This is a genomic window from Pseudomonas sp. P97.38 (genome assembly GCF_001269745.1).
In the GTDB taxonomy this organism is placed as follows: Bacteria; Pseudomonadota; Gammaproteobacteria; order Pseudomonadales; family Pseudomonadaceae; genus Aquipseudomonas; species Aquipseudomonas chlororaphis_E.
Genome location: NZ_LHVJ01000015.1, coordinates 115,344 through 230,316 on the forward strand (window position 1 = coordinate 115,344; position 114,973 = coordinate 230,316).

General features: G+C 60.3%; 105 protein-coding genes (2 of these 105 only partly in view). 87 read left to right on the forward strand and 18 right to left on the reverse strand.

The genetic code is table 11. The features are described 5' to 3' along the window. The 24 genes from AD664_RS10730 to AD664_RS10845 all read left to right on the forward strand — a co-directional run. Positions 1 to 146: the 3' end of an Hpt domain-containing protein gene (locus AD664_RS10730; RefSeq protein WP_042731736.1), read on the forward strand. Its footprint begins 199 nt before the window's first position; 146 of the gene's 345 nt are visible here — the last part of the coding sequence; its start codon lies beyond the left edge, outside the window; it ends in the stop codon at positions 144 to 146. Between the two features lie 87 nt (positions 147 to 233). Beyond that, positions 234 to 1,598 carry a flagellar hook-length control protein FliK gene (locus AD664_RS10735; RefSeq protein ID WP_053146475.1) on the forward strand — a complete coding sequence of 455 codons (1,365 nt, stop codon included), beginning with the start codon at positions 234 to 236 and terminating at the stop codon, positions 1,596 to 1,598. A 203-nt stretch (positions 1,599 to 1,801) separates the two neighbouring features. Beyond that, entirely contained in the window at positions 1,802 to 2,305 is a 504-nt protein-coding gene (gene fliL / locus AD664_RS10740) for a flagellar basal body-associated protein FliL (protein ID WP_042729111.1), read from the forward strand. Between the two features lie 9 nt (positions 2,306 to 2,314). Beyond that, complete coding sequence (fliM, locus tag AD664_RS10745; RefSeq protein WP_003184019.1) at positions 2,315 to 3,283, forward strand: flagellar motor switch protein FliM; 969 nt, start codon at positions 2,315 to 2,317, stop codon at positions 3,281 to 3,283. A 74-nt stretch (positions 3,284 to 3,357) separates the two neighbouring features. After that, entirely contained in the window at positions 3,358 to 3,816 is a 459-nt protein-coding gene (fliN, locus tag AD664_RS10750) for a flagellar motor switch protein FliN (protein WP_042729112.1), read from the forward strand. Next, the gene (fliO, locus tag AD664_RS10755; RefSeq protein ID WP_053146477.1) at positions 3,817 to 4,254 is read left to right on the forward strand and encodes a flagellar biosynthetic protein FliO; all 438 of its coding nucleotides are present in this window, start codon (positions 3,817 to 3,819) and stop codon (positions 4,252 to 4,254) included. It abuts the gene before it with no gap. After that, on the forward strand, positions 4,254 to 5,003 hold the full coding sequence (gene fliP, locus AD664_RS10760; RefSeq protein ID WP_053146480.1) for a flagellar type III secretion system pore protein FliP: 750 nt from the start codon (positions 4,254 to 4,256) through the stop codon (positions 5,001 to 5,003). The genes fliO and fliP overlap by 1 nt, the downstream gene beginning before the upstream one ends. 23 nt (positions 5,004 to 5,026) lie before the next feature. Then, complete coding sequence (gene fliQ, locus AD664_RS10765) at positions 5,027 to 5,296, forward strand: flagellar biosynthesis protein FliQ (protein WP_042729115.1); 270 nt, start codon at positions 5,027 to 5,029, stop codon at positions 5,294 to 5,296. A 4-nt stretch (positions 5,297 to 5,300) separates the two neighbouring features. Further along, positions 5,301 to 6,083, forward strand: coding sequence for a flagellar biosynthetic protein FliR (fliR, locus tag AD664_RS10770; RefSeq protein ID WP_047737628.1), 783 nt, complete (start codon positions 5,301 to 5,303; stop codon positions 6,081 to 6,083). Between the two features lie 2 nt (positions 6,084 to 6,085). After that, a complete protein-coding gene (gene flhB, locus AD664_RS10775) occupies positions 6,086 to 7,222 on the forward strand; it encodes a flagellar biosynthesis protein FlhB (protein WP_053146482.1) in 1,137 nt (378 codons plus the stop codon). A 136-nt stretch (positions 7,223 to 7,358) separates the two neighbouring features. Next, complete coding sequence (gene flhA, locus AD664_RS10780) at positions 7,359 to 9,488, forward strand: flagellar biosynthesis protein FlhA (protein WP_053146483.1); 2,130 nt, start codon at positions 7,359 to 7,361, stop codon at positions 9,486 to 9,488. Positions 9,489 to 9,499: 11 nt separating this feature from the next. Next, positions 9,500 to 10,849: a flagellar biosynthesis protein FlhF gene (gene flhF / locus AD664_RS10785; protein ID WP_042729119.1), complete on the forward strand. Its 1,350-nt coding sequence runs from the start codon at positions 9,500 to 9,502 to the stop codon at positions 10,847 to 10,849. Positions 10,850 to 10,963: 114 nt separating this feature from the next. Continuing rightward, entirely contained in the window at positions 10,964 to 11,794 is an 831-nt protein-coding gene (gene fleN / locus AD664_RS10790; protein WP_042729120.1) for a flagellar synthesis regulator FleN, read from the forward strand. Next, positions 11,791 to 12,534, forward strand: coding sequence for an RNA polymerase sigma factor FliA (gene fliA, locus AD664_RS10795; protein WP_042729121.1), 744 nt, complete (start codon positions 11,791 to 11,793; stop codon positions 12,532 to 12,534). The genes fleN and fliA overlap by 4 nt, the downstream gene beginning before the upstream one ends. Positions 12,535 to 12,694: 160 nt before the next feature. Further along, positions 12,695 to 13,066, forward strand: a complete 372-nt coding sequence (locus tag AD664_RS10800) for a chemotaxis response regulator CheY (protein ID WP_003199125.1) — start codon at positions 12,695 to 12,697, stop codon at positions 13,064 to 13,066. Between the two features lie 19 nt (positions 13,067 to 13,085). Further along, complete coding sequence (locus tag AD664_RS10805) at positions 13,086 to 13,871, forward strand: protein phosphatase CheZ (protein ID WP_042729122.1); 786 nt, start codon at positions 13,086 to 13,088, stop codon at positions 13,869 to 13,871. Positions 13,872 to 13,894: 23 nt separating this feature from the next. Next, entirely contained in the window at positions 13,895 to 16,174 is a 2,280-nt protein-coding gene (locus AD664_RS10810; protein ID WP_053146485.1) for a chemotaxis protein CheA, read from the forward strand. A gap of 48 nt (positions 16,175 to 16,222) precedes the next feature. Then, complete coding sequence (locus tag AD664_RS10815) at positions 16,223 to 17,356, forward strand: chemotaxis response regulator protein-glutamate methylesterase (protein WP_053146488.1); 1,134 nt, start codon at positions 16,223 to 16,225, stop codon at positions 17,354 to 17,356. After that, entirely contained in the window at positions 17,356 to 18,096 is a 741-nt protein-coding gene (locus tag AD664_RS10820; protein ID WP_042729125.1) for a flagellar motor protein, read from the forward strand. The genes AD664_RS10815 and AD664_RS10820 overlap by 1 nt, the downstream gene beginning before the upstream one ends. 15 nt (positions 18,097 to 18,111) lie before the next feature. Continuing rightward, the gene (gene motD, locus AD664_RS10825; RefSeq protein WP_042729126.1) at positions 18,112 to 18,996 is read left to right on the forward strand and encodes a flagellar motor protein MotD; all 885 of its coding nucleotides are present in this window, start codon (positions 18,112 to 18,114) and stop codon (positions 18,994 to 18,996) included. Between the two features lie 49 nt (positions 18,997 to 19,045). Beyond that, positions 19,046 to 19,837, forward strand: a complete 792-nt coding sequence (locus AD664_RS10830; RefSeq protein ID WP_042729127.1) for a ParA family protein — start codon at positions 19,046 to 19,048, stop codon at positions 19,835 to 19,837. Positions 19,838 to 19,933: 96 nt separating this feature from the next. Then, positions 19,934 to 20,812, forward strand: a complete 879-nt coding sequence (locus AD664_RS10835; RefSeq protein WP_042729128.1) for a CheW domain-containing protein — start codon at positions 19,934 to 19,936, stop codon at positions 20,810 to 20,812. A gap of 73 nt (positions 20,813 to 20,885) precedes the next feature. After that, positions 20,886 to 21,371, forward strand: coding sequence for a chemotaxis protein CheW (locus AD664_RS10840; protein ID WP_024778681.1), 486 nt, complete (start codon positions 20,886 to 20,888; stop codon positions 21,369 to 21,371). A gap of 1 nt (position 21,372) precedes the next feature. Next, positions 21,373 to 21,768 (forward strand): DUF2802 domain-containing protein, encoded by a 396-nt coding sequence (locus AD664_RS10845; RefSeq protein ID WP_042729129.1) that lies wholly within the window; start codon positions 21,373 to 21,375, stop codon positions 21,766 to 21,768. Between the two features lie 150 nt (positions 21,769 to 21,918). On the opposite strand, the gene AD664_RS10850 is transcribed toward AD664_RS10845, so the two are convergent. Then, entirely contained in the window at positions 21,919 to 22,248 is a 330-nt protein-coding gene (locus AD664_RS10850; RefSeq protein WP_053146490.1) for an EscU/YscU/HrcU family type III secretion system export apparatus switch protein, read from the reverse strand. After that, positions 22,245 to 23,816 (reverse strand): flagellar hook-length control protein FliK, encoded by a 1,572-nt coding sequence (locus AD664_RS10855; protein ID WP_053146492.1) that lies wholly within the window; start codon positions 23,814 to 23,816, stop codon positions 22,245 to 22,247. The genes AD664_RS10850 and AD664_RS10855 overlap by 4 nt, the downstream gene beginning before the upstream one ends. 196 nt (positions 23,817 to 24,012) lie before the next feature. Between AD664_RS10855 and ccmA the strand changes: the two genes are divergently transcribed. The 11 genes from ccmA to AD664_RS10910 all read left to right on the forward strand — a co-directional run bounded on the left by ccmA (position 24,013) and on the right by AD664_RS10910 (position 33,803). After that, positions 24,013 to 24,648, forward strand: a complete 636-nt coding sequence (ccmA, locus tag AD664_RS10860) for a cytochrome c biogenesis heme-transporting ATPase CcmA (protein WP_047737618.1) — start codon at positions 24,013 to 24,015, stop codon at positions 24,646 to 24,648. Continuing rightward, positions 24,645 to 25,313, forward strand: coding sequence for a heme exporter protein CcmB (ccmB, locus tag AD664_RS10865; RefSeq protein ID WP_053146495.1), 669 nt, complete (start codon positions 24,645 to 24,647; stop codon positions 25,311 to 25,313). The genes ccmA and ccmB overlap by 4 nt, the downstream gene beginning before the upstream one ends. Positions 25,314 to 25,407: 94 nt before the next feature. Then, entirely contained in the window at positions 25,408 to 26,163 is a 756-nt protein-coding gene (locus AD664_RS10870; RefSeq protein ID WP_042729134.1) for a heme ABC transporter permease, read from the forward strand. After that, positions 26,160 to 26,336, forward strand: coding sequence for a heme exporter protein CcmD (gene ccmD, locus AD664_RS10875; protein ID WP_003199159.1), 177 nt, complete (start codon positions 26,160 to 26,162; stop codon positions 26,334 to 26,336). Before AD664_RS10870 ends, ccmD begins: the two co-directional genes overlap by 4 nt. Further along, a complete protein-coding gene (gene ccmE, locus AD664_RS10880; protein WP_053146496.1) occupies positions 26,333 to 26,788 on the forward strand; it encodes a cytochrome c maturation protein CcmE in 456 nt (151 codons plus the stop codon). Before ccmD ends, ccmE begins: the two co-directional genes overlap by 4 nt. Before the next feature lie 3 nt (positions 26,789 to 26,791). Further along, positions 26,792 to 28,780 carry a heme lyase CcmF/NrfE family subunit gene (locus tag AD664_RS10885; protein WP_053146499.1) on the forward strand — a complete coding sequence of 663 codons (1,989 nt, stop codon included), beginning with the start codon at positions 26,792 to 26,794 and terminating at the stop codon, positions 28,778 to 28,780. Continuing rightward, positions 28,777 to 29,313: a DsbE family thiol:disulfide interchange protein gene (locus AD664_RS10890; RefSeq protein WP_053146500.1), complete on the forward strand. Its 537-nt coding sequence runs from the start codon at positions 28,777 to 28,779 to the stop codon at positions 29,311 to 29,313. The genes AD664_RS10885 and AD664_RS10890 overlap by 4 nt, the downstream gene beginning before the upstream one ends. Then, positions 29,310 to 29,783 carry a cytochrome c-type biogenesis protein gene (locus tag AD664_RS10895; protein WP_013973856.1) on the forward strand — a complete coding sequence of 158 codons (474 nt, stop codon included), beginning with the start codon at positions 29,310 to 29,312 and terminating at the stop codon, positions 29,781 to 29,783. The genes AD664_RS10890 and AD664_RS10895 overlap by 4 nt, the downstream gene beginning before the upstream one ends. Continuing rightward, positions 29,776 to 30,996 carry a c-type cytochrome biogenesis protein CcmI gene (gene ccmI, locus AD664_RS10900; protein WP_053146502.1) on the forward strand — a complete coding sequence of 407 codons (1,221 nt, stop codon included), beginning with the start codon at positions 29,776 to 29,778 and terminating at the stop codon, positions 30,994 to 30,996. The genes AD664_RS10895 and ccmI overlap by 8 nt, the downstream gene beginning before the upstream one ends. A gap of 14 nt (positions 30,997 to 31,010) precedes the next feature. Next, entirely contained in the window at positions 31,011 to 31,418 is a 408-nt protein-coding gene (locus AD664_RS10905) for a hypothetical protein (protein WP_042730425.1), read from the forward strand. Positions 31,419 to 31,709: 291 nt separating this feature from the next. Beyond that, the gene (locus tag AD664_RS10910; RefSeq protein WP_053146504.1) at positions 31,710 to 33,803 is read left to right on the forward strand and encodes an LTA synthase family protein; all 2,094 of its coding nucleotides are present in this window, start codon (positions 31,710 to 31,712) and stop codon (positions 33,801 to 33,803) included. 59 nt (positions 33,804 to 33,862) lie between these two features. Here the strand turns inward: AD664_RS10910 and AD664_RS26970 are convergent, their stop codons facing one another. Next, positions 33,863 to 34,015, reverse strand: a complete 153-nt coding sequence (locus AD664_RS26970) for a DUF3309 family protein (RefSeq protein ID WP_003183939.1) — start codon at positions 34,013 to 34,015, stop codon at positions 33,863 to 33,865. Positions 34,016 to 34,290: 275 nt separating this feature from the next. Between AD664_RS26970 and AD664_RS10915 the strand changes: the two genes are divergently transcribed. The 3 genes from AD664_RS10915 to csrA all read left to right on the forward strand — a co-directional run bounded on the left by AD664_RS10915 (position 34,291) and on the right by csrA (position 35,846). Beyond that, a complete protein-coding gene (locus AD664_RS10915; protein WP_042730427.1) occupies positions 34,291 to 35,106 on the forward strand; it encodes an SDR family oxidoreductase in 816 nt (271 codons plus the stop codon). 57 nt (positions 35,107 to 35,163) lie between these two features. Further along, positions 35,164 to 35,496, forward strand: a complete 333-nt coding sequence (locus tag AD664_RS10920) for a YnfA family protein (protein ID WP_042730434.1) — start codon at positions 35,164 to 35,166, stop codon at positions 35,494 to 35,496. A 149-nt stretch (positions 35,497 to 35,645) separates the two neighbouring features. Further along, entirely contained in the window at positions 35,646 to 35,846 is a 201-nt protein-coding gene (gene csrA / locus AD664_RS10925; RefSeq protein WP_053146506.1) for a carbon storage regulator CsrA, read from the forward strand. On the opposite strand, the gene AD664_RS10930 is transcribed toward csrA, so the two are convergent. The 4 genes from AD664_RS10930 to AD664_RS10945 all read right to left on the reverse strand — a co-directional run bounded on the left by AD664_RS10930 (position 35,835) and on the right by AD664_RS10945 (position 41,134). Beyond that, the gene (locus tag AD664_RS10930) at positions 35,835 to 36,062 is read right to left on the reverse strand and encodes a YheU family protein (protein WP_024778700.1); all 228 of its coding nucleotides are present in this window, start codon (positions 36,060 to 36,062) and stop codon (positions 35,835 to 35,837) included. The two genes, csrA and AD664_RS10930, sit on opposite strands and share 12 nt — an antisense overlap. Before the next feature lie 186 nt (positions 36,063 to 36,248). Further along, positions 36,249 to 37,439, reverse strand: coding sequence for an osmoprotectant NAGGN system M42 family peptidase (locus AD664_RS10935; RefSeq protein WP_042730429.1), 1,191 nt, complete (start codon positions 37,437 to 37,439; stop codon positions 36,249 to 36,251). A 173-nt stretch (positions 37,440 to 37,612) separates the two neighbouring features. Beyond that, complete coding sequence (gene ngg / locus AD664_RS10940; protein WP_047737608.1) at positions 37,613 to 39,358, reverse strand: N-acetylglutaminylglutamine synthetase; 1,746 nt, start codon at positions 39,356 to 39,358, stop codon at positions 37,613 to 37,615. Between the two features lie 3 nt (positions 39,359 to 39,361). Then, the gene (locus tag AD664_RS10945; protein ID WP_053146509.1) at positions 39,362 to 41,134 is read right to left on the reverse strand and encodes an N-acetylglutaminylglutamine amidotransferase; all 1,773 of its coding nucleotides are present in this window, start codon (positions 41,132 to 41,134) and stop codon (positions 39,362 to 39,364) included. A gap of 832 nt (positions 41,135 to 41,966) precedes the next feature. Between AD664_RS10945 and AD664_RS10950 the strand changes: the two genes are divergently transcribed. Further along, positions 41,967 to 42,146 carry a hypothetical protein gene (locus AD664_RS10950; RefSeq protein ID WP_053146511.1) on the forward strand — a complete coding sequence of 60 codons (180 nt, stop codon included), beginning with the start codon at positions 41,967 to 41,969 and terminating at the stop codon, positions 42,144 to 42,146. Between the two features lie 55 nt (positions 42,147 to 42,201). Here the strand turns inward: AD664_RS10950 and AD664_RS10955 are convergent, their stop codons facing one another. Beyond that, positions 42,202 to 43,551 carry a hypothetical protein gene (locus AD664_RS10955; protein ID WP_053146514.1) on the reverse strand — a complete coding sequence of 450 codons (1,350 nt, stop codon included), beginning with the start codon at positions 43,549 to 43,551 and terminating at the stop codon, positions 42,202 to 42,204. Positions 43,552 to 43,875: 324 nt separating this feature from the next. Beyond that, positions 43,876 to 45,858, reverse strand: a complete 1,983-nt coding sequence (gene mnmC, locus AD664_RS10960; RefSeq protein ID WP_053146516.1) for a bifunctional tRNA (5-methylaminomethyl-2-thiouridine)(34)-methyltransferase MnmD/FAD-dependent 5-carboxymethylaminomethyl-2-thiouridine(34) oxidoreductase MnmC — start codon at positions 45,856 to 45,858, stop codon at positions 43,876 to 43,878. Between the two features lie 167 nt (positions 45,859 to 46,025). On the opposite strand from mnmC, the gene pap reads away from it, so the two are divergent. After that, complete coding sequence (pap, locus tag AD664_RS10965; protein ID WP_053146518.1) at positions 46,026 to 47,546, forward strand: polyphosphate:AMP phosphotransferase; 1,521 nt, start codon at positions 46,026 to 46,028, stop codon at positions 47,544 to 47,546. Between the two features lie 103 nt (positions 47,547 to 47,649). Beyond that, on the forward strand, positions 47,650 to 48,834 hold the full coding sequence (locus AD664_RS10970; protein WP_053146520.1) for a thiolase family protein: 1,185 nt from the start codon (positions 47,650 to 47,652) through the stop codon (positions 48,832 to 48,834). A gap of 227 nt (positions 48,835 to 49,061) precedes the next feature. Here the strand turns inward: AD664_RS10970 and AD664_RS10975 are convergent, their stop codons facing one another. Continuing rightward, the gene (locus AD664_RS10975) at positions 49,062 to 49,259 is read right to left on the reverse strand and encodes a DUF6316 family protein (protein ID WP_047737600.1); all 198 of its coding nucleotides are present in this window, start codon (positions 49,257 to 49,259) and stop codon (positions 49,062 to 49,064) included. Between the two features lie 190 nt (positions 49,260 to 49,449). Between AD664_RS10975 and AD664_RS10980 the strand changes: the two genes are divergently transcribed. Continuing rightward, on the forward strand, positions 49,450 to 50,412 hold the full coding sequence (locus AD664_RS10980) for a DMT family transporter (protein WP_053146521.1): 963 nt from the start codon (positions 49,450 to 49,452) through the stop codon (positions 50,410 to 50,412). A gap of 199 nt (positions 50,413 to 50,611) precedes the next feature. On the opposite strand, the gene AD664_RS10985 is transcribed toward AD664_RS10980, so the two are convergent. Next, a complete protein-coding gene (locus tag AD664_RS10985) occupies positions 50,612 to 52,006 on the reverse strand; it encodes a class II fumarate hydratase (RefSeq protein WP_053146522.1) in 1,395 nt (464 codons plus the stop codon). A gap of 191 nt (positions 52,007 to 52,197) precedes the next feature. On the opposite strand from AD664_RS10985, the gene AD664_RS10990 reads away from it, so the two are divergent. The 7 genes from AD664_RS10990 (at position 52,198) to AD664_RS11020 (ending at position 60,208) form a co-directional block, all read left to right on the forward strand. After that, complete coding sequence (locus tag AD664_RS10990; RefSeq protein ID WP_042732949.1) at positions 52,198 to 52,719, forward strand: DUF2059 domain-containing protein; 522 nt, start codon at positions 52,198 to 52,200, stop codon at positions 52,717 to 52,719. A 12-nt stretch (positions 52,720 to 52,731) separates the two neighbouring features. Next, complete coding sequence (locus AD664_RS10995; protein WP_041024552.1) at positions 52,732 to 53,031, forward strand: BolA family transcriptional regulator; 300 nt, start codon at positions 52,732 to 52,734, stop codon at positions 53,029 to 53,031. Between the two features lie 279 nt (positions 53,032 to 53,310). Then, on the forward strand, positions 53,311 to 54,252 hold the full coding sequence (locus AD664_RS11000; protein ID WP_053146524.1) for a rhodanese-related sulfurtransferase: 942 nt from the start codon (positions 53,311 to 53,313) through the stop codon (positions 54,250 to 54,252). A gap of 3 nt (positions 54,253 to 54,255) precedes the next feature. Continuing rightward, positions 54,256 to 54,891: a DsbA family protein gene (locus AD664_RS11005; RefSeq protein WP_053146526.1), complete on the forward strand. Its 636-nt coding sequence runs from the start codon at positions 54,256 to 54,258 to the stop codon at positions 54,889 to 54,891. Next, complete coding sequence (locus AD664_RS11010; protein WP_371260954.1) at positions 54,821 to 56,710, forward strand: ABC transporter ATP-binding protein; 1,890 nt, start codon at positions 54,821 to 54,823, stop codon at positions 56,708 to 56,710. Before AD664_RS11005 ends, AD664_RS11010 begins: the two co-directional genes overlap by 71 nt. 190 nt (positions 56,711 to 56,900) lie before the next feature. Further along, positions 56,901 to 59,360 carry an EAL domain-containing protein gene (locus AD664_RS11015; RefSeq protein WP_053146529.1) on the forward strand — a complete coding sequence of 820 codons (2,460 nt, stop codon included), beginning with the start codon at positions 56,901 to 56,903 and terminating at the stop codon, positions 59,358 to 59,360. Positions 59,361 to 59,437: 77 nt separating this feature from the next. Next, on the forward strand, positions 59,438 to 60,208 hold the full coding sequence (locus AD664_RS11020) for a TenA family transcriptional regulator (RefSeq protein ID WP_371260955.1): 771 nt from the start codon (positions 59,438 to 59,440) through the stop codon (positions 60,206 to 60,208). A gap of 142 nt (positions 60,209 to 60,350) precedes the next feature. Here AD664_RS11020 and AD664_RS11025 read toward each other — a convergent pair whose 3' ends face one another. The 5 genes from AD664_RS11025 to AD664_RS11045 form a co-directional block, all read right to left on the reverse strand. Then, positions 60,351 to 61,277, reverse strand: a complete 927-nt coding sequence (locus AD664_RS11025) for a GGDEF domain-containing protein (protein WP_053146531.1) — start codon at positions 61,275 to 61,277, stop codon at positions 60,351 to 60,353. Positions 61,278 to 61,638: 361 nt separating this feature from the next. Then, complete coding sequence (locus tag AD664_RS11030; RefSeq protein ID WP_042731748.1) at positions 61,639 to 62,379, reverse strand: YciK family oxidoreductase; 741 nt, start codon at positions 62,377 to 62,379, stop codon at positions 61,639 to 61,641. 292 nt (positions 62,380 to 62,671) lie between these two features. Further along, positions 62,672 to 63,343 (reverse strand): N-acetylmuramic acid 6-phosphate phosphatase MupP, encoded by a 672-nt coding sequence (gene mupP, locus AD664_RS11035; protein ID WP_047737590.1) that lies wholly within the window; start codon positions 63,341 to 63,343, stop codon positions 62,672 to 62,674. 4 nt (positions 63,344 to 63,347) lie between these two features. Next, positions 63,348 to 64,046: a bifunctional 2-polyprenyl-6-hydroxyphenol methylase/3-demethylubiquinol 3-O-methyltransferase UbiG gene (gene ubiG, locus AD664_RS11040; protein WP_042728087.1), complete on the reverse strand. Its 699-nt coding sequence runs from the start codon at positions 64,044 to 64,046 to the stop codon at positions 63,348 to 63,350. Between the two features lie 63 nt (positions 64,047 to 64,109). Further along, positions 64,110 to 65,441, reverse strand: a complete 1,332-nt coding sequence (locus tag AD664_RS11045) for a TRZ/ATZ family hydrolase (RefSeq protein ID WP_053146533.1) — start codon at positions 65,439 to 65,441, stop codon at positions 64,110 to 64,112. A gap of 106 nt (positions 65,442 to 65,547) precedes the next feature. On the opposite strand from AD664_RS11045, the gene mtnA reads away from it, so the two are divergent. From mtnA to AD664_RS11210, 33 genes are all read left to right on the forward strand, one after another. Beyond that, complete coding sequence (gene mtnA, locus AD664_RS11050) at positions 65,548 to 66,624, forward strand: S-methyl-5-thioribose-1-phosphate isomerase (RefSeq protein ID WP_053146535.1); 1,077 nt, start codon at positions 65,548 to 65,550, stop codon at positions 66,622 to 66,624. A gap of 446 nt (positions 66,625 to 67,070) precedes the next feature. Next, entirely contained in the window at positions 67,071 to 69,734 is a 2,664-nt protein-coding gene (gyrA, locus tag AD664_RS11055; protein WP_053146536.1) for a DNA gyrase subunit A, read from the forward strand. Positions 69,735 to 69,956: 222 nt separating this feature from the next. After that, the gene (gene serC, locus AD664_RS11060) at positions 69,957 to 71,042 is read left to right on the forward strand and encodes a 3-phosphoserine/phosphohydroxythreonine transaminase (RefSeq protein ID WP_042728090.1); all 1,086 of its coding nucleotides are present in this window, start codon (positions 69,957 to 69,959) and stop codon (positions 71,040 to 71,042) included. Further along, positions 71,042 to 72,136, forward strand: a complete 1,095-nt coding sequence (pheA, locus tag AD664_RS11065) for a prephenate dehydratase (RefSeq protein WP_053146538.1) — start codon at positions 71,042 to 71,044, stop codon at positions 72,134 to 72,136. The genes serC and pheA overlap by 1 nt, the downstream gene beginning before the upstream one ends. Positions 72,137 to 72,148: 12 nt before the next feature. After that, positions 72,149 to 73,261, forward strand: a complete 1,113-nt coding sequence (gene hisC, locus AD664_RS11070) for a histidinol-phosphate transaminase (RefSeq protein WP_053147051.1) — start codon at positions 72,149 to 72,151, stop codon at positions 73,259 to 73,261. Between the two features lie 28 nt (positions 73,262 to 73,289). Continuing rightward, positions 73,290 to 75,497: a bifunctional prephenate dehydrogenase/3-phosphoshikimate 1-carboxyvinyltransferase gene (locus AD664_RS11075; RefSeq protein WP_053146540.1), complete on the forward strand. Its 2,208-nt coding sequence runs from the start codon at positions 73,290 to 73,292 to the stop codon at positions 75,495 to 75,497. Beyond that, on the forward strand, positions 75,494 to 76,183 hold the full coding sequence (cmk, locus tag AD664_RS11080) for a (d)CMP kinase (RefSeq protein ID WP_053146542.1): 690 nt from the start codon (positions 75,494 to 75,496) through the stop codon (positions 76,181 to 76,183). The genes AD664_RS11075 and cmk overlap by 4 nt, the downstream gene beginning before the upstream one ends. A gap of 120 nt (positions 76,184 to 76,303) precedes the next feature. Further along, positions 76,304 to 77,998 (forward strand): 30S ribosomal protein S1, encoded by a 1,695-nt coding sequence (rpsA, locus tag AD664_RS11085; RefSeq protein WP_042728079.1) that lies wholly within the window; start codon positions 76,304 to 76,306, stop codon positions 77,996 to 77,998. A 197-nt stretch (positions 77,999 to 78,195) separates the two neighbouring features. Further along, entirely contained in the window at positions 78,196 to 78,474 is a 279-nt protein-coding gene (locus AD664_RS11090) for a hypothetical protein (protein ID WP_053146543.1), read from the forward strand. 144 nt (positions 78,475 to 78,618) lie between these two features. Next, positions 78,619 to 78,915, forward strand: a complete 297-nt coding sequence (gene ihfB, locus AD664_RS11095; protein WP_003199243.1) for an integration host factor subunit beta — start codon at positions 78,619 to 78,621, stop codon at positions 78,913 to 78,915. A gap of 20 nt (positions 78,916 to 78,935) precedes the next feature. Further along, a complete protein-coding gene (locus AD664_RS11100; RefSeq protein WP_053146544.1) occupies positions 78,936 to 79,160 on the forward strand; it encodes a lipopolysaccharide assembly protein LapA domain-containing protein in 225 nt (74 codons plus the stop codon). A 1,569-nt stretch (positions 79,161 to 80,729) separates the two neighbouring features. Next, a complete protein-coding gene (locus tag AD664_RS11105) occupies positions 80,730 to 81,710 on the forward strand; it encodes an NAD-dependent 4,6-dehydratase LegB (protein WP_053147052.1) in 981 nt (326 codons plus the stop codon). An 11-nt stretch (positions 81,711 to 81,721) separates the two neighbouring features. Next, the gene (locus AD664_RS11110; RefSeq protein ID WP_053146545.1) at positions 81,722 to 82,879 is read left to right on the forward strand and encodes a LegC family aminotransferase; all 1,158 of its coding nucleotides are present in this window, start codon (positions 81,722 to 81,724) and stop codon (positions 82,877 to 82,879) included. Further along, positions 82,869 to 84,029: a UDP-N-acetylglucosamine 2-epimerase gene (neuC, locus tag AD664_RS11115; RefSeq protein WP_053146549.1), complete on the forward strand. Its 1,161-nt coding sequence runs from the start codon at positions 82,869 to 82,871 to the stop codon at positions 84,027 to 84,029. Before AD664_RS11110 ends, neuC begins: the two co-directional genes overlap by 11 nt. Next, positions 84,026 to 85,111 carry an N-acetylneuraminate synthase gene (neuB, locus tag AD664_RS11120; RefSeq protein WP_053146550.1) on the forward strand — a complete coding sequence of 362 codons (1,086 nt, stop codon included), beginning with the start codon at positions 84,026 to 84,028 and terminating at the stop codon, positions 85,109 to 85,111. The genes neuC and neuB overlap by 4 nt, the downstream gene beginning before the upstream one ends. Continuing rightward, positions 85,108 to 85,773, forward strand: coding sequence for an acetyltransferase (locus AD664_RS26975; RefSeq protein ID WP_256207095.1), 666 nt, complete (start codon positions 85,108 to 85,110; stop codon positions 85,771 to 85,773). The genes neuB and AD664_RS26975 overlap by 4 nt, the downstream gene beginning before the upstream one ends. Before the next feature lie 9 nt (positions 85,774 to 85,782). Further along, entirely contained in the window at positions 85,783 to 86,829 is a 1,047-nt protein-coding gene (locus tag AD664_RS11130) for a nucleotidyltransferase family protein (RefSeq protein WP_053146552.1), read from the forward strand. Positions 86,830 to 86,874: 45 nt separating this feature from the next. Next, a complete protein-coding gene (locus AD664_RS11135) occupies positions 86,875 to 87,576 on the forward strand; it encodes a cytidylyltransferase domain-containing protein (RefSeq protein WP_053147053.1) in 702 nt (233 codons plus the stop codon). 122 nt (positions 87,577 to 87,698) lie between these two features. Next, the gene (locus AD664_RS11140) at positions 87,699 to 88,994 is read left to right on the forward strand and encodes an oligosaccharide flippase family protein (RefSeq protein WP_157061561.1); all 1,296 of its coding nucleotides are present in this window, start codon (positions 87,699 to 87,701) and stop codon (positions 88,992 to 88,994) included. Positions 88,995 to 89,407: 413 nt separating this feature from the next. Next, on the forward strand, positions 89,408 to 90,667 hold the full coding sequence (locus AD664_RS11145; protein ID WP_053146556.1) for a hypothetical protein: 1,260 nt from the start codon (positions 89,408 to 89,410) through the stop codon (positions 90,665 to 90,667). Positions 90,668 to 90,687: 20 nt separating this feature from the next. Continuing rightward, entirely contained in the window at positions 90,688 to 91,833 is a 1,146-nt protein-coding gene (locus tag AD664_RS11150) for an N-acetyl sugar amidotransferase (protein WP_053146558.1), read from the forward strand. After that, a complete protein-coding gene (gene hisH / locus AD664_RS11155) occupies positions 91,830 to 92,444 on the forward strand; it encodes an imidazole glycerol phosphate synthase subunit HisH (RefSeq protein WP_053146560.1) in 615 nt (204 codons plus the stop codon). The genes AD664_RS11150 and hisH overlap by 4 nt, the downstream gene beginning before the upstream one ends. Before the next feature lies 1 nt (position 92,445). Beyond that, complete coding sequence (locus AD664_RS11160) at positions 92,446 to 93,228, forward strand: AglZ/HisF2 family acetamidino modification protein (protein WP_053146562.1); 783 nt, start codon at positions 92,446 to 92,448, stop codon at positions 93,226 to 93,228. Between the two features lie 31 nt (positions 93,229 to 93,259). Then, a complete protein-coding gene (locus tag AD664_RS11165; protein ID WP_053146563.1) occupies positions 93,260 to 94,294 on the forward strand; it encodes a polysaccharide biosynthesis protein in 1,035 nt (344 codons plus the stop codon). Between the two features lie 5 nt (positions 94,295 to 94,299). Next, positions 94,300 to 95,418 (forward strand): NAD-dependent epimerase/dehydratase family protein, encoded by a 1,119-nt coding sequence (locus AD664_RS11170; RefSeq protein WP_053146565.1) that lies wholly within the window; start codon positions 94,300 to 94,302, stop codon positions 95,416 to 95,418. Between the two features lie 22 nt (positions 95,419 to 95,440). Beyond that, positions 95,441 to 96,571, forward strand: a complete 1,131-nt coding sequence (gene wecB / locus AD664_RS11175) for a non-hydrolyzing UDP-N-acetylglucosamine 2-epimerase (RefSeq protein WP_053147055.1) — start codon at positions 95,441 to 95,443, stop codon at positions 96,569 to 96,571. Positions 96,572 to 96,585: 14 nt separating this feature from the next. After that, entirely contained in the window at positions 96,586 to 97,839 is a 1,254-nt protein-coding gene (locus tag AD664_RS11180) for a glycosyltransferase family 4 protein (protein WP_053146567.1), read from the forward strand. Next, entirely contained in the window at positions 97,839 to 98,804 is a 966-nt protein-coding gene (locus AD664_RS11185) for an SDR family oxidoreductase (RefSeq protein WP_053146569.1), read from the forward strand. Before AD664_RS11180 ends, AD664_RS11185 begins: the two co-directional genes overlap by 1 nt. Next, a complete protein-coding gene (locus AD664_RS11190; protein ID WP_053146571.1) occupies positions 98,801 to 99,817 on the forward strand; it encodes a glycosyltransferase family 4 protein in 1,017 nt (338 codons plus the stop codon). The genes AD664_RS11185 and AD664_RS11190 overlap by 4 nt, the downstream gene beginning before the upstream one ends. A 94-nt stretch (positions 99,818 to 99,911) precedes the next feature. After that, entirely contained in the window at positions 99,912 to 101,921 is a 2,010-nt protein-coding gene (locus AD664_RS11195) for a nucleoside-diphosphate sugar epimerase/dehydratase (protein ID WP_053147057.1), read from the forward strand. Positions 101,922 to 102,066: 145 nt separating this feature from the next. Beyond that, entirely contained in the window at positions 102,067 to 104,061 is a 1,995-nt protein-coding gene (locus tag AD664_RS11200; protein WP_053146573.1) for a nucleoside-diphosphate sugar epimerase/dehydratase, read from the forward strand. A 114-nt stretch (positions 104,062 to 104,175) separates the two neighbouring features. Then, positions 104,176 to 104,511, forward strand: a complete 336-nt coding sequence (locus AD664_RS11205) for a ComEA family DNA-binding protein (RefSeq protein ID WP_053146575.1) — start codon at positions 104,176 to 104,178, stop codon at positions 104,509 to 104,511. 150 nt (positions 104,512 to 104,661) lie between these two features. Then, a complete protein-coding gene (locus AD664_RS11210; RefSeq protein ID WP_053146577.1) occupies positions 104,662 to 105,513 on the forward strand; it encodes a DUF1989 domain-containing protein in 852 nt (283 codons plus the stop codon). A gap of 229 nt (positions 105,514 to 105,742) precedes the next feature. Here the strand turns inward: AD664_RS11210 and AD664_RS26980 are convergent, their stop codons facing one another. Beyond that, complete coding sequence (locus tag AD664_RS26980) at positions 105,743 to 105,910, reverse strand: DUF2897 family protein (protein ID WP_003183831.1); 168 nt, start codon at positions 105,908 to 105,910, stop codon at positions 105,743 to 105,745. Between the two features lie 119 nt (positions 105,911 to 106,029). Then, entirely contained in the window at positions 106,030 to 107,394 is a 1,365-nt protein-coding gene (eat, locus tag AD664_RS11215; RefSeq protein ID WP_053146578.1) for an ethanolamine permease, read from the reverse strand. Between the two features lie 374 nt (positions 107,395 to 107,768). Here eat and kdpF point away from each other — a divergent pair, with 374 nt between their 5' ends. From kdpF to AD664_RS11240, 5 genes are all read left to right on the forward strand, one after another. Beyond that, a complete protein-coding gene (gene kdpF, locus AD664_RS11220; protein ID WP_003218754.1) occupies positions 107,769 to 107,858 on the forward strand; it encodes a K(+)-transporting ATPase subunit F in 90 nt (29 codons plus the stop codon). Positions 107,859 to 107,866: 8 nt separating this feature from the next. Beyond that, a complete protein-coding gene (gene kdpA, locus AD664_RS11225; protein WP_053146580.1) occupies positions 107,867 to 109,561 on the forward strand; it encodes a potassium-transporting ATPase subunit KdpA in 1,695 nt (564 codons plus the stop codon). A 7-nt stretch (positions 109,562 to 109,568) separates the two neighbouring features. After that, positions 109,569 to 111,626 (forward strand): potassium-transporting ATPase subunit KdpB, encoded by a 2,058-nt coding sequence (gene kdpB, locus AD664_RS11230; RefSeq protein ID WP_172679716.1) that lies wholly within the window; start codon positions 109,569 to 109,571, stop codon positions 111,624 to 111,626. A 63-nt stretch (positions 111,627 to 111,689) separates the two neighbouring features. After that, entirely contained in the window at positions 111,690 to 112,235 is a 546-nt protein-coding gene (gene kdpC, locus AD664_RS11235; RefSeq protein WP_047737560.1) for a potassium-transporting ATPase subunit KdpC, read from the forward strand. 128 nt (positions 112,236 to 112,363) lie between these two features. Next, a protein-coding gene (locus tag AD664_RS11240) for a sensor histidine kinase KdpD (protein WP_053146582.1) crosses the window boundary here: on the forward strand, positions 112,364 to 114,973 show its 5' portion. The gene runs 42 nt beyond the window's last position; the window shows 2,610 of its 2,652 coding nt (coding positions 1-2,610); its start codon is at positions 112,364 to 112,366; the stop codon falls past the right edge of the window.

Sequence of the window (114,973 nt, forward strand, 5' to 3'; positions counted from 1 at the left end):
GCCTCGCCGAATTGTGCGGCGAACTGGAACAGCGTGCCAAACAGCCGTCGCTGGGGGGTATCGAAAAGCTGGTCAGCGAAATCGACAGCGAATTTGCCCATGTCCGCAATCTTTGCCGGGAAGAGCGCGAAGGCTTCCACTGCTGAGATCTATCGGCCACTTCAGCGTTGGCCCGCCCCTTGCATTGTCTTGTCCGACTGTACCTATGAATCCAGTGCAGCGGAGAAATATTCATGCCTGTCACCCCTAATACGCTGCTCCAGGCCACTGCCCAGGCCAAGCCCCAGGCGGCCGTCAATTCACCGGCGGCGGCCCCGGACAATGGGGATAGAGCCTCCAGCTTCGCTCAGGTCTTCGCCCGTCAGGCGCCCGCCAAGTCATCGGCTGCCCCTGAACCGTCGGTAAAACCGATGCGCGACAAGTCTTCCGATAACATCGTCAAAAAGGACGCCGGCAACGAAACCGCTGCCGCCCCCGAGCGGACGGTTGCCGATAGCGGCAAACCCTTGCCCGCGGACAAAACCGCCGATGCCGACGACCAGGTCGCGAGCGATGACGCCGCAGATTCGACCGACGCGCCAGTGGCTGACGCTGCGCCGGTTGATCCGACATTGCTGCCGGAGGTCACCACGCCCGTGGTGACGACCGCGCCTGAGCCCGCGCCAGTAGTGGTGGCGGCGGATCCCCAGGTGGCCGCTGCGGTAGTAGCTCCAGTCGTCTCGCAGGCGCTGACCACGCCGCCTGCGGATCCGGCGACGGACCCTGCGTTCGATCCCCAAGCCGACCCGCTCGACGCGATGCCGGCCTTGCGGTTGGCCATGGAGCAGGGTGGTCATGTTTCCGCCGCGAGCCAAGCCCAGCCCAAGGCTGCCGCGCCGGCGGCGCTTGATGCCGAGCCGACGTCGGCGCAAACCTTCGCCGCCGGCATGGCGAGCATGCTCACCGTGCAGGCTGACCAGGACAGCACCAGCCCTGGCAGCCAGGGCGGTGAAAAGGCCTTTGGCGGCTTGATCAACGAAGGCCTCAAGGACCTGACCAGCGCGGCCAGCGACACGCGGGTCGACGACTTCGCCAATCGCCTGGCGGCCCTGACCCAGGCGGCGACGCCCAAGACGGCCAACGCGGTGCCGGTCAACCAGCCCATTGCCATGAACCAGAATGGCTGGACCGAAGAGGTGGTCAACCGCGTGATGTACCTGTCGAGCGCCAATCTCAAGGCGGCCGACATCCAGTTGCAACCCGCCGAGCTCGGGCGACTGGATATCCGTGTGAACATGGTGCCGGACCAGCAGACCCAGGTCACGTTCATGAGTGCCCACCCGGGCGTTCGCGAAGCCCTCGAAGGCCAATTGCATCGCCTGCGGGACAGCTTCACCCAGCAGGGCATGGGGCAGGTCGATGTGAACGTGTCCGATCAGTCCCGAGGATCGCCCAATCAGGACCAGCCGGCCCAGCAACAGGCCCAGGCCGGACGTACCACCTCATCGGGCGGTCGTGCGGATGCGTCGGTGGATGAGCACCTGCCGGCTGGCGTGGCTGAAGTGGCAGCCAGTACGACCAGTGTGATCGGCAGCAGCGCGGTCGATTACTACGCCTGACCTGATGAGGTAACCTTTTGTGGGAGCGGGCTTGCTCGCGAAGGCGGTGTGCCAGTTGATAATCATGTCATCTGACGCACTGCCTTCGCGAGCAAGCCCGCTCCCACAGTTGTTTTCGGGTGGCGTAAATTGCTTCTGGCATAACACTTGCTCCTGCCTTGCCAGGCAACCGTGAACCCCCCGATTAGTGACGGATTATTGGCATGGCGAAGAGTGAAGCAGCAGCTGTAAAAGACCCGGCAACCAAGGGCAAGCTCAAGATGATCATCATGATCGTGGTGGGTCTGCTGTTGGCGATCGGGGTGTCCGTGGGGGCTACCTGGTATTTCATGCATGGGGCCCAGAGCAAGCCGGCTCCCGTGGCCGAAGCCGCCCCCGTCGGTAAGCAACCGGCCATTTTCGAATCCATGGCGCCTGCGTTCGTCGCCAACTACACCCAGAATGGCCGCCAGCGCTACATGCAGGTCAGCATCACCCTGATGGGGCGCAACCAGGCCGACCTGGAGGCCCTGCGGGTGCACATGCCGCTGATCCGCAACAACCTGGTGATGCTGTTTTCCGGACAGAATTTCGACACCCTGGCCACCCCTGTCGGCCAGGAAATGTTGCGCCAGAAAGCCACGGCCAGCGTCCAGGAAGTGGCTCAGAAAGAACTGGGCAAAGTGGTGATCGAACAGTTGCTCTTCACTAACTTCGTATTGCAGTAGGAACACGACATGGCCGTGCAGGACCTGTTGTCCCAGGACGAAATCGATGCGCTGTTGCATGGTGTCGACGACGGCCTGGTGCAGACTGAAAACGCTGCTGAACCGGGCAGCGTCAAAAGCTACGACCTGACCAGCCAGGATCGCATCGTTCGTGGACGCATGCCGACCCTGGAAATGATCAACGAGCGTTTCGCCCGCTACACCCGCATCAGCATGTTCAACATGCTGCGCCGCTCGGCCGATGTGGCCGTCGGTGGCGTGCAGGTGATGAAGTTCGGTGAGTACGTGCACTCGCTTTACGTACCCACCAGCCTCAACCTGGTGAAGATCAAGCCGTTGCGCGGCACCGCCTTGTTCATCCTCGATGCCAAGCTGGTGTTCAAGCTGGTGGACAACTTCTTCGGCGGCGACGGCCGTCACGCCAAGATCGAGGGCCGTGAATTCACCCCGACCGAGCTGCGGGTCGTGCGCATGGTGCTGGAACAGGCCTTCGTCGACTTGAAGGAGGCCTGGCAGGCGATCATGGAAGTGAACTTCGAGTACATCAACTCCGAAGTGAACCCGGCCATGGCCAACATCGTGGGCCCGAGCGAAGCCATCGTGGTCTCGACCTTCCACATCGAACTCGATGGCGGTGGCGGCGACCTGCACGTGACCATGCCTTACTCGATGATCGAGCCGGTGCGAGAAATGCTCGACGCCGGTTTCCAATCGGACCTCGACGACCAGGACGAACGCTGGATCAACGCGTTGCGCCAGGACGTGCTGGATGTCGACGTGCCGATCGGTGCGACGGTCGCCCGGCGCCAGTTGCGTCTGCGAGACATCCTGCACATGCAGCCGGGGGACATCATTCCCGTCGAGATGCCGGAAGACATGATCATGCGTGCCAACGGTGTACCGGCCTTCAAGGTCAAGATGGGTTCCCACAAGGGCAACCTGGCGTTGCAGGTGATCGAGCCGATCGAACGCCGCTGACCGGTGTCGAAGTTGCTGAGCCTTTTTACTGACTTTTACGTTTTGAACCAATTTTTGCCCGCCGAGGACACATGATGGCTGACGATATGAATACCCAGGATGACCAGGCGCTGGCCGACGAATGGGCTGCGGCCCTGGAAGAAACCGGCAACGCCGGGCAGGCCGATATCGATGCGCTGCTGGCGGCCGATACGGGGGCACACGCTTCCAACCGTCTGCCGATGGAAGAGTTCGGCAGCATGCCCAAGAGCAATGAACAGGTCACCCTGGATGGTCCGAACCTGGACGTGATCCTCGACATCCCGGTGTCGATCTCCATGGAAGTGGGCAGCACCGACATCAACATTCGCAACCTGCTGCAACTGAACCAGGGCTCGGTGATCGAGCTGGATCGCCTGGCGGGCGAGCCGCTGGATGTCCTGGTCAACGGCACGCTGATCGCCCATGGCGAAGTGGTGGTGGTCAACGAGAAGTTCGGCATTCGCCTGACGGACGTGATCAGTCCGAGCGAACGCATCAAGAAGCTGCGCTGAGTGAAAGGTTTCCTTGGCGCTGCATTGATGCTGCCGTTCAGCGTGCTGGCGGCCGAGCCGGTGGCCACGGCGGCCGCTTCGTCGGCCAGTGGCAGCGGAGTGGCCGGGCAATTGGCGCAATTGGTGATCGGCCTGTTGCTGGTGCTGGGACTGATCTTCTTCCTCGCCTGGTTGCTGCGCCGCGTGCAGCAGGCCGGCCCGGCGGGCAAGGGGCAGGTCATCGACATCGTCAGCACGCGCGCGCTCGGCCCACGGGACCGGCTGGTGCTGGTGCAGGTCGGCAACGAGCAGATCCTGCTTGGCCTGAGTCCAGGCAGCATTACCGCCTTGCATGTCCTCAAGGAACCGGTGCAATTGCCCTCCACCGAGCAGGCCTCCCCCGAGTTTGCCCAGCGCCTCATGGAACTGCTGGGCAAAGACCAGAAGGATAAGAAGTAATGCCGTTGCGCATTCTGTTGGCGCTGGCCTTGATGTTCGCCGCGCCGTCGGTCTTTGCCGCCGATCCGCTGTCGATCCCGGCGATTACCCTGGGCACCAACGCCGATGGGGCCCAGGAATATTCGGTCAGCCTGCAGATCCTGCTGATCATGACCGCGCTGAGCTTCATCCCGGCGTTCGTCATGCTGATGACCAGCTTTACCCGGATCATCATTGTCTTCTCGATCCTGCGCCAGGCCCTGGGCCTGCAACAGACACCGTCGAACCAGATCCTTACCGGCATGGCGCTGTTCCTGACGATGTTCATCATGGCCCCGGTGTTCGATCGGGTGAACCAGGATGCGCTGCAACCCTACCTGGCGGAAAAACTCAGCGCCCAGGACGCGGTTGCCAAGGCCCAGGTGCCGATCAAGGACTTCATGCTCGCCCAGACTCGCAGCAGCGACCTGGAGCTGTTCATGCGCCTGTCCAAGCGCACCGACATCGCCAGCCCGGACCAGGCGCCGCTGACCATCCTGGTGCCGGCGTTCGTCACTTCCGAGCTGAAGACCGCGTTCCAGATCGGCTTCATGATCTTCATCCCGTTCCTGATCATCGACCTGGTGGTCGCCAGCGTGCTGATGGCCATGGGTATGATGATGCTGTCGCCGCTGATCATTTCCCTGCCGTTCAAGATCATGCTGTTCGTGCTGGTGGATGGCTGGGCGTTGATCATTGGCACCCTGGCGGGCAGTTTCGGCGGTGTTTAGACCTTCCCTGCGGATAGCAAGATATGACGCCTGAAGTTGCGGTAGACCTGTTTCGCGAAGCACTCTGGCTGACCACTATGATGGTCGCCATCCTGGTGATCCCCAGCCTGCTGGTGGGTTTGTTGGTGGCGATGTTCCAGGCCGCGACCCAGATCAACGAACAGACCCTGAGCTTCCTGCCGCGCCTGCTGGTGATGCTGGTCACGCTAATCGTGGGCGGCCCCTGGATCGTGCAAACCTTCATGGAATACATCCTGCGTTTGTACGGCAGTATTCCGCAGTTGATCGGCTGACCTGATGTCGATGCTTGCGCTGACCGACACCCAGATCAGTTCCTGGGTGGCGGCGTTCGTCCTGCCTCTGTTTCGCGTCACCGCCGTGCTGATGAGCATGCCGGTCTTCGGTACGACCCTGTTGCCGCGGCGCGTGCGCCTGTATTTCGCCCTGGCGATCACGGTGGTCATCGCTCCCGGCCTGCCGCCGATGCCGCCGGTCCACGCATTGGACCTCAGTGCGTTGATGCTGGTGGCCGAGCAGATCCTCATCGGTGCCCTGATGGGGTTCTCGTTGCAGCTGTTTTTCCAGGCATTCGTCGTGGCCGGACAGATCATTTCAATCCAGATGGGCATGGCCTTCGCCTCCATGGTCGACCCCACCAACGGGGTCAACAGCGCGGTGATCGGGCAGTTCCTGACCATGCTGGTGACTTTGCTGTTCCTCGCCATGAACGGGCACCTGGTGGTGTTCGAGGTACTGACCGAAAGTTTCACCACCATGCCCGTGGGCAGCGCGCTGCTGGTCAATCATTTCTGGGAGATCGCCGGCAAGCTCGGTTGGGTCCTGGGTGCGGCGATGGTGCTGGTATTGCCGGCGATCACCGCACTGCTGGTGGTGAACATCGCTTTCGGCGTCATGACCCGGGCGGCGCCGCAACTGAACATCTTCTCAATCGGTTTCCCGCTGACTCTGGTGCTGGGCATGGTGATCTTCTGGATCAGCCTGGGGGATATTCTCAACCAGTATCAGCCGCTGGCGACCCAGGCCTTGCAGCTGCTACGTGACATGGCACAGGCGCGCTGACCATGGCTGAAAGCGAGAGTGGCCAGGACAAGACAGAAGACCCCACGGAGAAGCGCAAGCGCGAGTCCCGGGAAAAGGGCGAGATTGCGCGCTCCAAGGAGCTCAACACCCTGGCGATCATGCTGGCCGGGGCCGGTGGCCTGTTGATCTACGGGGGTGGGTTGGCCCTGGACCTGCTGGAAATCATGCGCCTTAACTTTTCCCTGCCTCGCGAAATACTGCTCACGCCCGGCGCAATGACGCAGTACCTGTTGCACTCGGGCAAGATCGCGATCCTGGCGGTGCAGCCGATTCTGATTTTCCTGCTGCTGGCGGCCTTCATCGGGCCGATTTCCCTGGGCGGCTGGCTGTTCGCCGCCGGCAGCCTGGCGCCCAAGTTCAGCCGAATGAACCCGCTGTCGGGCCTCAAGCGGATGTTTTCCACTTCGGCGCTGATGGAGTTGCTCAAGGCCTTCGGCAAGTTCCTGTTGGTCCTGTCCGTGGCATTGACGGTGTTGCAGGGCGACATCGACGACCTGCTGACCATTGCCCACGAGCCGCTGGAGCAGGCCATCATCCACAGCGTGCAACTGGTGGGGTGGAGCACGTTGTGGATGGCTTGCGGGCTGATCCTGATCGCCGCCATCGACGTACCGATCCAGCTTTATCAGAGCAAGCAGAAGCTGATGATGACCAAGCAGGAGGTGCGCGACGAGTACAAGGAGCAGGAGGGCAAGCCGGAGGTCAAGCAAAAGATCCGCCAGCTGCAGCGCGAAGTGTCCCAGCGCCGGATGATGGCGGCCATTCCGGAGGCCGACGTGGTCATCACCAACCCGACCCACTACGCCGTGGCGCTCAAGTACGACCCCGAAAAAGGCAACGCACCTGTGTTGCTGGCCAAGGGAAGCGACTTCCTGGCCTTGAAAATCCGCGAGATCGCCGTCGCCAACCAGGTGATGCTGCTCGAATCCCCGGCCTTGGCGCGGTCGATCTACTACTCCACCGAACTCGAAGAAGAAATCCCCGGTGGCTTGTACCTGGCCGTGGCCCAGGTGTTGGCCTACGTCTATCAGATCCGCCAGCACCGCGCCGGCAAGGGCAAGCGCCCCGAGCCGCTGAAAGACCTGCCGATTCCGCCGGATTTGCGGCGTGATTCCTGAGTCGGGCCAAGGCTGATGTGGGCGCGCGCTGCGCCTCTGTTGCTAACCCTGACAAAAGTTGGAAAGCTTCTTGCAATGCCCCGTTTGCGCTCGTTCCGGGCGTCAAAAGTTTGCTTCACAGAAACGGGGAATATCGGTGAATCGCTCTCAGCTACTCAGCACCGCGCGCAGCAACGCTGTGACTCTCAGCCAAGGCAACCTCGGGGTGCCGCTGCTGCTGATGGTCATGCTTGCCATGATGATGCTGCCCGTGCCGCCGTTCCTGCTGGACGTGTTCTTCACATTCAACATCGCCTTGTCGATCGTGGTGTTGCTGGTCTGCGTCTACGCCCTGCGCCCCCTGGATTTCGCGGTGTTCCCCACCATCCTGCTGGTGGCGACGTTGCTGCGCCTGGCGCTGAACGTGGCGTCCACCCGGGTGGTCATGCTTCACGGCCAGGACGGTCATGCCGCCGCCGGTAAGGTGATCCAGGCCTTCGGCGAGGTGGTGATCGGCGGTAACTACGTGGTGGGTATCGTGGTTTTCGCCATCTTGATGATCATCAACTTCGTCGTGGTGACCAAGGGTGCCGGACGTATTTCCGAGGTGAGCGCGCGTTTTACCCTCGATGCGATGCCCGGCAAGCAAATGGCGATCGACGCCGACCTCAACGCCGGCCTGATCGATCAGAGCCAGGCCAAGGCACGTCGCCTGGAAGTGGCCCAGGAAGCCGAGTTCTACGGTTCCATGGACGGTGCCAGCAAGTTCGTGCGCGGTGACGCCATCGCCGGCCTGCTGATCCTGTTCATCAACCTGATCGGTGGCATGGCGGTCGGTATCTTCCAGCACGGCATGAGTTTCGGCGATGCGGGCCGGGTCTACGCCTTGCTGACCATCGGTGACGGTTTGGTGGCGCAATTGCCATCACTGTTGTTATCCACAGCCGCCGCGATCATGGTGACCCGTGCCTCGGGTTCCGAAGACATGGGTAAGCAGATCGGTCGGCAGATGTTCGCCTCGCCCAAGGCCCTGGCCGTGGCCGCCGGCCTGATGGCGGTGATGGGCCTGGTGCCGGGCATGCCCCATATCTCCTTCCTGAGCATGGCCGCATTGGCAGCAGGCGGTGCCTACCTGTTCTGGAAAAAACAGAACGCCCAGAAGATCCAGGCCCTGCAAGAGGTCAAGCGCCAGCAGGAACTGCTGCCGTCGCCGGCGCGGGCCCTGGAGACCAAGGAGCTGGGTTGGGACGACGTGACGCCCATCGACATGATCGGCCTGGAAGTCGGCTATCGCCTGATTCCATTGGTCGATCGCAACCAGGGCGGCCAGTTGCTGGCGCGGATCAAGGGCGTGCGCAAGAAACTGTCCCAGGACCTGGGCTTCCTGATGCCGACCGTGCATATCCGCGACAACCTCGACCTGGCGCCGAGTGCCTATCGCCTGACGTTGATGGGCGTGATCCTGGCCGAAGCCGAGATCTACCCGGATCGCGAGCTGGCGATCAACCCGGGGCAGGTCTACGGCTCGCTCAACGGCATCACCGCCAAAGATCCGGCTTTCGGCCTGGAAGCGGTGTGGATCGAAATCAGCCAGCGGGCGCAAGCGCAGTCCCTCGGCTATACCGTGGTGGACGCCAGCACCGTGGTTGCCACCCACTTGAACCAGATTCTGTACAAGCACTCCAGCGAGCTGATCGGTCACGAAGAAGTCCAGCAATTGCTGCAAGTGCTGGCCAAGGGCTCGCCGAAGCTGGCCGAAGAGTTGGTGCCGGGGGTGGTTTCGCTGTCGCAACTGCTCAAGATCCTGCAGGCGCTCCTGGCCGAGCAAGTGCCAGTGCGCGACATTCGCAGCATCGCCGAAGCCATCGCCAACAACGCTTCCAAGAGTCAAGATACCGCCGCGATGGTGGCGGCGGTGCGGGTCGGTGTATCCCGCGCAATCGTCCAAAGCATTGTAGGTACTGAGTCCGAGCTGCCTGTGATCACCTTGGAGCCAAGGTTGGAACAGATATTGCTCAATAGTTTGCAGAAGGCAGGACAAGGCTCGGAAGAGGGTGTTCTGCTGGAGCCAAGCATGGCCGAGAAGCTGCAGCGTTCGTTGATCGAAGCAGCCCAGCGGCAAGAGATGCAAGGGCAACCGGTGATCCTGCTGGTGGCCGGTCCGATTCGCGCGATGCTCTCGCGATTCGGGCGCCTCGCGGTCCCGGGGCTGCATGTGCTGGCTTACCAGGAAATACCGGACAACAAGCAAGTGACCATCGTTGCGACAGTAGGGCCCAACGGCTGAGGTAGTGGTTTATGCAAGTGAAGCGTTTTTTCGCCGCCGATATGCGTCAGGCCATGAAGCTGGTTCGTGACGAGCTGGGCGCCGAAGCAGCCATCATCGGTAATCGCCGGATCGCCGGCGGTGTCGAGCTGACAGCGGCTCTGGACTACAAATTGTCGGCGCTGGCCCCGCGTGTTCCGAACATGGAACTCGAGGACGAGCTGCGCAAGACCCAATCGCGCATCGCCAGTGCCCAGGCCGAACTGAGCCTGCGCAGCAGCGAAGGCGAGGCCGCGCCAGGTACCAATCGTCAATTGTTCGCCGGTCAGCCACTGACCGCCGGCCTGCCGCTGACTGCCGCTGAACCGCTGATCGAGCCTACCCAGGCCGAGCCGCGTCGTCCGGCGCCAGCGCCCGCCGCGCCAGCCCGCGGGGTCGACCCGCGTGCCCTGGACTCGATGCGTTTTGAACTCAACAGCCTGCGCGAACTGATGGAAGTCCAGCTCGGCTCCCTGGCCTGGAACCAGTTGCAGGGCAGCCGTCCGGCCCAGGCCAACCTGTGGCGTCGCCTGCAACGCATCGGTCTGTCCGGTCCGTTGTCCCGCGACCTGCTGGCACTGATCAATGGGATCGAAGAGCCTCGCCAGGCTTGGCGCATGCTGTTGGCGCACCTGGCGCGTATGATCGCCACGCCGGACGTCGAGCCACTGGAAGAGGGCGGGGTGATTGCCATGGTCGGTCCTGCCGGCATGGGCAAGACCACCACCCTGGCCAAGCTCGCCGCCCGTTATGTACTCAAGTACGGTGCCCAGAGCATTGCGCTGGTGAGCATGGACAGCTTCCGCATCGGAGCCCAGGAGCAGCTCAAGACCCTGGGCCGCATTCTCAATGTGTCGGTAACCCACGTGGATCCGGGCCAGTCCCTGGCCCAGGCGCTGGAGCCTTTGCTGCGCAAGCGCGTCGTGCTGATCGATACCGCCGGCCTGCAAGCCAGCGATCCGGCCCTGCGCCTGCAGCTCGAGAGCCTGGCCGGGCGCGGTATCAAGTCAAAAAATTATCTCGTGTTGGCAACCACCAGCCAGAAACAGGTTCTAACCGCCGCATACCACAGCTACAAGCGCTGCGGGCTGGCCGGCTGCATCCTGACTAAGCTGGACGAAACGGCAAGCCTGGGCGAGGTGTTGAGCCTGGCGATCGGTCATGAACTGCCGGTGGCCTACCTGACCGACGGGCCGCGGATCCCGGATGATCTGCATCTGCCGCGCCGTCATCAACTGGTCAGTCGTGCCGTGAGTGTGCAAATGCAGGAAGAACCCAGCGAAGAAGCCATGGCTGACATGTTCGCTGATATCTACCACAGCCCATCCAAACAGGTCGGCTGAGGTTATCATGAGTATTTTTTGTACCTACATCGATGGTCTGCCATGCATTGTTCCGTGTGAACGCGCAGCCAGTAATGTGGCCTCCGTCTAAGTAAGACAAGGTAAAGAACGAACATGGGCAGCATGCATCCCGTACAGGTGATCGCGGTGACCGGCGGCAAAGGTGGCGTCGGGAAGACTAACGTGTCAGTGAACTTGTCCCTGGCTCTGGCAGAGCTTGGCCGACGGGTCATGCTGCTGGACGCCGACCTGGGCCTGGCGAACGTCGATGTGTTGCTGGGGCTTACCCCAAAGCGCACGCTGGCGGACGTGATCGAAGGCCGCTGTGAACTGCGCGACGTACTGTTGCAAGGGCCTGGCGGGATTCGCATCGTGCCGGCCGCCTCCGGCACCCAGAGCATGGTTCACCTGACCCCGGCCCAGCACGCGGGCCTGATCCAGGCGTTCAGCGACATCGGCGACAACCTCGATGTGCTGGTAATCGACACCGCGGCCGGCATCGGTGACTCGGTCGTCAGTTTCGTGCGGGCCGCCCAGGAAGTGCTGCTGGTGGTCTGCGATGAACCGACTTCCATCACCGACGCCTATGCCCTGATCAAGCTGCTGAACCGCGACTACGGCATGAACCGCTTCCGCGTCCTGGCCAACATGGCGCAGAGCCCGCAGGAGGGACGCAATCTGTTCGCCAAGCTGACCAAGGTCACGGATCGCTTCCTGGATGTCGCCCTACAATACGTCGGCGCCGTGCCCTACGACGAAAGTGTCCGCAAGGCCGTCCAGAAGCAACGTGCCGTCTATGAAGCTTTTCCACGTTCCAAATGTGCGCTGGCGTTCAAGGCAATCGCCCAGAAGGTCGATAGCTGGCCGCTGCCGGCCAACCCGCGCGGGCATCTGGAATTTTTCGTCGAGCGTCTCGTGCAACAAACAGCAGGGCCCGTGCTATGACAGCCAGCAGTTACAACCACCTCTACAAGAAATCGGCACGGGACGCCCAGTACGAGTTGATCGAGCGTTACGCGCCCCTGGTCAAGCGTATCGCCTATCACTTGCTGGCGCGGCTGCCGGCCAGTGTCCAGGTCGAGGACCTGATCCAGGCCGGCATGATCGGCCTGCTCGAAGTGTCGAACAAATACGACGCGAGCAAGGGCGCCAGTTTCGAGACCTACGCCGGTATCCGTATCCGCGGCGCGATGCTCGATGAAGTCCGCAAGGGCGATTGGGCACCGCGTTCGGTGCACCGCAATACCCGCATGGTGAGCGATGCGATCCGTGCGATTGAAGCTAAAACCGGGCGTGACGCTAAAGATCACGAGGTTGCGGCCGAACTCCAGTTGAGTCTCGATGATTATTACGGGATTTTGAACGATACCTTGGGCAGCCGCCTGTTCAGTTTCGACGACCTGTTGCAGGACGGCGAGCATGAAGGGCTGCACGAGGATGGCGCGAGTGCTCACATGGAGCCATCGCGTGACCTGGAAGATGAACGCTTCCAGAGCGCGCTGGCCGAAGCGATTGCCAATTTGCCGGAGCGTGAGCGACTGGTCTTGGCGCTGTACTACGACGAAGAGCTGAACCTCAAGGAAATCGGTGAGGTCCTGGGGGTCAGCGAATCGCGGGTCAGCCAGTTACACAGCCAGTGCGCAGCCCGTTTGCGGGGGCGTTTGGGGGAATGGCGAGCGCGCTGATACGCAGTGCGGGGGCGCTGCGAACGAGGCCGGCAGGTACTGCACGGTCTCACCCGTTGTGCTGCGCGCTGTTGTCGAGCGTTGTGCCGGATTGATTGAAATGGCGCGTTCAGGTGCTGGACGCGTTTAAGACTGCTTGGAGGTCGAATTGGACAAGAACATGAAAATCCTCATCGTTGATGACTTCTCAACGATGCGGCGGATCATTAAAAACCTGTTGCGTGACCTTGGGTTCACCAACACGGCCGAAGCAGATGACGGGACCACTGCGCTCCCGATGTTGCACAGTGGCAACTTCGATTTTCTGGTCACCGACTGGAACATGCCCGGCATGACCGGCATCGACCTGCTGCGCCAGGTGCGCGCTGATGAAAAACTCAAGCACCTTCCCGTGCTGATGGTCACCGCCGAAGCCAAGCGCGAGCAGATCATCGAAGCGGCCCAGGCCGGTGTGAACGGCTACGTGGTCAAACCCTTCACGGCCCAGGCGTTGAAAGAGAAGATCGAAAAAATCTTCGAACGCATCGGCTAACGGCGCCCCGGGGGGAGCTATGGATAACGAATCTTCAATGGGCGATTTCGAATCGACCCTGAAAAAACATGCCCGTGAACTGGTCGAAAGCCTCGAAAAAGGCCGTTTTGGCGATGCGGTTCAAATGATCCATGAGCTCAACCAGACCCGTGACCGTGGTCTGTATCTGGAAGTGGGCAAGCTCACGCGTGAATTGCACAGCGCGATTGTCAATTTCCAGATCGACCCGCGTATGCCGCAGGCCGAGGAAGTCTCGCAGATCACCGACGCCACCGAGCGCCTGGGGTATGTGGTCAAGCTGACCGAAGCGGCGGCCAACCGCACCATGGATTTGGTGGAGAGCGCCACGCCGCTGGTCAATGGCCTGAGCGAGGAAGCCCAGGCCTTGAGCACCGACTGGGGTCGGTTCATGCGTCGCGAGGTGGGGGCCGAGGAGTTTCGCGAGTTGGCCCGCCGGGTCGACGGTTTCCTGACGCGCAGCAGCAGCGAAAACCGCGCCGTCGCCAGCAACCTCAACGACATCTTGTTGGCCCAGGACTATCAGGACCTGACCGGCCAGGTGATCAAGCGCGTGACCCAACTGGTCACCGAAGTGGAAAGCAATTTGCTCAAGCTGGTGTTGATGGCCAGCCAAGTCGACCGCTTTGCGGGCATCGAACACGACCGTGAAGCGATGCTTGCTGAAAAAGATCCACAAAAACATCTCTCTCAGGGTGAAGGTCCGCAAATTCATGCCGATAAAAGAGAAGACGTTGTGTCCGGTCAGGACGATGTGGACGATTTGCTGTCCAGCCTTGGATTTTAGCCTGTTTTAGGAGCACCCCATTAATGAGCTTCGGCGCCGATGAAGAGATCCTTCAGGATTTCCTGGTTGAGGCTGGCGAGATTCTTGAGCAACTGTCCGAGCAATTGGTCGAGCTGGAAAGCCGGCCGGATGATGCGGATCTGCTCAACGCAATCTTTCGCGGTTTCCACACTGTAAAAGGAGGCGCCGGCTTCCTCCAGCTCAACGAGCTGGTGGAGTGCTGTCACATTGCCGAAAACGTGTTCGACATCCTGCGCAAGGGTGAGCGTCGCGTTGATTCGGAGCTGATGGACGTGGTGCTTGAAGCGCTGGATGCGGTCAACAGCATGTTCAGCGAAGTGCGCGAGCGCTCGCCGATTACCCCTGCCACGCCTGAGCTGCTCGCTGCGCTGTCGCGCCTGGCCGAGCCTCAGTCGGCAGATGAAACCGCTGCCGTGGCCGAGCCGGTCATTGAAGAACCGGCCGTCGAGGAACCTGTCGCCGAGGAATCGGGCGACATCACCGATAACGAATTCGAACAACTGCTGGACTCCCTGAGCGCCGCCAAGGCCCAGGCCGAGGCGCCGGCGGCTCCGGCTGCCGCACCGGCAGGTGATGCCGCTGCCAGCGATGAAATCACCGACGCCGAGTTCGAGTCATTGCTCGACCAGTTGCATGGCAAGGGCCAGTTCGCCGTCGATGCCGTCGCGCCAGCAGCGGCCCCGGCCGCCCCGAAAGCGGCGGGTGACAACTCGGACATCACCGACGACGAATTCGAAGCCTTGCTCGATCAGTTGCATGGCAAGGGTACCTTTGCCGTCGACGCCCTGGATTCGGCCATCGCTTCGGCGCCAAGCCCGGCGCAACCTGCCGCCGCTGCGGCCGGCAGCGACCTGATCAGCGACCACGAATTCGAGTCGCTGCTGGACGAGTTGCACGGCAAAGGCAAATTCAGCGAAGTCGGCACGGCTTCCGCTACGGGGGCTGGCGCTGCGACGGCTGCACCGGTGGCCAAGGCCACGCCGAAACCGGCTGCCAAGGCGCCGGAACCCAAGGCCGAGACACCTGCGCCCGCTGCCAAGCCAGCCGCCGCGGCCGCGCCAGCACCGGCTCGTGCCGCGTCGGCACCGCCAGCGGAAAAGCCCGCCAGCGAAGCCGAGACCACCGTTCGGGTCGACACCGCACGCCTGGACGAGATCATGAACATGGTCGGCGAACTGGTGCTGGTGCGTAACCGCCTGGTGCGCCTGGGCCTCAACAGCCAGGACGAAGCCATGTCCAAGGCCGTGTCGAACCTCGACGTGGTCACGGCCGACCTGCAGACCGCGGTCATGAAGACCCGGATGCAGCCGATCAAGAAAGTCTTCGGGCGCTTCCCGCGCCTGGTGCGCGACCTGGCGCGACAGCTCAAGAAAGAAATCAACCTGGAACTGGTGGGTGAAGAAACCGACCTCGACAAGAACCTTGTCGAGGCCCTGGCCGACCCGCTGGTCCACTTGGTGCGCAACGCGGTCGACCACGGTATCGAGTCGCCGCAGGAGCGAGAAGAAGCGGGCAAGGTCCGCAGTGGCAGGGTGATCCTGGCCGCCGAGCAGGAGGGCGACCACATCCTGTTGTCGATCTCCGACGACGGCAAGGGCATGGACCCGAACGTGTTGCGCTCCATCGCGGTGAAACGCGGCGTGATGGACAAGGATGCCGCCGACCGCCTCAGCGACACCGAGTGCTACAACCTGATCTTTGCCCCGGGCTTCTCCACCAAGACCGAGATCTCCGACGTGTCGGGCCGTGGCGTGGGCATGGACGTGGTGAAAACCAAGATTTCCCAGCTCAACGGTTCGATCAATATCTACTCGACCAAGGGCCAGGGCTCGAAGATCGTCATCAAGGTCCCGTTGACCCTGGCGATCATGCCGACCCTGATGGTGATGCTGGGCAACCAGGCGTTCGCCTTCCCGCTGGTGAACGTCAACGAAATCTTCCACCTCGACCTGTCGCGCACCAACGTGGTGGACGGTCAGGAAGTGGTGATCGTACGGGACAAGGCATTGCCGCTGTTCTACCTCAAGCGCTGGCTGGTCAGTTCGGCGGCGCACGAGGAGCAGGGCGAAGGTCACGTGGTGATCCTTTCGGTGGGCACCCAGCGGATCGGCTTCGTCGTCGATCAGTTGGTGGGCCAGGAAGAAGTGGTCATCAAGCCGTTGGGCAAGATGCTCCAGGGCACCCCGGGCATGTCCGGCGCCACCATCACCGGCGACGGCCGTATCGCACTGATTCTCGATGTGCCCAGCATGCTCAAGCGCTACGCCGCCCGGCGTATTTGATTCTGGAGGAGGGCGGTCCATGGCCGCGCCTCGTCTAACGGAGTGTTTATGGTAGTTAAAGTCCTGGTGGTGGACGATTCGGGTTTTTTTCGCCGCCGCGTCTCGGAAATTCTTTCGGCTGATACGAGTATCCAGGTTGTCGGTACGGCAACCAACGGCAAAGAGGCGATCGATCAGGCCCTGGCACTCAAGCCGGATGTGATCACCATGGACTACGAGATGCCGATGATGGATGGCATCACGGCCGTGCGCCACATCATGCAGCGCTGCCCGACTCCGGTATTGATGTTCTCGTCCCTGACCCACGAAGGCGCCCGGGTGACCCTCGATGCGCTGGACGCCGGGGCCGTGGATTTCCTGCCGAAAAACTTCGAAGACATCTCGCGCAACCCCGACAAGGTCCGGCAGTTGCTGTGCGAGAAGGTCCACAGCATTTCGCGCAGCAACCGCCGCGTCGGTGGCTACAGCGCCCCGGCACCGGCCCCTGTCGCCGCGCCAAGCCCTGCGCCGGCGCCAAGCGCTTCGAGCAGCTTCAACCCGCCACCGCTGCGCAGTGCGCCGGCCCCGGCCCCCACTCGTTCGGCCCCGGCCAGCGCCTCGTCGGCGGCGCCCAAGCGCAAAGCCTACAAGCTGGTCGCGATCGGTACGTCCACGGGCGGTCCGGTGGCGTTGCAACGGGTCCTGACCCAATTGCCGGCCAATTTCCCGGCCCCCATCGTGCTGATCCAGCACATGCCCGCGGCGTTCACCAAGGCTTTCGCGGAGCGTCTGGACAAGCTGTGCAACATCAGCGTCAAGGAAGCCGAGGATGGCGACATCCTGCGTCCAGGTTTGGCGTTGTTGGCGCCGGGTGGCAAACAGATGATGGTCGACGGGCGTGGCGCGGTAAAAATCCTGCCGGGCGACGAGCGCCTGAACTACAAGCCGTGCGTGGACATTACCTTCGGTTCGGCGGCCAAGTCCTACGGTGACAAAGTTCTGGCGGTGGTGCTCACCGGCATGGGCGCCGACGGGCGCGAGGGCGCACGCCTGCTCAAGCAGGGCGGCAGTGCGATCTGGGCCCAGGACGAAGCCAGTTGCGTGATATACGGCATGCCGATGGCCATCGTGAAGGCCGATCTTGCCGACGCGGTGTACAGCCTGGATGACATAGGTCGACACTTGGTCGAGGCATGCCTGTAATGGATGTGCTCAGCCTGATCGGCATCATCATGGCGTTCGTCGCCATCATCGGTGGCAATTACCTGGAAGGCGGGCATCTCGGTGCCCTGGCCAATGGCCCGGCTGCGTTGATCGTGCTCGGTGGCACCATTGGCGCGGCGCTGCTGCAATCGCCCATGAGTGCATTCAAGCGGGCGATCCAGGTGCTGGTCTGGATCCTGTTTCCGCCGCGTGTCGACCTGGCCGGCGGCATCGACCGGGTGGTGAACTGGAGCCTGACCGCGCGCAAGGAAGGCTTGCTGGGCCTGGAAGGGGTGGCCGATGCCGAACCCGACAGTTACTCGCGCAAAGGCCTGCAATTGCTGGTGGACGGTGCCGAGCCGGAAGCCATCCGCAGCATCCTGGAGGTGGATTTCTACACCCAGGAAGCCCGCGACATCGAAGCGGCCAAGGTATTCGAAAGCATGGGCGGCTACGCGCCGACCATCGGCATCATCGGTGCGGTGATGGGCTTGATCCACGTGATGGGCAATCTGGCCGACCCATCGCAACTGGGCAGCGGCATCGCCGTGGCCTTCGTTGCCACGATCTACGGCGTGGCGAGCGCCAACCTGGTGTTGCTGCCGATTGCCGCCAAGCTCAAATCCATCGCATTGCGCCAGTCGCGCTACCGCGAAATGCTGCTGGAAGGGATCCTGTCGATCGCCGAAGGTGAAAACCCACGCTCCATTGAGTTGAAGCTCCAGGGCTTCATGGATTAATGGGAGTAATGGACCATGGCCCGTCGCAGGCACACTGAAGAACACGTCAACCATGAACGCTGGCTGGTTTCCTACGCCGACTTCATCACGCTGCTGTTCGCCTTTTTCGTGGTCATGTATTCGATCTCGTCGGTCAACGAAGGCAAGTACAAAGTCATTTCCGAGGCCCTGATCGGCGTCTTCACCGACTCTGATCGCGCCCTCAAGCCCATCCCCATTGGCGAAGAGCGGCCCAAGACCACGACCCCGGCCCAGCCGCTGGTCAAGGATTCCGAACAGGTCGATGCCGGCATCGCCGGTGGCAGCGACCCATTGAAAAGCATTGCCGACGACATCAGCGCGGCGTTCGGTGACCTGATCAATTCCAATCAGATGACCGTGCGCGGTAACGAGTTGTGGGTCGAGATCGAACTCAATTCCAGTCTGTTGTTCGGCAGCGGCGACGCAATGCCCAGCGACATGGCCTTCAACATCATCGACAAGGTCGCGGCGATCCTGAAGCCGTTCGACAACCCGGTCCATGTCGAAGGCTTTACGGACGACCAGCCGATCCGAACCGCGCAGTACCCGACCAACTGGGAGCTGTCTTCGGCCCGTTCGGCCAGCATTGTCCGCATGCTGGCAATGCAGGGCGTGAACCCCGGGCGCCTGGCGTCGGTGGGCTATGGCGAGTTCCAGCCGGTGGCCAACAACGCCACCGCCGAGGGCCGTGCGCGCAACCGTCGCGTGGTGCTGGTGGTGTCGCGCAACCTCGATGTGCGCCGTAGCCTGACCGGAACAGGGACGGCCAACGCAACACCGGATGCGGCGTTGAAGCGTGCTGGCACACAAACTGCACCGGCTGCGGTCAAGTCGCCGGGACAGCGGAGCGCCGTCAATTCTCCGTCACCCGCTTTATAACCGAGCTATTTCTCGGTCGAGCCTGTTTCGGCCGGGAGGAACGATCCGAATGAGAGTCTGGGCAGTCGCCAATCAAAAAGGTGGTGTGGGCAAAACCACATCTTCCATCGCTCTAGCTGGCTTGCTGGCCGAGGCGGGCAAGCGCGTGGTCATCGTCGACCTGGACCCCCATGGCTCGATGACCAGCTATTTCGGCTACGATCCCGATAGCCTGGAGCACAGCAACTTCGATCTGTTCCTGCACAAGGGCACCGTGCCCGAGGGCTTGCCGGGCCAGTTGCTGTTGTCCACCAGCCACGAGAGCATCTCGCTGTTGCCATCGAGCACCGCGCTGGCCACGCTGGAGCGCCAGTCGCCGGGCCAGAGCGGCTTGGGCCTGGTGATCGCCAAGAGTCTGGCGCAGCTGTGGCAGGATTTCGATTACGCCATCATCGACAGCCCGCCGTTGCTGGGCCTGTTGATGGTCAACGCCTTGGCCGCGAGCCAGCAACTGGTGATCCCGGTGCAAACCGAGCACCTGGCGGTCAAGGGCCTGGAGCGCATGGTCAATACGTTGGCGATGGTCAACCGTTCACGCAAGCAATCGCTGGCGTTCAACATCGTGCCGACCCTGTTCGACCGCCGTACCCAGGCGTCCCTGGGGACGTTGCGCGTTCTGCGGGACAAGTACCCGGATGACATCTGGCAAGGCTACATCCCCGTCGATACGCGCTTGCGGGACGCCAGCCGCGTCGGCGTGACCCCGTCGCAGTTCGATGGCAAGAGCCGCGGTGTGCTGGCTTACCGGGCGCTGCTCAAGCACTTGTTGGCCCAGCAACTCGTTTCGCAGCAGGTGGCTTAACGTGACGAGGTTTCCTACAGGCATTGCGCCGACTCGTGAGCGCTCAAGTCCTACAGCATTCATGCCGATAACCTTTTCAAGTGGCGGACTTTTCCAATGAACCGCCCGATAAAGACGACCTCGCGTCCCCAACTGGCCCTGCAGTCCTACCTGGACGGGCTGTTGCAGGAAGCGACCGAAGAATTACCACCGTCGCCGAGCGTGATCGAGGCGTTGCCCGAGCCCGAGCCTGTCGAAGCCGAAGGTGTGCTGGATGAGTTTCAAGCGGCCGTGCTCGAAGAGCAGGCTCGTGACGCCCGTACGTCGGTGGTTGCCGCAGCGGTCGAGGCACCGTTCGTCAAGCCGTCGCTGAAGGTCATGGACGCACCCGCGCCGATCCTCGCGCCGGTGTCGACGGTTGCACCGCTGTTGCAGGGCCTGGTGACGCCGGTGGTGGAAGTCCACCTGCCGCCGAGCAGCCCGCCACCGCCGGAGCCGACCGACGACCGCCCGAGCTGGGCCGCCGAGCCGTTCGAGTGTCTGTTGTTCGATGTGGCCGGGTTGACCCTGGCGGTGCCGCTGGTGTGCCTGGGGTCGATCTACTCCCTGGCCGGGCAGGAATTGACGCCGTTGTTTGGCCAGCCGCAGTGGTTCCTTGGGATCCTGCCGAGCCAGGCCGGCAACCTGAAGGTGCTCGATACCGCGCGCTGGGTGATGCCGGACCGTTATCGCGACGATTTTCGCCAGGGCCTGCAATACGTGATTTCGGTGCAGGGGTACGAGTGGGGATTGGCGGTTCACCAGGTCAGCCGTTCGCTGCGCCTGGATCCGAACGAGATCAAGTGGCGCAGCCATCGAGGGCAACGGCCATGGCTGGCCGGTACGGTGATCGAGCACATGTGCGCCTTGCTGGACGTTTCCGAGCTGGCGGAGCTGATCGCCAGCGGCGGGGCAAAACACCTGGATGGCAGCCTGCCGGTCCAGAAACCGAAATAACACAACCGGTGGCGCACCGCGTCGCTGGACAGAATACACGCCGCCACAAGGCGGTTTTTCGAGGGGTCAGGGTATGAATGATAAGGCGTCGTCTCTCAAGGGTTCCGAAGATCCGATTTTGCAATGGGTGACCTTCAAGCTCGATAACGAAACCTATGGCATCAACGTGATGCGGGTCCAGGAAGTGCTGCGCTATACCGAGATCGCTCCGGTTCCGGGTGCGCCAAGCTACGTGCTGGGGATCATCAACCTGCGCGGCAACGTGGTCACGGTGATCGACACCCGCCAGCGTTTCGGCCTGAATTCCACCGAGGTCAACGACAACACCCGTATCGTGATCATCGAGGCTGACAAGCAAGTGGTCGGTATCCTGGTCGACAGCGTGGCCGAAGTGGTTTACTTGCGTCAGTCGGAAATCGAAACCGCGCCTAACGTCGGTAACGAAGAGTCGGCCAAGTTCATCCAGGGCGTCTGCAACAAGAACAATGAGTTGCTGATCCTGGTCGAACTGGAAAAAATGATGAGCGAAGAAGAGTGGTCGGAACTGGAGAGTATCTGATTTGATTCTTGAGGTAGCAGTCATTGTCCTGTTCCTGTTTTGGGCAGGCACGCTGGCAATGTTCGTGGCGTACATACGCGACCAGCGACAAGTTGCTGCTCAGCAGGCCCAAGGCGATGCGCTGCGTGACCAGCGCATCAAGGAGCTGGCCAAGCGCGTCGACGACTATCAGAACGGCACCGTGCGCATGGGCGAAGCGCTCCATGAGCTGCGGGCCGTGGTCGCGCCGTTGCCGGACAAACTCGCCCAGCTGGAGCAGCGTGACCCTTCCACCCTCTCGTTCGCCCAAGCCGCCCGCCTGGTAGGCATGGGTGCCAGCATCGACGAACTGACCCAAGCCTGCGGCCTGACCCAGGCCGAAGCGGAGTTGATGAGCAAGTTGCACAAGGGCGGCTGAGCCGTTCGGCGCCCAGCACCATCACCATGGCGAGGCGCTCGTTGCCGCAGCGCAGCGGCCCTCGCTTTTTTGCGGCTGCTGCGCACTGGAGCGTCAGCCCGGCCGAGCGGGAGCAAGCGCCCTCGCCACGGTCGATCAGTACGCGCTCGATCAGTAGTCGTCCCCGCGCTCCGTCACATCTTTCTCGAGGGTCGGCGCATTCGGGTCGTAGCCCTTGGGGAACTTGCCTTTCAGGTTCCAGGCGAACGCGATGATCTCGGCAATCGTGCGGTACAGCTCCTCCGGGATGCTGTCGCCCAGCTCCAGCCTGGCCAGCAGTTTCACCAGTTCGGCATTTTCATAGATCGGTACTTCGCTGTCCCGGGCGATCCGCAGGATTTCTTCAGCCAGGGCTTCGTCGCCCTTGGCGGTGAGGGTCGGGGCGTGGTGGCCGTCGTACTTGAGGGCGATGGCCTGGCGCGGTTCGGTGTGGGTTGTCATGCGGTTTCGTCCACCCAGCGTTGTTCGAGTCGGGTCTTGGGCCCCTGGGGCGGGATGCCGAGGTGGCAGTCCAGGTCGCTGACGTTCAAGCCGCAGTCCAGCAGGCGTTCGCGCAAGGCCGCCAGGTTGCTCTCGATCAGGCTCGCGGTGTACGGCCGCTGCGCCCACAACTGGCTCGACAGGCTGCCGCTGAGCAGTTGGGCCTGGACCTGCAAGGGACCTAGCGGCTCCATGTCGAACGCCAGTTCGACCCGCCAGAGTTGCTGCTTCGGTTCACGTTCTTCCCGGCGCTCGTCGGGCTGTTCCCGAGGCGGGGTTTCTTCGCGCTGAAACTTGACCTGCAAGGGCACGATGTCCTGCAGGTTGCGCATGGGGATCTCCAGTTGCCAGGTGCTCATCAGCCTGCCGTCGGGGGTCAGCCCCGTTTGTTCCAGGCTCGACAACTGATGGCTTTGCAGGCGCGACACGGCAGCGGCGGCCAGGCGCAGCAGGTGCTCGAGGTCGCCTTCGTCATCCTGCTCCTTCAGCAGCCGCGACGGCAGGGGGAAATTGGTCGGTTGCGGCTTGGCGCTGACCTGGCCGAGCATCCCCAGGGCGCTGCGCACAAAGGTGGGCAAGGCCTGGGCCAAGGTGTTGGCAGCGATGATGGCGCCCAGATTGGTGGAGGCGGGCAGCGATGGGGTCAGTTGGGCGATCAGCTTCAACAGGTCGCCTTTCATGTCCGCCGCCGGACCCAGCGGCGGCCCGGCAAGCAGTTTGCTTTCCAGGAACACCCCACTGGCCACCATGGCCTGGGCCAGGCCTTTGGGCGTGCTCAATTGCTGGACATCCGGCAGGCCGGCCAACAGCCGCGTCACGGCTGCGCGCAGCTCGGCACCGGTGTCGTCAGTGGCCGGGAGGTTCTGCAAGGCGCTGATCAGGCTGTCCAGCGAGCCTTGGCGGCTCACTTGGGTGGCCAGTTGCTGGCTTACCGCCAGTTGCTCCTGGTGGTTGCTCAATGGCACGAACTTCAGGGTCTGGGCGTCTTGCACCTGGGCACTCAACAGTGTGCCGATGCGCAGCGGCTGCGGGCTGTCGATGTCGAGGGTGGCACCTGCCTGAGCGGTGTTGAGCAGGCTCACCAACGACCGGTACACCACCGGCTGCCCCGGCAGTTGCGGCAGGGCCTGGCTGGTCAGCACCTTGCCTTGCAGCAGGGTCCCGACCGGCATTTGCGCGGTGTCGATGCGGGTCAGGGTGGCGACGCTGGAGGCGATGGCCTGTTGCACCGTCACGGCCAGGTTGGTGGCCGAGGGCTGGGTCACGGCCAGGCTGGTGCCTTGGGGCAGCGGCTGCATGCTGGTGGCCTGAACCGTGGTCTGGCGGCCGCTTTCCAGGGTGACCTTGAGCAATAGCTGGAATGTCTGGTCGGCCTGCTTGAGCGAAAGGACTTCGGCACTCGCCGTCTGGCCGGCACCGATCAGGCCCTCGACCGGCGTCAGCAGTTTGAGCAGCTCGCCACTGACCACGGGCGTACGCGTCGTCGCCGTGGGCTGAGGCAGCGGCTGAATGTTCATGTCACCTGTCATCAGCAGTCTTACCTTGGGAAAAAGCCCTCTTTCGCGCAGGGCACGGCATGTATAATGCCGCCCGTCTTACAGGGAGTGGCGAAAACCTTGCAATTGTTTGACGCAGCTCTGTGGAACAGGCCGTCAATGCATCTATGCTGCATCTCTTTAACGGCCACTGCACCGCCGACTTGAACCGTATAAGGCCCGCGATCCCTTGACCAGTCCTCTTTTGCAAACCGTTGGCCTCGCTTGTGAGCGAGACTTGCGGCTGCTGTTCGAACATCTCGAATTGAGACTCTCGCCCGGCGATATGGTGCAGGTCAGTGGCCCCAACGGCAGCGGCAAGACCAGCTTGCTGCGCCTGCTGGCCGGGTTGATGCAGCCTACCGCCGGACAGGTGCTGCTCAATGGCCAGCCGTTGCAGAGCCAGCGCAGCGAACTGGCGCGCAACCTGCTCTGGATCGGCCATGCCGCCGGAATCAAGGATCTGCTCACCCCGGAAGAAAACCTCAGTTGGCTCTGCGCCTTGCATCGCCCGGCCGGACGCGAGGCGATCTGGCAGGCGTTGGCCACGGTGGGCTTGCGCGGTTTCGAAGACGTACCGTGCCACACCCTGTCCGCCGGCCAGCAGCGTCGCGTGGCCCTGGCCCGGCTGTATCTGGACAGCCCGCCGCTGTGGATCCTCGACGAACCCTTCACCGCCCTGGACAAGCAGGGCGTGGCGCAGCTCGAGGAGCACCTGGCCGGGCATTGCGAGCGCGGTGGCACGGTGCTGTTGACCACCCACCACACGCTGGCGCGGATGCCATCCGGTTATCGCAGCATTGACCTGGGGACCTGGGCGGTATGAGCGTGTTCGGTTTGTTGTTGGCCCGCGAGGCGCGGCTGTTGTGTCGTCGTCCGGCCGAATTGGCCAATCCGCTGGTGTTCTTCGCGATCGTGATTGCATTGTTCCCGCTGGCCGTCGGCCCGGAGACTCAATTGTTGCAAACCTTGTCGCCAGGACTGGTCTGGGTGGCGGCGCTTTTATCGGTCCTGCTCTCGCTGGACGGGCTTTTCCGCAGTGATTTCGAGGACGGTTCCCTCGAACAGTGGGTCCTTTCGTCGCACCCCCTGGCCCTTCTGGTTTTGGCCAAGGTACTGGCACACTGGGTTTTTTCCGGGTTGGCGCTGGTGCTGCTCTCGCCGCTGCTGGCCATGATGCTTGGCTTGCCCAGCGCGTGCATGCCGGTGCTGCTGGTGTCGCTGCTGCTGGGTACGCCGGTGCTGAGCTTGCTCGGTGCGGTGGGCGCGGCGTTGACGGTGGGTTTGAAGCGCGGCGGCCTGCTGCTGGCATTGTTGATCCTGCCGCTGTATATCCCGGTGTTGATCCTCGGCAGTGGCGCCTTGCAGGCGGCCTTGCAGGGCATGCCGGCGACGGGTTATCTGCTGTGGCTTGGGAGCCTGACCGCCCTGGCGATAACCCTGACACCCTTTGCAATAGCCGCTGGCCTGAAGATCAGCGTCGGCGAATAATAATGAGGCCTGGTCAAAAACTGACCACTTCCCTGGAAGTCAAGGCCGCCCCGGCGGTTCGTGATGGCGAGCCGCAACCGTGATGGAAACAGCAATGAACTGGACCTGGTTTCACAAGCTCGGCTCACCCAAGTGGTTCTATGGCATCAGCGGCAGGCTGCTGCCCTGGCTGAGCATCGCCGCTCTGCTGCTGATCGGTTCCGGCATCGTCTGGGGCCTGGCCTTCGCCCCGCCGGATTACCAGCAGGGCAACAGCTTCCGCATCATCTACATTCATGTGCCCACGGCGATGCTGGCCCAGTCCGTCTACGTGATGCTGGCGGTGTGCGGGGTGGTCGGGCTGGTGTGGAAGATGAAGCTGGCCGACGTGGCCCTGCAATGCGCGGCGCCCATCGGCGCCTGGATGACCGCCGTGGCGCTGGTCACCGGCGCCATCTGGGGCAAGCCGACCTGGGGTTCATGGTGGGTCTGGGATGCCCGACTGACGTCGATGCTGATCCTGCTGTTCCTGTACTTCGGTCTCATTGCGCTGGGCAACGCCATCAGCAATCGTGACAGCGCCGCCAAGGCATGCGCGGTGCTGGCGATTGTCGGGGTGATCAACATCCCGATCATCAAGTACTCGGTGGAGTGGTGGAACACCCTGCACCAGGGCGCGACGTTCACCCTCACCGAAAAACCGGCGATGCCGGTTGAGATGTGGCTGCCGCTGCTGCTGACGGTGCTGGGGTTCTATTGTTTCTTTGGCGCGGTGCTGCTGCTGCGCATGCGCCTCGAAGTGCTCAAGCGCGAAGCCCGCGCCAGTTGGGTGAAGGCCGAAGTACAGAACAGCCTGGAGGCCGCTCGATGAGTTTCGCTTCATTCGGCGATTTCCTCGCCATGGGCCATCATGGCCTGTATGTCTGGTCAGCCTATGGCATCTGCCTGGTGGTACTGGCCCTCAACGTCGCGGTGCCGATCCTGGCCCGCAAGCGGTATCTGCAACAGGAGGCGCGTCGTCTGCGCCGGGAGAACGGTCAGTGAATCCGCTGCGCAAAAAGCGTCTTGTCATCATTCTGGCGATCCTGGTGGGTGTCGGTGCCGCGGTCGGCCTGGCGCTCAGTGCCTTGCAGCAGAACATCAACCTGTTCTACACCCCGACCCAGATCGCCAACGGCGAAGCGCCCCATGACACACGCATCCGCGCCGGTGGCATGGTGGAAAAGGGTTCGCTGGTGCGTTCCGGGGATTCGCTGGACGTGACCTTCAACGTCACCGATTTCAACAAGACCGTCACCATCACCTACCGCGGCATCCTTCCGGACCTGTTCCGCGAGGGGCAGGGCATCGTCGCCCTGGGCAAGCTCAACGCCGATGGCGTGGTGGTGGCCGATGAAGTGCTGGCCAAGCACGACGAAAAATACATGCCGCCGGAAGTGACCAAGGCCCTGAAAGACAGCGGTCAGTCGGCGCCTGCTCCCGTGAAGGAGGGCTGATCGATGAGCACCGGTATCTTTATTCCCGAGTTGGGCCACCTGGCGATGATCCTGGCCCTGTGCTTTGCCCTGGTGCAGGCCGTGGTGCCGTTGCTCGGTGCCTGGCGCGGCGACCGCCTGTGGATGAGCCTGGCCCAGCCGGCGGCGTGGGGCCAGTTCGCCTTCATGGTGTTCGCCTTCGGTTGCCTGACCTACGCCTTCATGACCGACGATTTTTCCGTGGCCTACGTCGCCAGCAACTCCAACAGCGCGTTGCCCTGGTATTACAAGTTCAGTGCGGTGTGGGGTGCCCATGAGGGTTCGCTGCTGCTCTGGGCATTGATCCTGGCCGGCTGGACCTTCGCCGTCTCGGTGTTCTCCCGGCAGTTGCCCCAGGTCATGCTGGCCCGGGTACTGGCGGTGATGGGCATGATCAGCACCGGCTTCCTGCTGTTCCTGATCGTCACCTCCAACCCGTTCGAGCGCATCCTGCCGCAGATGCCCAGCGATGGCCGAGACCTCAATCCGCTGTTGCAAGACATCGGCCTGATCGTGCACCCACCCATGCTGTACATGGGGTACGTCGGCTTTTCCGTGGCCTTCGCCTTCGCCATCGCAGCCTTGCTCGGCGGACGCCTGGATGCCGCCTGGGCTCGCTGGTCGCGGCCCTGGACCATTGTCGCGTGGGCCTTCCTCGGCATCGGCATCACCCTCGGTTCGTGGTGGGCCTACTACGAACTCGGCTGGGGCGGCTGGTGGTTCTGGGACCCGGTGGAAAACGCCTCGTTCATGCCCTGGCTGGTGGGCACGGCACTGATCCATTCCCTGGCCGTCACGGAAAAACGTGGCGTGTTCAAGAGCTGGACCGTGCTGCTGGCCATCGCGGCGTTTTCCCTGAGCCTGCTCGGGACGTTCCTGGTGCGCTCCGGTGTCCTGACTTCGGTGCATGCCTTCGCTTCGGACCCCGAGCGCGGTGTGTTCATCCTGATGTTCCTGTTGTGCGTGGTCGGCGGTTCGCTGACGTTGTTCGCCCTGCGCGCGCCGGTGGTGAAAAGCCAGGTGGGCTTCAACCTCTGGTCGCGGGAAACCCTGTTACTGGGCAACAACCTGGTGCTGGTGGTGGCCGCGTCGATGATCCTGCTGGGGACGCTGTACCCGCTGGTGCTCGATGCGTTGTCCGGGGCCAAGCTGTCGGTCGGGCCGCCGTACTTCAACGCCTTGTTCATCCCATTGATGGCGATCCTGATGGTGGTGATGGCCATCGGCGTGCTGGTGCGCTGGAAAGACACGCCGGTCAAGTGGCTGCTGGGCATGCTGACGCCGGTGCTGCTGGGCACGGCGGCCCTGGCCGTGGTGGCCGGGGTGGCTTATGGCGACTTCAACTGGGCGGTGCTGGCCACTTTCGTGCTGGCGGCCTGGGTGCTGCTGGCCGGTGTCCGAGACATCGTCGACAAGACCCGCCACAAAGGCCTGGTCAAGGGCCTGCCAACCTTGACCCGCAGCTACTGGGGCATGCAGATCGCCCACCTGGGCATCGCCGTCTGCGCCCTGGGCGTGGTGCTGTCCAGCCAGAACAGCGCCGAGCGCGACCTGCGCCTGGCCCCGGGAGAGTCCATGGAACTGGCCGGCTATCAGTTCGTGTTCGAGGGCGCCAAGCATTTCGAAGGCCCGAACTTCACCTCCGACAAAGGCACCGTGCGGGTCATTCGCGACGGCCGGGAAGTGACGGTCCTGCACCCTGAGAAACGCCTGTATACCGTGCAGAACTCGGTGATGACCGAAGCCGGCATCGACGCCGGTTTCACCCGCGACCTGTATGTGGCATTGGGTGAATCCCTGGGCGATGGCGCCTGGGCCGTGCGGGTGCACGTCAAGCCGTTCGTGCGCTGGATCTGGTTCGGTGGCCTGCTCACCGGCCTCGGCGGGGCCCTGGCGGCGCTGGATCGGCGTTATCGGGTCAAGGTGAAAACCCGGGTGCGCGAAGCCCTGGGCGTGACGGGAGCCACTGCATGAGACGTTGGATGATGGTGTTGCCGCTGGCGCTGTTCCTGGTGGTGGCGGTGTTTCTGTACCGGGGGCTCTACCTGAACCCGGCCGAGCTGCCCTCGGCGATGATCGGCAAGCCGTTCCCGGAATTTTCCCTGCCATCGGTGCAGGGTGACAAGACCCTGACCCGCGCCGACCTGCTGGGCAAGCCGGCGCTGGTCAACGTGTGGGGCACCTGGTGCATCTCTTGCCGGGTCGAGCATCCGGTGCTGAACAAACTGGCGCAGAACGGCGTGGTGATCTACGGCGTCAATTACAAGGACGTCAACGCCGATGCGCTGAAATGGCTCGCCGAGTTCCATAACCCTTACCAATTGGATATCCGCGACGAGGAGGGCTCCCTGGGCCTGAACCTGGGGGTCTATGGGGCGCCGGAAACCTTCTTCATCGATGCCAAGGGCATCATCCGCGACAAGTTTGTCGGGGTGATCGACGAACAGGTCTGGCGCGAGAAGCTGGCCGCCAAATACCAGGCGCTGGTTGACGAGGCCAAGCCATGAGGCGCTGGCTGGCAGCCGCCATGCTCGGGTTGAGTCTGGTGGGGGTGGCCCATGCCGCCATCGACACGTACGAATTCGCCAACGAGGGCGAGCGCGAGCGGTTTCGCGAGCTGACCAAGGAACTGCGCTGCCCCAAGTGCCAGAACCAGGACATCGCCGACTCCAACGCACCGATTGCCGCCGACCTGCGCAAGGAAATCTTCCGCATGCTCGGCGAGGGCAAGGACAACCAGCAGATCATCGACTTCATGGTGGACCGCTACGGTGAGTTCGTGCGCTACAACCCCGCCTTGTCCTCCAAGACCGCGCTGCTCTGGTTCGGCCCCGCCGGGCTGTTGCTCGGTGGCTTCGTGGTCATCGCCGTGATCGTTCGCCGCCGTCGGGTGCAGCGTACGGCCGCCCCGGACACGCTTTCCGTCGAAGAGCGCCAGCGCCTCGACCAACTGTTGGATACAACCAAGCATGATTGATTTCTGGCTCGCCGCAGGTCTGCTGCTCCTGATTGCCCTGAGTTTTCTGTTGATTCCTGTGTTGCGTGGTCGCCGTGCCCAGCGCGAAGAGGACCGTACCGCGCTCAACGTGGCGCTGTACCAGGAGCGCGTCGCTCAACTGCAGGCCGAGCGGGAGGAGGGCGTGCTCAACGCCGCGCAGTTGGACACCGGCCGCGCCGAAGCCGCCCGTGAGCTGCTGGCCGACACCGAGGGCGCCGATGCGCCGCGCGAGTCGCGCCTGGGCAAGCCCTTGCCGTTGCTCGCCGCCGTGCTGGTACCGTTGCTGGGCTTGGGGCTGTACCTGCATTTCGGTGCCAGCGACAAGGTCGAACTGACCCGTGAGTTCGCCCAGGCGCCGCAGTCGATGGAAGAAATGACCCAACGCCTGGAGCGGGCGGTGGCGGCGCAACCGGACAACGCCGAGGGCCTGTATTTCCTTGGCCGTACGTACATGGCCCAGGATCGGCCCGCGGATGCAGCGAAGATCTTCCAGCGCACCGTGGCGGTGGCGGGCCGCCAACCCGAACTGCTGGGCCAGTGGGCCCAGGCGCAGTACTTCGCCGACGGCAAGAAATGGTCGGACCAGGTCCAGGCCCTGACCGACGAAGCGCTGAAGCTCGATCCCAAGGAGGTCACCAGCCTCGGCCTGCTGGGCATCGCCGCGTTCGAGGGCGAACGTTACCAGGACGCGATCGATTACTGGAGCCGCCTGTTGGTGGAGCTACCGGAGGGTGACAAGTCCCGCGAGGCGTTGCAGGGCGGTATCGCCCGCGCCACCGAGAAGCTTCAGGCCGCTGGCGGCCAGGTTGCGCCGGCCCAGGCTCAGACCCAGGCACCTGCCGCCAAGGCGGCCGCCGTGCTCAAGGTGCGTGTCGAGCTGGCGCCGGCGCTCAAGGCCAAGGTGCAGCCAGGCGACAGCGTGTTCATCTTCGCCCGCGCCGCGTCCGGCCCGCCGGCCCCGCTGGCGGCCAAGCGCCTGACCGTCGCCGACCTGCCGGTGACCGTAGAGCTGGGGGATGCGGACGCGATGATGCCGCAGCTGAAACTGTCGAACTTCCCTGAAGTCCAACTGGTGGCGCGGATCTCCCGTGCCGGTCAACCCACCGCCGGTGAATGGATCGGCCGCAGCCAACCCCTGGCGAGCAGCACCACCGCGTCGCAGCACCTGACCATCGACAGCCCGGACCAATAACAGGAATTCGCACCATGACCGCCATCGCTCGCATCACCTTGCTCACGCTCGTCCTGGGCCTGAGCGCTTGTGCGGTCCAGCGTCCGCCGGAGCCTTCGACGCCACTGCCGCCGATTCCGCCGTCGACCCCGACCACCAAGCCTGGCCCGTCCACGCCGCCGGGCAAACCGGCCACCCCGAGCAAACCGGCCAAGCCTGTGCCACGCACCTCCGCCAGCTTCGCCCCGCCGCCGGGCGGCAACAGCCATTGGGATGCCAAGCTGGGGGTGTATGTGCTGGATAACCAGACCAACACCTTCTATCGCCAACGCACCTACTACCGCTGGAACAACGGCTGGAGCCGCTCCGTCAGCCCGAACGGCCCGTGGGAAGACACCACCATCGAAGGCGTGCCGGCGGGGTTGGGGCGGCAGTTTCACTAAGGCGTGAGGTCCTGTGGCGAGGGGATTAATCCCCTCGCCACAATGAAGTTCGTCTCGCCTATGCGTAGTGCCTGGATTTTGTGTTTCTGAATATTCATTGAACAAAATTTTCACAAAACCTTGCGGACAATCCCCCGCGCTTTTATCGCGGCCGGTTATTTAATGGCAATGCCATGGCCGTTCGTGCAAACATTTGCGCACTCGCGCAAGCCCCGGGGCCAGGCATTGGCCAACAGAGGGCGCGCTGTTGTTCCTTTTTGTCACTCAAACTCCAATAGGTCCTAAAACGACATGGCAATCCCGGACGCCCTGAGTCAGCAGCGCACTACGCATCGCCTGCTGCAACCGACCGTCAAATCGCACCTGGCCTACACCCTGCTTTGCGCCCTGGTGATGATGGTCATGTTCAGCCTGCTGCGCGTGGCGCTGCTGGTCTACAACCGCGAGATGATCCTCGACACCCCGGCCTCTACCTTCGTCGAAGCGTTCGTCAACGGCTTGCGATTCGACCTGCGCCTGGTGGTCTACCTCTGCATTCCATTGCTGCTGGCGTTGTTCAGCGCCAGGGCCATGGCGGCACGCGGGTTCTTTCGTTTCTGGCTGACGGTCACCTCCAGCATCGCCTTGTTCCTGGGCCTGATGGAGATGGACTTCTACCGTGAATTCCACCAGCGCCTCAACGGCCTGGTCTTCCAGTATGTAAAGGAAGACCCGAAGACCGTGATGAGCATGCTCTGGTACGGCTTCCCGGTGGTGCGCTACCTGCTGGCCTGGGTCGGCGGCACGATCATCCTGAGCCTGGCGTTCAAGGGCGCCGATCGGGCGACCCGTCCGCGCGGCCCGTTCAGCGGTGGCAGCATCGGTACGCGCCAGATCGCCCCGTGGTACGGACGTGTAGCGGTGTTCATCGTTTGCCTGCTGGTGGCCGTGACGGCGGCCCGTGGCACCCTGCGCCAGGGCCCGCCGCTGCGTTGGGGCGACGTGTACACCACCGACTCGAACTTCGCCAACCAGTTGGGCCTCAACGGCACACTGTCGCTGGTGGCGGCGGCCAAGAGCCGGATGTCCGAAGACCGTGACAACATCTGGAAAGCCACCCTCGAACAACCGCTGGCCCAGCAGACCGTGCGCGACATGCTGGTCATGCCCGACGACAAGCTGGTGGACACCGAGACCGCCGCCGTGCGCCGCGACTACACGCCGCCGGCCGACAAGACGCTGCCCATCAAGAATGTGGTGGTGATCCTCATGGAAAGCATGGCCGGTCACTCGGTGGGCGCCCTGGGCGCATCGGGCAACATCACGCCTTACCTGGACAAGCTGTCCAAGGAAGGCCTGCTGTTCGACCGCTTCTTCTCCAACGGCACCCACACCCACCAGGGCATGTTCGCCACCATGGCGTGCTTCCCGAACCTGCCCGGTTTCGAATACCTGATGCAGACGCCGGAAGGCAGCCACAAGCTGTCAGGCCTGCCGCAGTTGCTCAGTGCCCGTGACTACGACGACGTGTACGTCTACAACGGCGACTTTGCCTGGGACAACCAGTCGGGGTTCTTCAGCAGCCAGGGCATGACCAACTTCATCGGGCGTAACGACTTCGTCAACCCGGTGTTCTCCGATCCGACCTGGGGCGTGTCCGACCAGGACATGTTCGACCGTGGCCTGATCGAGCTCAAGGCGCGGGAAAACGGCAAGCCGTTCTACGCCTTGCTGCAGACCCTGTCGAACCACACGCCGTATGCGCTGCCGACACCGTTGCCAGTGGAGCGGGTGACCGACCGTGGCAGCCTGAACGAACACCTGACCGCCATGCGCTACGCCGACTGGGCCCTGGGCCAGTTCTTCGAGAAGGCCCGCAAGGAACCGTATTTCAAGGAAACCTTGTTTGTGGTGGTGGGCGACCATGGCTTCGGCAACGAACGCCAGATCACCGAAATGGACCTGGGTCGCTTCAACGTGCCGTTGCTGCTGATCGGCCCGGGCGTTCAGGAGAAGTTCGGCCAGCGCAGCCACACCGTGGGTACCCAGGTCGATATCGTGCCGACCATCATGGGCCGGATCGGCGGCCAGGTGCGCAACCAGTGCTGGGGGCGTGACCTTTTGAACCTGCCGCAGGGCGATACCGGTTTTGGCGTGATCAAGCCATCGGGCAGCGAACAGACCACGGCGATCATCAAGGACGACCAGATCCTGGTACTGCCGAAGGAAAAGGAAATGCCGCCAAAGATGTATCGCTATGAACTGGGTGCCAGTCCCCGTGCGGAGATCGTCCCGGATGCACCGGACACCGCAGCGATGAAACTCAAGCTCGAGTCGTTCCTGCAGACGGCCACCAAGAGCTTGTTGGATAACACCGCCGGTGTTATCGACGGCAAGCCGGACTGATTATCGGCGAGCAAAAAAAAGAGGCCTGCAAGGGCCTCTTTTTTTTTGCACTTAGTGGTTCATATCTTGCCCAGTAGCAGCAGGACCAACAGCACCACCAACACCACACCGATAATACCGGACGGGCCGTAACCCCAACTTCTGGAGTGCGGGAAGACCGGCAGACCACCGATCAGCAGGAGGATCAGGATAATGATAAGAATTGTGCCCATTGTAGATTTCCTTATTGGTCAGTTCTGGGTTGATGCAACTTTTGACTGCCAGCGCGCATGCATTAAATCCGGGCGGCTTATTAGGTCCGACCGTAACGTCCTGTAAAAAATTCAATGTTTTTCAGTGCCCGCTACAAAGTGCGCAAGTCGCCACAGGTCCCTTCACAACCCGCCACGGTTTGCCCTCGCCATTCAGCAATCTGATGGAGCGTGGGGGCGGCTGGGTCCTTCGCTACACTCGGCCTATCTCTCCCGGAACAACAAGGCTGTCTGCTATGCAAAATCGCATGATGATCACTGGGGCCGGCTCCGGCCTGGGCCGCGAAATCGCGCTGCGCTGGGCCCGCGAAGGCTGGCGCCTGGCCTTGTCGGATGTCAGTGAACCCGGCCTGGTGGAAACCCTGAGGTTGGTGCGCGAGGCAGGCGGCGACGGTTTCATCCAACGTTGCGATGTGCGCGACTACAGCCAATTGACGGCCTTCGCCCAGGCCTGCGAAGAGAAGTTCGGCGGCATCGACATCATCGTCAATAACGCGGGCGTGGCCTCGGGCGGCTTCTTCAGCGAACTGTCCCTGGAAGACTGGGACTGGCAGATCGCAATCAACCTGATGGGCGTGGTCAAGGGCTGCAAGGCGTTCTTGCCGTTGCTGGAGCAGAGCCGCGGCAAAATCATCAACATCGCCTCCATGGCCGCGCTGATGCAAGGGCCGGCCATGAGCAACTACAACGTGGCCAAGGCCGGCGTGGTGGCCTTGTCGGAAAGCCTGCTGGTTGAACTGGCCCAGCAGGAAATCGGCGTGCACGTGGTGTGCCCGTCGTTCTTCCAGACCAACCTGCTCGACTCCTTCCGTGGGCCGACACCAGCCATGAAGGCCCAGGTTGGCAAACTGCTGGAAAGCTCGCCCATCAGCGCCGCCGACATCGCCGATTACATCTACCAGCACGTCGCCCAGGGCCAGTTCATGATCCTGCCCCACGAGCAGGGACGGGCGGCGTGGGCGCTCAAGCAGCAGGCCCCGCAGAAGCTCTACGACGAAATGACCGTCATGGCCGACAAGATGCGCGCCAAGGCTCGACAGAACCCGAGTTGACCTGGCGCCCCGGTGTCCTCAGGATGGCGCGATTCGGCCTTCCTGATGGACATTTGCATGCTCAATTACCTGTGGTTCTTTCTTGCCGCGCTGTTTGAAATCGCCGGTTGCTACGCGTTCTGGATGTGGCTGCGCCAGGGCAAGAGCGCCTGGTGGATCGCGCCGGCGCTGATCAGCCTGACCCTCTTTGCCCTGTTGCTGACCCGTATCGAAGCCACTTATGCCGGTCGCGCCTACGCCGCCTACGGCGGTATCTACATCATCGCCTCGATTGGCTGGCTGGCCGTGGTGGAGCGGGTGCGGCCGCTGGGTTCGGACTGGATCGGCGTGGCGCTGTGCGTGCTGGGGGCGAGCGTGATCCTGTTCGGGCCACGCTTCTCGGCGACCTGAAATAAACGCGGCTATACAGGTTTTGCAGGACGTTTCCGTCAGCCTGAAGTGCTTTGCTTGTAGGGCCTTACTGATTTGTCGTGGGAGCCTTGAGAAGCTGAATCAGGCCGGGCATGGTCGAGGTCCAGACATTCTTAAGGACAAGAACCATGCTCGTACTAAGCCGCGCTGTGGGCGAACTGATTTCAATCGGTGACGACATTTCCGTTCGCGTGCTGTCGGTCACCGGCGGCACCGTGCGTTTTGGCGTCGAAGCGCCCCGACACATCGATGTCCATCGCTCCGAAATCTACGAAAAGATCCAGAAGAAAAAAGCCCACGCCCAGCGCAAGGTCTGTTCAGTCGAATAGGTGCTTGGGCACGTCGTGCTTGAGCATCAGTTGGCACTGTTCGCTCTCGGGATCGAACACGATCATCGCCTGGCCCTTGGTCAGCGCTTGTCGAACGCGCAGTACGCGGGTTTCGAGGGGCGTGTCGTCGCCATTGTCGGTGCCGTCGCGGGTCACGAAATCCTCGATCAGGCGAGTGAGCGTGTCGACTTCGAGTTGGTCGTGGGGAATCAGCATGGGGTACCTCGGCTAGACAATGAGGCGATGCTACGGCCAACGAGCGTTTGCGGCTAGCCTTGGGATTCTTTTGGGGGGGTGTCGCTTCGCGAGTAGGCTCGCTCTCACATTGGCATGCAATCTTTTGTGGGAGCGAGCTTGCTCGCGAAACCGGTTTTGCTGACGCCGCCCCTCAAGGCGGGCGCCTCAGCTGTCCGACCGTTGCCCCAGCAGGCTATCCACCGAAGGCACTCGGGTATCGCTTTCCATCTGCGCATCGTGTTCGATCTGGTGACTGAAGCGGTCCAGCGAGCCTTGGGCCGGTTGCGCGTCGCTGGCAAACACGGGTGGGCTGAGGATGTAGGCGCCGAGCAGGCGGCTGAGGGCGGCCAGGCTGTCGATGTGGGTGCGTTCGTAGCCATGGGTGGCGTCGCAACCGAAGGCCAGCAGGGCGGTGCGAATGTCGTGGCCGGCGGTGATGGCCGAGTGGGCGTCGCTGAAATAATAGCGGAACAGGTCCCGGCGGGCCGGCAGCTCGTTCTCCTTGGCCAGTTTCAGCAGGTGTCGCGACAGGTGGTAGTCGTAGGGGCCACCGGAGTCCTGCATGGCCACGCTTACCGCGTGTTCGCTCGACTGCTGGCCGGGCGCGACCGGCGCGATATCGATGCCGACGAATTCGCTGACGTCCCAGGGCAGCGCGGCGGCTGCACCGCTGCCGGTTTCCTCGGTGATGGTGAACAGCGGGTGGCAATCGATCAGCAGTTCTTCACCGCTGTCGACAATGGCCTTGAGCGCCGCCAGCAGCGCGGCGACACCGGCCTTGTCATCCAGGTGGCGGGCGCTGATGTGACCGCTTTCGGTGAACTCCGGCAACGGGTCGAAGGCCACGTAGTCACCAACGCTCACGCCCAGGGTTTCGCAATCGGCGCGGGTGGTGCAGTAGGCGTCCAGGCGCAGTTCGATGTGGTCCCAGCTGATGGGCATTTCATCCACGGCGGTGTTGAACGCATGCCCGGATGCCATCAAGGGCAGCACGCTGCCGCGAATCACGCCGGTGTCGGTAAACAGGCTGACCCGGCTGCCCTCGGCAAACCGGCTCGACCAGCAGCCCACCGGGGCCAAGGTCAGGCGCCCATTGTCCTTGATGGCCCGTACCGAGGCGCCGATGGTGTCCAGGTGCGCGGACACCGCGCGGTCGGGGCTGTTCTTGCGGCCCTTGAGGGTGGCGCGGATGGTGCCGCGACGGGTCATTTCAAAGGGGATACCCAACTCTTCGAGCCGTTCGGCAACGTAGCGCACGATGGTGTCGGTGAAGCCGGTCGGGCTGGGAATGGCGAGCATTTCCAGCAAGACTTTTTGCAGGTATTCGAGATTCGGTTCGGGAATTTTGCTGATCATGGAAACTCCTCTCGGACGATAAGGTTAGGCAGAAGAGCCTTGTGGCGAGGGAGCTTGCTCCCGTTCGAACGCAAAGCGGTCGCAGCTCCAGCCCTGAATAAACCGGACATTCGCATCGAAGGGGCGCTCCGCGACCCAGCGCGAGCAAGCTCCCTCGCCACTGGGAACGGTGCTCAGGCCACCGCCTGGCTATGGGGAAACAGTAGGTCCACAAAGCGTTCGGCAGTGGGTTGCGGTTCGTGGTTGGCCAGGCCGGCGCGTTCGTTGGCTTCGATGAACACATAGTCGGGCTGGTCGGCCGCCGGCACCAGCAGGTCAAGGCCGACCATGGGAATGTCCAACGCTCGGGCGGCGCGTACCGCCGCATCGGCCAGGGTCGGATGGAGGATGCCGGTGACGTCTTCCAGTACCCCGCCGGTATGAAGGTTGGCCGTGCGCCGCACGAACAGGTGCTCTCCGGCCGGCAGGACGCTGTCGTAGTCGAACCCCGCCGCCTTGAGCGTGCGCTCGGTCTCGGCATCCATCGGGATCTTGCTTTCGCCACCCGTGGCGGCCTGGCGTCGGCGACTCTGGGCTTCGATCAGGGCGCCGATGGTGTGGCGGCCGTCGCCGATCACTTCCGCCGGCCGCCGGATGGCGGCCGCCACCACTTCGAAACCGATCACCAGGATCCGCAGGTCCAACCCCTCGTGGAAGCTTTCCAGCAGCACCCGGCTGTCGAACTGCCGGGCCGTTTCGATGGCGGCTTGGACTTCTTCAATGGTGCGCAGGTCCACTGCCACGCCCTGGCCTTGTTCGCCATCGAGCGGCTTGACCACGACCCGTTCGTGCTCGTCGAGAAACGCCAGGTTGTCGTCGGCATTGCCCGCCAGTTGTTGTGCCGGCAGATTCAGGCCGGCGTTCTTGAGCACCTTGTGGGTCAGGCTCTTGTCCTGGCACAGGGTCATGCTGATAGCGCTGGTCAGGTCACTCAAGGATTCGCGGCAACGCACCCGGCGGCTGCCGTGGACCAGGGTGAACAACCCGGCCTCGGCGTCGTCCACCTGGACCTCGATGCCGCGACGGTGGGCTTCCTCGACAATGATCCGCGCATAGGGGTTGAACTGAGCCTCGGGACCCGGGCCAAGGAACAGCGGCAGGTTGATGCCGTTCTTGCGTTTGATGGCAAAGGTCGAGAGGTTGCGGAAACCGAGCTTGGCGTAGAGGTTTTTCGCCAGGCGATTGTCGTGCAGCACCGACAGGTCGAGGTAGCTCAGGCCCCGGCTCATGAAATGCTCGATGAGATGGCGCACCAGCACTTCGCCAACACCTGGCCGTGAGCATTGCGGGTCCACGGCGAGGCACCAGAGGCTGCTGCCGTTTTCCGGGTCGTTGAAGGCTTTCTGGTGATTCAGGCCCATGACGCTGCCGATCACCGCGCCGGTATCGTCGTCTTCGGCCAGCCAGTAGACCGGGCCGCCTTCGTGACGCGGGGTCAGGCGTTGCGGGTCGATGGGCAACATGCCGCGGGCCTGGTAAAGCTGGTTGATGGCTTGCCAGTCGGCGTCCCCCTGGGCCCGGCGGATGCGGAACCCACGGAACACCCGCGTGGCCTGGCGATAATCACTGAACCACAGACGCAAGGTGTCGGACGGGTCGAGGAACAGATGCGCCGGTTCCAGCCCCAGGACTTGCTGGGGCGCGGCGACGTACAGGGCAATGTCGCGTTCGCCCGGTTGCTCATTGAGCAGTTCCTGGGCCAGGCAAGCCGGGTCGGGGAACGTGTGGCCGATCAGCAGCCGACCCCAGCCGCAGTGGACGGCGATCGGGTCAGCGCCCATTGCGCTGCCATCTTCGGCCAGGCGCGCCTGCAGACGTTCGTACGAAGGCGCCTGGCCCCGCAAGAGGCGTTGGTTGTGAACGGTAGGGTGGGGTTTCATCAATCAGATTCCTTGCTCGCTGAGCCACAGGTTCAGCGCCGCCAGTTGCCACAGGCGCGAACCGCGCAGCGGGGTCAATTGGCCGTTGGGGTCGGTGAGCAGACGGTCGAGCATAGCCGGGTTGAACAGGCCGCGATCCTGGCTCGGATCCAGCAGCAGTTCGCGCACCCAGGCCAGCGTGTCGCCTTCCAGGTGCTTGAGCCCAGGCACTGGGAAATAGCCCTTCTTGCGGTCGATCACCTCGCTGGGGATCACGCGCCGGGCGGCCTCCTTGAGCACCTGCTTGCCGCCGTCGGGCAGCTTGAACTTCGCCGGCACCCGGGCCGAAAGCTCCACCAACCGGTAGTCGAGGAACGGCGTGCGCGCTTCCAGGCCCCAGGCCATGGTCATGTTGTCGACGCGCTTGACCGGGTCGTCCACCAGCATCACCGTGCTGTCCAGGCGCAGCGCCTTGTCGACCGCGGCGTCGGCGCAGGGTTGGGCGAAATGTTCCTTGACGAAGTCGCCGGCGGCGTCATTGGCCGTCAGCCACTTGGGCTGCACGGTGTCGGCGTATTCCTCGTAGCTACGGTCGAAGAACGCCGCACGGTAGGCCGCGTAAGGGTCGCTGGCGCCGTCCACTTGCGGGTACCAGTGATAACCGGCGAACAGTTCATCGGCACCCTGGCCGCTTTGCACCACCTTGCAATGCTTGGCCACTTCTCGCGACAGCAGGTAAAAGGCGATGCAGTCGTGGCTGACCATCGGTTCGCTCATGGCGCGGAAGGCCGCCGGCAGTTGTTCGATGATCTCTTTTTCGTCGATGCGCAACTGGTGGTGGCGGGTGCCATAGTGCTTGGCGATCAGGTCCGAATACTGGAATTCGTCGCCGCGCTCGCCGCCGGCATCCTGGAAACCGATGGAGAAGGTGGACAAGTCTTCCACGCCGACTTCGCGCAGCAACCCCACCAACAGGCTCGAATCGACACCGCCGGACAACAGCACGCCGACATCGACGGCCGCGCGTTGGCGGATGGCGACGGCTTCGCGGGTGCTGTCGAGCACGCGGTCGATCCAGTCTTCCAGGTTCAGGTTCTGCTCATCGGCGTGGGGGCCGTAGGGCAGGGTCCACCAGGTTTTCTGCTCGGTGGTGCCGTCGGCTTCGACCCGCATCCAGGTGGCCGGCGGCAGTTTTTCGACGCCGGCCAGCAGGGTGCGAGGCGCGGGGACCACCGCATGGAAATTCAGGTAATGGTTCAACGCCACCGGGTCGAGCATCGGGCTGATGTCACCGCCCTTGAGCAGGGCCGGCAGGGCCGAGGCAAAGCGCAAGCGCTGGCCGGTGCGCGACAGGTACAGCGGCTTGACGCCGAGGCGGTCGCGGGCGATGAACAGCCGCTTGGCGTCCCGTTCCCAGATGGCGAAGGCAAACATGCCGTTGAGCTTGGGCAACAGGGCCTCGCCCCAGGCGTGATAGCCCTTGAGCAGCACTTCGGTGTCGCCGCCGGAATGGAAGGCGTAGCCCAGCGCTTCAAGCTCGGCGCGCAGTTCCGGGAAGTTGTAGATCGCGCCGTTGAAGGCCAGGGACAGGCCCAATTGATTGTCGATCATCGGCTGCGCCGAGCCGTCCGACAGGTCCATGATCTTCAAGCGACGGTGGCCCAGGGCAATCGGCCCCTGGCTATGGAAACCCCATGCGTCAGGGCCACGCGGGGCCAGGTGATGGGTGATTCGCTCCACGGCCGCAAGGTCCGCAGGTTGTTGATCGAAACGTAACTCTCCAGCTAATCCGCACATATCCAAAAAGGCCTTGTGTTTGCTGGGGCTCTCGGCATTTACCTTGATTCAGTACTAAATTTGTACCGTTTTTTGATAAATCCAGCTTTTCAAGCTCCGCGAAATCACTCGAAGAACTGATCCACTTGGCATAGGTTGACAGCAAACACCTGAACGCTGTGTCCGAGCTGCGCAGCGATGAGTGCCGGATTCATGCCGGACATCAGGCACATCGTTGCGTAGCTGTGCTGGCGTCCACCATCCTGCGATATCGGATCCCCGACTTGCGCAGCGCCGTCAACCAATAGCGCTTAGCCCCCGTTTCGGATCGGATGTACAGCTCTGATTTTTTACCCGATCCTTCCGGCGCGAAAACATAATCAGAGCGCGCCGCCGTAAGAGGTCTGGCTTTTTCGAGTGCCTGTAGCGCTCGATCGTTCAATAAAACTTCCCGCGACACGTTCATCTTCGTCCTTTCCTCGATCTTTCCGTACAGCCTGATACGGCACACCTTGGCGCGCTTTCAGCGCCTGTCACTTCGCTCCAGCACAGGGCCATTGCCTCGCCTGGGTCCAATCTCGTGTAGAAAGAAGACGCAAAAAACATGAGTGGATGGTTTGAAGACCGCTCGTCACTTCGTACAGCTCTCAGATCGAATCGGCCGCTTCTTCGCGGCTGAATGATTCAATCTCTCGCGTGGTCAACCTGGCGGTGATCGGGGCGCGAGGACGTTTACAAGATCGCTGCCGGCGACCTGCGCGCTGCAGTTTGAGAAGGCTTTGCTGCGAACCCCCTTGCCATTCCGCCCACGGCAGCTTTGTGTAGAATGGGTGGGATCATGGAGGGGACGGCAATGTACCAGGCACTTAAAAGCGGTATATTTATAGCTGGAATTTTACTTTTACTGGCCGGTACAGGGATATCTATCAACTTCTTTTTGAGATCAAAAGAAATTGAAATTCCCAGTGTGATAATGATTTTTGTGGGTTTGATTCTGGCCTTTGCAGGCTGGAAGAAAAGTCGCAAATATTAGCTGATAGGACCACAAGTACACGGAGGGCGTCCTGTATTTGTGGTCCTAATACTCATCAGGTAGGCGATGCTGGGCCTGCAAGGCGTTCACGTCTGTTCGCATGCAAAGTGGTTTCAATGCGCAGCAACGCGCGATATCCCACATATGCCGCCAATACGCAAAACACGATCACCAGTAGACGGGCATTAAATATTCCGCCGCGAGCGATGAGCGTGAATCCGATACCGCAGAACAGCATGGCAAATCCGAGTATGCTCGGTGCTTTGGTGCGCCGAGAAATGCCCAGTATCATCAGCGTCTGACAGAGCAATACCACGACCCAGTCCGCATAGAACGCCCAACCTCCCAAATGCATGAGCACGTTCGCCTTGAGCGGGAAAGTGATGTTCGTACCACGCTTGGCCACGTGAGGATAAAGTGCGCGAGTCTCGGCCGTGGAAATTGGTTTGCTTGGCATAAGCTGGCGAGGGATGAATAGCGTCATCGCGTCTTCAAGGGCGTATGCCCTCGGCTCAACTTTGTTGCCCTGGATCGCGCTCAGGACATCCTCAGAAATGAATGCGGCGTTGTAGTTCAGATCTTCAAAACTGTTCGTGGGGTCAATTGCCACAGCGTCTTTTGGCGCCACTGGCTTGCCGGCCTGGTTAGCCTTCTTGCCGGCGAGTTCATCTACGCGTGCCATAGCCTCACTTGGCGCTACGGGAGCGATTACGATGGGTGCTAGGGGGGCTGCGGGTGCGCGCATGTTGGTGATGATAACGTAGGAGATTCCCATCGAAGCGACAGCGAGCATGGAGGCGATCAAAAATTTTACGAGGCTTACGCGCTGAAACATCAACAAGACGATGAACGTCAGCGCGAATAGAATTAGGATTCCGCGCCCACCGCTGAATGACACGATAAGCAGGCTCAGCAGTAGGAAAGCGCCATTTTTTAACGTTACGCCGCTGAAATACATGTTCATCAGTTGAAGCAGCAATGCGGAATACATTGCGAGAACTATCCAGGCACCACCGTTAGTTACCATAAAGCTGTATGTATGGTAATTGTCAACGACGTATCTCGGGGAGAGCGTCCCGAAAACTCGATACATGCTCAGCGCTAGAAGGAATAAAATTCCTGTTGTTATCAGAGCAAGCGAGAGGGTTGATAGACGTTCAAGCGATGGTGAAAAATCGTCGAGAAGGCCCAGGCGACGAGAAAGTATGAACCCCAGCGCGGCGACAGTAAGCGCACAAACCGAGTCTATAACCGTCGCACCGTTCATGTAGGCTGAGGTCAGCAACGGATATTTTTCAACGCTGAGATACCGACCTATGAACAACACCTGATAAGCGATATAGCATCCAAGCGGGCCAACCAATATCAGCGCCAGTTTCTTTGTGTTGTTATTGAATATTTGCATGCGTCAACTCTTTACTTTTGAGCTTCCATGAGCCAGGCACTCAAGCGCGGCAGCTTTGATTTGCCAGGCAGTATCTGCAAGCCATTCCATTGCCGGCAGCGATCGCATCGTAGCGGGCGTTCCAGGAGGTAACAGGCGGTAACAGGTGGGGGATCATACCGGATCAGGTGGCGGCTTTGAATGGGATGTGCACGGAGTCGGTTGAGCGGTCGGCAGAATGTCGGCGGAACGGGGGGATCTTATATCTTTTTTGTATCAACTGACGTTCCTTCGGGGCGCTATTCACTAGGCCGGTTCAGCCTCGCTTCCACAGGGATATACAGCTCAGGCCTTGCCCCGAATCAACGCTCGCAACGCGAAGCGGTTCGGGTGGCAGGCCTCGGCCACGCTTCGGGGCAGCGGCAGGGGTTCGTCGTCGAGCCAGGCGGCGATCAGTTCGCCCGACAGGGGCGCGGTGATCAGGCCGCGCGAGCCGTGGCCGCTGTTCACGTAGAGGCCGTCGAGCCAGGGGCAGGGGGTGTCCGGCACTTGCCGGGCGTCTTTGCCCAAGGCGTGGTAAGCCTCGTGGAAGGCCTGGTTGTCAGCCAGGGGCCCCACGATCGGCAGGTAGTCCGGGCTGGTGCAACGGAACGCCGCGCGGCCTTCGAGCCGTTGCGGGTCCAGGGTGGCGGCGCCGAGGCGTTCGAGCAGGTCCTCGGAGATTTCTTCGAGCATCTGCAGGTTGCCGGCGTGTTCGGCAGCGGTGGGGGTCAGGTCGTCGCTGTTGAAGTCGAAGCTGGCGCCCAGGGTGTGCTCGCCCAGACGCGGCGGCGCCACGTAGCCTTCGGCGCAGACCACGGTCGCCAGGTCCTGGCTGCGCGCGGTTTGCGGCAGCCGGGTGATTTGCCCGCGAATGCGCTTGAGGGGCAATCCGGCGGCCGGTTCGAAACGCTTGATTTCGGCGGCACTGGCGAGGATCACCACCGGCGCGCTGGCCAGGCAGCGTTGACTGTCCCACGCTTGCCACTGGCCATCGACGCGGCGCAATTGCAGCACGTCATGGTGCGCTTGCACCTCGATCGCGGTGCCCGAGGCCTGCCAGCGGCACAACGCCGGCGGATGCACCCAGCCGCCTTCGGGATAAAACAGACCACCGCAGGCCAGGCCGATGCCTGACAGCCTTTGTGCCTCGGGCTGCGCCAGGGGGTGCAGCAAGTCAGCGGGGAACGCCTCGGCCAGTTGCGTCTGGCGCTCGGCTTCCTTGTGATTGAAGGCCAGTTGCAGGACGCCGCAGCCGTCCCAGTCGACGCCCCGTTGCAGGTGCTCCAACAGGCGGCGGGTGTAGCCGAAGCCGCTGAGGATCATCTGCGACAGCGCGGTGCCGTGGGCCGACAGCTTGAGGTACAGCACGCCCTGTGGATTGCCCGACGCCTCTTCGGCCAACCCGGCGTGTCGTTCCAGCAGCGTCACCTGCCAGCCCCGCGCGGCGAGGCTGGCGGCACTGGCGCAACCGGCCAGGCCGCCACCGATCACCAATGCCCGACGCTCGCCGCCGAAGGCCGCGGGGCGGGCGTACCAGGGCTTTGCCGTGGACGGCGCCGGCGTCTGTTCCGGCCAGCCCAGGAACACACCGCGCAGGATCTCCCATTTATGGCCAATGCCGGGCGTGCGTTTCATCTTGAAACCTGCCGCGTTCAGCAACCGCCGAACCCAACCGGTGCTGGTGAAGGTGCTGAGGGTCGATCCCGGGGCCGCCAGCCGCGCCAGTTCGGCGAACAGCTCGGCCGTCCACATCTCGGGGTTCCTGGCGGGTGCGAATCCGTCGAGGAACCACGCGTCGATGCGGGCATCGAGTTGCGGAAGTTGTTCCAACGCATCACCGATCAGCAAGGTCAGCGTCACTCGGCCATTGGCCAGGACCAGGCGTTGGAAACCCTGGTGGATGGCGACGTACTGGTCCAGTAACTGCTGCGCCTGGGCTTGAAGCTGCGGCCAGAGGGCCAGGGCGCGACGCAGGTCTTCGGGGCTCAAGGGGTACTTCTCGACGCTGACGAAATGCAGCCGCGCCCCGGCCGGTGCGCACTGCTCGAACAGTTGCCAGGCGCAGAGGAAGTTCAGGCCGGTGCCGAACCCGGTTTCGCCGATCACCAGGCGCCCGTCCTCGGGCAGCGCGGCGAAGCGCTCGGCCAGTTGGTTTTGCTCAAGGAATACGTAGCGGGTTTCATCCAGCCCCGACTGATCGGAAAAATACACGTCGTCGAACACCCGCGAACGCGGGCGACCCTGGTCGTCCCAGTCGAGTTGGGCGTGTTGCTGGATGGGCGTCATGGCAGGCTCGGTGAAAACGGGGAAGCCATTCTAGCTGATTCGCATAGTCGAACGCGGCGCGTGCGTACAGGCATTGTCATGCCAGGCGTAGGGAATGATCCTGCCTGGTGCTACACCGCAGGGTATCCAATCCGCTAGTCTTGGCTGATCCTTGGAAGGAGTTGCCCATGTTTGAATCCGCTGAAATCGGTCACGTCATCGACAAAGACACCTTCGAGGCCGAGGTGCCGGCCCTGCGTGAAGCGCTGCTCGAAGCGCAATTCGAGTTGCAGCAGCAGGGCCGTTTTCCGGTCATCGTGCTGATCAACGGCATCGAAGGCGCGGGCAAGGGTGAGACGGTGAAGTTGCTCAATGAGTGGATGGACCCGCGGCTGATCGAAGTGCGCACCTTCGACCAGCAGACCGACGAGGAACTGGCGCATCCTCCGGCCTGGCGCTACTGGCGGATGCTCCCGGCCAAGGGGCGCATGGGGATCTTCTTTGGCAACTGGTACAGCCAGATGCTGCAGGGGCGGGTCCATGGCGAGTTCAAGGATCCGCGGCTCGACCAGGCGATCAACGCCGCCGAGCGCCTGGAAAAAATGCTTTGCGACGAAGGCGCGTTGATCTTCAAGTTCTGGTTTCACCTGTCCAAGAAACAGATGAAAGCCCGGCTCAAGGGGCTCAAGGATGATCCGCTGCACAGTTGGCGCATCAGCCCGCTGGACTGGCAGCAATCGCAGACCTACGACAAGTTCGTCAAATACGGCGAGCGCGTCTTGCGCCGCACCAGTCGCGACTACGCGCCCTGGCACGTGATCGAGGGCGTGGACAGCTGTTATCGCAGCCTGACGGTGGGGCGGATTCTGCTCGAAGGCTTGCGCCAGGCGTTGGACCGACCGAAGGTCAAGCCGGAAAAGGTCGCCGTGGCGCCGCTGCCGGCACTGGACGACCAGGTGACGTTGATCGACAGCCTGGACATGACCCTGCGCCTGGAAAAGGACGACTACGAAGAACAACTGATTACCGAGCAGGCGCGTTTCGCCGGCCTGCTGCGGGACAAACGCATGCGCCGGCATGCGCTGGTGGCGGTGTTCGAAGGCAACGATGCGGCGGGCAAGGGCGGCGCGATCCGGCGGGTCGCGGCGGCCCTCGATCCGCGCCAATACCGCATCGTGCCGATCGCCGCGCCCACCGAGGAGGAGCGCGCCCATCCCTACATGTGGCGGTTCTGGCGGCATCTGCCGGCACGGGGCAAGTTCACCGTGTTCGACCGTTCCTGGTATGGCCGGGTGCTGGTGGAACGGGTCGAGGGCTTTTGCAGCCGGGCCGACTGGCTGAGGGCCTACGGCGAGATCAACGATTTCGAGGAGCAGATCGCCGACGCCGGCGTGGTGGTGGTCAAGTTCTGGCTGGCCATCGACAAGGAAACCCAGCTGGAACGTTTCCAGGCGCGTGAGGAGATCCCGTTCAAGCGTTTCAAGATCACCGAGGACGATTGGCGCAACCGCGACAAGTGGGACGCCTACCGGTCCGCGGTGTGTGACATGGTGGACCGCACCAGCACCGAGATTTCCCCCTGGACACTGGTGGAGGCCAACGACAAGCGTTGGGCCCGGGTCAAGGTGTTGCGCACTCTGAACCAGGCGCTGGAGAACGCATTCGAGCGCGCCGACAAGCAGGCGCGCAAACGCAAATCCAGGAAATAGGCCGATGGCGGCGCATACGCGAGGTGAATGATTGTCGCGGTCGGTTATGCAGTGGATCTATGCTCGATCCACTCTCAACCGACAACAACAATGGAGTACCGCCATGCGTGAAGTGGTGATCGTCGATAGCGTACGAACCGGCCTGGCCAAGTCTTTTCGCGGCAAGTTCAACATGACCCGCCCGGACGACATGGCGGCGCATTGCGTCAACGCGTTGTTGGCGCGCAATGACCTCGACCCGGCCAGCGTCGAGGACTGCATCGTCGGTGCCGGCTCCAATGAAGGCGCCCAGGGCTACAACATCGGCCGCAACGTCGCGGTGCTCTCGCAACTGGGCACCGGCACCGCCGGCATGACCCTCAACCGTTTCTGCTCTTCCGGCCTGCAAGCCATCGCCATCGCCGCCAACCAGATCGCCTCTGGCTGCAGCGACATCATCGTGGCCGGCGGCGTGGAGTCCATCAGTCTGACGATGAAGAGCGTCAACACCGATAACCTGATCAACCCGCTGCTCAAGGAGCAGGTGCCGGGGATTTACTTCCCCATGGGCCAGACGGCCGAGGTCGTCGCGCGCCGTTACCAGGTCAGCCGCGAGGCGCAAGACCGCTACGCCTTGCAGAGCCAGCAACGCACCGCCAAGGCCCAGGCCGCCGGGCTGTTCGCCGACGAAATCATTGCGATGCCGGTCAAGTACCGGGTTGAAGACAAACACACCGGCGCGGTGCAGATCCTCGACGGCGTGGTCGACCATGACGACTGCAACCGCCCGGACACCACCTACGAAAGCCTGGCCGGGCTGAAACCGGTGTTTGCCGAGGACGGTTCGGTCACGGCGGGCAACTCGTCGCAACTGTCCGACGGTGCCTCGATGACCCTGGTGATGAGCCTGGAGAAAGCCCTGGCGCTGGGGCTCAAGCCCAAGGCGTTTTTCCGTGGCTTTACCGTGGCCGGTTGCGAGCCCGACGAAATGGGCATCGGCCCGGTGTTCTCGGTGCCCAAGCTGCTCAAGGCCAAGGGTTTGCAGGTGGCCGATATCGACCTGTGGGAACTCAACGAAGCCTTCGCCTCCCAGTGCCTGTACAGCCGCGATCGGTTGGAGATCGACAGCGAGAAGTACAACGTCAACGGCGGCTCGATTTCCATCGGGCACCCGTTCGGCATGACCGGCTCGCGGCAGGTGGGGCATCTGGTGCGCGAACTGCAGCGGCGTAACCTGCGCTACGGCGTCGTGACCATGTGTGTGGGCGGTGGGATGGGGGCGACGGGGTTGTTCGAGGCGGTTGGATAACCTCGACTAACAGAGGTTTTGTGGCGAGGGAGCTTGCTCCCGCTCGACTGCGTAGTCGTCAATCCTTCTACGGTACGGGGGGCAAGAAGGGGGGCGCTTCGCGGCCCAGCGGGAGCAAGCTCCCTCGCCACAGCAAGCGTCTCGCCATAGCAAGCGTCTTGCTACAGCAAGCTCTGTCGTCTCAACAAGCTGCCTGTCATGGGGGAGTTGAGCTTTTCTGGCAGCGCTCAGCCCACGACTTGCGGCAGTTGCAGCATGCGCTCGATGTACGCCGCGACCTCGCGTTCCGCTGTTTCACGATCGGGGAACGGCCCCTCATGCGTGCCTTCCCGGGTGTTGAAATAAAATTGGCCGTTCACCCGGCAAATTCGATCACTGGGGAAGACCATCGCGGGGACGACGTCTTCGGCACGTTTGCCAAGCATGAGCGGCTCCAAAGGAAGGCGAAAGCTGATGGAGTGAAGTTTATGTGTTGTGGCTGGCGGGCGCTCGGGCAGCCGATAGGCGGCAATGTGCCATCCGTCATCATGAACTGTTAGTGACCAACTGTCCCTGTGTTGCCCAGTGATCCATGCCTAGAATAGACGCTCTTTTGTCCTGGGCTTCGAGGATTGCATGCATATTTCATCCGGTCGCTGGGTCTACGGCCTGTTTCTCGCCCTGCTGACCGCCCTGTTATGGGGAATCCTGCCGATCAAGCTCAAGCAAGTGCTGCACGTGATGGACCCGGTCACCGTGACCTGGTTTCGCCTGTTGGTGTCCGGCGGCCTGTTGTTCATCTACCTGGCGGCTACCCGTCGTTTGCCCAGTCGCCGGGTGCTCGGCCCCAAGGGCGGCTGGCTGGTGGCGATGGCGGTGCTGGGTCTGGTGGGCAACTACGTGTTGTACCTGATGGGCCTGAACCGCCTGAGCCCCGGCACGGCGCAACTGGTGGTGCAGATGGGCCCGATCATGCTGCTGGTCGCCAGCCTGTTCGTGTTCAAGGAGCGCTTCAGCATCGGCCAGGGCATCGGCCTGGCGGTGCTGTTGATCGGTTTCGCGCTGTTCTTCAACCAGCGCCTCGTGGAGTTGCTCACCTCGCTGAGTGAGTACACCGCCGGGGTTCTGCTGGTGTTGCTGGCGTCCACGGTCTGGACCTTCTATGCCCTGGGGCAGAAGCAATTGCTGACGGTGTGGAATTCACTGCAGGTGATGATGGTGATCTACCTCTTCTGCGCGTTGCTGCTCACGCCCTGGGTCCATCCTTTCGAAGCGCTGCAGTTGAGCCCGGTACAAGGTTGGCTGCTGTTGGCCTGCTGCCTCAACACCCTGATCGCCTATGGCGCATTCGCCGAAGCCCTGGCGCACTGGGAGGCGTCACGGGTCAGTGCGACCCTGGCGATTACGCCGCTGGTGACCTTCGCCGCCGTGGCGTTGGCGGCCTGGTGGTGGCCCGACTACGTGCATGCCGAGCAGATCAACCTGCTGGGGTATGGCGGGGCGGTGCTGGTGGTAGTGGGCTCGGCGCTGGTCGCGCTGGGGCCTTCGCTGATCGCCGGGCTCAGGGCCCGACGGCAGCGGATGGTTGTAGAACGATAGGAGGCACAGTTCCCCTGTGGGAGCGAGCTTGCTCGCGATGGCGGCATGGCAGGCGCAGAAAATGTTGAGCTTACTGGCCTTATCGCGAGCAAGCTCGCTCCCACAGGGAATCCCGGCCGGACACGAAATGTGTACGTGATGAAGATCCAACTGTGGGAGCGAGCCTGCTCGCGATGAGGACCCGCCAGTCACGCCACACTCAGCCCTGGCTGCCGGCTTCCAGCATGTTTTCCGGCCTCACCCAGGCATCGAACTCTTCATCGGTCAGGTACCCCAGCTGCAACGCTGCCTCACGCAAGGTCAGCCCTTCACTGTAGGCCTTCTTGGCGATTTCGGCGGACTTGTCGTAGCCGATGTGCGGGTTCAGCGCGGTCACCAGCATCAGCCCACGTTCCAGGTGCGCGGCCATCTGCTCGGCATCCGGTTCGAGGCCGGCGATGCAGTGCTGCTGGAAGTTGCTGCAGCCATCGGCCAGCAACTGGATCGATTGCAGCAGGTTGTGGATGATCACCGGCTTGAACACGTTCAACTGCAAGTGACCCTGGCTGGCGGCGAAGCCGATGGTGACGTCGTTGCCCATCACCTGGCAGGCGAGCATCGACAGGGCTTCGCATTGGGTCGGGTTGACCTTGCCAGGCATGATCGAGCTGCCCGGTTCGTTGGCCGGCAATTTCACCTCGGCGAACCCGGCCCGTGGCCCGGAGCCCAGCAGGCGCAGGTCGTTGGCGATTTTCATCAGGGTCACCGCCAGGGTTTTCAGCGCGCCGGACAACGCGGTGAGCGGTTCATGGCCCGCCAGCGCGGCAAACTTGTTCGGCGCGGTGACGAACGGCAGGCCGGAAAGTGCCGCGAGTTCGGCCGCGATCGCTTCGCCAAAGCCATGGGGCGAATTGAGCCCGGTGCCCACCGCCGTGCCGCCCTGGGCCAGTTCGCACACCGCTGGCAATGCGGCACGGATCGCCCGTTCGGCGTAATCGAGCTGGGCAATGAACGCCGACAGTTCCTGGCCGAAGGTAATGGGTGTGGCGTCCATCATGTGGGTGCGGCCGGTCTTGACCAGCTTCAGGTGGCGCGCCGCCAGTTCCGCCAGCCCGCCGGACAATTCGCTGATGGCCGGCAACAGTTGCTTGTGGACGGCCTGCACCGCGGCGATGTGCATGGCGGTGGGGAAGCAGTCGTTGGAGCTCTGGGAGCGGTTGACGTGATCGTTCGGGTGCACCGGGGTCTTGCCGCCGCGGGGGTTGCCCGCCAGCTCGTTGGCGCGCCCGGCGATCACTTCGTTGACGTTCATGTTGCTCTGGGTGCCGCTGCCAGTCTGCCAGACCACCAACGGGAACTGGTCGTCATGCTGGCCGTCGAGCACTTCATCGGCGGCCTGTTCGATCAGCCGGGCGATGTCGGCGGGCAGGTCGCCGTTGCGGTCATTGACCCGCGCGGCGGCTTTCTTGATCAGCGCCAGGGCATGCAGCACCGACAGCGGCATGCGTTCATTGCCGATGGCGAAGTTGATCATGGACCGCTGTGTCTGGGCGCCCCAGTAGGCGTCGTCAGGGACTTCAACCTGGCCCAGGCTGTCGGTTTCGGTACGGCTCATCGGGTCAAACTCCTTTAAGACTGAATGCGCAGTTTAGGCCCGATTGGGCAGCGCCGGTTCCGTCAATCTAGGGGCGGTGAGTCCGGCCCGTCAATCGGACCCAACAAGCGTCGGGGTTGAGGCCCGGCGTTTATTAGGCGCAGAATGGTCGCCCTTGGGGTTTTACCTCGCCTGTAATGAAAGGAAACTCGATGACCCGTCTTCGTGCCATCTGTACCGCAGTTGCTCTGGTATGTGCCAGCGGCCCTGTTTTCGCCGATACCGCCAGCCATAACGCCAGCGCCGAAGCGTTCCTGACCCTGGCGCACGCTGACAAACTGGGCACCCCGGTGTACATGCAAGTGCAGCAGATGTTTGCCCAGCGCTTTGAACAGACCAAGGCCCCCGAGTCGAAGAAAGCCACCCTGGAAACCTACCAGGCCAAGGCCAACGCCGCGCTGGACCAGGCCATCGGCTGGAACAAGCTCAAGCCGGACATGGTCAAGCTCTACACCAGCAACTTCAGCGAGTCGGAGCTCAAGGATCTGGTGGCGTTCTACCAGTCGCCGCTGGGCAAGAAAGTCCTGGAAAAAATGCCGCAGCTGACCCAGCAATCGGCCCAGTTGACCCAGGCCAAGCTTGAAAGCGCGGTGCCGGTGGTCAACAAGCTGCTGGCGGACATGACCGCCGAGCTCGAGCCAAAAGCCGCCGCGCCGGCCAAGAAAAAGCCGTAAGCGGAGCCCGGTATGAGCATGCAGCAACGCATCGAATCGACCCTCGGGCTGTTGCAGCCCGAGCACCTGCAAGTGCTGGATGAAAGCCACATGCACAGCCGTGGGCTACAGACCCACTTCAAGGCCGTGGTGGTCAGCCGGCAGTTCGAGGGGCTCAATCGCGTCAAGCGCCACCAGAAGGTCTACGGCACGCTGGGCGAGCTGATGGGCGAGTTCCACGCGTTGGCGCTGCACACCTACACCCCCGAGGAGTGGGCGCAGATCGACGCCGCCCCGGCTTCGCCGACCTGTGCAGGTGGCAGCAAGCACTGATTCAGGCACTGTGGCGAGGAAACTTGCCGTGGTGAAGGCGCTTTCCGTGGCCAGGGAGCTTGCTGTGGCGAGGGAGCTTGCTCCCGTTGGACCGCGAAGCGGTCCCCCCTGAATAACGCAGGCGACGGCTTCGCCGCCGAGCGGGAGCTAGCTCCCTCGCCACAGGTGTGCTCCTAAAGCCACCGTGTATTTGCTAGAATCCGCAACGCGCCTGCAAGGGCGCGTTTTTTTTCGCATCCGGTTCACCCTTTGCGAGGGTAGCCACCTGGAGAAACACCCATGACACAACCCATTGTCGTGGCGGCACTGTATAAGTTCGTCACCCTTGAAGACTACGTCGAACTGCGCGAGCCCCTGCTCAAGGCCATGCTCGATAACGGCATCAAAGGCACCCTGCTGATCGCCGAGGAAGGCATCAACGGCACGGTCTCCGGCACCCGCGAGGGCATCGACGGGTTGCTCGCCTGGCTCAAGAACGATCCACGCATGGTCGACATCGACCATAAAGAGTCGTACTGCGACGAGCAGCCGTTCTATCGCACCAAGGTCAAGCTGAAGAAAGAAATCGTCACCCTCGGCGTCGAAGGCGTGGACCCGAACAAGCAGGTCGGCACCTACGTCGAGCCGCAGGACTGGAATGCGCTGATCAGCGATCCGCAGGTGCTGTTGATCGACACCCGCAACGACTACGAAGTGTCCATCGGCACCTTCGAAGGGGCCATCGACCCCAAGACCACCAGCTTTCGCGAGTTCCCCGAGTACATCAAGGCCCATTTCGATCCGGCGCGCCACAAGAAAGTCGCCATGTTCTGCACCGGCGGCATCCGCTGCGAGAAAGCCTCCAGTTACATGCTCGGCGAGGGTTTCGAGGAGGTCTACCACCTCAAGGGCGGCATCCTCAAGTACCTTGAAGAAGTGCCCCAGGAACAATCCAAGTGGCGTGGCGACTGTTTCGTGTTCGATAACCGCGTCACCGTTCGCCACGACCTCAGCGAAGGCGACTACGATCAGTGTCATGCCTGTCGTACGCCGGTCAGCGTCGAAGACCGTGCTTCGGAGCACTATGTGCCGGGCATCAGTTGCCCGCATTGCTGGGACACGCTGAGCGAGAAAACCCGCCGCAGCGCCATCGACCGGCAAAAGCAGATCGAACTGGCCAAGGCCCGCAACCTGCCGCACCCGATCGGCTACAACTACAAGCAGTCATCTTCCGAGGCTTGAACCATGGCGCCACGCCTGCTCTATGTAATGGACCCGATGTGTTCCTGGTGCTGGGGTTTTGCACCGGTGGCCGAGGCGCTGGTGGAGCAGGCGCAGGCGGCGGGGGTGGAGTTGCACCTGGTGGTGGGCGGCTTGCGCACCGGCAGCGGGTCGGCGCTGGAGCCGACGACCCGACGCTACATTCTCGAACACTGGCAGGCGGTCACCCAGGCCACCGGCCAGCCGTTCACGCTTGAAGGCGCGCTGCCGGACGGTTTTGTCTACGACACCGAGCCGGCCTGCCGCGCCGTGGTCACCGCCCGCACCCTGGCGCCGGACCTGGCCTTCAAGTTGCTGAAGCTGATCCAGCAGGCGTTTTACGTGCAGGGCCGCGACGTCACCCACGCCAGCGTCCTGGTGGAATTGGCCGAACAGGCCGGGCTGCCGCGCATCGAGTTTGCCGCGGCTTTCGATCGCGCCGACCAGCATGCGGCCACCGCCGCGGATTTCACCTGGGTGCAGGACCTGGGGATTGCCGGGTTCCCCACGCTGCTGGCCGAGCGTGACGGCCAGTTGGCGTTGTTGACCAATGGCTACCAGCCTCTGGAATTGCTCTCGCCCTTGCTCGGTCGCTGGCTGGAGCGCGCGGCCTGTGCCTGATCGGCCCGAACCCCCGGCGGCCCCGCAACGTATCGATCGGTTGAGCTGGGCCGAAATCCGTCGCCTGGCCCTCAAGCACAAGAAAGCCCTGTGGATCGCCAACGGCGTGGCCGTGCTGGCGACGCTGTGCAGCGTGCCGATTCCATTGCTCCTGCCGCTGCTGGTGGACGAAGTGCTGTTGGGGCGCGGCGATGCGGCCTTGAACGTGATGAACCAGCTGTTGCCCGCCGGGTGGCAACAGGCGGCCGGCTACATCGGGCTGATGCTGTTGGCGACCCTGGTGCTGCGTTGCGGCGCATTGCTCTTCAACGTGTTGCAGGCGCGGCTGTTCGCCCGGTTGGCCAAGGACATCGTCTATCGCATCCGCATCCGCCTGATCGAGCGGCTCAAGCGCATTTCCCTCGGCGAGTACGAAAGCCTGGGCAGCGGCACCGTGGCGGCGCACCTGGTCACCGACCTGGACACCGTCGACAAGTTCGTCGGTGAAACCCTCAGCCGTTTCCTGGTGGCGATGCTGACCCTGGTGGGCACCGCCGGGATCCTGGTGTGGATGCACTGGAAACTGGCGCTGCTGATCCTGTTGTTCAACCCGTTGGTGATCTACGCCACGGTGCAATTGGGGAAAAGGGTCAAGCACCTCAAGAAGCTGGAAAACGACAGCACCTCGCGCTTCACCCAGGCCCTGACGGAAACCCTGGACGCCATCCAGGAAGTGCGCGCCGGTAATCGCCAGGGCTTTTTCCTCGGGCGCCTGGGCATGCGGGCCAGGGAAGTTCGCGATTACGCCGTGAGTTCGCAGTGGAAAACCGACGCGTCCAGCCGCGCCACCGGCCTTCTGTTCCAGTTCGGCATCGATATCTTTCGCGCCGCGGCGATGCTCACCGTGCTGTTTTCGGACTTGTCGATCGGGCAGATGCTGGCGGTGTTCAGCTACCTGTGGTTCATGATCGGCCCGGTGGAGCAGTTGCTCAATCTGCAGTACGCCTTTTACGCGGCGGGCGGTGCGCTGTCGCGGATCAATGAGCTGTTGGCCCGTGCCGACGAGCCGCAGTACCCCGGCGGCAGCGACCCGTTCAAGGGCCGTGACACGGTGGGCATCGACATTCAGGGGCTGGATTTCGGCTATGGCGAGGAACTGGTGCTCAACCAGTTGAACCTGTCCATCCTGCCTGGGGAGAAAGTCGCCATCGTCGGGGCCAGTGGCGGCGGCAAGAGCACGCTGGTGCAACTGCTGCTGGGCTTGTATACGCCGCAGGCGGGCAGCATCCGTTTCGGCGGGGCGACGCAACACGAGATTGGCCTGGAGACCATCCGGGAGAATGTCGCGGTGGTGTTGCAGCATCCGGCGCTGTTCAACGACACGGTGCGCGCCAACCTCACCATGGGCCGCGAGTGCACCGACGAGGCCTGTTGGCGAGCCCTGGAGATCGCCCAGCTCGATGCCACCGTGCGTGCGCTGCCCCAGGGGTTGGACAGTGTCGTCGGGCGTTCCGGGGTTCGGCTGTCCGGTGGTCAGCGGCAACGGCTGGCCATCGCCCGCATGGTATTGGCGGATCCGCGGGTGGTGATCCTCGATGAAGCCACGTCAGCGCTGGACGCTGCCACCGAGTACAACCTCCACCAGGCCCTGGCGCGTTTCCTGCGCGGGCGCACCACGCTGATCATCGCCCATCGGCTCTCCGCGGTGAAACAGGCCGACCGCGTGCTGGTGTTCGATGGTGGGCAGATCGCCGAGGACGGCGACCATTTGCAGCTGATTGCCGAAGGTGGCTTGTACGCTCGACTCTACGGTCACTTGCAACAGATACAGCAGCCTTGAGTTTCCGGCACTTTTCTGTGCTTAGTATCGAAAAAAAATCAGCCAAACACCCCCGAGTTCACTGAATTTCCAGTTAAAACCCCTCGATTCTTCCCACCGGCGTTCCAAGGATCGAAAACTAGCCTAGGCTCTGGAATTAGCAGCGGATTTCTCGCGGGTGCTTATCGGCAACGCCTGTGCAAGGGACCTCATGAAGCAAAAACGGACTCTCGGAACGCCTCGATTGTTGGGCATCGTCTGGCCCTTTATTGCCGTTGTGCTATTTCAGGCATTGCTCGGTGGCGTGAGTCTCTACGTATTGTCGGCGGTTCGCGGTTACGTGGCGGGGGAGAGCCTCTGGTCCAAGGGGCAGAAAGACGCCATCTATTACCTCAACCTCTATGCCGACAGCCGCGACGAAGCCATTTTCCTCAAGTACCAGCAAGCCATCGCCGTTCCCGAGGGCGGGCATGAGCTGCGGGTGGCCCTGGACCGCCAGCCGCCGGACCTGGAAGCGGCCAGGACCGCCATCCTCAAGGGCGGCAATCACCCGGACGACGTGGCGAGCCTGATCTGGCTGTATCTGAATTTTCGTCATTTCAGCTACTTGGAAGAGGCCATCGACCTGTGGACGGTGGGGGATGGCTACCTGATCGAGCTGGATAACGTTGCCCAGCAAATGCACGCCAGCATCAGCGCGGGCCAGGCGACGGAGGTCGATGTCCGCGGCTGGAAGGCGCGGATCTTTGCCATCAACGATTCCGTCACTCCGGCGGCCAAGGCATTCAGCGATGCGTTGGGCGAGGGCTCGCGCTTCATCCTGCGGCTGTTGCTGGTGACCAACTTCGCCACCGCTCTGGGGTTGATCGTCCTGGCGTTGTTGCGTACCCACAAATTGCTGGCCCAGCGGCAGGTTTTTGCCAATGCGTTGCAACTGGAGAAGGAGCGGGCCCAGATTACCCTGCAATCGATCGGCGACGGCGTGATCACCACCGACGTCGAGGGAGCCATCGCCTACATGAACCCCGCCGCCGAGGCGATGACCCACTGGAAAGCCGAACATGCCATGGGGCTGCCCCTGGCGGCGCTGTTCAATTTGCTCGATGACAACGCCCAGGCGGAAGGGCTGACCCTGATCGAGCACATTCTCAGCGGACGGCTCAGCGGTGCCAGCGAACACTCCAAGCTGATCCAGCGCCTGGACGGCAGCACCGTGTCGGTCACGCTGGTGGGCGCGCCGATCCGCCACGCGGGCAACGTCAGCGGCGCCGTGCTGGTGCTGCACGACATGACCCAGGAGCGCCAGTACATCGCCAACCTGTCCTGGCAAGCCACCCATGACGCATTGACCGGCCTGGCCAACCGCCGGGAGTTCGAATACCGGCTCGAACAGGCCCTGCACAACCTCACCCGCCAGGTCGGTCGCCATGCCTTGATGTTCCTCGACCTGGACCAGTTCAAGCTGGTCAACGACACCTGCGGCCACGCCGCGGGCGACGAGTTGTTGCGGCACATCTGCGCGTTGCTGCAATCGGGGCTGCGGGAAAATGACACCCTGGCCCGGTTGGGCGGGGACGAGTTCGGGATCCTGCTGGAAAACTGTTCGCCGGAGGCCGCGGAAAAGATCGCCGAGGGGCTGCGCCAGACCGTGCAGAACCTGCATTTCGTCTGGAAGGGCCGGCCGTTCGTGACCACGGTGAGCATCGGCCTGGTGCACATCGCCCAGACCCCGACGACCCTGGAGGCCTCCTTGCGGGCCGCCGACATGGCCTGCTACATGGCCAAGGAGAAGGGCCGCAACCGGGTCCAGGTCTACCATGCCGACGACTCGGAGCTGTCCCTGCGCTTTGGCGAGATGGCCTGGGTCCAGCGCCTGCACATGGCCCTGGAGGAAAACCGCTTCTGCCTCTACGCCCAGGAAATCGCCGCGTTAGGGCCTAGCGACCATGGCGGTGGGCACATCGAAATCCTGTTGCGGCTGCACGATGAGGCCGGGCGGATGATCCTGCCCGACAGCTTCATTCCCGCGGCGGAGCGCTATGGCCTGATGACCTCCCTGGACCGCTGGGTGGTGGAGAACGTGTTCAAGGTCATTCGCCAATGCCTGAATGAGTCACGGCAGGCACCGATGGCCATGTGTGCGATTAATCTGTCAGGCACGACTATCGGAGATCAGGCTTTCCTCGACTTCTTGCGTAAACAATTCGCGGCCTACTCGATCCCCCCGGAAATGATTTGTTTTGAAATTACCGAGACCAGCGCTATTTCGAATTTGGGCAGTGCGATCCGCTTTATCAATGAACTCAAGAGCTTGGGTTGTTACTTCTCGCTGGATGACTTTTGCGCCGGAATGTCTTCATTCGCTTACCTGAAACATTTACCTGTAGACTTCCTGAAGATCGACGGGAGTTTCGTAAAGGATATGCTGGACGACCCGATTAACCGTGCAATGGTCGAAGTGATCAATCATATCGGCCACGTCATGGGTAAGCGCACGATTGCCGAGTTTGTTGAAACCACCCAGATCGAGCAGGCATTGCTGGAAATCGGGGTGGATTACGCTCAAGGGTATGTGATTGAACGCCCGCAATTGTTTACCTGCGACACGTTGCAATGTAGGCCGGCCCGGCCCCAGCCGTTGTTATTCAAGGCCCCCGGCACGTTCCGCTGAACCTCTTGTTGATCCGGAAAATCACAATCAAAAGGAGCCAGACAGTGATCGACACATTCAACCGAACAGGCCCGCTCATGGAGGCCCAAAGCTATCCGAAATGGGCACAGCAGCTCATTATCGATTGCAGCGAGAGCAAGCGCCGGGTTGTCGAACACGAGCTGTATCAGCGCATGCGCGATAACAAGCTCAGTGCCAAGACCATGCGCCACTACCTCATTGGTGGTTGGCCGGTCGTTGAACAGTTCGCCTTATACATGGCACAGAACCTCACCAAGACCCGCTTTGCCCGCCACCCCGGCGAGGACATGGCCCGTCGTTGGCTGATGCGTAATATCCGTGTCGAACTCAACCATGCCGACTACTGGGTCAATTGGAGCGCCGCCCATGGCGTGACCCTCGAAGACCTGCAGGCCCAGCAAGTGCCTCCGGAGCTTCATGCGCTGAGCCACTGGTGCTGGCACACCAGTTCGTCGGACTCGCTGATCGTGGCCATCGCCGCGACCAACTATGCCATCGAGGGCGCCACTGGGGAGTGGTCGGCCTTGGTGTGCTCCACCGGCGTCTACGCGGCGGCATTCGCCGAAGAGGAACGCAAGCGGGCGATGAAGTGGCTGAAGATGCACGCCCAGTACGACGATGCCCATCCTTGGGAAGCCCTGGAGATCATCGTTACGCTGGCGGGCATGAACCCGAGCAAGGCCCTGCAAACGGAGCTGCGTCAGGCCGTGTGCAAGAGCTATGACTACATGTACCTGTTCCTGGAGCGTTGCATGCAACTGGAACACTCGGAGTCCGTGGGCAAGTCGCCAGTCAACCGTGAGCGCCTCGCGCTGGCCGGCAGCTGAGTCATTTCCCGGACATAGCTGAACCCCTGTGGGAGTGGGTCAGCTCGCGATAGTCTGCAGAGTCAACGGGGAGGTTGGCTGGCAGGCCCTCATCGCGAGCAGGCTCCTCCTCCAGGTGACTGTGTTGTTCACCTGATTTGCTTCAACCCGCCATTGCCAACCGATTGCGCCCTTCGCGCTTGGCCACATACAGCGCGCTGTCGGCCCGCCGCAACAGGCTTTCGGCTGATTCGCCGGGCAGCAGAGTGGCGCAGCCTAGGCTGACGGTGAGTTCGATCCGGGTGCCCCCGGCGAAGTAATCCTGGACCTGGGCGGTATGACGCAGGCGTTCACCCACCCTGGCCGCGGCGTCTCGGCTGGTGTTGGCCAGCAGGATCAGAAACTCCTCGCCTCCGAACCGAAACACCATGTCCACATTGCGCAGTTGATTCTTGATCGACTCGGCCACGGCCTTGAGCACGTCATCGCCGACGCTGTGACCGTGGTTGTCGTTGATATGCTTGAAGTGGTCGATGTCCAGCATCAGCAACGACAGGGGCTGCGAATGACGCTTGGCCATGTCGATTTCCCGGGTCAGCGTCTGGTCCATCGCGATGCGGTTGCCGGTGCCGGTCAGGGGGTCGCGCAGGGCGCTCTGGGTCGCCGCGCGGTAGAGCAAGGCATTGCGCAGTGGATACAAGAGCGTGGAAAGCATCGCTTCCAGGTCGGCCTGTTCCGCGTCGGTGAAGCGTTGGTTGCGGCGAAACACCAGTTCGCCCAAGTGTTCGCCTTCGTGGCTGAGGTTATAGCTGACGGTGTGGTGCCCACGCTGGCCGAACTCCAGGCGCAGATCGCTCGGCTTGTGTTGATACGCCAATGCGTCCAGGGGCACGAGCCGCTGAACCTCGCGGAAGAACAAGCCCAGGATGCGTTGCGGCTCCAGGCTGGTCTGCAATTGCTGGCCCAGTTGCTGGCGCAATTGCGACAGGCTGACAGAGCGCGCCGCGAGCGGCGACGGCTGGCCGAGGCCCAGGCGCTGCAACTTGGCGCTGTCAAAATCAATCGCGTTCATCTGCATGGGCGTTTTCATATGGCGTTAGCCCCTAAGCTAAATCTGTCCCGGCAGGCTGGGTGTGGCGGCTTTGGGCTGCGCGTCGTACTGGTCCATCAGTCCCGTAGGACTCTGATAGGAGTTTAGTCGGCTTTCCCTGGCTGGCTAAGTCTCGTCTCAACGTCCGTTACCCGCCGAACATGGCGTGTTTTGAGGATATTTAGAGCGAAAGTCGTGCCATTCGGTTCATTTCAATAAAAACCGATGGGAAATCAAGGTCTTGTGGGTGCGCTTCAAGTTGCCGAGAGGCACTGAGGTGACGAGGGTTTGGCGTTTCGCCTGGCTGCGTGCCGTGCAAAGGCGCGTCGCGACGGGAAGTCGTCGCGACGCGAGCCCGGTGTTACTGGGCGTTGAAGGCCTGGCCGTTCACACCTGTGCTGTCCGGCCCCATCAGGTAGAGGTACACCGGCATGATTGCCTCGGGCGTCGGGTTGTCGAGCGGGTTTTCCCCAGGGTAGGCCTGGGCGCGCATGCTGGTGCGGGTGGCACCCGGGTTGATGCTGTTGGCGCGCACGGCGGCAACGCTGTCGACTTCGTCGGCCAGGGTCTGCATCAATCCCTCGGTGGCGAACTTGGACACGCCATAGGCGCCCCAGTACGCCCGGCCCTTGCGGCCGACGCTGCTGGAGGTGAACACCACGGACGCATCCTTGGACAACTTGAGCAGCGGCAGCAAGGTGCTGGTGAGCATGAACATGGCGTTGACGTTGATGTGCATCACCCGCATGAAGTTCTCCCCGGACAACTGCTCCAGCGGCGTGCGCGGGCCGATGATCGAGGCGTTGTGCAGCAAGCCGTCCAGGTGACCGAACTCGGTCTCGATCATGGCCGCCAGTTCATCGTATTGATGGGGCAGGGCGGTTTCGAGGTTGAACGGGATCACCGCCGGCTGCGGATGGCCGGCCGCTTCGATTTCGTCATAGACCTGGGTCAGGTTGGCTTCGGTCTTGCCCAGCAGCAGCACGGTGGCGCCATGGGCCGCGTAGGCCTTGGCAGCGGCAGCCCCGATACCGCGACCGGCGCCGGTGACCAGGATGACCCGGCCCTGGAGCAGGTCGGGGCGGGCGGAATAATCAAACATGGAAAACCTCAACAATATAAAGCAGCACGGTAACTATGGTTGGGATCGGTGGTGAAGCTGTCGCGACGATGACGAGCGTGTCTGTGCCAAGGCGCCGGCGTTTTCGTGGCCAGGAGGCTTGCCTGTGGCGAGGGAGCTTGCTCCCGCTGGACCGCGAAGCGGGCCCGGCTTTTTTGCGATTGCTGCGCAACCGAGCGGGAGCAAGCTCCCTCGCCACAACGATACCGGCTTTCTCGGCACGGATGATCGCCACGCCATAGGTAGCTCCCTGACACAAAAAACGTCGGTCAACTCAGCAACTGCACAACGCGTTATCCAGCACCTCGCGCAGCGCCAGCGGGTGATCGATCACCACGTCAGCGCCCCAGTGCTTGGGGTTGTCGTCCGGGTGGATGTAGCCGTAGGTCACGGCGCAGGTTCGGGTGCCGGCGCTGCGGCCGGACTCGATGTCCCGCAGGTCGTCGCCTACGAACAACACGCTGGCCGGGTCCAGGTCGAGCATCTTGCAGGCCAGGGTCAGCGGTTCCGGGTCGGGCTTGCTGTTCGTCACATGGTCGGGGCAGATCAGCACTTTGGAGCGTTGCGCCAGGCCCAGTTGCTGCATGATCGGCTCAGCGAAGCGCACCGGCTTGTTGGTGACCACGCCCCAGATCAGGTTGGCGGCCTCGATGTCGGCCAGCACCTGGGCCATGCCGTCGAAGAGATGGCTGTGCACGGCGCAACCCTTGAGGTAGCGGTCGAGGAATTCCTGGCGCAAGTCCTCGAACCCGGGCGATTCCGGGTCCATGGAGAAGGTCACCGCGACCATTGCCCGGGCGCCGCCGGAAATCTCGTCGCGGATGTGCTGCGGGTTCATCGGTGGCAGGCCGCGATCGGCGCGCATGGCTTGGCAGATGGCGATGAAGTCCGGCGCGGTATCGAGCAGCGTGCCGTCCATGTCGAAAAGAACCGCTTTGAGACGCATCGCCTTATTCCTCGCGCAGGGTCTGGATCATGTAGTTGACGTCAACGTCTGCGGCCAGCTTGTAGTGCTTGGTCAGCGGGTTGTAGGTCAGGCCGATGATGTCCTTGACGGTCAGGCCGGCCATGCGGCTCCAGGCGCCGAGCTCGGATGGGCGGATGAATTTCTTGAAGTCGTGGGTGCCACGGGGCAGCAGCTTCATGATGTATTCGGCGCCGACGATGGCGAACAGATAGGCCTTCGGGTTGCGGTTGATGGTGGAGAAGAACACCTGGCCGCCCGGCTTGACCATGCGGAAACAGGCGCGGATGACCGAGGACGGATCCGGCACGTGCTCGAGCATTTCCAGGCACGTCACCACGTCGAACTGGCCGGGCATTTCCTCGGCCAGGGCTTCGGCGGTGATCTGCCGATATTCGACGTTGACGCCGGATTCCAGCTGGTGCAGCTGGGCCACCGCCAGCGGCGCCTCCCCCATGTCGATGCCCATCACCGTCGCTCCACGCTGGGCCATGGCCTCGCTGAGGATGCCGCCGCCGCAGCCGACGTCGAGCACCTTCTTGCCGGCCAGGTTGACCCGTTCATCGATCCAGTTGACTCGCAGTGGGTTGATGTCGTGCAGCGGCTTGAACTCGCTTTCACGGTCCCACCAGCGATGGGCCAGGGCTTCGAACTTGGCGATTTCGGCGTGGTCGACGTTGCTCATGTGCAGATCCTCGAAAAGCTGGGAAAGTCAGGTGCCCCGAGCCCGGTGGCTCAAGGGGCGTGGTTATTCGTCGTGGCCGCTGATGCGGCGCCCCCAGGCCTGGGCCGTGGCGGTCAATTGCGATTCGTCGAGGCGCGTCAGCCGGCCATCTTCCAATAACGGCTTGCCGGCCACCCAGAGGTGTTTCACGCAGTCGCGCCCCGAGGCGTAGATCAACTGCGACACGGGATCGTAGATCGGCTGCTGCGCCAGGCCCGACAGGTCGAAGGCCACCAGGTCGGCGGCCTTGCCGACTTCTAGCGAACCCACGGTGGACTCGATGCCCAGCGCCCGTGCGCCATTGAGCGTGGCCATGCGCAGCGCCCGATGGGCGTCCAGGGCCGTGGCGGAACCAGCGACAGCCTTGGCCAGCAGGGCGGCAGTGCGGGTTTCCCCCAGCAGGTCCAGGTCGTTGTTGCTGGCCGCGCCGTCGGTGCCGATGGCGACATTGACCCCCGCCTGCCACAAACGCTCCACCGGGCAGAAACCGCTGGCCAGTTTCAGGTTCGATTCCGGGCAGTGGATCACGCTGCAATTGCTTTCTACCAGTAAAGCCTGGTCTTCATCGCTGATCTGAGTCATGTGCACGGCCTGGAAGCGCGGTCCCAGCAGGCCAAGCCGGCCCAGGCGCGCCAGCGGTCGCTCGGCGGTGTTATCCACAGCCTGCTGCACTTCGAAGGCGGTTTCGTGGACATGCATGTGGATGGGCGCGTCCAGTTCCTCGGCGATCACGCGGATTTTCTCCAGGTTCTCGTCGCCCACGGTGTAGGGCGCATGGGGGCCAAATGCGATTTTGATCCGTGGATGGTGCTTGAGGTCGCCAAACAACTCGATGCCCTGACGAATGGCGTCATCGGCGCTAGCCGCACCGGGGATCGGGAAGTCGAGGATCGGAATGGCCAGTTGCGCGCGCATGCCGCTGTTGTGCACGCGCTCGCTGGCCACCTTGGGGTAGAAATACATGTCACTGAAGCAAGTGATACCGCCCTTGATGTGCTCGGCGATCGCCAGATCGGTGCCGTCGCGAACGAAATCCTCGTCGACCCACTTGGCCTCGGCCGGCCAGATGTGCTGCTCGAGCCAGGTCATCAAGGGCAGGTCGTCGGCCAGGCCACGGAACAGCGTCATGGCCGCGTGCCCGTGGGCATTGACCAGGCCGGGGGCCAGGAGCATGCCGGGCAGTTCGCGAACCTCTGCGGCGTCACACTTGAGGGCTTCTGCCCGCGGGCCGATAAATACGATGCAACCGTCGCGAATGCCCAGGCCATGGTTCTGGAGCACTACGCCGGCGGGTTCGACAGGCACTAACCAGCTCGGTAGCAATAATAAGTCGAGCGCAACGGCAGGCTTGGGCATCGTGGAGCGGTTCCATGGGGTATAAAGGATGGCGAAGTATACCCGAGCGTCTTCGCAGAGGGATCGCTATAATCGGCGGCTTTTGTTCATGAGTGCGGGGTGAGGGATGCGCGATCGACTGTTGGCTGCGGAGAAGGTGAAGGCCATCGATTGGCGCGATGGCGTCCTGTACTTGCAAGATCTGCGGGCATTGCCGTTCGAGCAGAACTGGATCGCCTGCACCAGCGCCGCCGAAGTGGCCGACGCCATTGGTGCGCGAGTGGTGTGTGGCGCGCCCGTCATCGGCATTTGTGCAGCGTACGGCGTCGTGCTCGCCGCCCGTGCCCGGAGGATGCAGGGCGATGACTGGCAGACCGCATTGGAGGCCGACTTTGCCGTGCTGGCTGCCGCCCGGCCGACGGCGGCGAACCTGTTCTGGGCGCTGGATCGGATGCGTGATCGGTTGGGTCGCTTGAAGGAGCACGCCGAACCGCTGGCGGTGTTGGAGGCCGAAGCCATCGCGATCCATGAGAGCGATCGCGAGGCCAACCTGACCATGGCCCAGCTCGGCGTCGACCTGATCCGCAAGCACCAGGGCAACGCCCAGGCCATCCTTACCCACTGTAACGCCGGGGCCCTGGCCACCGGCGGCTTCGGGACCGCCCTGGGGGTGATTCGTGGCGCATTCATCGAAGGCATGGTCGAGCGTGTCTATGTCAATGAAACCCGGCCTTGCCTGCCAGGCTCGCGCCTGAGCGCCTGGGAGCTGGCCGAGGAGGGCCTTGCGGTGACCGTTAACGCCGACTCCGCCGCCGCCCATATCATGAAGACCAAGGGCGTGACCTGGCTGATCGTGGGGGCTGACTGCATTGCCGCCAACGGTGACGTGGCGAACCGGATCGGCACGTATCAACTGGCGGTCTGCGCGATGCATCACGGTGTGCGTTTCATGGTGGTGGCACCGAGCTCGGCCATCGACATGAGCCTGGCCTGCGGCGAGGACATTGTGCTCGAGGACGGCGATGGGCGCGCATTGCTGGAGATGGATGGCCAGCGCATCGGTGCCGGGGTCGAGGCCTTCGACCCGCGGTTCGATGTCACCCCGGCGGACCTGATCGACGTCATCGTCACGGAAAAGGGCATCGTCGAGCGTCCCGATACGGCGAAACTGGCGCAGTTGATGTGCCGCAAGCGGTTGCATTGAAGATTTGGGGTTGTCTGATCCATTGCCTTCGCGAGCAAGCCCGCTCCCACACTGGAATGTGTTATGGCTGACATCCTGGCATACACAACTCCCCTGTGGGAGCGGGCTTGCTCGCGAAGAGGCCTCTACAGGCAACAAATTCCTTGCATTTGTGCTCTTGTTCTCCATCCATAGCGCCTCTAAGGCCCTCTGATCCCGTATCAGCCTGTCACCGGTCAACTAACTACGCACCATGCGCATCTGGGGGATAGGTGCGTGGCGGCTCTTGTGATAACATCCGGCGGTTTCCAAGGCTGCCTCGCGAGGCGGCCTTCACTGCGCAGATCCATGGCATAACTCGTTGATTTGTCGTAAGTCGTTGCACGGCATTTGTTCGGCAGCGGCGAGCTTCGTTCGTCCTATCTGGATGTGACGAGGTTTCACCAGAAAAAGGAATCAGGCTTCTCATGGGCGAACTGGCCAAAGAAATCCTACCGGTCAATATCGAAGACGAGCTGAAACAGTCCTACCTCGACTACGCAATGAGCGTGATCGTCGGGCGGGCGCTGCCGGATGCGCGCGATGGCTTGAAGCCCGTGCACCGGCGCGTGCTGTACGCGATGAGCGAACTGGGCAACGACTTCAACAAGCCGTACAAGAAATCCGCCCGTGTCGTCGGTGACGTGATCGGTAAGTATCACCCTCACGGTGACACCGCCGTGTACGACACCATCGTTCGGATGGCCCAGCCATTTTCCCTGCGCTACCTGCTGGTAGACGGCCAGGGCAACTTCGGTTCGGTGGACGGCGACAACGCCGCGGCCATGCGATACACCGAAGTGCGCATGACCAAGCTGGCCCACGAGTTGCTGGCCGACCTGCACAAGGAAACCGTGGACTGGGTGCCGAACTACGACGGCACCGAGATGATCCCGGCGGTCATGCCGACCCGTATCCCCAACCTGCTGGTCAACGGCTCCAGCGGTATCGCCGTAGGCATGGCGACCAACATCCCGCCGCACAACCTCGGTGAAGTCATCGACGGTTGCCTGGCCCTCATCGACAATCCCGAGCTGAGCGTCGATGAGTTGATGCAGTACATCCCCGGCCCCGACTTCCCGACCGCCGCGATCATCAACGGGCGTGCCGGCATCATCGAAGCCTACCGCACCGGTCGTGGGCGCATTTACATGCGTGCCCGCTCGACCGTCGAGGACATCGACAAGGTCGGCGGCCGCCAGCAGATCGTCATCACCGAGCTGCCGTACCAACTGAACAAGGCCCGCCTGATCGAGAAGATCGCCGAGCTGGTCAAGGAAAAGAAACTCGAAGGCATCACCGAGCTGCGTGACGAGTCCGACAAGGACGGCATGCGCGTCGTGATCGAGTTGCGTCGCGGCGAAGTACCCGAGGTGATCCTCAACAACCTCTACGCCCAGACCCAGCTGCAAAGCGTGTTCGGCATCAACATCGTTGCGCTGATCGACGGTCGTCCGCGGATCCTGAACCTCAAGGACCTGCTGGAAGCCTTCGTGCGTCACCGCCGCGAAGTGGTCACCCGCCGGACCGTGTTCGAGCTGCGCAAGGCTCGTGAGCGTGGTCACATCCTTGAAGGCCAGGCCGTCGCCCTGTCGAACATCGACCCGGTGATCGCCCTGATCAAGGCTTCGCCAACCCCGTCGGAAGCCAAGGAAGCGCTGATCAGCACCCCTTGGGAGTCCAGCGCGGTGATGACCATGGTCGAGCGCGCCGGCGCCGATTCCTGCCGCCCGGAAAACCTCGATCCGCAATACGGCCTGCGTGACGGCAAGTACTTCCTGTCCCCGGAGCAGGCCCAGGCCATCCTGGAACTGCGCCTGCACCGCCTGACCGGCCTGGAGCACGAGAAACTGCTGGCCGAGTACCAGGAGATCCTCAACCAGATCGGCGAGCTGATCCGCATCCTCAACAGCGCCACGCGCCTGATGGAAGTGATTCGCGAAGAGCTGGAAGTGATCCGCGCCGAGTACGGCGATGTGCGCCGCACCGAGATCCTCGACGCACGCCTGGACCTGACCCTGGGTGACATGATCCCGGAAGAAGACCGCGTGGTGACCATTTCCCACGGCGGCTACGCCAAGACCCAGCCGCTGGCTGCCTACCAGGCCCAGCGCCGCGGCGGCAAGGGCAAGTCGGCGACAGGCGTCAAGGACGAGGACTACATCGCCCACCTGCTGGTCGCCAACAGCCACACCACGCTGCTGCTGTTCTCCAGCAAGGGCAAGGTGTACTGGCTCAAGACCTACGAGATCCCCGAGGCCTCCCGTGCCGCCCGTGGCCGTCCGCTGGTCAACTTGTTGCCGCTGGACGACGGTGAGTACATCACCACCATGTTGCCGGTCGAGGAGTACACCGAAGGCCACTACATCTTCATGGCGACCGCCAACGGTACCGTCAAGAAGACCCCGCTGGAATCCTTCAGCCGCCAGCGCAGCGTCGGCTTGATCGCCCTGGAGCTGGACGAGGGCGACGTACTGATCTCCGCTGCCATTACCGACGGCGAGCGCGAGGTCATGCTGTTCTCCGACGGTGGCAAGGTGACACGCTTCAAGGAATCCGATGTCCGCGCCATGGGCCGTACCGCCCGCGGTGTGCGCGGCATGCGCCTGCCAGAAGGGCAGAAGCTGATTTCCATGCTGATCCCGGAAGAAGGCAGCCAGATCCTCACGGCTTCGGAGCGCGGCTATGGCAAGCGCACCGCCATCAGCGAGTTCCCCGAGTACAAGCGTGGCGGCCAGGGCGTCATCGCCATGGTCAGCAACGAGCGTAACGGCCGTCTGGTCGGCGCGGTCCAGGTGCTCGATGGCGAGGAGATCATGCTGATCTCCGACCAGGGCACCCTGGTGCGTACGCGGGTCGACGAGGTGTCGAGCCTGGGTCGTAACACCCAGGGCGTGACGCTGATCAAGCTGGCCAGCGATGAAACGCTGGTAGGGCTGGAGCGGGTCCAGGAACCATCGGAAGTCGAAGGCGAGGAGCTGGAAGGCGAGGATGACGTGGCGTTCGACGGCACGCTCGGTGCCGATGTCGACGATACGGCTGGCGATCAGTCGCTGGATGCCGCCGCAGACGAAGAAGAACCGCAGGACTAAGCGGACACGCAGGGGGCGGATGAAGATTCGCCCCCTTGTTGTTTGTCCCTTTTGAAAATTTGCGACACTGCGCATTCTCCTTGTGGGAGCGGGCTTGCTCGCGAATGCGGTGTCTCAGTCGACATTTAAATGGCTGACATACCGCATTCGCGAGCAAGCCCGCTCCCACAGGGGGGCAGAACACAAGATTTATGTGACCACCAGATCAGAGCGAGATTGGATGTGAGCAAGAGAGCCTATAACTTCTGTGCCGGCCCGGCGGCGCTTCCTGAAGCGGTCCTGAAGCGCGCCCAGGGTGAACTTCTCGACTGGCATGGCAAGGGCCTGTCCGTCATGGAAATGAGCCATCGCAGCGATGAGTTCGTGTCCATTGCCACCAAGGCCGAGCAGGACCTGCGTGATCTGCTGAACATCCCGTCCAACTATAAAGTGTTGTTCCTGCAAGGCGGCGCCAGCCAGCAGTTCGCCCAGATTCCGCTGAACCTGCTGCCGGAAAACGGCAAGGCCGACTATATCGACACCGGTATCTGGTCGCAGAAGGCCATCGAAGAAGCTTCGCGCTACGGCCACGTCAATGTTGCAGCCACCGCCAAGCCCTATGATTATTTCGCCATTCCCGGCCAGAACGAATGGAACCTGTCCAAGGACGCGGCCTACGTGCATTACGCGCCGAACGAAACCATCGGCGGCCTGGAATTCAACTGGATCCCGGAAACCGGCGACGTGCCGCTGGTCGCCGACATGTCCTCGGACATCCTCTCGCGCCCGGTGGACGTGTCCCGTTTCGGCATGATCTACGCCGGTGCCCAGAAGAACATCGGCCCGAGCGGCATCCTGGTCAGCATCATTCGCGAAGACCTGCTGGGCCGCGCCCGTTCCCTGTGCCCGACCATGCTCAACTACAAGGTCGCGGCGGACAACGGCTCGATGTACAACACGCCGCCGACCCTGGCCTGGTACCTGTCCGGCCTGGTGTTCGAATGGCTCAAGGAGCAGGGCGGTGTCGAAGCCATCGGCAAGCTCAACGAAGTGAAGCAGCGCACGCTGTATGAGTTCATCGATGCCAGCGGCCTGTACAGCAACCCGATCAACAAGACCGATCGTTCCTGGATGAACGTGCCGTTCCGCCTGGCCGACGACCGTCTCGACAAGCCGTTCCTGGCGGGTGCCGACGAGCGTGGCCTGTTGAACCTCAAGGGCCATCGCTCGGTGGGTGGCATGCGCGCTTCCATCTACAACGCCGTGGACATCAACGCCGTCAATGCGTTGGTGGCCTACATGGCAGAGTTCGAGAAGGAACATGGCTGATGTCTGAACAGGAACTCAAGGCGCTGCGCCTGCGCATCGACGCCCTGGACGAAAAGGTCCTGGAGCTGATCAGCGAGCGCGCGCGCTGCGCCCAGGAAGTCGCCCGGGTGAAAATGGCGTCGCTGGCGGAAGGCGAAGTGCCGGTGTTTTATCGTCCTGAGCGTGAAGCGCAGGTGCTCAAGCGGGTCATGGAGCGCAACAAGGGCCCGTTGAGCAATGAAGAGATGGCGCGGCTGTTCCGCGAGGTGATGTCCTCGTGCCTGGCGCTTGAGCAGCCGCTGAAAGTCGCCTACCTGGGCCCCGAAGGCACCTTCACCCAGGCCGCGGCCCTGAAACACTTCGGCCACGCGGTGATCAGCAAGCCCATGGCGGCCATTGACGAAGTCTTCCGCGAAGTGGCGGCCGGCGCGGTGAATTTTGGCGTGGTGCCGGTGGAAAACTCCACCGAAGGCGCGGTCAACCACACGCTGGACAGCTTCCTGGAGCACGACATGGTGATCTGCGGCGAAGTCGAGCTGCGCATCCACCATCACCTGCTGGTCGGTGAAAACACCAAGACCGACAGCATCAGCCGGATCTATTCCCACGCCCAGTCGCTGGCCCAGTGCCGCAAGTGGCTGGATGCTCATTACCCGAACGTCGAGCGCGTGGCGGTCTCCAGCAACGCCGAAGCGGCCAAGCGGGTCAAGGGCGAATGGAATTCGGCGGCGATTGCCGGCGATATGGCGGCCGGCCTCTACGGATTGACTCGCCTAGCCGAGAAAATCGAGGATCGCCCGGATAACTCCACGCGGTTCCTGATGATCGGCAACCAGGAAGTGCCGCCGACCGGCGACGACAAGACATCGATCATCGTTTCCATGAGCAACAAGCCCGGCGCGCTCCATGAGCTGTTGGTGCCATTCCATGACAATGGCATCGACCTGACCCGTATCGAGACGCGTCCGTCGCGCAGCGGTAAATGGACCTACGTGTTCTTCATCGATTTCGTCGGCCACCACCGCGATCCGCTGGTCAAAGGTGTGCTTGAGAAAATCAGTCAGGAAGCAGTGGCACTCAAGGTGCTGGGTTCCTACCCCAAGGCAGTTCTTTAAGGGCGGATGCAAATGAGTGGCAACTTCCTCGCACTGGCGCAGCCAGGCGTGCAACAACTCTCGCCTTACGTTCCGGGCAAGCCTGTGGACGAGTTGGCTCGCGAGCTGGACCTGGACCCGGCCAGCATCGTCAAGCTGGCGAGCAACGAAAACCCGCTGGGCGCAAGTCCCAAGGCGTTGGCGGCGATCCGTGACGAACTGGCCGAGCTGACCCGTTATCCCGATGGCAACGGCTTTGCCTTGAAAAGCCTGCTGGCCGAGCGCTGTGGCGTAGAGCTGAACCAGGTGACCCTGGGCAACGGCTCCAACGACATCCTCGAGCTGGTGGCCCGCGCCTACCTGGCGCCGGGCCTCAATGCGGTGTTCAGCGAGCACGCGTTCGCGGTTTACCCGATCGCGACTCAGGCGGTCGGTGCCGACGCCCATGTGGTGCCGGCCAAGGCGTGGGGGCACGATCTGCCGGCGATGCTGGCGGCCATTGACGCCAACACCCGAGTAGTCTTCATCGCCAACCCGAACAACCCGACCGGCACCTGGTTCGACGCCCAGGCCCTGGACGACTTCCTGCAGGACGTGCCGGAGCACGTGCTGGTGGTGCTGGACGAGGCCTATATCGAGTACGCCGAAGGCAGCGACCTGCCTGATGGCCTGGATTTCCTGGCGGCCTACCCGAACCTGCTGGTTTCGCGCACGTTCTCCAAGGCCTATGGCCTGGCGTCGCTGCGGGTCGGCTACGGTTTGTCCACGGCCGTGGTGGCCGATGTGCTGAACCGCGTGCGCCAGCCGTTCAACGTCAACAGCTTCGCGCTGGCCGCGGCCTGTGCCGCGTTGCAGGACGAGGAATACCTGGCGCAAAGCCGTCGTCTCAATGAGGCCGGCATGCAGCAGTTGGAAGCCGGTTTCCGCGAATTGGGCCTGGACTGGATCCCCTCGAAAGGTAATTTCATCTGCGTCGACCTCGGGCGTGTCGCCGCCCCGGTGTTCCAGGGGTTGTTGCGTGAGGGCGTGATCGTGCGTCCGGTGGCCAACTACGGCATGCCGAACCACTTGCGCATCACCATTGGCCTGCCGGCGGAGAACAGTCGTTTCCTGGAGGCGTTGAGCAAGGTCCTGGCTCGTGGTTGATGTCACTTCATTGCAACCTGCTGTTCCTATGATCGGGCGCCTGGTGGTGGTTGGCCTGGGGTTGATTGGTGGTTCGTTTGCCAAGGGATTGCGCGAAAGTGGCCTGTGCCGGGAGGTGGTCGGCGTTGACCTGGACCCGCAGTCACGCAAGCTGGCGGTCGAGTTGGGCGTGGTGGATCGCTGTGAAGACGACCTGGCGGTCGCCTGCCAGGGCGCGGACGTGATTCAGTTGGCGGTGCCGATCCTGGCCATGGAAAAACTGCTGGCGCGCCTGGCGACCATGGACCTGGGGCGCACCATCCTCACGGATGTCGGCAGTGCCAAGGGCAATGTCGTGCGGGCGGCCACCCTGGCGTTCGGCGGGATGCCGGGGCGCTTTGTGCCGGGGCACCCGATTGCCGGTTCCGAGCAGAGTGGGGTGGAAGCCTCCAACGCCGAGCTGTTTCGCCGGCACAAGGTGATCCTGACGCCGCTGGAAGAGACCGATCCGGCTGCGCTGGCGGTGGTGGACCGCCTGTGGCGCGAGCTGGGCGCCGACGTCGAGCATATGCAGGTCGAGCGCCACGATGAAGTCTTGGCCGCCACCAGCCATTTGCCGCACCTGCTGGCGTTCGGGTTGGTGGATTCATTGGCCAAACGCAATGAAAATCTTGAGATCTTCCGTTACGCTGCCGGCGGTTTCCGCGATTTCACGAGAATCGCCGGTAGCGACCCGGTCATGTGGCACGACATCTTCCTCGCCAACCGCGAAGCTGTCCTGCGCACACTCGATACATTTCGCAGCGATCTCGACGCCTTGCGCGACGCGGTCGATGCAGGGGACGGGCACCAATTGCTGGGCGTTTTCACACGCGCCAGGGTGGCCCGCGAGCATTTCAGTAAAATCCTGGCCCGTCGGGCCTATGTGGACGCTATGAACTCCAACGATCTGATTTTCCTGGCACAACCTGGTGGCTCCCTGAGTGGGCGTATTCGTGTACCGGGCGATAAATCGATTTCCCACCGCTCGATCATGCTCGGCTCCCTGGCCGAAGGCGTGACCGAGGTGGAAGGCTTCCTCGAAGGCGAAGACGCCCTGGCGACGCTGCAGGCGTTTCGCGACATGGGCGTGGTCATCGAAGGTCCGCACCACGGTCGCGTGACCATCCACGGTGTCGGGCTGCATGGCTTGAAGCCAGCTCCTGGGCCGATCTACCTGGGTAACTCCGGGACGTCGATGCGCCTGCTGTCCGGCCTGCTGGCCGCGCAGGATTTCGACAGCACGCTGACCGGTGATGCCTCGCTGTCCAAGCGCCCGATGAACCGCGTGGCCAACCCGTTGCGGGAAATGGGTGCGGTCATCGAGACGGCTGCCGAAGGTCGTCCACCGATGACCATTCGTGGCGGCAACAAGCTCAAGGGGCTGACCTACACCATGCCGATGGCCAGTGCGCAGGTGAAGTCCTGCCTGCTGTTGGCTGGTCTCTACGCCGAAGGCAAGACCACCGTGACCGAGCCTGCGCCTACTCGTGATCACACCGAGCGCATGCTGCGTGGCTTCGGCTACCCGGTTACCGTCAACGGCGCCACGGCGTCGGTCGAGTCCGGCAGCAAGCTGACCGCGACCCATATCGAAGTCCCCGGCGATATCTCGTCGTCGGCGTTCTTCCTGGTGGCGGCGTCCATCGCCGAGGGTTCTGAGCTGGTGCTCGAACATGTGGGCATCAATCCGACCCGCACCGGCGTGATCGACATCCTGCGCCTGATGGGCGCCGACATCACGCTGGAGAACCAGCGTGAAGTGGGCGGTGAGCCGGTGGCGGACCTTCGCGTAAGAGCGGCTAAACTCAAAGGTATCGAGATTCCGGAGGCCCTGGTTCCGCTGGCCATCGACGAGTTCCCGGTGCTGTTCGTGGCCGCTGCCTGTGCTGAAGGCCGCACAGTGCTGACCGGTGCTGAAGAGCTGCGGGTCAAGGAATCAGATCGTATCCAGGTGATGGCCGACGGCCTGCTGGCCTTGGGCGTGAAATGCCAGCCGACACCGGACGGCATCATCATCGACGGCGGCCAGATCGGCGGCGGCGAAGTCCATGGTCACGGCGATCACCGCATTGCCATGGCTTTCAGTGTCGCATCGTTGCGCGCCAGCGCGCCGATTCGCATTCATGACTGCGCCAACGTCGCCACGTCGTTCCCGAATTTCCTGGCGCTGTGCGCACAGGTCGGCATTCGAGTAGCACAAGAGGCGCAGTCGTGATCATCAAGGCACCGGTCATCACCATCGATGGCCCGAGCGGTTCGGGCAAGGGCACCGTGGCCGGGATCCTGGCCAGGCAACTGGGCTGGAACCTGCTGGATTCGGGTGCCTTGTATCGTCTGCTGGCATTCGCCGCGGCGAACCATGGCGTCGACCTGACCAACGAGGAGTTGCTCAAGACGTTGGCTGCGCACCTGGATGTCCAGTTCATCGCAGCCACCGATGGCCAGTTGCAGCGCATCATCCTGGAAGGCGATGAAGTCAGCGATGTCATTCGCACCGAAAGCGTGGGGGCCGGGGCTTCCCAGGTGGCTGCGCTGCCGGCGGTGCGCGAAGCGTTGCTGCAACGCCAGCGTGCTTTCCAGGAGCTGCCGGGGTTGGTGGCCGATGGTCGTGACATGGGCACGGTAGTATTTCCTGAAGCGCCCTTGAAGATTTTCCTCACCGCCAGCGCGGAGGAGCGGGCTCGTCGTCGATATTTGCAGTTGAAGGGCAAAGGCGAGGATGTTAGTCTGTCGAGTCTGCTAGATGAGATCCGTGCACGCGACGAGCGTGACACCCAGCGCGCAGTGGCCCCGCTCAAGCCGGCGGCCGATGCGATACAGCTGGATTCCACGGAGTTGTCCATCGATCAGGTGTTGCAACGCATCATGAGCGAAATCGCACTGCGCGATCTCGCCGGGTGACCAGGAAGCTCTGCAGGGGACCAGTCATAGTCCTGCGGTGCTTCTTCTATATGAAACTAACCCACACCGTCTGGGGTGTGGAGCCGGGCGTATCCTTCGCCCCAATCATCAGGAATTAAAATGAGCGAAAGCTTTGCGGAACTCTTTGAAGAAAGCCTAAAAACCCTGAACCTTCAGGCTGGCTCCATCATCACCGGTGTTATCGTCGATATCGATTACCAGGCTCGCTGGGTAACCGTTCACGCTGGTCTGAAGTCTGAAGCACTCATCCCGCTTGAGCAGTTCTACAACGACGCTGGCGAACTGAACATCAACGTCGGTGACGAAGTTCACGTTGCGCTGGACTCGGTTGAAGACGGCTTTGGTGAAACCAAGCTGTCCCGTGAAAAAGCCAAGCGTGCTGAATGCTGGATCGTTCTGGAAGCGGCTTTCGCAGCTGAGGAAGTGGTCAAGGGCGTTATCAACGGTAAGGTTAAAGGCGGCTTCACTGTCGACGTTAACGGCATCCGTGCGTTCCTGCCAGGTTCCCTGGTTGACGTCCGTCCAGTGCGCGACACCACGCACCTGGAAGGCAAAGAGCTGGAATTCAAGGTCATCAAGCTGGACCAGAAGCGCAACAACGTTGTCGTTTCCCGTCGCAGCGTCCTGGAAGCCGAAAACTCCGCCGAGCGTGAAGCTCTGCTGGAATCGCTGCAGGAAGGCCAGCAGGTCAAGGGTATCGTCAAGAACCTCACCGACTACGGCGCATTCGTTGATCTGGGCGGCGTCGATGGCCTGCTGCACATCACCGACATGGCTTGGAAGCGTATCAAGCATCCTTCGGAAATCGTCAACGTTGGCGACGAGATCGATGTCAAGGTTCTGAAGTACGATCGCGAGCGCAATCGTGTTTCCCTGGGCCTGAAGCAACTGGGTGAAGACCCATGGGTTGCTATCAAAGCCCGTTACCCAGAAGGCACCCGCGTCACCGCTCGTGTTACCAACCTCACCGACTACGGCTGCTTCGCTGAGCTGGAAGAAGGCGTTGAAGGCCTGGTACACGTTTCCGAAATGGACTGGACCAACAAGAACATCCACCCTTCGAAAGTCGTACAAGTCGGCGACGAAGTGGAAGTCATGGTTCTGGACATCGACGAAGAGCGTCGTCGTATCTCCCTCGGCATCAAGCAGTGCAAGTCCAACCCATGGGAAGACTTCTCTGGCCAGTTCAACAAGGGCGATAAAATCTCCGGCACCATCAAGTCGATCACCGATTTCGGTATCTTCATTGGTCTGGACGGCGGCATCGACGGCCTGGTTCACCTGTCCGACATTTCCTGGAACGAAGTGGGCGAAGAAGCCGTACGCCGTTTCAAGAAGGGCGACGAGCTGGACACCGTTATCCTGTCGGTTGACCCAGAGCGCGAGCGCATCTCCCTGGGTATCAAGCAACTGGAAAGCGATCCGTTCTCCGAGTACGTTCAAGAGAACGACAAGGGCGCAATCGTTAAGGGCATCGTGAAAGAAGTTGACGCCAAAGGCGCCATCATCACTCTGGCCGACGATATCGAAGCGACTCTGAAAGCCTCCGAAATTAGCCGTGACCGCGTTGAAGACGCGCGCAACGTCCTGAAGGAAGGCGAAGAAGTAGAAGCCAAGATCATCAGCGTTGACCGCAAGAGCCGCGTAATCCAGCTCTCGATCAAGTCGAAAGACGTTGAAGACGAGAAAGAAGCTATCCAAAGCCTGCGCGACAAGCCAGCTTCGGACAGCGTCGCTGCTGGTCCTACCACTCTGGGCGACCTGCTGCGTGCACAAATGGAAAAACAGAACTGAGTTCTGTTAGACCATAGAAAAAGGGCGACTTCGGTCGCCCTTTTTTGTGGCCGCGATTTGCCTTGGTTTCTTAAGGAGGGGTTTCACGTTGGCCATGAAACCTATCCCTTAATAAAACTGTCTCTTTTGTTATGCAGATCAATCATCTATATAACGACTAAGGGTTGCCTTGAGGTGCTGGGGTGATAGGGATTTGAATGAACAGACTCTTTCTCGTGCTGTTGGTTGCGGCCCTGGCAGGTTGCTCTACCAGTGCAAAGACGCATGCCGTGCGTGGTGTCAGTGGTATCGAGGTTGACTGCTCGGGGTTGGGTTCGGGCTGGGAAAAGTGCCAGAAACGGGCGACGAAGGAATGCAAGGGGGCGGGCTACAAGGTGATTACCCGATCCGATGACGCCAGGGACGACGACCAATATCCCTTCGGCTTCAATCCGGCAGGCTACCTGACTCGCACGATGCTAGTCATGTGTCGTTAGCGCCTGAAATGACGCCCATCTGCCCAAGAAAGGGGCAGGCTGAGCTTGTAGGCGATATGTCAATACTTGGGCTGTTCAAAAACCTCAGGGCATGCTAAAACCTTTGAAGCGCTGATCTAGCTGCTTGAAAAAGAAGGGAAAAATATGACGAAGTCGGAGTTGATCGAACGAATTGTCACCCATCAAGGGCTACTCTCATCCAAGGATGTAGAGCTGGCCATCAAGACAATGCTTGAACAAATGTCCCAATGCCTGGCGACTGGAGATCGTATCGAGATCCGTGGCTTCGGCAGCTTTTCCCTGCATTACCGCGCTCCTCGGGTGGGTCGCAACCCCAAGACCGGTCAGTCCGTCAGCCTCGACGGTAAATTCGTCCCTCATTTCAAGCCGGGCAAGGAGCTCAGGGATCGTGTCAACGAGGAGGAAGGCGATGAGCTTTGATGTTGGGCGAAGGGGGTTGAATGCGGAACTTTAAGCGATTGGCCCTTGTCGTAGCTGCGCTGCTCATGGCCTCAGCGATCATCCTGTTCGTACTGGAAAATACGCAGCCTGCTACGCTGCTATTTTTGGGCTGGTCCGCCCCGCAACTACCTGTTTCAGTTTACGTGTTGCTGGCGTTGCTCGCCGGTATGATGCTGGGACCGTTGCTTGCATGGTTCATTGGGATGCGTCGACGGCTGAAGTAATGGATGTCTGGGTCTCGCATGCTTCGTTTTTTAATCGGATTTATCTTCCTTCATTGTGCGGTCCTTGCGCAAAAATTGCCGCTCGATCGTTCGTATGAGCGCACCTCCCGTTAACTGACAATAAAAGGGGGGGGTAAGGATGCGTTGGAGTTTCGATTGCTGTGCAAGGTGACGACCGTGCTGACGTGTGAGCAGGGGCTTGCGCGTCAGTGAAACGGCTGCAATGAAATTGTTTAAGAGTGTCACTTCAAAGGCCTCCGTGAGAGCTTGTAATCTGGAGCAGCGAATCGCCAGTTTGCATAAAACCGCGCGGGCACTCCGCAATGAAATTATTCAGCGGCTTCGTGAGGCGTTGAAAATTGCCAAGACGATTGGCTTGATTGCTCAATAGTCAACTCTGCAGCGACCGTTGATATGATCGTTAACACTGCTAATAAGATGGGTGATCAGTGAGCCAGCACAGCTCTGATGTCTGGAGTCGAAGTGTTGGGTTCAGGCCCTCCAATGATGTGTCTATATTCAATTGCCGTTCGTTGATCCTGAAGCATTTTTATTTACCGACAGGGCGGCAGCATAGAGGATGCCTGAAAGTCTGCTCAGGCTAAGTTTGGCGCTGATCTTGGCTTCTGGCGCTATCGAGGTCTGATCTTGGGCGGCTCTATAGCTTTATCTCGATTTTTTTTATCGAAGTCAATAGTCATTTATAAGTGCTTGTAATTTACAGATTGACTATCTTGCTGATGGGAGAGTCTGTACCAGTTGAGTGCGCGTGCTTTTTTAATTTCGGTGAAGTTGTTGCTCGACTCTCGTATACATCAAAAACGGCTTAAAGCTGTGGATGTTGGCGAACCGAGTTCAGGTGTTGCCAATCGATTAGATTTGTGCTGGGTGCTGCCTCAATTACGTCCTTTGGTGATATGACCTTCCCGCGCATAGGTAAAAACCATTTCCCCAATGGCCTGGCCTCGCTATCATTGCGGTTGCCAGCGAACCGTGCTCCGATGAACGAAGGATATGAGCGGGACGACGAGGGTAGGCCTAATTGCGGCAGAAGGTTGTGATGGGGCCTGATGCGATGCTTTTGAATGGGCAACTCCAGGGAATCAATGTCGTGTGAGGAGCTCATCATATGCCAGGAAGGCTCGTTTCAATGCACCGTGGAGCTGGCTGTAATCGGCTCGACGGACCAGCGGAGCGCCAATTTAGGCCAGATGACTGTCGCCGGCAGCCGGGAAAATCATCTAGGCGGGCGTTAGGTAACAAATTTTTCAAAGCGACGGATAGGCTACGAGGCGGAGGGAGTTGCATCATGAGTATTGAGAAAATTTGGGCGGCTCCTCGTCGGCAAAAGGCCTGCGCTCTTAATCTGTCCCCGAGACAGTTGTACTTGTCAATTTTTTTGTTTTGGGCGATGCAGACTATAATGTCGATATTCCGTCCGAGAAAAAATTAGATTTCGAGCCAGTGGCATACCCATTGGGTTGCTTGGACTAAAGAATTGACAAGCTAAAAGCTGAAAAATAAAGCTGCTTATACTGATTTAAATACTCAACCATGCTGAGGTGGAAATTGAATAGAGTTTTAGTAACGGGCGCCGACGGATTTATTGGTTCCCATTTGGTTGAGTTGCTGGTGCAGGAAGGTTACCAGGTAAAGGCGCTGTCCCAATATAATTCGTTTAACTATTGGGGTTGGTTGGAGAATATCAACTGCCTCGATAAGGTGGAAGTTGTTAGTGGTGATGTGAGGGATCCGCATTTCTGCAAGCATATCACTAAAGATATTGATATTGTTTTTCATCTTGCGGCATTGATTGCGATTCCATATTCGTATGTTGCACCTGATAGTTATGTGGATACCAATGTAAAAGGTACATTGAATATTTGCCAGGCGGCACTCGAAAATAAAGTCAAGAGGGTGATTCATACTTCGACCAGTGAGGTTTACGGCACCGCTCAGTATGTGCCTATTGATGAAAAGCATCCTCTGCAAGCTCAGTCACCCTACAGTGCTTCGAAAATTGGTGCCGACGCGATGGCCATGAGCTTCTTCAATGCTTTCGATTTACCGTTGACTATCGCCAGGCCGTTCAATACCTACGGGCCTAGGCAGTCGGCCAGGGCAGTTATTCCTACCATCATCACTCAAATCGCAAGTGGTCAAAAGCAGATCAAGCTGGGTGATGTTTCCCCGACACGTGACTTTAACTATGTGGCTGATACCTGCCGGGGATTCTTGCAACTGGCCCGTTGCCAAGAGGCCATTGGTCAAACAGTCAATATCGGTTCAAACTACGAAATCTCTGTGCGCGATACGCTCGAACTTATCAAGAAACTGATGAATAGTGATGTGGAGTTTTTGACTGAAGACCAACGTATGCGCCCAGAAAAATCGGAAGTTTTCAGATTGTGGTGTGATAATACCAAAATTAATAAGTTGACCGGTTTCGTGCCGAATTATTCTATTTCCGAAGGCTTGCAGCAGACAATCGACTGGCTTCTCATTCCCGAAAATTTGGCTAAGTATAAAGCTGATATTTATAACGTGTGAGAGGAGGTTCCATGTTCGATTCATTGATTAAGTTCGTGCGTGACGAGTACGCTACCAAGGATTTCATTCCGCTGCATGCACCTGTCTTCAATGGTCATGAGCGCGATTACGTAGTGGAAACAATTGAATCTACATTTGTATCGAGCGTGGGTGCCTTTGTTGATCGATTCGAAAAAGACATGGCTTCCTATACAGGAAGCCCACGGGCGACGGCCACGGTAAATGGTACGGCAGCACTTCACACGGCGCTTATTCTGGCTGAGGTAAGGCAAGGTGATCTCGTCCTGACCCAAGCGTTGACTTTCGTCGCGACGTGCAATGCCATCGCTTACTGCGGTGCCATGCCTGTATTCATTGACGTTGACCTGCATACCCTCGGCTTTTCTCCATCGGCAATGAATGCCTGGCTCCAAGAAAATGCTTATCTAGATGATCAGGGACTTTGTCGCACCAGAACCACTCAACAAGTTATCCGCGCCTGTTTGCCCATGCATACATTTGGGCATCCAGTGGATATAGATGAACTGGTTAGAGTTTGCCAACAATGGAACATAACGTTGGTTGAAGATGCGGCGGAATCGCTCGGAAGCCTTTATAAAGGACAGCACACTGGTACTTTTGGTGCATTAGGGGTCCTTAGCTTCAATGGTAATAAAATTATTACCACAGGCGGCGGGGGCGCTATTCTGTCAAATGAGACACTTGGCGTTAAAGCTAAACACTTGACGACGACGGCGAAGCAACCTCATGCCTATGAGTACGTCCACGACGAATTAGGTTTCAATTATAGATTACCTAATCTGAATGCAGCACTAGGCTGTGCTCAGTTGGAGCAAATCGACGCATTCGTTTCAGCCAAGCGTGAATTGGCATCCCGCTACGCCTCGTTGTTGGCTGATAGTGAATTGACTTTTTTTGAAGAACCACCCGAATGCCGTTCAAACTATTGGTTGAATACGGTTATTTGTGAATCGGTCGAACGCCGTGATGCGCTTCTTAAAGCGACTAACGATAAAGGTGTAATGACTCGTCCTATTTGGAAGTTGATGTGCCATCTGCCGCTATACAGTCAGTGCATGAAGGGGGATCTGACTAATTCGCTGTGGTTGGAGTCGCGTGTCGTGAACTTGCCAAGTAGCGTATTGCCGGAGTTTCAGCGTGGTCAGTAAGGTAGCGATTTTTACTGGTACAAGGGCTGAATATGGTCTTTTGTACTGGCTGATCAGGGATATAAAAGATAATCCCGCCTTGGATCTACGGCTCATCGTAAGTGGCATGCATCTGTCCCCTGAGTTTGGCGAGACTTGGAAGCAGATCGTTCTTGATGGATTTGAGATCGATGCGAAGGTCGAAATGCTGTTGTCTTCTGATACAGCGGTTGGCGTTGTCAAGTCAATGGGGTTGGGATTATTAGGTTTTGCCGAGGCCTTGGAGCGAATAGCGCCTGATGTACTAGTGGTACTCGGAGATCGGTTCGAGGCGCTGGCCGTAGTGCAAGCCGCACTGATCATGAAAATTCCGGTGGCTCATATCCATGGAGGAGAAATAACCGAAGGAGCCTATGACGATGCCATTCGGCATGCAATAAGCAAGATGTCCATACTGCATTTTGTAGCGGCTGAACCCTATAGGCAGCGTGTGATTCAGATGGGTGAAGACCCAGTACGAGTATTTAATGTTGGTGCAATCGGTCTGGATCATGTGAAACGCGGGGAGTTTTTATCCCTCGAGGCGCTGTCCCAAAGCCTCTATTTCAAGATCGTAAGCCCCTTTATGCTGGTGACCTATCATCCGGTTACCTTGGCCGAGGAAGACCCTGAGCAGAGTTTTTGCGCCTTGTTGGATGCATTGGATTCATTTCCAGATCGACAGGTGATCATTACTTACCCCAACGCTGACAACGGCGGTCGTCGCATAATATCGCTTATTGAAAAATATGCTGCTGCTAATGTTGGCAGGGTGCTTGCGATTCCCTCACTTGGTTTTAAGCGCTATTTGAGCACGTTGCGATATGCGAGCGTCGTGGTCGGTAACTCGTCAAGCGGAATTATCGAGGTGCCTTCATTTGGCTTACCTACTGTCAATATTGGCTCGCGGCAGAGAGGGCGGTTGGCTGCTGAAACCGTCATCCATTGTGACCCTGTTACCGACGCAATTCGCCAAGCTATCACTCTTGCGTTGTCGGAGGAGTTTTCGGGTAAGTGTAAACACGCAGAAAATCCCTATGGGCAAGGTGAGGCCAGTCAGAAAATCGTGCAGCAGTTGATAAAATTTGACGGCAGTACTTCAAAAAAATTCTATGACTTGGATTTACTATGAAAAGTGGCTCGCAAGGTGTCTACGTAATTGCAGAAGCAGGTGTTAACCATAACGGACAACGGGACTTAGCTTTGGCACTTGTTGAGGCAGCCGCCGTATCAGGCGCGGATGCGGTGAAGTTCCAGACGTTCGATGCCGTCAAGCTGGCGTCCAAGCACGCGCCAAAGGCTGCTTATCAGGTCTCGAACACCGCCAACAATGAATCTCAGCTAGCGATGTTGAAGAAGCTCGAGCTGCCTAAGGAATGGCATCAGGATATACAGCAACATGCTCGAAGTCTCGGAATCGAGTTTCTTTCAACCGCTTTTGATACAGAGAGCTTGGATTTTCTAAGCCATCTAGGCATGCCTTTTTTCAAGGTGCCGTCTGGAGAATTGACTAACGGCCCGTTGCTTTGGCAATTTGCACACACACACAAACCGTTGATCCTGTCCACAGGAATGGCAACGCTCAGTGAGGTTGAGCAGGGCTTGGCCATTGTTACTCATGCCCTGGCCTATGACCGTGAGCCACAGAACATGGATGAGGTTTGGCGTTCCTGGAGCGTTGCGGAAAACAGGCATAAATTGCTTGGACACGTGACCTTGCTTCATTGCACATCGCAATACCCCACTCCTTGGGCCGAGGTCAATTTAAGAGCGATGGATACACTCGCAAATGCTTTTGGCCTTGAAGTTGGATATTCGGATCATACGGAAGGTGCGCTGGTCTCCATTGCCGCGGTTGCAAGGGGGGCCAAGGTCATTGAAAAGCATTTTACCCTTGACCGGACTCTACCGGGTCCTGATCACAAGGCTTCCCTTGAGCCTGATGAACTCAAAAGTATGATCAATGATATTCGTGCTTTGGAACAGGCTATTGGCAATGCATGCAAGGCTCCGCAAGCAAGCGAGTGGGATACGCGCAAGGCCGCGCGACAACAGGTGGTGGCAAGTCGTCCAATAGCAAAAGGGACTGTGATGTCCCGTGAGGACCTTACTACGGCTCGCAGTGGTGGCGGTTTGCCGGCTACTGAGCTATGGGGGTTGATCGGGAAAGTCAGTGTGCGCGATTACGCGATGGGCGAGGCTTTCGAAAAGTGAAGCCCGCTAAGACTATCAAGGCAGTTGTGTTGATTGGTGCAGGAGGACATGCCAAGGTTCTCCTGTCGTTAGCGCTATCAGCGGGTTTTGATGTCATCGGCGTATGCGCTCCCGAGTTTAAATCAAGAGAGACGAAGGAGTGGCGTGGCGTGGAAGTGCTGGGTGACGATAGTTCTCTTGAGCAGTTAGATCCTACCGAAGTCGGTCTTATTAACGGGATTGGCCAAGTTATCCACAATAGAGTCCGAGAGAGGATCTTCACGCGTTACCGAGCCAAGGGATTTGATTTTCCTGTACTGATTCATCCCTGTGCTTCGGTGGATGCCACTGCAAACTTGGGTCAAGGTGTCCAAGTGATGGCAGGTGCTGTCGTACAAGCTGACTGTGACATCGGTGAAAATACAATCATAAATACTCGGGCGAGCATTGATCATGACTGTAACGTCCACGCTAATGTCCATATTGCACCCGGTGCAATCGTGTGCGGGGGGGCAACCATTTGCGAAGGAGCGTTCGTTGGCGCCGGTGCTACCATCATTCAGTCGTTGATCGTAGGCGAAAACGCTGTGGTTGGAGCTGGTTCTGTACTGGCGAGGTCGTTACCAGCTGATTGCATATCGTTAGGTACCAAACCTCATATTACCCAACGACTAAAGAATTAAGAGGCAAGAATGAAACAGTGGCAGTTGACGCTTGTTAGTCCAGACATCGCTATGGAAGAGGCGATCGCTACGCTCGATCGCGTTGCGATGCGTATAGTTCTGGTAGTAGATGACCAACAAAATCTCTTGGGTACCGTGACCGACGGAGACATTAGGCGGGCACTACTGAAAAAACTGCCGCTCAATGGTCCTATCAAGAACATTATGTGCTTGTCCCCGAAGACAGCTCGTCAGGGTTGGACGAAGGCTCGTATCCTTTCCATAATGGAACAGTACAAGCTTCTTCAACTTCCGGTGCTGGATGATCAGGGCAAAGTAATTGGGCTTGAGACCTTGCATGATCTTCTCGATAAGCCGCGCCGTGATAACCCCGTGTTTCTCATGGCGGGTGGTTTCGGCACACGATTGAGACCGCTGACCCATAATTGTCCCAAACCCTTGCTCAAGGTCGGCGATAAGCCAATTTTGGAACTGATCCTGGAGCGCTTCATAAACTCGGGTTTCCATCGGTTTTATATCTCGACTCATTACATGCCAGAGATGATTAGAGATTATTTCGGTAACGGTAGCCAATGGGGTGTCAGCATTACCTATATCCATGAGGAGGTTCCTTTGGGCACTGGTGGAGCGCTGGGCCTGCTTCCTCATGATGAAATAGATATGCCGCTTTTCATGATGAACGGGGATTTGTTGACCACCTTGAATTTCCAGAACCTATTGGAATTTCATGAAGCGCACAATGGCGCAGCCACGATGTGCGTAAGGGAATTTGAGTATCGTGTCCCCTACGGCGTAATTCAAAGCGAGGGGCATAGAATAGTCTCAATGGTTGAGAAACCGGTTCAACACTTTTTCATCAATGCAGGAATCTACTTACTGTCACCGGAATTGGTGAAAAGCGTTCCGCCTGGTGAGCGTATCGATATGCCTACGTTGCTGGAAAAAGAAATTGAGTTCAAGCGAAATGTAAATATGTTTCCTGTGCATGAGTACTGGCTTGATATAGGTCGTATGGAGGATTTTCAACGGGCCCAAAGCGAATTTTTGAGCTTGTAAATGCTCTGCACTATTTTTACGTTGTTGGACCTTGGGGAGGATTTTATGAAGACGTATGCTTTTATATTTGCAAGAGGTGGTTCTAAAGGCCTGCCCGGTAAGAATATTAGAGATTTGGATGGTCAGCCCTTGCTAGCCTATTCGATCAATGTAGCTAAGCAAGTTGAAAGTATCGAGAAGGTGTTTGTTTCAACGGATTGTCCACAGATAGCTGCGGTTGCGAAGAAGTACGGCGCAGAAGTGATTGAGCGGCCTGAACATCTGGCAGCAGATACGTCGGCGGAGTGGAAGTCCTGGCAGCATGCGATCGAAACTTTGGAGCAACGTGGTGACCGCTTTGACGTGTTCTTGAGCCTTCCGGCTACCAGCCCATTGCGGAACGCCAGTGATGTACGTAAATGTCTGGATTCGATTGAAGGCGCTGATGTGGTTGTGACGGTAACCCCCGCGGCAACCAACCCATATTTTGCAATGTTGGTTCGAGATGAGGCCGGGTTTAGTAAGCTGGTGTGCGGTGATGGCACCATAACACGAAGGCAGGATGCCCCGGCTGCCTATGATATGACGGGCGTTGCTTATGTGACGCGCCCTTCCTATATCAAAACATCGACAGGGCTTTTCGGCGGACGGTTAAAATCCGTGGTTGTCCCGCGTATGCGTGCTGTGGATGTGGACGATATCTATGATTTTAGAATGGCTGAGATGTTTGTTCATGATGAGAATCTGAACAAAGATTTAGCCTTTTAATTTGAGATAGGACTTTTGGCTCACAAAGGCATGATTGGCCTCCTAGCAATAGATTGGCTTGATTGATGCGGTTGTTTCTGTCTGAAGGTGTATGGCTGTTTTGTTTGGGAGTATAGATTCGGTTGTTAAATAAAGTGCTAAGTTTGGTGGGGTGCGAGAAAGTCAAGCGCCTCATCAATTTGAATATAAGGGCGGCTACGCTGGTTAGTAAGTTTGCTCTTATTTTTTTTATGGCTAAATATCTCGATGCTAAAGATGTGGGTATCTACGGACTGGTAGCGGCGACTATCGGATATGCAATATATTTGGTAGGTTTTGAATTTTATAATTATTCCACGCGTGAGATCATAGGCTCTGATCCAGATCTGTTGTTCGGTTATCTCAAGGATCAAGTAGTACTTTACGCCATCGCGTACGTTTTGGTATTGCCGTTGGTGGTTGTTTTTTTTTCGCACGGATTCATTGCATTCGAGTATATCTACTGGTTTGGTTTTCTACTGGTCGTTGAGCATTTGGCTCAAGAGCTGAATAGGGTTTTAGTCGCTGTTTCACAGCAAATGCTGGCCAGTGTGGTTTTATTTGTCCGTAGTGGTGTGTGGTGTCTGGTCGTCATATTGGCTATATTTTTATGGCCCAAAATGCGCAATTTAAATTTTGTCTTTTTGCTCTGGTTTTTGGGGTGCTTGTTCGCGCTTTTTATTGGTTTTTGGGGCTTGAGATCTTACAGTAGCCGTTCTTTTTTTAAACCAGTAAATTGGGCGTGGATAAGAAAAGGACTGAGGCTGGTTTGGCCGTTGCTGATCGCCAGTCTTTGTATTCGTGGTATTTTTACCATTGATCGCTACTGGATAGAGCAAGTAGCGGGTCTTGATGCCTTAGGAGCTTATGTCCTATACATAGGTATGGCGACGGCTGTACTTTCGTTTTTGGATGCGGCTGTTATAGTGTTCTACTATCCTAAGCTTATCCTTCTTGCCAAGTCTTACGATTATCGCCAATTCTCTGCCAGCATGAGGGGGCTTACTTTTAATGTGGTCGGTTTTACCTTGTTTTTATCTGTTGCCTGTTATTTTTGTGGTTGGGGCATGACGTTGTGGTTGGATAAAATTGTTTATGTCGAGTATTTTTATGTATTGAAGTGGTTGATTTTGGCGATGGCTCTCTATTCCTTCAGCATGATTCCCCATGTAGGGCTTTATGCGCTTCATAAAGACTCGCATATATTTTTTAGTCAGGTCGGCGGACTGATGGTTTTTCTCGTATCTTATTTTGCAATGCGCATGGCAAACGTTGATGGGGTCACAGCTGTGCTTTGGGGGATGTGTAATGCTTTTGTAATGATATTTATATGGAAATCTCTGGCTTATGTTTTTTGCTTTCGTTTGATTAAGAAGGATGGTTGTGATGTTAAACCCTAATAAAGCTCTGCACGAGCTAGGTAGTGCAGGGCAGCCATCCGCTTGTTGTGCGCACGCTGCAATTGTAAGGTTAATATCGGCTTTAGGTAATCTCAATAATCCTGGTTTTGGTTTTTCTCATTTCTTGCCGGGCTCCGAGAGTGCCAAGTTGAGTCTGTTTAGTGAAAGTTCTTATTCTAACTTGATGGGTTTACTATGTATTCTGGTTTTTGCTTGTTTTCTGTTTTTTTTGATATTTATGTTTGGACCTCGCTCTGGCAGCGATGCTGATATGTTGTTCAAAATGTTTTTTTTGTACTGTGTTGTTTGTGCTATATTCGGAAATACGCTGAAGTCCTTTCCAGATAACCAAATGCTTTTTTTCCCGAGGGAAGCTTTTTTTGTATTCAGAGGATCGAAAAGGAATAAAGCATATGGATAAGAAAAAGCATGGGCGGTTGAGGCTGCTTGCTCATTATCTTGCTGCGACGAGAAATGAAATTGCGGTTGATGAAAGTGTTTACTCGCTGTGCGCCTGTGATCCAAGTAAACTGGCGTATGCACCACGTCCTGCGAAATTTTTGAGTGTCATTGGGGAAGGCTTTTTTGTCGCTAGGGTTTTTATACGGGTTGTGAGCTGGCTGTGGTATCTGGGGCTTGATAAATGCTGGTTTCTGTTTGACTTCTCAAGATTGTTGATTAGTAAGGATAAGTTTGATTTAAGGTTTTTGGGTTTGCCTTCGGATAGATCTATTGCGCTTTCTTTCTCCCCGCGTGCCTTGAGCGTACTCGAGTCGGTTGATGCATTGAGTCAATCCAGTTGTCTGGTGAGAGGTCCTGGAAGCGAGGGAGTGATCACGAGTCCCGGCTTGACAGTGTTGAACTATTCTTCTTTTCTGACTTGGCGCGACTGTGTTGAGGCGTTGAGGCTTTCTTTTATTGTTTCCAGTCGGATGAAGCGTAAGAATGATCTTTCAATTTGGAAGTTGCAAAGTTATACGGCTTTCAAGTGGATTGTGTTTTATTTCGCCATTGAAAAAATGCCCTCTCATAAATTTGTCATCACTGATCATTATGATCGTTGGGCGGTTCTTGTTGATCGTTTAGTCGCGCGGAGAAAGGTGTCGTCGGGGCTGACAATTGTCCAGCATGGTTCGCTTGTGGGGTTGTCTTCAACAAGTATGGAAACCACGTTTTCTGTAAAGATTCCCACGCGATTGGTCAGCGTGAATAAGCTCTATGTATATAATCAAGGGGCTGCCGAGGTGTTTCGCAAATATATTCTATCCTGCGCAAATCGGCGGCGTGACCTTGAGGTCGAATGCTTCAAGCCTAAAATTTCTTTGTCACCCGTGTCCTCGGATTTTAGCGTGCTGATCGTCGGCCATGCGATATGTGAAAGTTTTCACTTGTTTTTGTACGACCAGATGGTGTCGAATTCTGGCATCGATTTTTTTTACAAACCGCACCCGACTGTTTCTCCGAGCAGGGAGATCAGGGCGAGAGGTTGGCATATGATTGAACAGGCCGATTTCTTTCCCAAGGTCGATTTGTTAATATCCTATCCCTCTACCCTGGTGGCTGAGTATGAAGGGAGCGGGATAGGTGCTATTTTGCACCCGCTGGCTATCAAGCCTGCAGAATACGAGGCGGTTTTGTCGAAAATAATGAGTAAGCTGCAGTCAGCGAAGTAACAGTTTATGGGAGGGGGACAATGAGGCGCGCCGGGGAGTACACTGTTTGCTCTAGATGTATTATGGATACCAGTGATCCTAATATAAGTTTTGATGAGCATGGTGTTTGCGAGTATTGCAATAATTTTGAGAAGGTCATCAAGCCCAGTTGGCACACTGATGCGCGTGGCCAGGCTGAGCTTAAGGCGTTGGCTGATAAAATCAAAGCGGACGGCGTTGGTCGTGATTTTGACTGTATCATAGGCCTTAGTGGTGGTCTTGACAGTTCTTACTTGTGCTATGTCGCTAAAGAAGTTATGGGGCTGCGGCCACTTCTGTTTCATGTTGATGCAGGTTGGAATACGGATCAGGCTGTCGGTAATATCGAGAAGCTTGTCGATGGCCTTGGTTTGGAGCTATACACTGACGTTGTCAACTGGGAAGAGATGAAGAGTTTGCAAGTGGCTTTTTTGAAAGCGCAAATTCCAGATCAGGATATTCCGCAAGACGCTGCTTTCTTTTCAGGGCTTTATCGATTCGCAAAAGCCAATAAGATAAAGTACGTATTAACAGGTGCTAATTACTCTACTGAGTGCTGTCGCGAACCGGAAGAGTGGGGTGGCTACCCGGGCATAGATAAAATACTGATCAATGATATCCACGGCAAATTCGGAACGCGCAAGCTCAAGTCGTTTCCGCTGGTCGATATCTTGTCCTACAAAATTTATTATCGTTATGTCTTGGGTATGCAGGTTGTTCGTCCGTTGAATCTGTTGCCTTATATAAAGAGCGATGCGGAGGATACACTGGAGCGTCTGTTCGGTTGGAAGCGTTTTCAGCACAAACATCACGAATCCAGATTCACGCGTTTCTACGAAGATTACTGGATGCCGCGCAAGTTTGGCTATGAAAAGCGCCGTGCTCATTTCTCCAGTCTTATCATGACCGGCCAGATGACTCGTGAGGCCGCTTTGGAGCGCATTGCCAAGCCTGAGCTGGATGAGAATTTCCTGACCTCCGAGTTTGAGTATGTTGCACACAAGCTGGACTTGACTGTGCCTGAGCTTCAGCGCATTTTCGACGGCGAAAATAAAACCTACCATGATTACAAAAACAAGCGGTTCCTGATTGGAATTGGCGCCCGGGTTCTCAGTGCAATCGGATTGGAAAGACGACTGTTCAGATGATTACCATCATTGATTATGGTCTGGGGAATATCCAGGCTTTCGTGAACGTCTATCGACGTTTACATATTCCGGTTGCTGTCGCCCAGACGGCTGCGCAATTGGACGGTGCGACGAAGTTGATCCTTCCCGGGGTCGGCGCGTTCGATCATGCCGTTAAACGGCTTGATGCCTCGGGCATGCGCCCTGTGCTCGAAGAATTGGTCCTGGGGCATAAAGTCCCGGTGTTGGGTGTTTGCGTGGGTATGCAAATATTGGCGAACCGAAGTGACGAGGGCTCTATGCCTGGCCTGGGCTGGGTACCCGGTTGCGTTCGGTCGTTCAAGTCCGTTCCCGGCCTGACCGACGTGCCTCTGCCGCACATGGGCTGGAACGATGTCACTCCAGTCGCGGGCTCTGCGTTGTTCAAGGGCTTTGAGAACGACGCGCGCTTTTATTTTCTGCATTCGTTCTTTTTTGAATGCGAGGAGGCCCAACACAGTGAGGCCACCTCCTCCTACGGCTTGGCGTTCAGCTGTGCCGTGCGCGCTGAAAATGTGTATGGCGCCCAGTTTCACCCTGAGAAAAGCCACCATTTCGGCGTCGGATTGCTGAAAAACTTCGCGGAACTATGACATGTTGAGACCTAGGATCATTCCTTGCTTGCTGATTCAAGACGGCGGGCTGGTGAAGACAGTGAAGTTCAAGGACCCCAAATACGTTGGGGACCCGATCAACGCGGTTAAGATCTTCAACGAAAAAGAAGCCGACGAGTTGATCGTGATCGACATCGACGCCACGGTGAACGCTGCCGAACCCAATTACGCCCAGATTGCCAAACTGGCAGCAGAGTGCCGCATGCCATTGTGTTATGGCGGGGGCATTCGGACCGTGCAACAGGCCAAGGATATTATTGCGCTGGGCGTCGAGAAGGTCGCCATCAGCTCGGCGGCCTTTGAGACCCCTCAGTTGATCAGTCAGATCGCTGAAGAAATCGGCAGCCAGAGCGTTGTCGTGGTCCTCGACCATAAGGCGCGCCTGTTGAGTAAACAGCAGGAGGTCTGGACGCATAATGGCACGCGAAACACCAAGCGCAGCGTTCTTGAGGCGGCTCAAGAGTTCGAAAGACTCGGCGCCGGAGAGATCGTGCTCAATTCCATTGAAAACGACGGCAGGATGAAAGGCTACAATGTCGAGCTTGCCGTCAAGCTGCGCGAGGCCGTGCACATCCCCATTACCATCCTGGGGGGCGGCGGTTCGCTTGAGGATATGCGCGGCGTCGTGGCAGCTTGTGGCGTGGTCGGCGTGGCAGCAGGTAGCTTCTTTGTATTCAAGGGCGCATACCGGGCTGTGTTGATCAGCTATCCGAGTGCTCAGCAAAAAGACGACATTATTTATTCAGCTCTACGAGCCCGGTAACTTTCCGGGTTCGCGGCAAGGGTCAGATCATATGTTCAACGGCAAAAAACTTCTTATTACCGGCGGTACGGGTTCTTTCGGTAATGCAGTGCTCAAACGTTTCCTGGACACCGACATCGCTGAGATACGCATTTTCAGCCGCGATGAGAAGAAACAGGACGACATGCGCAAGCGTTACGGTAACGCCAAGCTGAAGTTTTACATCGGTGATGTGCGGGATTACCAAAGTGTGCTGAATGCCACCCGCGGCGTTGACTATATCTTCCATGCCGCCGCGCTCAAGCAGGTTCCGTCTTGCGAGTTCCATCCAATGGAGGCCGTGAAGACCAACGTCATCGGGACCGATAACGTGCTCGAGGCTGCTATTCAGAATGGCGTTCGGCGGGTGGTTTGCCTGAGCACCGACAAGGCTGTCTACCCGATCAATGCCATGGGTATTTCCAAGGCCATGATGGAAAAGGTCATGGTTGCCAAGTCACGTAACGTCGACGAGAGCAAAACGGTTATCTGCGGTACACGCTACGGCAACGTCATGGCGTCCCGCGGCTCGGTCATCCCTCTGTTCGTCGAGCAGATTCGCGAAGGAAAGTCGCTGTCGATCACCGATCCGAACATGACCCGGTTCATGATGACCTTGTCCGATGCAGTCGACTTGGTGCTGTATGCCTTCGAACATGGCAACAATGGCGATCTTTTCGTCCAGAAAGCGCCTGCGGCCACCGTGCAAACCCTGGCGAAAGCGTTGACTGCCATGCTCGGGCTGCCCGAACACCCCATTCAGATCATTGGCACGCGTCACGGCGAAAAACTGTATGAAGCGTTGCTAAGTCGTGAGGAAATGGCCTGTGCGCAGGACATGGGCGCCTATTTCCGTGTGCCACCGGACTTGCGCGACTTGAACTACAGCAAGTTCGTCGAGCAAGGCGAGGAAAAGATCTCCCACACCGAGGATTACAACTCGCATAACACCGAGCGGCTGGACGTCGAAGGTATGCAGAAGTTGCTGTTGAAGTTGGAGTTCATGCGGGCCATCCAGCGTGGCGAACATGCCACTCCAGAGGAGTGAGCCTTATGAAAGTTCTTATCACCGGCGCCAATGGCTTCGTTGGGAAGAACCTGGTCGCACACCTTCGGGAGCGCCAGGACATTCAGCTGGTCCGATTCGGTCGTGAGCACGCTGCTGGCGACTTGTTGTCGATGCTTGAGGGTGTGGACTTCGTGTTTCACCTGGCCGGTGTCAACCGACCGCAGCGTGTCGAAGAGTTCAGCGAAGGTAATAGCGGCCTGACCGCAACATTGTGCGCCGCCGTCAAGGCCACAGGCCGGTCAATTCCCGTGATCTACACCTCGTCCATACAGGCCGAGGTGGATAATCCTTACGGAACGAGTAAGCGCGACGCAGAGCGCGCATTGCTTGACCTGTCGGAGCAGCAAGGTTCACCGGTCTACCTCTATCGTTTGCCTAACGTTTTCGGCAAATGGGCGCGACCTGACTACAACTCGGCCGTGGCCACGTTCTGCCATAACATCGTTCGTGACTTGCCGATCACCGTCAACAACCCGGCTGCTGCATTGCAGTTGGTGTATATCGACGATGTGGTCAAAAGCTTCATTGATGTGATGGATGGCAATGGCGCGAAAGGTCCTTATCTGGATGTCTTGCCGGTCTACGACACGACGGTCGGGGCGCTGGCGGACCAACTGCAGGCATTCAAGCGCAGCCGGGAAACCATGGTGACCGAGCGGGTCGGAACCGGTTTGGTCCGCGCGCTGTATTCGACGTATCTAAGCTACTTTCCCCCCGAGGTCTTCACCTACGAATTGCCCAAGCACGGTGACGCGCGGGGCGTATTCGTCGAAATGCTCAAGACTCCGGATTCGGGGCAGTTCTCTTACTTCACTGCTCACCCGGGCATCACGCGGGGAGGGCATTACCATCACAGCAAGACCGAGAAGTTTCTGGTAATCAAGGGGCATGCCTGTTTCCGTTTCCGGCATATCGTCAGCGGTGAGTTCTATGAGCTCTACACGGACGGTGACACCCCGCAAGTGGTCGAGACCGTTCCGGGCTGGACCCATGACATCACCAACACCGGCGAAACTGAAATGATCGTCATGCTGTGGGCCAACGAGATCTTTGATCGTGAGCGGCCAGACACCTACACCATGGCTGTTGGTACCCAGGCCTGAAGGATTAGCAATGAACACCGCACTGAAAAAGCTGAAGATCGTCACCGTTGTAGGAACACGTCCGGAAATCATCCGCCTGTCCCGGGTCATGGCCGCGCTGGATAAGTACTGTGAGCACGTATTGGTGCACACCGGGCAGAACTACGACTATGAACTGAACGAGATTTTTTTCCAGGACCTGGGCATTCGCAAGCCCGATCACTTCCTGAACGCCGCCGGCAGTACCGGTGCCGAAACCATCGGTAATGTGATCATCGCAGTAGACCGGGTATTGGCGACCATTGAGCCGGAGGCGTTGCTGGTACTGGGCGACACCAATAGCTGCATGGCAGTCATTCCTGCCAAGCGTCGCAAGATCCCGACTTTCCATATGGAAGCCGGGAACCGCTGCTTCGACATGCGCGTTCCCGAGGAGATCAATCGGCGTATCGTCGATCATACGGCAGACATCAACCTGACCTACAGCACCATTGCCCGTGATTACTTGCTGGGCGAGGGCTTGCCTGCCGATCGAGTGATCAAGACAGGCAGCCCGATGTTCGAAGTGCTCAACCACTACCGTGACAGCATCGTAGCCTCGGACGTCCTGGAGCGGCTTGGCCTGGAAGCGGGCAAGTTCTTCGTGGTCAGTGCACACCGGGAAGAGAACATCGACTCGGACAAGAACTTCCTCAAGATGGTCGAGGTGCTCAACACCGTCGCCAGCACTTTTGGCCAGCCCGTGATTGTCTCTACCCATCCACGTACTCAGAAGCGCGTGGATGCCATGGGCATCGTATTCCATGAGAACGTCCGGTTGCTCAAGCCCCTGGGCTTTATGGACTACAACAAGCTGCAACTCGAGTCCCGTGCCGTCCTTTCAGACAGTGGCACCATCAACGAAGAGTCGTCCATCCTCAATTTCCCGGCCTTGAACCTGCGCGAAGCTCACGAGCGGCCTGAAGGAATGGAGGAAGCGGCGGTAATGATGGTAGGCCTGGAAGTCGAGCGGGTGCTGCAGGGGTTGAATATTCTCCAGACGCAACTATCGGGCACCGAACGCAGCTTGCGCCTGGTGGCGGACTACAGCATGCCTAACGTCTCCGAGAAAGTTGCCAGGATCGTGCACAGCTATACCGACTACGTGAACCGTGTCGTCTGGAAGCGGTATTGAGTCGAGTTGTGAATATGCCTGAGAGCAAGCTGAATATTTTGGTGGTCACGCAGTATTTCTGGCCAGAGAACATGCGGATCAACGATCTGGTGCGTGATTTCACTGAAAAAGGACATTCGGTCACCGTGCTCACCGGTGTGCCCAATTATCCGGAAGGCAAGGTTTTCGAAGCCTACACGGGCGCGCCGCAGCAGTTCGCCGACTACCATGGCGCAAGCGTTGTCAGGGTCCCGATGATTCCACGTGGAAAGCGCAGCCTGCAGTTGATCCTCAACTACCTGAGCTTTTTTACCAGCGCGTCGACCGTGGGTGCCTATGCGCTGCGGGGCCGTACCTTCGATGCGGTATTCGTCTACGCCGTGTCCCCTATCATGGCGGCGATCCCCGCGTTGGTGATCGGTCGCCTGAAAAAAGCCCCGGTCTTCATCTGGGTCCTGGACCTGTGGCCGGAAACGCTGCGGGCCGTCGGTGTATTGAAAAAGCCGGCGGCGTTGGCCCTGGTAGGGCGGATGGTGTCGTGGATCTACAACCGCGCGGACTACCTGCTGCTGCAGTCCAATGGTTTCCTTGAAAACGTCAAGGGCTACTGTACACGGCCGATGGATCCGCAGCGCCTAGTCTATTTTCCTAGCTGGGCCGAAGACGATTTCTCGACGTCAGTGGACCCTTCGACCTCGATACTTGCACGGGACGAGTCGGTATTTACCGTGGTGTTTGCCGGAAATCTGGGTGAAGCCCAGGATTTCCCCGCCGTGTTGGATGCGGCGGAGCAACTGCGTGGAAAAGTGGCCGTGCGTTGGGCCATCGTGGGTGATGGTCGGATGAGTGAGTGGCTGGGGCAACAGGTCAGTGCTCGCGGCCTGGACAACGTCTTGCTGTTGGGCAGGCACCCGTTGGAAGCCATGCCGGCGCTGTTCGCCAACGCCGATGCATTGCTGGTCTCATTGAAAACCAACGATGTATTTGAGAAGACCATTCCCGGCAAGGTCCAGGCTTACCTGGCTTCGGGCAGGCCCTTGTTGGGCATGATCAATGGTGAGGCCGCACGCGTCATCGATGAGTCGGGTGCGGGTTTCACCTGTGCCTCCGGTGATGCAGATGGGTTGGCGCGGATCACTCAGGCCTTGGCCGACACGGAGCGCCCTCAACTCAAGGTGATGGGGGAGCGTGGGCGCAATTATTATCTTCAGCACTACGCCAAACAGCGCTTGCTGGCACGTTTGGAAGACCTTTTCAGAAACGCCACGCTACGTAAGGTAGACCGCTGATGCAGCACAGTATTCTTATGACCGGAGCGAGTGGGTTTGTCGGCGGTGCATTGCTCCAACGCTTGCTGGCAGAGCCCGACAAGGCGGTGGTTGCGGTGGTACGTGGTGATAGGCATCTACCGGCATCGGCAAGCACGGTCCGGATCGAGGCATTTGCCCCCCAGACCCAATGGCAACCGCACCTGGCCAATGTGGACACGGTCATCCATTGCGCCGCGCGCGTGCATGTAATGAATGATACCGAAGCAGATCCGCTGGCTGCTTTTCGGCAGGTCAACGTGGAGGGTACGCTCAACTTTGCCCGGCAGGCGGCCGAAGCCGGTGTGCGTCGCTTCATTTTCATCAGCTCCATCAAGGTTAATGGGGAAGGTACTGTGCCCGGCCGTCCTTATCGTGCGGATGACGTGCCTGCGCCGGCCGACCCGTATGGCGTGTCCAAGCAGGAGGCCGAGGAAGGCCTGCGCCAGCTTGCGCAAACGACAGGGATGGACGTAGTCATCATCCGGCCAGTCCTGGTGTACGGCCCGGGGGTGAAGGCGAACTTCCTGAGCATGATGCGTTGGCTGGACAAAGGTGTGCCGTTGCCATTCGGCGCCATTGATAACCGGCGCAGCCTGGTGAGTATCGATAACCTGGTCGACTTGATTGTCACGTGTATCGACCATCCGGCAGCGGCGAACCAGACGTTCCTGGTCAGTGATGGGGAGGACCTGTCGACTACGGCGTTGCTCAGCCGCATGGCCCGGGCAATGGGCAAGTCGGCCCGCTTGATACCGGTTCCCAGCTGGATGCTCGAGCGGGGTGCCAGCCTGTTGGGTAAAAAAGCGCTGTCTCAGCGCCTGTGCGGTTCATTGCAAGTCGATATCGAGAAAACCCGCACACTTTTGAATTGGGTCCCGCCGGTGAGTGTTGATGACGCCTTGGCCAGGGCCGCACGGCATTTCAGGATGAATCAAGCGAAATGATGTACTTCTGGTTGTTTTTCTCTGTTGCGATGGCTTCGCTGCTCATGACGGCGGGCCTTCGTCGCTATGCTTTGGCACGCAGCATCATCGATATCCCGAACGCACGCAGCTCACACAGCATCCCGACACCAAGGGGAGGGGGCGTGGCGATCGTGGTTGCGTTCCTGGTGACGTTGCCGCTGTTGGGCCAATTGGGCCTGGTGTCGCTCGACTACCTGGTGGCCTTGGGGGGCGCGGGTGCGTTGGTCGCCATCGTGGGATTCATGGATGACCATGGCCACATTGCCGCGCGATGGCGGTTGCTCGGGCACTTCAGTGCGGCGGCCTGGGCCCTCGTATGGCTTGAAGGCCTTGCACCCCTGAACCTGTTTGGCGTGAGCTTCGACCTTTCCTGGGTCGGGCATGTCCTGGCCGCTATTTATCTCGTCTGGCTGCTCAACCTGTACAACTTCATGGATGGCATCGACGGTATTGCCAGCGTGGAGGCGGTGTTGGCCTGCGTCGGCGCAAGCGTGCTCTACGTGTTGTCGGGTTTCACCGACCTGATCTGGCCGCCGTTGATCCTGGCTGCTGCGGTGCTGGGATTTCTGTTCTGGAATTTTCCACCGGCGAAGATTTTCATGGGGGATGCGGGCAGTGGTTTCCTGGGTATCGCGCTTGGGATCATGTCGCTGCAAGCGGCCTGGGCGTCCCCAGCCTTGTTCTGGGCCTGGCTGATCCTGTTGGGGGTCTTTATCGTCGATGCCACGGTCACGCTGATTCGTCGATTCTTGCGCGGTGACAAGGTCTACGAGGCGCACCGCAGCCATGCTTATCAGTTTGCCTCGCGCCGCTATGGCCGCCATCGTCCGGTTACGTTGGCGGTGGCTGCCATCAATGTGCTGTGGCTGTTTCCCTTGGCGTGGTGCGTCGTGATGCTGAAGCTCGATGGGCTGACAGGCTTGTTGCTGGCCTACGTACCGCTGGTGGTATTGGCCTTCAAGTTCAAGGCCGGTCAATTGGAGAGCGCCTGAGTACTCGAAACAGAGCCGATGGGTGGTAATGAAAGGCTGTAGCCTTACAGCCTTCACGAGAATGGGTAGGAACGACAAGGTGTTGGAAACATTCATGGATAGACTTCGCGTCGCATTGCTAGGGCTGCCACGTCGGCAGAAACGCTTGCTTCAGGTCATGACCGATGTGCTGTTGGTTTGGCTGGCTCTGTGGTTGGCATTCGTGGTGCGCCTTGGCCTGGACGACATGGTCAACCCGTTCATCCATCATCCTTGGCTGCTGGTCAGTGCGTCATTGATTGCCATCCCCCTGTTCGTTCGATTCGGGATGTATCGGGCGGTGATGCGCTACCTGGGCAACGATGCCCTGATTGCGATCATCAAGGCCGTCAGCCTGAGTGCACTGGTCCTGGCGCTTGTGGTGTATTGGGGGGCCGCCTATATGGCACCCGTGCCACGCTCCGTCATTTTCAACTATTGGTGGCTCAGCCTGGTGATGATCGGCGGTCTGAGGCTGCTTATGCGCCAGTACTTCATGGGGGACTGGTTCATCCCGGCGCATCACGTGCCTTTTGTAAACCGTAATACCGGCCTGACCAAGGTAGCGATCTATGGTGCTGGCGCCGCCGGTAATCAGTTGGTGGCGGCCTTGCGCGTCGGTCGAGACATGCAACCGGTGGCGTTCATTGATGACGACGTCAGTATCGCCAATCGCATGATTTCCGGCTTGCAGGTGTTTAAGCCGAAACACATCCAGAAGATGATCGAGCTCACCGGGGCCCAGGAAGTGCTGCTGGCCGTTCCATCGGCAAGCCGTGCACGGCGACGTGAGATCCTGGGCTACCTTGAAGGTTATCCGCTGCACGTACGCAGCGTGCCGGGCTTCATGGACCTGGCCAGTGGTCGTGTAAAAGTCGATGACATCCAGGAAGTGGATATTGCCGACTTGCTTGGCCGCGACGCGGTGCCTGCACAACCTGCACTGTTATCGCGCTGCATTCAGGGCAAGGTGGTGCTGGTAACGGGCGCGGGCGGGTCGATCGGTTCCGAGCTCTGCCGCCAGATTCTCGCCCTGCAGCCTTCCACGCTCCTGCTGTTCGATCACAGTGAGTTCAATCTCTATAGCATCTTGAGCGAACTGGAGGAGACCATCTCTCGGCAGTCGATCCCGGTCAACCTGTTGTCGATCCTGGGATCCGTGCGTAACGCGGGCAAATTGTTCGACACCATGACCGCATGGAAGGTCGAGACGGTGTATCACGCCGCGGCCTACAAGCATGTGCCTCTGGTCGAGCACAACATCGCCGAAGGCATGCTCAACAATGTCATCGGTACATTGAACACCGCACAAGCGGCGCTGAAGGCCCAGGTTGAGAATTTCGTGCTGATTTCCACGGACAAGGCCGTACGCCCGACCAACGTCATGGGCAGTACCAAGCGCCTGGCGGAAATGGTCTTGCAAGCCTTGAGTCAAGAGGTCGCCCCGGTGTTGTTCGGGGACAGTGGGAATGTCGCGCGGGTCAACAAGACCCGTTTCGTCATGGTGCGCTTTGGAAACGTGCTGGGGTCGTCCGGCTCGGTCATCCCGCGCTTTCGGCAACAGATCAAGTCCGGCGGCCCCATCACAGTCACCCATCCCAACATCACCCGCTATTTCATGACCATTCCTGAGGCCGCTCAGTTGGTGATACAGGCAGGTTCGATGGGGCGAGGGGGAGACGTATTCGTCCTGGACATGGGCGAGCCGGTGAAGATTGCCGAGTTGGCGGAGAAAATGGTACTCCTGTCAGGCTTGAACGTACGCTCTGAAAAAAACCTGCACGGTGATATCTCGATCGAATTCACCGGGTTGCGGCCAGGCGAAAAACTCTATGAGGAGCTGTTGATCGGAGACAATGTGGTGGCGACTCCGCATCCGATGATCATGAGCGCCCACGAAGATCACCTGTCCTGGGAGCAACTCAAGGTCAAACTGGACGAACTGATGGTAGCCGTTGGCAAGGATGAATACTCACGAGTCCGCATGCTGTTGCGCGAAGTGGTCAGCGGTTATACCCCGGAGGGCGAAATTGTCGATTGGATATTCCAGCAGAGACGCTTGATCCCCAAACATCAGGACCGCTGAACAAACCGGAACGCAGGATCGGGTCTATCCTCAAGTACTGATATGGGTACATTTCTGATGATTGTTTTATCGATGATACGCGGCGCTTGTACGTTCGATAGGAACGGATCAGCGACGGGAGTGACCCAAGGTGCGTGAAGGGTTCATGGATAAACTAAGAATAGCCTTGCTTGGATTGCCAAGACGCCACAAGCGGGCGATTCAGGTGGCGACAGATATCGTCCTTGTCTGGTTCGCCCTGTGGCTTGCGTTCGTCGTTCGGCTCGGTTTCGAGGCATTGGTTCGCCCGATTGAAACGCACCTGTGGCTCTTCTGCTCCGCGCCCCTGGTTGCCATTCCGATTTTCATCCGCTTTGGCATGTATCGCGCTGTCATGCGTTATTTCGGCAATGATGCGCTGATCACGATCTGCAAGGCGGTCAGTCTGTCGGCGTTGCTGCTGGCCCTTGTTGTGTATTGGTACAGCAACCATAAGACCGTCGTGCCACGCTCCATCATCTTCAATTACTGGTGGCTCAGCCTGATCATGATTGGCGGCCTGCGCCTGGTGATGCGGCAATACTTCCTGGGGGACTGGTTCGCTGCGGCGCAGCACGTGCCCTTTACCAGTCGTGACGATGGTCTGCCCAAGGTCGCCATCTATGGCGCCGGGGCCGCCGGTAATCAACTGGTGGCCGCCTTGCGCATGGGGCGTGTCATGCGGCCGGTGGCATTCATCGACGATGACACCAGTATTGCCGACCGTGTCATCGCCGGGTTGCAAGTCTACGAGCCGAAGCATATCCAGAAAATGATCGATGCAACTGGCGCCCAGGAAATCTTGCTGGCGATCCCGTCATCATCTCGGGGCCGTCGTCGGGAAATACTGACGCTGCTCGAGGGGTTTCCGCTGCACGTGCGCAGCGTCCCTGGTTTCATGGATCTGGCCAGCGGACGGGTCAAGGTCGATGATATCCAAGAGGTGGATATTGCGGACCTACTAGGCCGTGACTCGGTGCCTGCGCAAGCTGATCTGCTTGAGCACTGTATCGCGGGTCAAGTGGTACTCGTGACGGGAGCGGGAGGCTCGATCGGTTCAGAGCTGTGTCGGCAGATCCTGGTGCTGAAACCCACGACTTTGCTGCTTTTCGAGCACAGCGAATTCAATCTCTACAGCATCCTGTCTGAGCTGGAACCTCGAGTTGCCCGGGAATCCTTGTCCGTTCGTCTGCTGCCTATCCTGGGGTCGGTAAGGGACCAGGACAAGCTGCTGGATGTGATGAAAACCTGGAGCGTCGATACGGTCTATCACGCCGCCGCCTATAAACATGTGCCGATGGTCGAGCACAACATCGCCGAAGGCGTTCTCAACAATGTGATAGGCACGCTTAACACGGCTCAGGCAGCGTTGCAGGCGGGAGTGGCGAACTTCGTGCTGATTTCCACGGACAAGGCCGTGCGACCTACCAATGTGATGGGCAGCACCAAGCGGCTTGCGGAGCTGACCCTACAGGCTCTGAGCCGCGAATTGGCGCCGGTGTTGTTCGGCGATCAGGCCAATGTTTCGCGTGTCAATAAAACCCGCTTCACCATGGTCAGGTTCGGCAACGTGCTGGGCTCGTCCGGATCGGTTATTCCCCTGTTCCATAGGCAGATCAAGTCGGGTGGTCCGTTGACCGTCACCCATCCCAAGATCACGCGCTATTTCATGACCATTCCCGAAGCGGCTCAGCTAGTGATTCAGGCCGGCTCCATGGGCTTGGGAGGTGATGTTTTCGTGCTGGACATGGGTGAGCCGGTGAAGATTGTCGAATTGGCGGAAAAGATGATCCACTTGTCTGGCTTGAGCGTGCGTTCGGAAAAGAACCCTCATGGCGATATTTCCATCGAGTTCACGGGCCTGCGTCCGGGCGAGAAGCTTTACGAAGAGTTGCTGATTGGTGACAACGTCGTTTCGACTCAGCACCCGATGATCATGAGTGCCAATGAGGATTTCCTACCCTGGGAGGTGCTCAAGGCCAGGCTTACCGGGTTGCTGGTGGCCATTGAGCGGGATGATTACGCGCGAGTCCGCCAATTGCTGCGCGATACAGTCAGTGGTTACGCACCGGACGGTGAGATCGTTGACTGGATTTATCAGCAACGCCGCCTCGAACCCTGATTGTTACACATACTGTAACTCCCCTGTTTTTGACAGTGCTTCATCATCGCCTAAGTTTGAAAGGCAGCTTCGGAAAAGCTGCTTTTCTCTAAACGATGTCATGGAGCTTCATTAATGCGTACAGGCTATTTTCATTCGCTGGTTTTTGCCTTGCTGACCAGCGCCTCCATCGCCACCAGCGCTGCACCTACGGTAAAAACCGAGACGACGGTCGCCTCTCAGGCAACGGAGCTTCCGGTTAGACGAGATGGCTACAAGGTGAATCTCAACGAGGCGGATGCCGCGACGTTTCAACGCGACCTATCAGGCATAGGCGAGGCGAAGGCCAAGGCGATTGTTGCCTATCGTGAAAGTAATGGGCCGTTCTCATCGGTTGAGGAGTTGCTGGAGGTCAAGGGGATAGGCAAGGCGATCCTGGATCGCAATCGCGACAAGCTGGAAGTCAACTGACGCGTAATCGAAAAAGGCCGGTCCTCACGACTGGCCTTTTTACATTCTGGTTCGGTAAAAGCAACGGCCGTCTCAAGCCAGCGATTAAGGGACAGGATATGCTCTTGCAGTGCCTCTTCCTGCTACTCGTCCCGATTGAGGAGCCTTGCCATGTACAAAGACTACCCAGCCGCCTACCAGGTCAGCAAAGGTTCCGCCCTGCAGGTGGACAAGCCTTTCTACGACCGAATCCGAACCCGACAGGACCAGCGCACGCTGATCGAGCAGTTCGAGGTCCCCATCCGCACCGGCCATGCCTGGCATGTACCCGCCGGGCACGTCTTTCGTGTCACCACGCCGCAGGGCCCGCAGGTCGGCGACTTCAACGTCTGGAACGCCCACGACCCGCGGGAGCGATTGTGGGCCGCGCGTACCCGGCAGCTGCAGGGCGCCCATGTCAGTACCCACGACCGGTTGTGGTCGAACCTGCCGTTCCTGCGGCCGCTGGTGACCATCACCGACGACAGCCTGGCCGGTTATGGCATCGATGAGCACGGAGGGCGGTTGCACGATCTGCTGGGCACGCGTTGCGACCCTTACGTCAATAAGATGCTGACCGGCGAGGATTTCCACCACCACTGCCATTCGAACCTGACTCGCGCGGTGTTGCCCCACGGCTTGACCGAGTTCGATGTACACGACGTGCTGAATATCTTCCAGTGCACCGGGCTGAACCATGACGACATGTACTTCATGAAGGCCTGTCCGGCGCAGAAGGGCGATTACCTGGAGTTCTTTGCCGAGATTGATCTGTTGTGCGCCCTGTCCACCTGCCCGGGCGGTGACTTGTCGCTGGCGATGTGGGGGCCGGATGCGCAGGATCCATTGAGCGTGTGTCGTCCGCTGGGGGTGGAGATCTATCGGTTGGAGGATTCATTGCTGGAGGGCTGGAGTCAGCCTGAGCGGGCGGCGTACAAGGGGTTGCATGGCTTGCACATTGCCAAGGCGGATTGGGAAAAGTGATGCAACAGGCGCTGGTTTTTTGTGGCGAGGGAGCTTGCTCCCGCTGGGCTGCGTAGCAGCCCCAACGGCCCAAACCCGATTAGCCTGGGACTCCGCGACAGCAGGTTTAGGGCCGCTTCGCGCCCCAGCGGGAGCAAGCTCCCTCGCCACTGGGTGGTGTGTGAGCCTCCCTTGCCACGGGTGCGGTGTGTGGGGCTGCCTCACCACAAAGTGGTGTATGAGGCAGCGGTTAACGATCCTTGGCCTCCTTCGCATCCATTTCCGCGTTGCGCTCGGCAACACGCTTGCGTTGTTCGTCCGTCAACTCGACCTTGTTGGCGGTGTCGCGCAGCATCATCAGACCACCAACGATCGAGCCGATTGCAACAATCAGAATCAACCAGGCATACCAGGGCATAGGGCTCTCCTTGAGGGCGCGGCCAGTGGGCGTCTGTTCGCCAATCTGCCGCGCCTACCACTTATGAGCGAAGCTCGTTCGCAGTGGTTCCATACTACGCCCGTTCAGTTGGCTTCACCTCAAGGCCCGGTCAGCATTGCATCGGCCGGAGCCGCCGCTCGCAGTTGTGCGGTCAGGGTGAAGTAGACGAAGCCCGCCGCCATGAACGCGACGAAGATGAGCCCGATCAATGCGTTGAACCAGGCCATCGCCATCAGGCAGACCACCGCCAGCACCAGGGCGATTCCCGGCACGAAAGGGTAGCCCGGCGCGCGGAAGGTGCGCTCCAGGTTGGGTTCGGTTTTGCGCAGTTTGAACAGGCTGAGCATGCTCATGATGTACATGACGATCGCACCGAACACCGCCATGGTGATCATCGCGGCGGTCAGGGTCATGCCGCCGAGGTTGATCAGGCCGTCGCTGTAGATCGCGGCAATGCCGATCAGGCCTCCGGCGATGATGGCGCGGTGTGGCGTCTGGAAGCGTGAGAGCTTGGCCAGGGAGGCGGGCAGGTAGCCGGCGCGTGCCAGGGCGAAGAACTGCCGCGAGTAACCCAGGATGATGCCGTGGAAACTCGCCACCAGGCCGAACAGGCCGATCCACACCAGCATGTGCAACCAGCCGGAGCTTTCGCCGACCACGGTTTTCATGGCCTGTGGCAGCGGGTCGTTGATGTTAGACAGGGTGCGCCAGTCACCGACGCCGCCGGCGAAGAACATCACCCCCATCGCCAGCACCACCAGGGTCAGGATGCCACTGATGTAGGCCTTGGGGATCGTGCGTTTCGGATCCCTGGCTTCTTCGGCCGCCATGGCCGCGCCTTCGATGGCCAGGAAGAACCAGATGGCAAACGGGATGGCGGCGAACATTCCGGCAATGGCAGGGGCCCCGAATACGTCGGAGCCGGCCCAGCCATTCAAGGCGAAGTGACTGAAGCTGAAGGCCGGGGCCACGACGCCCATGAACACCAGCAGCTCGGCCACCGCCAGGACGCAGACGATCAGTTCGAATGTCGCGGCCAGCTTGACCCCGAGGATGTTCAGGCCCATGAACACGATGTAGGCGCCGACCGCCGCGTGCTTGGGGTCCAGGGCCGGGAATTGCACGTTCAGGTAGGCCCCGATGGCCAAGGCAATGGCGGGCGGCGCGAAGACGAACTCGATCAGCGTCGCCAGCCCGGCGATCAAGCCGCCTTTCGCGCCGAAGGCCCGACGGCTGTAGGCAAACGGTCCGCCGGCATGGGGAATGGCCGTGGTCAGTTCGGTGAAGCTGAAGATGAAGCAGGTGTACATGGCCGCGACCATGAATGACGTCACCAGAAAGCCCAGTGTCCCGGCCACGCCCCAGCCGTAGCTCCAGCCGAAATACTCGCCGGATATCACCAACCCGACGGCGATCCCCCATAAATGCAGGGTGCCCAGCGTGGGTTTGAGTTGTGTGTTCATCGGTGGCTCCCTTCGATCCATAGCAAAAGCGCTGGGGAGGGCAGTGCAGTGGGCGTGCCAGTGTGTCGGGGGCGGTCGCAACGGGTGAAATCCTGTCGTATCGGGGATGTTCCTTGCTTGATGTGCCCCTGTTGTGCGCCAGTTGAGGGCGTTGGCGCTGATGGTGCCGCCTTCGCGGGCAAGCCCGCTCTCACACTGGACTTGCGCTGAGCAGTCTGCGGGCTGGCTCGCGAATAGGCCCGCCCAACCATCGATTCAGCCGTTTTTTTACAGATTCTTTATCCCCCAACCGATCTCTCGATCTCGTTCCTTTACGCCCTCCCTGTCGACAATCACTCCATACACGGCATGACGCCGTACGACGGAGAAATCCCATGAGTGTTCTGGACGGGGTGTCGCTGCTGTTGGCAGTGGCGCTGTTCATTTACCTGCTGGTTGCGCTGTTGCGCGCGGATCGGAACTAGGAGCGGCTATGCACGGTTATGATTTCGGGCTGATCCTCGCTTTTTTCGCCCTGGTGCTGATTCCGGCACCGTTTCTGGGGCGTTTTTACTACCGGGTGATGGAGGGCCAGCGTACCTGGCTTTCTCCGGTCTTCGGGCCCGTGGAGCGGGGTTGTTATCGGCTGGCTGGCGTTGATCCCGGCGCTGAGCAGAGCTGGCAGAAATACACCCTGGCCTTGCTCGCGTTCAACCTGGCGGGCTTTGTGCTGTTGTTTGCGATTCTTCTGTTTCAAGGGCATCTGCCGCTCAACACCGAACAACTGCCGGACATGGAATGGACCCAGGCTTTCAACACGGCCGTGAGTTTCATGACCAACACCAACTGGCAGTCCTACAGTGGCGAGGCGTCGGTGAGTTACCTGAGCCAGATGGTCGGCCTGACGGTGCAGAACTTTGTCAGCGCCGCCACCGGCCTGGCGGTGCTGGTAGCGTTGTGTCGCGGGATCGGGCGCAAGTCCGCCGCGACGCTGGGCAACTTCTGGGTCGACATGACCCGCGCCACCCTTTATGGGCTGCTGCCGTTGTGCCTGATGTTGGCGCTGTTCCTGGTGTGGCAGGGCGTGCCGCAAACCTTCGCTCACTATGTGCATGGGATGACCCTGCAGGGCGCCGATCAGGTGATCCCGCTGGGGCCGGCGGCCAGCCAGATTGCGATCAAGCAACTGGGCACCAACGGTGGTGGGTTCTTCGGCGTCAACTCGGCGCACCCGTTCGAGAACCCGACAGCCTGGAGCAACCTGTTCGAGCTTGCGTCGATCATCCTGATTCCCGCCGCGTTGGTGTTCACCTTCGGCCATTACGTCAAGGACCTGCGCCAGAGCCGGGCAATCATCGCCTGCATGCTGGTGCTGTTTCTGATCGGTGGCGCCACATCGCTGTGGGCCGAGTACCAGCCCAACCCGACCTTGAACAACCCCGCCGTCGAGCAAACCGCGCCGCTGGAAGGCAAGGAAGCGCGCTTCGGGACCACCGCGACGGTGCTCTGGTCGGTGACCACCACGGCCGCCTCCAATGGCTCGGTCAACGGCATGCACGACAGCCTCAACCCACTGGGCGGCATGGTCGCGCTGGTGAACATGATGGTCGGCGAGGTGATTTTCGGCGGCGTCGGCGCAGGGCTCTACGGCATGTTGCTGAACGTGCTGATCGCGGTGTTCCTGTCCGGGTTGATGATCGGCCGCACGCCGGAATACCTGGGCAAGAAGCTCGGTGCCCGGGAAGTGCAGCTGCTGGTGGTCACCCTGCTGGTGATGCCGGTGAGTGTGCTGGTGCTGGGCGCCATCGCCGCAAGCCTGCCCGGGCCGGCAGCCGCGGTGAGCAACCCGGGTGCCCACGGTTTCAGCCAGTTGCTGTACGCCTACACCTCGGCGGGTGCGAACAACGGCTCGGCCTTTGGTGGGTTCAGTGCCAATACCCCTTTCCACAACCTGATGCTGGGCCTGGGCATGTTAATCGGCCGTTTCGGCTACATCCTGCCGGTGCTGGCGTTGGCCGGCAGCCTGGCGCTGAAGAAAACCGCGCCGATCGGGCAGAACAGCTTCCCCACCCACGGCCCGTTGTTCGTCACCCTCTTGACCGTGACGATCCTGCTGGTGGGCGGCCTGACCTTCCTGCCGACCCTGGCCCTGGGGCCGATCGCCGAACACCTGAGCATGGGCTTCTGAGGAATTGATGATGAATATGCCGATGAGCAAAGCCGTCGTCGCCAAGACGTCGGAACCCCTGAAAACCAGCTTCTCGTCCTTGTGGCAGCCGGCGCTGGTGCAAGCGTTCGTCAAGCTCGACCCGCGCCAGTTGCACCGGGCCCCGGTGATGCTGGTGGTGGAACTGACCGCCATCCTCACCACCGTGTTGTGCTTCGTTCCCGACACGGCGGTGCCGACGTTCGTCGCCGTGCAGATCGCCCTGTGGCTGTGGTTCACCGTACTGTTCGCCAACTTCGCCGAAGCCTTGGCCGAGGGGCGCGGCAAGGCGCGAGCCGACAGCCTCAAGGCCGGTAGCCAGGGCCTGAGCGCACGGCGCCAGACCGCCAATGGGTTTGAAGTGGTGCCCGCCACCCGTTTGCGCAAGGGCGACGTGGTGCGTGTGGCGGCCGGGGAGATGATTCCCGGGGACGGCGAAGTGATCGAAGGCATCGCTGCCGTCAACGAGGCGGCGATCACGGGTGAATCGGCGCCGGTGATCCGCGAGTCCGGCGGCGATCGCTCGGCGGTCACCGGCAACACCCGGCTGGTCTCCGACTGGTTGCTGGTGCGTATTACCAGCAACCCCGGCGAGTCCACCCTGGACCGCATGATCGCTCTGGTGGAGGGAGCCAAGCGCCAGAAAACCCCGAACGAAGTGGCGCTGGACATCCTGCTGATTGGCCTGACGCTGATCTTCCTGCTGGTGGTGGTGACGCTGCAACCCTTCGCCCATTTCGCCAACGGCAGCCTGCCGCTGGTGTTCCTGGTGGCGCTGTTGGTCACCCTGATTCCCACGACTATCGGTGGGCTGCTGTCGGCCATCGGCATCGCCGGGATGGATCGGCTGGTGCGCCTGAACGTGATCGCCAAGTCCGGTCGCGCGGTGGAGGCGGCGGGGGACGTGCATGTGCTGATGCTGGACAAGACCGGCACCATCACCTTTGGCAACCGACGCTGTGCTGCGGTGCATGCCGCCCCTGGGGTGAGCGCCCGGGAGTTGGCCGAAGGTACGCTGTTTGCGTCGCTGGCCGACGATACGGCCGAAGGCAAGTCTATCGTCGAATATCTGCGAGGCCTGCACCCGCTGCCCGAACCTGGCCTCGAGTCGCTGACCGCCGTGCCGTTCAGCGCCGAAACGCGCTTGTCCGGGGTCGATTACCAAGGGCGCATTTATCGAAAGGGCGCCGTGGATTCGCTGCTGGAGTTCATCGGTATGCCACGCAGCGAGTTGCCGGCGGCACTGGCCCGGGAAGTCGACAAAATCGCACAGAGCGGTGGCACGCCGTTGCTGGTGTGCATGGACGGCAAGCTGCTGGGTGTCATTCATCTCAAGGACGTGGTCAAGCCAGGCATTCGCGAACGCTTCGCCGAGTTGCGCAAGTTGGGCATCCGCACGGTGATGGTGACGGGTGACAACCCGCTGACCGCCGCCGCGATTGCCGCAGAGGCAGGCGTCGACGACGTGCTGGCCGAGGCCACGCCGGAGAAAAAACTGGCGCGCATCCGCCATGAGCAGAATGACGGTCGGCTGGTGGCGATGTGCGGCGACGGTGCCAACGACGCCCCGGCCCTGGCCCAGGCCGATGTCGGCATGGCAATGAACGACGGCACCCAGGCGGCGCGGGAAGCGGCCAACATGGTCGACCTCGACAGTGACCCGACCAAGTTGCTGGACGTGGTGCAGATCGGCAAGGAATTGCTGGTGACCCGTGGGGCGCTGACGACGTTCTCCATCGCCAACGACATCGCCAAGTATTTCGCGATCCTGCCGGCGCTGTTCGCCTCGATTTATCCACAGCTCGGCGTGTTGAACGTGATGCACCTGAGCAGCCCGCAAAGCGCGATTGTGTCGGCCATTGTCTTCAACGCCTTGATCATCGTGGTGCTGATCCCCCTGGCCTTGCGCGGCGTACGGGTGCAAGCGGCGAACGCGGCGGCCCTGTTGCGGCGCAACCTGCTGATCTATGGCCTGGGCGGGATCGTGGTGCCGTTCGTGGGGATCAAGCTGATCGACATGGCGTTGACCGCGTTGAGGCTGGTTTGAGGTGACTGCACTTCTGGCAGGCGCCCTCGCCACACCTGTGTGTTCTGATTCGAGGAGTTTGAAATGTCCACTCTGATACGCCCGGCCCTGAGCCTGATTCTGCTGATGACCCTGGTCACCGGTGTCGCTTACCCACTGGTGGTCACGGGCGTGGCGCAAGTCGCGTTTCCCGCCCAGGCCAACGGCAGCCTGGTGAGGGATGCCGAGGGCAAGGTCCGCGGCTCGTTGTTGATCGCCCAGGACTTCACGGGCGATGCCTGGTTTCATCCACGGCCATCGGCCGCGGCCTTCGCCACGGTCGCCAGTGGCGCGAGCAATCTGTCACCCAGTAATCCGGCCCTGGCGGCACGAGTGATCGCCGACGCCGAGAAGTTGCAGGTGCCCGGCGCAGGCCCGGTGCCGCTGGCGCTGCTGACCACCTCCGGCAGTGGCCTGGACCCGCACTTGCCACCGAGCGCAATTGCCTATCAACTGGCGCGTGTCGCTGCGGCGCGCAACCTGCCGGTCTCGACGCTGGAGCAACTGCTCGATGCCCATGTCGAGCAACCCCTGGTGGGGCCGCCGGTGGTGAATGTCCTGGCGCTGAACCTGGCGCTGCAAAAGCTGTAAACCCTGTGGGAGCGAGCTTGCTCGCGATGGCTTTGTATCAGTCGGCCTGAGTGGCGACTGTCCCACCGCCATCGCCAGCAAGCTCGCTCTCACAAGGGCTTGATTAATGCCTGAACGAGACCCCCAACATGAGCGATTCCGGCCGCGCCGACGCACTGTTAGCCCATCTACCGCGCAACGGCCGTGGCCGGCTCAAGGTCTTTCTTGGCGCGGCGCCCGGCGTCGGCAAGACCTACGCCATGCTGCAAGCGGCCCACACCCAACTGCGCCAGGGCGTGAAGGTGATTGCCGGTGTGGTCGAGACCCACGGACGTAGTGAAACCGAAGCGCTGTTGGGCGGCCTGCCGCAGCAGCCGCTGGTGCGTTCGGAGTATCGCGGCGTGATGCTTGAGGAGATGGACCTCGACGGTCTGCTCGCGGCCCGGCCGGCCCTGGCCCTGGTGGATGAGCTGGCCCACAGCAACGCCCCGGGCAGCCGCCACCTCAAGCGCTGGCAAGACATCCAGGACCTGCTCGCCGCCGGTATCGATGTCTACACCACCGTCAACGTCCAGCACCTGGAAAGCCTCAACGACCAGGTGCGCGGCATCACGGGCGTGCAGGTTCGCGAGACGCTGCCGGACTGGGTCCTGCAGGAGGCCGACGAGTTGCTGCTGATCGACCTGCCGCCGCGCGAGCTGCTGGAGCGCCTGCGCGATGGCAAGGTCTACGTACCGGAACAGGCTCGCGCGGCCATCGACGCCTTCTTCACCCAGACCAACCTGACCGCCTTGCGCGAGCTGGCCATGCAGACCGCCGCTGCCCAGGTCGATAACGATCTGGCCCAGGGCTATCGGCAACTGGGCCAGGCCGCTCCGGCTGTGCGTGGGCGATTGCTGGTGGGCGTGGACGGTGACCTCCAGGCGGAGCGTCTGGTACGCCACGCCAGTCGCGTCGCCCAGCGGCGGCATTTGCCATGGAGCCTGGTGCACGTGGACAACGGCAGCGCCCGCGACGAAGCCTCGCGCCAGCGCTTGCAGAATGCCCAGCAACTGGCCGAACGCCTGGGTGGCGAGGTGGTGCTGCTGCGGGCCGCGGAGGTGGCCCGGACACTGATCCAGCATGCCAGCGAACGTCGCGCCACACTGTTGCTGGTGGGCCAGTCCAGCCCCCGTCTGCGTCGACGTTGGCTGGGCGGTGGCCTGGCCTCACGGCTGCTGCGCGATGCCCGAGGCCTGGAAATCAACGTGCTGGACGGCGATGAACAACCGCGCCCGGCCCGTGTGCGTTCAAGCCGCGTGCAGACCGGCTTCGATTACGTGCTGGCATTGGTCGCGACAGTCATGGCCAGTGCCCTGGCTTGGGGGATCTCGGGGGTGTTGGCGTTGCCCAATATTTCCCTGGTGTTCCTGATGGCGGTGTTGCTGGTGGCCGTGCGCAGCAGCCTCGGCCCGGCGCTGGCTTGTGCGGCGCTGTCGTTCCTGGCCTACGACTTCCTGTTCATCCCGCCCAATTTTTCCCTCACCATCCAGCGCGAAGAAGACGTGCTGACCCTGGTGTTCTTTCTCTTGATGGCCGCGCTGACCGGCAACCTGGCAGCCCGCCAGCGTCGCCAGTTGCAGGCGCTACGCGACACCCAGCAGGAAACCAGTGAACTGCTCGATCTGTCGCGCAAGCTCACCGCCGCCACTGATCGCCAGGCCGTCATCAGCGCCGCCACGCAACACCTCGGTGGCGGGCACGACTTGCAACTGTGCCTGCTCAACCGCGACGGCCAAGGTCACTGGAAGGTCGAGAGCGGCGAACCGCTGACGTTCACCGAAGCCGAACGCGCGGCCGCCGATTGGTCCTGGCAGCACGATCAACCGGCCGGTGCCGGCACCGGGACGTTGCCGTCCGGACGCTGGTGGTGGTGGCCGCTGTCGACAGAGGGCGGTCCGCTGGCCTTGCTGGGTGTGTGTCCGATGGAAGGCGCGCAGCTCAGTGGCCAGCGCCGCCGTTTGCTGGCGGCCCTCAGCCAGCCACTGGCCCAGGCGCTGGCCCGGGCACAATTGGCCCAGGACCTGGAAGCGGCGCGCCTGCACGGGGAAACCGAACAGTTGCGCAGTGCCTTGCTGGCGTCGGTGTCCCATGACTTGCGTACGCCGCTGACCGCCATGCGTGGCAGCATCGACAGCCTGCTGGCGCTGGGCGAGGCGATCCCGCTGGAGGACCGCCGCGAATTGCTCGAAGGGACGCGCGATGAGGCCGAACGACTGGACCGCTATATCCAGAACCTGCTGGATATGACCCGCCTGGGGCACGGCGCGCTGAAACTGGCGCGCGATTGGGTGTCGCCGGCCGATATCGTCGGCAGTGCCCTGAACCGCCTGCGCGCGGTGTTGGCGCCCCTGGCGCTCGCGGTTGAAGCCTCGCCTGAACTGCCGTTGCTGTACGTCCATGCGGCGCTGATCGAGCAGGCGCTGGTGAACGTGCTGGAGAACGCTGCGCGTTTCTCGCCGGCCCATGGGCGGCTCCGGTTGAGTGCCGGGGCGACGGACAGCGAGGTGTTCTTTGCCGTCGCCGATGAAGGGCCGGGCATTCCCGAAGAGGAGCGGGAGAAAATCTTCGACATGTTCTACACCGCTGCCCGTGGCGACCGCGGCGGGCAGGGCACCGGGCTGGGGTTGGCGATCTGTCAGGGCATGGTCGGCGCCCATGGTGGGCGCATCAGCGTGGGTGATGGCCTGGACGGGCGCGGCACCTGCATCACTTTGCAC

Coding starts and splice junctions, on each gene's coding strand:
- AD664_RS10735 (WP_053146475.1), top strand. CDS start 234: ATGCCTGTCACCCCTAATACGCTGCTCCAGGCCACTGCCCAGGCCAAG.
- AD664_RS10995 (WP_041024552.1), top strand. CDS start 52,732: ATGAGCATGCAGCAACGCATCGAATCGACCCTCGGGCTGTTGCAGCCC.
- AD664_RS10830 (WP_042729127.1), top strand. CDS start 19,046: ATGAGAGTCTGGGCAGTCGCCAATCAAAAAGGTGGTGTGGGCAAAACC.
- csrA (WP_053146506.1), top strand. CDS start 35,646: ATGCTCGTACTAAGCCGCGCTGTGGGCGAACTGATTTCAATCGGTGAC.
- AD664_RS10945 (WP_053146509.1), bottom strand. CDS start 41,134: ATGTGCGGATTAGCTGGAGAGTTACGTTTCGATCAACAACCTGCGGAC.
- AD664_RS10930 (WP_024778700.1), bottom strand. CDS start 36,062: ATGCTGATTCCCCACGACCAACTCGAAGTCGACACGCTCACTCGCCTG.
- AD664_RS10975 (WP_047737600.1), bottom strand. CDS start 49,259: ATGCTTGGCAAACGTGCCGAAGACGTCGTCCCCGCGATGGTCTTCCCC.
- ngg (WP_047737608.1), bottom strand. CDS start 39,358: ATGAAACCCCACCCTACCGTTCACAACCAACGCCTCTTGCGGGGCCAG.
- AD664_RS10905 (WP_042730425.1), top strand. CDS start 31,011: ATGACCGCCATCGCTCGCATCACCTTGCTCACGCTCGTCCTGGGCCTG.
- flhB (WP_053146482.1), top strand. CDS start 6,086: ATGGCTGAAAGCGAGAGTGGCCAGGACAAGACAGAAGACCCCACGGAG.
- AD664_RS10840 (WP_024778681.1), top strand. CDS start 20,886: ATGAATGATAAGGCGTCGTCTCTCAAGGGTTCCGAAGATCCGATTTTG.
- fliR (WP_047737628.1), top strand. CDS start 5,301: ATGTCGATGCTTGCGCTGACCGACACCCAGATCAGTTCCTGGGTGGCG.
- kdpB (WP_172679716.1), top strand. CDS start 109,569: ATGATGAATATGCCGATGAGCAAAGCCGTCGTCGCCAAGACGTCGGAA.
- AD664_RS10870 (WP_042729134.1), top strand. CDS start 25,408: ATGAACTGGACCTGGTTTCACAAGCTCGGCTCACCCAAGTGGTTCTAT.
- AD664_RS11135 (WP_053147053.1), top strand. CDS start 86,875: ATGAAGACGTATGCTTTTATATTTGCAAGAGGTGGTTCTAAAGGCCTG.
- AD664_RS11200 (WP_053146573.1), top strand. CDS start 102,067: ATGGATAAACTAAGAATAGCCTTGCTTGGATTGCCAAGACGCCACAAG.
- AD664_RS10805 (WP_042729122.1), top strand. CDS start 13,086: ATGGATAACGAATCTTCAATGGGCGATTTCGAATCGACCCTGAAAAAA.
- AD664_RS11045 (WP_053146533.1), bottom strand. CDS start 65,441: ATGCCCAAGCCTGCCGTTGCGCTCGACTTATTATTGCTACCGAGCTGG.
- fliM (WP_003184019.1), top strand. CDS start 2,315: ATGGCCGTGCAGGACCTGTTGTCCCAGGACGAAATCGATGCGCTGTTG.
- AD664_RS10990 (WP_042732949.1), top strand. CDS start 52,198: ATGACCCGTCTTCGTGCCATCTGTACCGCAGTTGCTCTGGTATGTGCC.
- AD664_RS11195 (WP_053147057.1), top strand. CDS start 99,912: ATGGATAGACTTCGCGTCGCATTGCTAGGGCTGCCACGTCGGCAGAAA.
- AD664_RS11160 (WP_053146562.1), top strand. CDS start 92,446: ATGTTGAGACCTAGGATCATTCCTTGCTTGCTGATTCAAGACGGCGGG.
- ccmD (WP_003199159.1), top strand. CDS start 26,160: ATGAGTTTCGCTTCATTCGGCGATTTCCTCGCCATGGGCCATCATGGC.
- AD664_RS11000 (WP_053146524.1), top strand. CDS start 53,311: ATGACACAACCCATTGTCGTGGCGGCACTGTATAAGTTCGTCACCCTT.
- AD664_RS11165 (WP_053146563.1), top strand. CDS start 93,260: ATGTTCAACGGCAAAAAACTTCTTATTACCGGCGGTACGGGTTCTTTC.
- AD664_RS10915 (WP_042730427.1), top strand. CDS start 34,291: ATGCAAAATCGCATGATGATCACTGGGGCCGGCTCCGGCCTGGGCCGC.
- ccmI (WP_053146502.1), top strand. CDS start 29,776: ATGATTGATTTCTGGCTCGCCGCAGGTCTGCTGCTCCTGATTGCCCTG.
- AD664_RS11015 (WP_053146529.1), top strand. CDS start 56,901: ATGAAGCAAAAACGGACTCTCGGAACGCCTCGATTGTTGGGCATCGTC.
- AD664_RS11210 (WP_053146577.1), top strand. CDS start 104,662: ATGTACAAAGACTACCCAGCCGCCTACCAGGTCAGCAAAGGTTCCGCC.
- AD664_RS10970 (WP_053146520.1), top strand. CDS start 47,650: ATGCGTGAAGTGGTGATCGTCGATAGCGTACGAACCGGCCTGGCCAAG.
- eat (WP_053146578.1), bottom strand. CDS start 107,394: ATGAACACACAACTCAAACCCACGCTGGGCACCCTGCATTTATGGGGG.
- AD664_RS10855 (WP_053146492.1), bottom strand. CDS start 23,816: ATGACAGGTGACATGAACATTCAGCCGCTGCCTCAGCCCACGGCGACG.
- AD664_RS10850 (WP_053146490.1), bottom strand. CDS start 22,248: ATGACAACCCACACCGAACCGCGCCAGGCCATCGCCCTCAAGTACGAC.
- AD664_RS10895 (WP_013973856.1), top strand. CDS start 29,310: ATGAGGCGCTGGCTGGCAGCCGCCATGCTCGGGTTGAGTCTGGTGGGG.
- AD664_RS11185 (WP_053146569.1), top strand. CDS start 97,839: ATGCAGCACAGTATTCTTATGACCGGAGCGAGTGGGTTTGTCGGCGGT.
- pap (WP_053146518.1), top strand. CDS start 46,026: ATGTTTGAATCCGCTGAAATCGGTCACGTCATCGACAAAGACACCTTC.
- fliL (WP_042729111.1), top strand. CDS start 1,802: ATGGCGAAGAGTGAAGCAGCAGCTGTAAAAGACCCGGCAACCAAGGGC.
- AD664_RS10885 (WP_053146499.1), top strand. CDS start 26,792: ATGAGCACCGGTATCTTTATTCCCGAGTTGGGCCACCTGGCGATGATC.
- AD664_RS10800 (WP_003199125.1), top strand. CDS start 12,695: ATGAAAATCCTCATCGTTGATGACTTCTCAACGATGCGGCGGATCATT.
- fliP (WP_053146480.1), top strand. CDS start 4,254: ATGCCGTTGCGCATTCTGTTGGCGCTGGCCTTGATGTTCGCCGCGCCG.
- AD664_RS11150 (WP_053146558.1), top strand. CDS start 90,688: ATGAGGCGCGCCGGGGAGTACACTGTTTGCTCTAGATGTATTATGGAT.
- AD664_RS10820 (WP_042729125.1), top strand. CDS start 17,356: ATGGATGTGCTCAGCCTGATCGGCATCATCATGGCGTTCGTCGCCATC.
- AD664_RS11110 (WP_053146545.1), top strand. CDS start 81,722: ATGTTCGATTCATTGATTAAGTTCGTGCGTGACGAGTACGCTACCAAG.
- fliA (WP_042729121.1), top strand. CDS start 11,791: ATGACAGCCAGCAGTTACAACCACCTCTACAAGAAATCGGCACGGGAC.
- kdpF (WP_003218754.1), top strand. CDS start 107,769: ATGAGTGTTCTGGACGGGGTGTCGCTGCTGTTGGCAGTGGCGCTGTTC.
- AD664_RS10950 (WP_053146511.1), top strand. CDS start 41,967: ATGTACCAGGCACTTAAAAGCGGTATATTTATAGCTGGAATTTTACTT.
- rpsA (WP_042728079.1), top strand. CDS start 76,304: ATGAGCGAAAGCTTTGCGGAACTCTTTGAAGAAAGCCTAAAAACCCTG.
- AD664_RS11010 (WP_371260954.1), top strand. CDS start 54,821: ATGGCTACCAGCCTCTGGAATTGCTCTCGCCCTTGCTCGGTCGCTGGC.
- AD664_RS10955 (WP_053146514.1), bottom strand. CDS start 43,551: ATGCAAATATTCAATAACAACACAAAGAAACTGGCGCTGATATTGGTT.
- AD664_RS11145 (WP_053146556.1), top strand. CDS start 89,408: ATGGATAAGAAAAAGCATGGGCGGTTGAGGCTGCTTGCTCATTATCTT.
- kdpA (WP_053146580.1), top strand. CDS start 107,867: ATGCACGGTTATGATTTCGGGCTGATCCTCGCTTTTTTCGCCCTGGTG.
- AD664_RS11170 (WP_053146565.1), top strand. CDS start 94,300: ATGAAAGTTCTTATCACCGGCGCCAATGGCTTCGTTGGGAAGAACCTG.
- ubiG (WP_042728087.1), bottom strand. CDS start 64,046: ATGAGCAACGTCGACCACGCCGAAATCGCCAAGTTCGAAGCCCTGGCC.
- motD (WP_042729126.1), top strand. CDS start 18,112: ATGGCCCGTCGCAGGCACACTGAAGAACACGTCAACCATGAACGCTGG.
- AD664_RS11100 (WP_053146544.1), top strand. CDS start 78,936: ATGCGGAACTTTAAGCGATTGGCCCTTGTCGTAGCTGCGCTGCTCATG.
- ihfB (WP_003199243.1), top strand. CDS start 78,619: ATGACGAAGTCGGAGTTGATCGAACGAATTGTCACCCATCAAGGGCTA.
- AD664_RS10935 (WP_042730429.1), bottom strand. CDS start 37,439: ATGATCAGCAAAATTCCCGAACCGAATCTCGAATACCTGCAAAAAGTC.
- AD664_RS11075 (WP_053146540.1), top strand. CDS start 73,290: ATGATCGGGCGCCTGGTGGTGGTTGGCCTGGGGTTGATTGGTGGTTCG.
- AD664_RS11205 (WP_053146575.1), top strand. CDS start 104,176: ATGCGTACAGGCTATTTTCATTCGCTGGTTTTTGCCTTGCTGACCAGC.
- AD664_RS11190 (WP_053146571.1), top strand. CDS start 98,801: ATGATGTACTTCTGGTTGTTTTTCTCTGTTGCGATGGCTTCGCTGCTC.
- AD664_RS10920 (WP_042730434.1), top strand. CDS start 35,164: ATGCTCAATTACCTGTGGTTCTTTCTTGCCGCGCTGTTTGAAATCGCC.
- flhF (WP_042729119.1), top strand. CDS start 9,500: ATGCAAGTGAAGCGTTTTTTCGCCGCCGATATGCGTCAGGCCATGAAG.
- AD664_RS11130 (WP_053146552.1), top strand. CDS start 85,783: ATGAAACAGTGGCAGTTGACGCTTGTTAGTCCAGACATCGCTATGGAA.
- mupP (WP_047737590.1), bottom strand. CDS start 63,343: ATGCGTCTCAAAGCGGTTCTTTTCGACATGGACGGCACGCTGCTCGAT.
- gyrA (WP_053146536.1), top strand. CDS start 67,071: ATGGGCGAACTGGCCAAAGAAATCCTACCGGTCAATATCGAAGACGAG.
- AD664_RS26980 (WP_003183831.1), bottom strand. CDS start 105,910: ATGCCCTGGTATGCCTGGTTGATTCTGATTGTTGCAATCGGCTCGATC.
- fliQ (WP_042729115.1), top strand. CDS start 5,027: ATGACGCCTGAAGTTGCGGTAGACCTGTTTCGCGAAGCACTCTGGCTG.
- AD664_RS11180 (WP_053146567.1), top strand. CDS start 96,586: ATGCCTGAGAGCAAGCTGAATATTTTGGTGGTCACGCAGTATTTCTGG.
- AD664_RS26970 (WP_003183939.1), bottom strand. CDS start 34,015: ATGGGCACAATTCTTATCATTATCCTGATCCTCCTGCTGATCGGTGGT.
- fleN (WP_042729120.1), top strand. CDS start 10,964: ATGGGCAGCATGCATCCCGTACAGGTGATCGCGGTGACCGGCGGCAAA.
- hisH (WP_053146560.1), top strand. CDS start 91,830: ATGATTACCATCATTGATTATGGTCTGGGGAATATCCAGGCTTTCGTG.
- AD664_RS10815 (WP_053146488.1), top strand. CDS start 16,223: ATGGTAGTTAAAGTCCTGGTGGTGGACGATTCGGGTTTTTTTCGCCGC.
- kdpC (WP_047737560.1), top strand. CDS start 111,690: ATGTCCACTCTGATACGCCCGGCCCTGAGCCTGATTCTGCTGATGACC.
- AD664_RS10890 (WP_053146500.1), top strand. CDS start 28,777: ATGAGACGTTGGATGATGGTGTTGCCGCTGGCGCTGTTCCTGGTGGTG.
- mtnA (WP_053146535.1), top strand. CDS start 65,548: ATGCGCGATCGACTGTTGGCTGCGGAGAAGGTGAAGGCCATCGATTGG.
- AD664_RS10985 (WP_053146522.1), bottom strand. CDS start 52,006: ATGAGCCGTACCGAAACCGACAGCCTGGGCCAGGTTGAAGTCCCTGAC.
- AD664_RS10910 (WP_053146504.1), top strand. CDS start 31,710: ATGGCAATCCCGGACGCCCTGAGTCAGCAGCGCACTACGCATCGCCTG.
- AD664_RS11005 (WP_053146526.1), top strand. CDS start 54,256: ATGGCGCCACGCCTGCTCTATGTAATGGACCCGATGTGTTCCTGGTGC.
- AD664_RS11090 (WP_053146543.1), top strand. CDS start 78,196: ATGAACAGACTCTTTCTCGTGCTGTTGGTTGCGGCCCTGGCAGGTTGC.
- AD664_RS11030 (WP_042731748.1), bottom strand. CDS start 62,379: ATGTTTGATTATTCCGCCCGCCCCGACCTGCTCCAGGGCCGGGTCATC.
- AD664_RS11020 (WP_371260955.1), top strand. CDS start 59,438: ATGGAGGCCCAAAGCTATCCGAAATGGGCACAGCAGCTCATTATCGAT.
- pheA (WP_053146538.1), top strand. CDS start 71,042: ATGTCTGAACAGGAACTCAAGGCGCTGCGCCTGCGCATCGACGCCCTG.
- AD664_RS10835 (WP_042729128.1), top strand. CDS start 19,934: ATGAACCGCCCGATAAAGACGACCTCGCGTCCCCAACTGGCCCTGCAG.
- AD664_RS10810 (WP_053146485.1), top strand. CDS start 13,895: ATGAGCTTCGGCGCCGATGAAGAGATCCTTCAGGATTTCCTGGTTGAG.
- AD664_RS11025 (WP_053146531.1), bottom strand. CDS start 61,277: ATGAAAACGCCCATGCAGATGAACGCGATTGATTTTGACAGCGCCAAG.
- ccmB (WP_053146495.1), top strand. CDS start 24,645: ATGAGCGTGTTCGGTTTGTTGTTGGCCCGCGAGGCGCGGCTGTTGTGT.
- neuB (WP_053146550.1), top strand. CDS start 84,026: ATGAAAAGTGGCTCGCAAGGTGTCTACGTAATTGCAGAAGCAGGTGTT.
- mnmC (WP_053146516.1), bottom strand. CDS start 45,858: ATGACGCCCATCCAGCAACACGCCCAACTCGACTGGGACGACCAGGGT.
- fliN (WP_042729112.1), top strand. CDS start 3,358: ATGGCTGACGATATGAATACCCAGGATGACCAGGCGCTGGCCGACGAA.
- hisC (WP_053147051.1), top strand. CDS start 72,149: ATGAGTGGCAACTTCCTCGCACTGGCGCAGCCAGGCGTGCAACAACTC.
- AD664_RS10980 (WP_053146521.1), top strand. CDS start 49,450: ATGCATATTTCATCCGGTCGCTGGGTCTACGGCCTGTTTCTCGCCCTG.